This window comes from Actinomyces capricornis, assembly GCF_019974135.1.
Classification (GTDB): Bacteria; Actinomycetota; Actinomycetes; order Actinomycetales; family Actinomycetaceae; genus Actinomyces; species Actinomyces capricornis.
This window is the reverse complement of sequence record NZ_AP025017.1, coordinates 1,669,111-1,784,081: the sequence shown is the minus strand read 5'-3', so window position 1 is coordinate 1,784,081 and position 114,971 is coordinate 1,669,111. Positions and strand designations below refer to the sequence as shown.

Sequence of the window (114,971 nt, the reverse complement as noted above, 5' to 3'; positions counted from 1 at the left end):
ACTAACTCCAGCACACAAGAAACCTCGCCCTTCTATTCTCAATTTCCTGCCGGCCTTCAGGGGGATCATTCAGCGGACATCAGTAAGCTAACCGGGATTGTCGGCTCTGATGACGCCGCACTGACCACCCTCTCCAACGCCGCTGGGCGCCACTCGACAGCACGCACCCAAGCGATCATCGACGCCTACCCGAGAGCTATTCTCGGTGACGGCAGTGACATGGATGGCACCCTCAAGGACGGCGCTCGCAGGGACGGCCAATTGCTCGGCTTCATCTCCCAGTCGGCCATCGATTCTCGAAGTCTTCAGGATAAACAGACAGAGATCGTCAGTTCCAGCATCCTAGGCGGCTTCAGTGCGGGGCTCTCAGCAGTGCCCCATCCGGCAGCCCAGGGAATGTCAGTCGGAATTTCAGCGATCACACCAGGCCTGACAGAGGCCAGTAACAACGCAGCCCTATCGCGAATCGAGACCGTCAAGGATATGGAGACCGAATCAAAGACCGCGATCAATCAGTCGATGATCGCCCAGCTTGCCAACAACGACAGACTCCCTGATGGCGCCTATATCAATCATGACGACCCACCGGTCGACTACTCCACAAAATTCGACTGGATGGGGCCGGATCATCGGATCGATATCGAATCGGTGATGGGGTCGGAGAAGAATCAAAAGGACTTCAATGCCTGGATGGCGGATCCGAGCATCCCGGCGGCCGAGCTCATGGACCTATTCGAGGGAGGGATAAAAGATGGTAAGAACACGGCCTCCGAATGACCGGCGCAGGTCGCTTGCCCAGCGGGCCAAGCATTTCACCCTGACATACCCCTGGCTCACAAGCCTGGTAGTGGTCTGCCTGGTATCAGCCAGTGGGGGCGCCTTCTGGGCATGGGGCCGCTACTACGGATATTGGGAGCCCTACTGCCTGGCACTGACCACCCAGGACGTGAAACCCTTCCTCGGCGAGGTCAAACGCGGAACATGGGCCCCCGCCAACGGACCCGAATGGCAAGAAGAATCGTACTGGGTATGCCACATCTCCAGTCATAATCGAGTTGCCCTCTCCGTGGAGGTCACTCGTCAGGCCGACCGCAATATGACCAAGAAGACCGGCATGACAGTCCTGGAATCACGGGCCGCCATCCCCGGCGCAGTCAGCGAGCAGGTCCCCGGCATTAACCCGGGCAGCAACGCCACTGTTGTGCACTGGACAGGAAATGGCAACGCCGGCGCGGGCTGGTTCGAAGGCGACAGCGCCGTCGTCATCGAGACACGAAGGCTCAAGGACGACTCCGCCGCACACGACCTCGCCCCGCACCTGGCGCAGATCGTCAAGAAACGCGCCCCCACCCTCCTGACCAGAACAGGCTACACCCCCACCCCACCACCGAGCCCACCAGACAAAACACCCTCACCCCAATAACCGATTGAACCACAACCACACCGTAGACATTCAGGGCCAACCACGAAGGCGAGTAGAGTAGCGCCCATGAGGTCGCTGTCACTATCAGAGACGGACTCCCGGTCCTGGTTGCTCTTCAAGAGCCACTGGGCGGGGGTGATCGCCTCCCTGCTGGTCCTGGCCCTCATCACCAGCGGCGCATGGTGGTACCTGCGCGTCAGGGACCCCCTGGCCCCCCACCTCGAACAGCTCAGCACCGACCCCAACGCAGCACTGGACTACTTCGCCCCCGAGCCGCCAACCACCAGCCAGGACCAGGCCTGGTCGCCCTCAGACCAGGCCCTGACCCGCTGGGAGGGCCTGCACCACCGCCACTGGGGCTCCCAGGGCATCAACGCCCTGGCCCAGGCCCTGGCCCAAGTCGCCACCCTGCGCACCCCCAGCCCCCAGCACACCGATGAAAAGGCCTCCTGGGTCACCGCCCAGGGCATCACGCTGCTGGCCCAGCACCACACCTACCTATCCACCACCGGCAGGCAGGCAGTGGGCACCATCCTGGCCAACTGCGGCGCCGAACTCACACTCCTATCCGTCCTCCCAGAAGACAGGCCTGACGCAGGGAAAGTTAATGATAGCGAGCCCTATCAGACCACCCCGATGATCGTCCCGGGCCAGGAGAACAAGACCGGCCAGAATACGACACAGTTGGGCGTCGATATGACCACGCTCATCAACGAGGCCTCCAAGGACACCACCGCCGTGGCCACCATCGCCGCAGGCACCATCACCTACGCCTCCAACCGAGCCCAAGCCACCATCGACAAACGAATCGACACCTACACCAACTACGACAAAGAAGAAGCCATCGCCAGAGCCTTCGACACCAACATCGACCTCCTCGCCCGACTCGACAAACACGCCCAAAAAGCAGGATCCGGAGACAACGCCGCCAGCAGCTCAGTCAACACCGGAGCCGCCGCCGCACTCGTCGCCCTGAAGAACAACCTCATCCCCACCACCCTCGCCCACAACCAACCCTGGCTGCACATGGACAACCCCAACGACATCTCCACAGCCACCCTCACCACCACCAACACCACCACCCGCCAGGCCTATACCACCTGGGCCATCCACCTACCCCCAGACACAGCCATCACCTCCACCTACTTCCACGACATCCTTCTCAACAGACACCAACCTTCAAACACACACTGACGAACTGCCTGGCGTTGACCACATAACAACCACACCGCGACTCACTCCATCCAGGGCTCCGGATGGCGGATCCAAGCGTCCCGGCGGCGGAGCTCATGACTCTATTCGAGGGAGGGATCGAAAGTGGCAAGGGAAGAGCATCCCAATGACTGGCTCAGGTTGCTTGCCCAGCGGGCCAAGCATTTCACCCTGACATACCCCTGGCTCACAAGCCTGGTAGTGGTCTGCCTGGTATCAGCCAGTGGGGGCGCCTTCTGGGCATGGGGCCGCTACTACGGATATTGGGAGCCCTACTGCCTGGCACTGACCACCCAGGACGTGAAGCCCATCGTCGGCGAGGTCTCACATGGCACGTGGGCCCCCGCCAACGGACCCGAATGGCAAGAAGAATCGTACTGGGTATGTTACGTTTATGGCGAGAATCGGGCGGCTGTGTCCGTGGAGGTCACTCGTCAGGCCGACCGCAACATGACCAAGAAGACCGGCATGACAGTCCTGGAATCACGGGCCGCCATCCCCGGCGCAGTCAGCGAGCAGGTCCCCGGCATTAACCCGGGCAGCAACGCCACTGTTGTGCACTGGACAGGAAATGGCAACGCCGGCGCGGGCTGGTTCGAAGGCGACAGCGCTGTCGTCATCGACACGCCATGGCTCAAGGACGACTCCGCCGCACACGACCTCGCCCCGCACCTGGCGCAGATCGTCAAGAAACGCGCCCCCACCCTCCTGACCAGAACAGGCTACACCCCCACCCCACCACCGAGCCCACCAGACACAACACCCTCACCCCAATAACCGATTGAACCACAACCACACCGTAGACATTCAGGTGGAGTGGGTGGTGTTTCTCGGACAGGGGGATATTTTCGTCTCCCTTTTGATCCGATAGGATGGAGCCATGTCAAGGGCGAAGTACTCTGAGGAGTTCAAGGCACAGGTGGTGCGCGAGGTGATCGACAAAGAACGGTCGATCGCATCGGTGGCCGCCTCCTACGACCTGGTACCCCAGACCGTGGGCAACTGGGTCGCGAAACACAAGAAGGAGCACGGCAGCGAAGAGGAAAGGCAGGCAGCGGCTGAGGCTGTAGAGGTAGCCCGCCTGAAAAAGCAGGTCCGCGAACTGCAACAGGAGAACGAGTTCCTGAAAAAAAGCGGCGGCCTTCTTCGCGAAGGAACAGCAGTGAGTCAGAAGTACGATCTCATCAATCGCGAAGAAGGCAACTACCCCATCTCATCGATGTGCCGCTGGGCGAGGGTATCACGCTCGGGATACTACTCCTGGAGAGGCCACCCCCAGTCTCGCCGGGATATCAGAAGAAAAGAGCTGGAGGCTTTAGTCAGGGCTGAATTCGAGGCCTCTGATGGCACCTACGGGTATCGGCGCATCACTGCCCGCCTAGGACGGCGCGGCGTGGTGGTGCACAGTGACACGGTGCGCTACCTCATGCGCCAGGCCGGCCTGATCGCCGCCAGGCCGCGCCGAAAGGTCCGCACCACCACCCCGGCCGCAGATGTGAACTCCAGGCCCGATCTGGTGGAACGCGACTACCGCCGCCAAGGCACCGGGAAGGAAATGGGTGGGGGACATCACCTATATCCGCACCTGGGAGGGATTCGTCTACCTGGCCACCGCCGGGGACTGCGCCACAAAGAAAGTCGTTGGCTATGCGATGGCTGATCACATGAGAACCTCCCTGGTATGCGAGGCCATCGATATGGCCGTGCGCAACTGCCCTATTATCCGAGGTGAGACGATCTTCCACTCCGACCGGAGCTCTCAATACACCTCCGAGCAGTTCTCGGCACATCTGAACAGGTATGGCATCCGGGCCTCGGTAGGGCGGACCGGGGTGTGCTGGGATAACGCCTGGGCAGAGTCCTTCAATGCCACACTCAAGAACGAGAGGGCCCACCGCATGGTCTACCCCACACGCAAGAAAGCCATGAACGATATTGCCTCATGGATCGAGCTGACCTACAATCACACCCGCCTGCACTCAGCCCTGGGATACCGCACGGGCCTTGACCCTGGTTGTTGGACACGCTGATTCCGGCCTTGGGGCTGGGGAGAGCGAGATGATCTGGCTGGGGCCAGGAAGACCTACACCAAGGAGCTTGCGGCGTCGGGGGCGTGGACTTGTACGAGACGACGCCGGGGGCCACGGTGCGCAGCATCGCCGAGGATCTGGGCATCACCCGCGGGGCGCTGCGCCAGTGGCTGGCGTTGCATGGCACGGGGCGCAAGACCGGTGCCGGGTGGGGCGCCTGCTCCCAGCCCGTTGAAGCCGGGCGCTGGTAGTGGGGGCACTGACCGAGCCCCAGATCCTCAGGAGAGCCCGGCCGAGGCGATCGCCCGCCTGGAAGCCGAGAACAGGGCCTTGCGGGCCCAGGCGGCCAAGCTGACCACCGAACGGGACATCCTGCGTCAGGCGGCCAAGCATGTTTCGCGGGGGAGACGAACTGGTGAACCGCTTCCAGTTCGCCCGGGATCACAAGGGGCGCCTGGGGCGTGAAGCGGTTGTGCCAGATCATCGCCATCGGCCCGCTCCTCGTGCCCGCGCATGGCGGGCGGGCGCCTCCAAGCGGGCGGTGCGAGCCCGGGAAGACGCGGCCCTGGCCGCGCGCATCCGGGCCCTGCAGGACCCCGCCCAGGGCGGGGACCGCGCTTAGGGAGCCCCCAGGATCACCGCCGAGCTCAACGAAGGCGTACCGGCAGGCCAGCGGGCGGGTCACAAACGAGTTGCCCGGGTGATGGCCTGCGCCGTGCTGGCCGGCACCCGCCTGCGCCGCCGGGTGAGAACCACACGCCCTGATCAGGCAGGCCGCCGCTTCGATGATCTCATCAGTCGGGACTTCCGCATCGGGGAGCCGATACCGGCGGTATGTCGGCGATATTCCCCCACTTCGTGGGAGGTGCCCCCTCCTATCTGCCAATCCAGGACGGCAGCACTGGGTACTTCGCCTCGGTCATTGATCTGGGCTCGCGCAAGCTTGTGGGCTGGGCGATGGGCGACCACATGCGCACCGAGCTGGTCGAGGAAGCCTTGAAGGATGCCTGCGCCCAACCAGGCAGCCTTGCCGGGGCGGTGTTCCACTGCGATCACGGCTCGGTCTACACCTCTAAGGCCTACACCGCCCTGTGCGAGCAGCTGGTCCTGACCCAGTCCATGGGCGCCATCGGCTCGTCAGCCGACAACGCCCTGGCCGAGTCCTTCAATGCCACTCTTAAGCGAGAGCTCCTCGCCGATCACAAGGCCTTCCCCAACGTTGAGACGGCCTACAGGAGCGTGTTCCACTGGGCCAGCCGCTACAACACCCGAAGACGCCACAGCGCGATCGGCAACATCCCTCCGGACACCTACGAGAACACCGCCGCCGCTACACTGAAAAACGCCGCATGAAACACACCTCGTGTCCACACAACGGGGGTAAGGCCCCACACCCAACGAGGTCGAACGCCAACTCCTGGGACACCAGAAAGCAGCCTGACCCACATAACAACCACAGTCCGAAAAACACCCAGCACTCCAGGGCCAACCACGAAGGCGAGTAGAGTAGCGCCCATGAGGTCGCTGTCACTATCAGAGACGGACTCCCGGTCCTGGTTGCTCTTCAAGAGCCACTGGGCGGGGGTGATCGCCTCCCTGCTGGTCCTGGCCCTCATCACCAGCGGCGCATGGTGGTACCTGCGCGTCAGGGATCCCCTGGCCCACCGCCTCGAACAGCTCAGCACCGACCCCAACGCAGCACTGGACTACTTCGCCCCCGAGCCGCCAACCACCAGCCAGGACCAGGCCTGGTCGCCCTCAGACCAGGCCCTGACCCGCTGGGAGGGCCTCCACCACCGCCACTGGGGCTCCCAGGGCATCAACGCCCTGGCCCAGGCCCTGGCCCAAGTCGCCACCCTGCGCACCCCCAGCCCCCAGCACACCGATGAAAAGGCCTCCTGGGTCACCGCCCAGGGCATCACGCTGCTGGCCCAGCACCACACCTACCTATCCACCACCGGCAGGCAGGCAGTGGGCACCATCCTGGCCAACTGCGGCGCCGAACTCACACTCCTATCCGTCTTTTCGGAGGATGACCCCGGTATTGTAGGAGTTGATGAAAGTGAGCCCTACCAAACAGCCCCGATGATCGTGCCGGGCCAGGAGAACAAGACCGGCCAGAATACGACACAGTTGGGCGTCGATATGACCACGCTCATCAACGAGGCCTCCAAAGACACCACCACCGTGGCCACCATCGCCGCAGGCACCATCACCTACGCCTCCAACCGAGCCCAAGCCACCATCGACAAACGAATCGACACCTACACCAACTACGACAAAGAAGAAGCCATCGCCAGAGCCTTCGACACCAACATCGACCTCCTCGCCCGACTCGACAAACACGCCCAAAAAGCAGGATCCGGAGACAACGCCGCCAGCAGCTCAGTCAACACCGGAGCCGCCGCCGCACTCGTCGCCCTGAAGAACAACCTCATCCCCACCACCCTCGCCCACAACCAACCCTGGCTGCACATGGACAACCCCAACGACATCTCCACAGCCACCCTCACCACCACCAACACCACCACCCGCCAGGCCTATACCACCTGGGCCATCCACCTACCCCCAGACACAAGCATCACCTCCACCTACTTCCACGACATTCTCCTCAACAGACACCAACCAGACACCAGGAAACACTGAAGCGGGGTTCTGGGGTGGGTGGTGTTTCTCGGACAGGCAACGGCGACGCCAGCGCGGGCTGGTTCGAGGGCGACAGCGCCGTCGTCATCGACACGCCATGGCTCAAGGACGACTCCGCCGCACGCGGCCTCGCCCCGCACCTGGCCCAAATCGTCAAGAAACGCGCCCCCACCCTCCTGACCAGAACCGCCTACACACCCCAACCCACCATCACGCCTCCCACCGGTAACAACTCAACACCAGGCTAAGAGCCGTCCCCACCGCCATCACCCCAGTTCGGCCTGCCTCCCGTTTCCCGACACCGAGAACCGGGCCGGGGCTCACCCACCACCCAAGGCCAGCACCTGGTCGCTCAGTTCCGGCCAGACCCGCTGGTGCACGGCGCCAAAGGGCTCGGCCCCCAGGAAGACCGCCTGGCGCCCCGCCACGGGATCGACCCACAGGAAGGAGCCCGACTGCCCGAAGTGCCCGAAGGTCCGCTCGCTGTTGGCGCGGCCCGTCCAGTGCGGCGCCTTGGCCCCACGCACCTCCACCCCCAGGCCGAAGTCGTTGGGTGACTGGCGCCCATACCCGGGCAGGACGCCGTCGAGCCCCGGCAGGACCGGGGCGCAGGCCCGGGCCGCGAGCGCCGGGGAGACCAGGCGGGGCGCGGCCAGCTCGCGGGCGAAGGCCGCCAGGTCGCGGGGGCTGCCCTCGCCGGAGTACGCGGGCGAGCCGGGGATCATGACACTGGCCATCCCCAGGGGCTCCAGGACCACAGACTCCACCCAGGCCTCCAGGGGCATGGCCGTGGCCTCCTCCAGCCGCTCCCCCAGGATCTCGATACCCCGGTTGGAGTAGATGCGGCGCGCACCCGGCTCGGCCAGGTGGGCGTCGGAGTCGAAGGCGATCCCGGAGGCGTGGGCCAGCAGATGCCCGATCGTGGCGCCCGCCGGCGCCGGCGGCCCCACCTCATCGTCCAGGTCCAGCATCCCCCGCTCGACGGCGACCAACGCCGCCCAGGCAACAATCGGCTTGGTCACCGAGGCCAGGGGGAAGACCTCATCGACCGCGCCGGCCTCGATGAGCGTGCGCCCACCGCCGGTGGCCACCAGGGCGTGGGGGAAGTCGAGGGCCTCCAGGGCGGGCAGGGCCCGGACGACCTCCGAACCGCTCGGTGATGTCGGTGATGTGCGGGTACTCATGGCAGTGCTGTGACTCCTGATCGTCGGGTCGTACGGGACTCGCTGGCTCACCCGCATTCCGCTGGCTGACACGCCGCCTGCTGAGCCAGCGGAATGCGGGGGAGCCAGCAGAGCCCGGGTGAGCCGGCACAACGCGGCAGGCCCGGCCTCAGTGCAGGGCCAGGCGCTGGGCGTGGAGGATCTCCAGGGTCGGCGCGGTCGCGGCGGCGCCCACCCCGAGCTTGGTGGCGATGATGCGGGTGAAGGAGTCCAGGCGCGCGCCGGCATCCCGCAGGTCGTAGTAGTCCTGGACGAGCCGGTCGTAGTCGGCCAGGGCCTGCTCGTGGGTCTCCAGCCGCGGGTAGGTGTTGAGGCCGGTGGTGATCTCCCGCGGCAGGCGGGGCTTGTACTGGGGGTCCTGGTCGGGGTGGCCCACGATGAGTCCCAGCAGGGGGAAGGTACGCTCGGGCAGGTCCAGGGCGCGGATGACGGCGGGGGCGTCGCCCTGGATGGACCCCAGGTAGACGGTGCCCAGCCCCAGGGACTCGGCGGCCACCACCATGGACTGGGCGGCGATGAGCGTGTCCTCCACGGCCTGGAGGAAGACGCTCATGCGCTCCAGGGGCTCCAGGTCCGCCCCGGCCCGCTGGCGGATGACGGCGTTGCGGTGCAGGTCGACGACGCAGACGAGCAGCTCCCCGCGGGCGCCTCCCACGTAGGGCTGGCCGGAGGCGCCGTGGATCGCCTCGCGCACGGCGGGGTCGGTGACGCGGATGATGGTGGTCTGCTGGAGGAAGGAGGAGGTGGCGGCGTGGCGGGCCGCGTCCAGCACGGTGGTCATGGTCGCCTCATCCAGGGGCTCGTCGGTGAAGGCCCGGATGGTGCGGTGCGCCATGAGGGTGGCGATGGTCTCATTGGTCAGGGGCGTGGTCTGCGGGGTGCGCAGCGCGCGGGCGGCATCGGTCATGGATCCTCCTGTGCTCGTGCCCCGATCCTACGGCCCCCGGCCGGGCTCATCCCTGGAGTGACCCCGGATCAGCCCTTGACCCCGCCGGCCTCCACGCCGCGGAAGAACTGCTTCTGGGCGGCGACGAACAGGATGATGACCGGGGTCAGGGCGATGATCGTCCCCGCCGCCACCACGCGGGGGTTGGAGCCGAAGGCCGAGTTGAGGTACTGCATGCCCACGGTCAGGGTGTACTTGGCGGGGTCGGACAGGACCACCAGGGGCCACAGGAAGTCGTCCCAGGCCTGGATGAAGGACATGAGCGCCACCACCGAGGCCATCCCGCGCACATTGGGCCACACGATGTGCCGCAGGCGCTGGAGGGTGGAGGCGCCGTCGATGGCGGCTGCATCCAGGATGGCCTGGGGGATGGCGCGGGCGGCGGTGGCCATGAGCAGGACGTTGATGGAGGTGATGGCCGTGGGCAGGAAGACGCCCGCCAGGGTGTTGGCCAGCCCCAGGGACTTCACGGTCAGGTACTGGGAGGTCAGGGTGACCTCCCCGGGCAGCAGCAGCGTGGACAGGATGAGGGCCATGAGCACCCCCTTGCCGCGGAAGCGCATGGCCACCAGGGCGTAGCCCGCCATGGTGGCGAAGACGACGTTGGTGATGACCGTGGCCACGGACACCAGCAGGGAGTGCCAGGCGTAGGAGATGACGGGGATGGTGCGCATGACCTCCCCGTAGTTGGCCAGGGTGGGGTCGTTGGGCACCAGGTCGGGCGGGAAGGAGTAGATGTCCTCCATGGGGCCCTTGAGGGAGGTGGACAGCTGCCACAGGAAGGGACCGACGGTCAGCACCATGATGAGGGTCATGAGGGCGTAGCGGGTGAGGACCCCCGCGAGGCTGGGCTTGTTGAAGCCGGTCTCGCCGCGGCGCCTCCAGGGCCGCTCCGGCCCGGTGAGCCGACGCCGCGGGGCCGGGCGACCAGTGCTGGTGGGGGCGTGTGCCATCAGTGCTCACCATCCTGGGGGCCCGCCACCGCACTGGCGGAGCCGACGGCGCCGGTGGCGCGGGTGGTCGTGGTCGCGCTCCCGCCGCCGGGGGCCGGGCCGTCGGGGCCCGCCGGGGCGGCACCGCCCTGCGCAGTCCTGGTGTCGCGCCTGACGGCGCGGGTGCGGCGGCGCTGGGCCAGGGCCTGGCGGATCTCGCCACCCTGGTTGATCCAGCCCACCAGGGCCAGGGGGCCGATGGTCAGCAGGAAGAGGACCACGGAGATGGCCGAGGCGTAGCCCAGGTTGCCGTTGAGTCCCTTGCCGGTGAGCTGGATGAGCATGACCAGGGACTGCGCCTGGCCGCCCGGCCCCCCGGAGCCGTTGGTGAGCACGTAGATCTCGGAGAAGATCCTCATGGCCGCCACGGTGATGAGCGCGGAGATGAGGAGCATGGCGGGGCGCACCGCGGGCACCGTCACCGTCCAGAAGCGCCGCCAGGCCCCGGCCCCGTCCAGGGCGGCGGCCTCGTGGAGCTCGCGGTCCACCGCGGTCAGGGCGGCCAGGTAGACCACCATGTAGTAGCCCAGCCCCTTCCACACGGTCAGGGAGATCGCCGAGAGCAGGATGAGCCAGCGGTCGATGAGGAACTCGATGGGCTGGTCGGTCAGCCCGGTGAAGGCCAGGGACTCGTTGATGATGCCCTTGGTGTCGAAGACCCAGGCCCAGATGATGCCCACGACCACCACCGAGGCGATGACGGGGAAGTAGTAGGTGGTGCGGAAGACCGCGATTCCCGGCAGCCGCCGCTGCACCAGCAGCGCCAGGCCCAGTGGCAGGAAGGTCAGCAGGGGCACGCAGACCAGGACGTAGACCAGGCTGGTGACCATGGCGTAGCCGAAGCGCTCGTCGGCCAGGAGCCGGGTGAAGTTCTCCATGCCGACGAACTGCGGGGTGCGCAGCGGGCGCGCATCGGTGAAGGACAGCACGACCGTGTTGAGGAACGGCCAGATCGAGAACACCACGACCCACAGGATCGCCGGTGCCAGCAGCAGGTAGGGCACGAACCAGCGGTGCGTTCTCATCGCGTGTCATTCTCCTGACGTCATGGGTGGGGCTGGGGGAATCGCGGTCTTCCCGGCTCAGCCGGCCTGGTTGGCGTTGGCGTACTCCACGGACTTGTCCAGCGCCTCCTGGATGCCGATCTCGCCCTTGACGGCCAGGGCCATCTGCTGCTTGAGGTAGGTGTCCATGTCGTAGGTGAACTGGATGGGGTACTCGGGCCGCGCCTCGTCGATGACGGCGGAGGCCTCCGTGATGGCGGTCTTCTGCAGCTCGTTGTCGACGACGTCGGTGAAGGCCTCGGGGGACTCGTTGCCCTCCTTGGTGCCGGGGAAGAAGCCCTGGGCGATCTTGAGGAAGGCGATCTGGTTCTCGGTGCTGGTGACGAACTGGGCGAAGGCCAGTGCCGCCTGCGGGGCCTTGGAGGCCTGGGAGACGCAGATGCCCTGGATGAACAGCGGCGGGTGGCCGATGCGCGGGGTGACCACTGACTTCTCCAGGACGGTGGGGGCGTCCTTGGCCATGTCGGAGGCGAAGCCGGCGGCCCCGGTGGTCCAGGCGGCCTTGCCCTGCATGTAGAGGTCCTTGTTGCCCAGGTAGTCGGCGTTGAGGGCCTCGGCGGGCATGGCGCCCTCCTCATAGGCCTTCTTGTAGCGCTCGACGACCTTGACGGCCTCGGCGGTGTTGAACACGAAGGCGCCGTCCTTGTAGATCTCCACCCCGGCGGCCGACAGGGTGCCGGTGCGCGGGACGTCGGAGATCATCTTGACCTCGCCGTTGGTGGCCTTGGCCACCGTCGAGGCCATCTCGAAGAGCTCGTCGAGCGTGGTGGGCAGCTTGGCGGTGTCCACGCCCGCCGAGGACAGCAGCTCGGTGTTGTACCAATTGAGGTCGGTGCCCAGGTACCAGGGGTAGCCGTAGTGCCCCTCGATCCCGGGGAAGGCGTAGGCCTCGGCGGCGGCCTCGACGTACCCGTCCAGGAGCGCGGCGTCAGCGGCCCCCAGGTCGGTGAGCTGGTCGACCTGGGCGAGCTTGTAGGCGAACTCGGGGGGCAGGTTGATGACATCGGGCAGCTCCCCGGAGTTGGCCTGCTGGAGGATCTTGTCCTCGTAGCCGTCCCCGGGCTGGTCGATCCAGTTGACGCTCACGCCCGGGTGGGCCTCCTGGAAGGCCTTGACCAGATCCTCGAAGTAGGGGGTGAAACGGTCGTTCTTCAGCGACCAGGTCTGGAAGGTGATCTCACCGGAGACACTGCCATCGGTGGAGCCCGAGCCACCGGAGGAGGAGGTGCCGGTGGATCCGGTGCAGGCGGCCAGGCCGGCGACGGCGCCGGCGGACAGGCCGAGCAGGACCCCGCGGCGCGAGGGGCGGTAGGGGAGGTTCATCGGAGGGATTCCCTTCGTCGTTGGAGGAAACTGCGGCGTCATTGCCTAGGTGGAAGATACTACATCGGTTTAGCAGTGCTGCGGTGCTCTACTCCTTCTCTCCTTCCCATCGCGCTTGCCGTATCCTTCACTCCGCGGCGGCCGGAGCCGCGCCGGGCGGCAGGGCCAGGGCCGGGGCGGGGCCCCGGGCCGCCTCCCCGACCCACCGGTCGAAGAACTCCCCCGCAGGGGCGCTCAGGGATCGGTACGAGGGGCTGGCGCTGGGCAGGGTCATGGTGCGCGCGGCGGTCCGGCCCGGCGCCGCCCCGCCCCCCTGCTCGGGTGCCGCCGTGGGCAGGGCGCGCACGCGCTCGGCGGTCCGCCGGAAGGCCTCGCCCGCGGGCTTGACCCTGCCCTCGGAGTCGATGAGGCCCAGGGTGTGCTCGAGCTCGGGGAAGTCGGCCAGATCACGGCTGACGTCGTGGGAGCACCACCAGGTGATGGCCTCCAGTCCCGGCGCGGGCGGGTGGCCGTCCAGGCCGGTGAGGTGGGCGATGGTCTGCTCAACGAAGCCGGGCGCCTCCTCGGGGGCGACGTGGGTGCTGGGCGCGCCGACCTCCTGGAGCCAGATGGGGCGCCCCGGCCCGCCCCAGGCGCGGGCCAGCTCCACCAGGTAGCGGGCGAAGAGCGTCAGGGCCGGGTGCCCGGGGCCGTAGCGGGGGCCCACGGCCATGAACACCCAGGAGTGCACCGTGGTCGCATCCCCCAGGCCCACGGCGTGGGCGGGCTGGAAGGGGTGGGTGTCGTCGAACCACAGGTCGTCGTCGAAGCTGTGGGTCAGGCGGGCCTCGGGCCAGGCCTGCCGCGCCGCGCCCATGAGGCAGCGGGCCCAGTCCTGCGCCTGCTGGGGGGTCAGCTCGCTCCTGGCGGGGTGGCGGTGGGCGGCGAACTGGATGAACTCGTTGCCCAGGCTCAGCCCCTCGGCATGCGGGCGCCCGCGCAGCTCGGCGGCCAGGGTGCGCACGAGGGCGGCCTGGGCGCCGAGCACCTCGGGGTCGGTGAACAGGTTGCGCCCGTGCCAGGTGGTGACCCAGGAGGGCAGGAAGTCGAAGGAGGACAGGTGGCCCTGGAGGGCGTCCACGGTCACCCGCAGCCCGGCGCGGCCGGCGGCGTCGACCACGCTCAGGACGTCGTCGATGGCGCGGGGGCGGATGAGGCCGCGGTTGGGCTGGAGGAGGGGCCACAGCGGGAAGATCCGCACATGGTCCGCCCCCAGGGCCGCAATGGCCTCCATGTCCTCGGCCACCAGGCCCGCATCCAGGTCCAGCCAGGAGTGGAACCAGCCCACGCGCGGGGTGTAGTTGACTCCGAAGCGCATCATCACTCGCCTTCCCCCGTCACCGGCCGCCTGGGGCTCAGGCGGATCGTGGCCACCCCGAAGGGGTGCAGCTCGAAGGCCCAGGCCCCCTGGGCCCCACCGGCCTGCCTCCCGCCCGGGGCCTGCGCCCCCGCGGGCTCGACCCGCACGCCACGCTCCGAAGGCGCCCCGTGCAGGTCGGCGCCGACCGCCCCGCCCATCTCGGGGGCGCTCAGGATGACGCGGCTGCGGGCCCCGCGGGCCTCGTAGAGGCGCACCAGGACATCCCCACTGCCGTCGTCGGCGGCGTGGAGGGACTCCACGACGGCGCCGGTGGCCCGCACCAGGGGCGCCACCCGTTCCTCCAGGCCTGCCAGCCCGGTCCCGGCGGGCAGCGCCAGCTCGCGCACGGGCAGGTCCAGGCGGTAGGCCTCCTCGCGCACGGCGTCGGGGGTGGGGCAGGCCAGGAGGCGGAAGCCGAAGCGGTGCACGCCGCGGTCGGCCCGCGGATCGGGGAAGCGCGGGGCGCGCAGGAGGGTGGCGCGCACCAGGGACCAGGTGCCCGCCCCCTGCCGGCTGTGGCGGGTGATGTCCCAGCCGTAGGTGGAGTCGTTGGCCACGCCCAGACCGCGGCCCGGCTCGCCCACGTGCAGCCACTTGTGGGCGCAGACCTCGAAGCGGTAGGCCTCCCAGGAGGTGTTCTCGTGGGTGGGGCGCCTCAGGTGGCCGAACTGGGAGCCGTAGACGGCGTGATCGGTGTGGACATCCACCGGCAGCGCGAGCTTGAGGACCTTCTCGCTCTCGCGCCAGTCCACCTCCGCATCCAGGCCCAGGACGCTGCTGCCCGCCGCCAGGGTCCACCGCAGCCAGGCGCGGGAGGCGCCGAAGGCGACCTCGACGACGACGCGCACCACGCCGTCGCGCTCCTCCACCGCCTCCAGGCTCCCGGCCAGCTCGCGCAGGGACCCCCGGTAGAAGGGGTCGAGGTCCCAGGCGTCCCACTCATTGGGCAGGTCCTGGGCGATCTGGAGGACCCCGAGGCGCTGGCCCGGCGGGACGACCTCCTGCGCCGGGGCGCCGTCGTGGCGGACCAGCAGGGAGGCCACCGCGCCATCGGGGGTGAAGCGGGCGCGCAGGAGCCCGTTGTCGACCACGACGCCCTGCCCGGTGCGCTCGATGGTGGGCCCCGGGCCCCCGGCCCCCCGGGGCGCGCCCGCCGGCAGGAGGGCCGCGCCCATGGGGGCCAGCCCCGCCCCGCCGTGGTCCCGCCCCACCGGTGCGGTGTTGAAGGCGATGGTGGGGCCCGGCGCACCGGCCTGGTCGGGATCGGCCGGGTCGAGGGGATCGGCCCCATCCCCCTCATCGGCGGGCCCGGGCGTCTGGGCGCACCTGCGGGGGCGGGCCGGGGGCTCCCCCGGGTCGCCGTCGCGCACGGGGACGCCCGTGGCCAGGGCGCGGCGCGCGGTCTGGGACAGGGCCAGGGCGGTGGCGATGACGCTGTCCTGGGCGGCGCGCGCATCCTCATAGACCCAGGCGATGGAGGAGCCCGGCAGGATGTCGTGGAACTGGCACAGCAGCGTGGCGCGCCACAGGTCGCGCAGGAGGGTGTGGGGGTAGCCCGCGGGCAGCAGGCCCCGCACCCAGGCGGTGGTGCACCAGGTCTCGGCCTCGCGCAGGGCGGCCTCGGCCCGGCGGTTGCCGCGCTTGGTGGCCGCCTGGGTGGTCAGGGTGCCGCGGTGCTTCTCCAGGTAGAGCTCGCCCACCCACACCGGGGCGTCGGGGTACTGGGCGCGGGCGCGCTCGAAGAACTCCCGGGGGCTCATGTGCTCCATGCGCGGCGAGCCGGCCAGGCTGGCGGTGCGCTCGATCCGCTGGAGCATCTCGCGGGTGGGCCCTCCCCCGCCGTCGCCGTAGCCGTAGAGGAAGAGCTCGACGTCGGTGCGCCCCTTGTCCTTGAATCCGCTCTGGGCACGCTCGAGCTCCTCGGCGCCGACCTCGGCGCCGTAGGTGTCGGCCGGTGGGAAGTGGGTGAAGATCCGGGTGCCGTCGATGCCCTCCCACCACAGCGTGTGGTGGGGGAAGTCATCGACCTGGTTCCAGCTGATCTTCTGGGTCAGGAAGCTGTCGTAGCCGGCCAGGTGGGCCAGCTGGGGGAGGCTGGCGCTGTAGCCGAAGGAGTCGGGCAGCCAGATCTCGTGGCACTGGGCCCCCAGCTCCTGGCGGAAGAAGGCGGTGCCCTCGGTCAGCTGGCGCGCCAGGGACTCCCCCGAGGGCAGGACGGCGTCGGGCTCCACCCACATGCCGCCCACCGGCACGATCCGGCCGGCCGCCACATGCCGGCGCACCCGCTCGAACAGGGCGGGCTCGTCCTGCTGGAGCCAGGCCAGGTGCTGGGCCGCCGGGAGGGCGAAGACCATGGGGGCGCCGTCGTCGAGCAGCCGCAGCGCATTGGCCAGGGTGCGGGCGACCTTGCGGCGGGTCTCGCGCACGGGCCACAGCCAGGCCGAGTCGATGTGGGCGTGGCCCACCGCCCCCAGGGTGATGGCATCGCCGTGGGCGGGGGCCTCCAGCAGCGGGGTGAGCATCCCCCGCACCCGGGCGGCGGTGCCCGGCACATCGGCCAGGTCCAGGTGGTCCAGGGCGCGCGAGAGGCCGGTGAGCAACTGCCAGGCCCGGGGCGAGGACTCCGGCAGCACGCGGGCCAGGCCCTCCAGCACCTCGACGTCGGCCGCCAGGTCGCGCACCTCGTGGCGGACCTCCACCAGGGCGGCGCGGCGGAAGGTGTAGAGGGGCTCATGGGACTGGGTGGATCGGGATCCCTCCTCGGTGGGCAGGAAGGGGTGGATGTCGAGCAGGAGGGGGTTGGAGGCGGCCTCCAGGTAGACCAGCGCGACGCCCTGCTCATCGATCATCCCCGGGAGCAGCGGCACCCAGCGGTTGCGGGGGTTGACCGCCTTGACCACCTCCCCCGAGGCGCTGCGCACCAGGGCCTCGCACTGGAATCCCGGGGAGTGGTCGGCCCAGCCCAGGTCCAGGTCGAGCTCGAGGCCTTCCAGGCCCGGGCCGCCGGTGCGGAGGTGGGCGGGCAGGGCCACGCGCAGGCGGAACCAGGTGGTGCCCCAGGCCGGGCCCCAGGCGGCGGGCAGGCTCACGGGCCGGTAGGGGGCCCCGGGCGCCATGGCCCGCTGCGGGGCGATGGGCTCGCCCGCCCCGGGGACCCCGGCCACGGGGCCCTCGCGGTCCACCAGCTCCCAGGCCTCCACCTCCACCGGGGCGAGGTCGTGCAGGATCGCCGGGCGGATGCGCTCATCGAGGATGCGGTCGATGTGCTTGAGGAGCATGGGACGGTTGTCGTGCACGGCGGCCTCCATTGGCAGACGATGAGCGCGAGCCGCGGGGAGGGGCTCTGTTCTCAACCGAGCCTAGACTAAACCGCATTAGTGATGCGGGCAAGGGGATTCCCGCTGGGAAAACAAGAGAGTCCACCAGCCCCATCACCGCCGCTGCAGTGGAATACTCCCACCATGGAACGCCCCACGATCCGCGACATCGCCACCGTCGCCGGCGTCTCCCCCTCGGCCGTCTCCTTCGCCCTCAACGGCCGCAGCGGGGTCTCGCAGACCACCCGCCGCCGCATCCTGGCCGTGGCCAACGAGATGGGCTGGACCCCCAACGCGGCGGCTCGGGCCCTGTCGGCCTCCCGGGCCGGCGCCATCGGCCTGGTCATCGCCCGCCCCAGCCAGTCCGTGGCCGCCGAGCGCTTCTTCTTCGAGTTCATCCTGGGCATGCAGGCGGCCCTGACCTCGGCCGGCGTGGCGCTGCTGCTGCAGATCGTCACCGACCCCGCCCAGGAGATCGCCACCTACCGCACTTGGTGGTCCCAGCACCGGGTCGACGGCGTGGTGGTGGTCGACCCGCGCCGCGAGGACCCGCGCCTGGCCTCCCTGGCCGAGCTCGGCCTGCCCTACGTCCTGGTGGGCGAACGCGACGAGGCCGGCATGCCCTCGGTCATCGGGGACGAGGAGGGGATGATCGAGATCGTCATCACCCACCTCCTGGAGCAGGGGCGACGCCGGATCGCCTACATGTCGGGCATGTCCACCCTGCTGCACACCGAGCGGCGCGGCGCCGCCATGGCCTCACTGGGGCGCAGCCGCGGCGTGGAGATCATGGTCTCCACGGCCCCGGACTACACCGAGCGCTCCGGGGCCCAGGCCACCACCGAGCTCATCGCCGGGCCCCGCACCCCCGACGCCATCGTCTACGACAACGAGGTCCTGGCCGTCGGCGGGCTGACCGCCCTGCGCGAGGAGGGACGGCGCCCCGGGGCCGATATCGCCCTGGTCTCCCTGGAGGACTCCCCCCTGTGCCGGGCGCTGAGCCCCTCGCTGACCTCCGTGCACCGGGAGCCTGCGATCATGGGGGACACCGCCACACGCCTGCTGCTGGAGCACCTGTCCCAGGAGGGCAGCCGGCCCCGGGAGGACAGCCGGGCGGTCCAGTGCGCCGCCCCGAGCCTGATCATCCGCGACTCCTCACCAGCCTCCGACAGCCCCGCGCCGGAGGGCGGGACGCGGGCCGTCCGCTGAGGGCCCGCACCTCACGAAGCACCGCCGCACGGGCCTCACCACTGGGGAGCGCCCCCACCCGTGGGCCCCACCGCAACGGGACCGCCCTGCCGTCCCAGCACCCCGATGCCGCTAGGCTCATGGGGATGCCCTTCTACCACCGTCCCCCCGCTGACCGCGGGCCCCTGCGGCCCCTGCCCGACCAGACCGGGGCGCCCGTGAGCCCGCTCCCGAGCGCCCCGGGCGCCAGAGTCGCCGGCCCCGTGCCCGCCACCGCAGCGGCGGGCGCCCCGGGAGGCGAGGCCGGCACGGTGGGCTACGCCGTCGTCGACCTGGAGACCACGGGCCTGTCCCCCGCCACGGATGCCATCATCGAGATCGGCCTGGTCCTCACCGATGCGCAGGGCCGCCCCGAGCACCACTGGTCCACCCTCATCGACCCCGGGGCCGACACGGCGGTGGGCCCCACCCGCATCCACGGGCTGGTGGCCGAGGACCTCATCGGCGCCCCCGCCCTGGGGCAGGTCGCCGACCTGCTCGTCAGGGAGCTGGCGGGCCGCGCCGTGGTGGCCCACAACGCCCGCTTCGACCTGGGCTTCCTCACCCAGGCGCTGGGAGGGCTCGGGCTGCTGCGGCGCGGGGCCCGCGTGCCGCGCGTGTGCACGATGGAGTGGTCGCGCCACTTCATGGACACCCCCTCGCGCCGCCTGACCGCCTGCTGCCAGGCGGCCGGGGTGGCCATCGACCGGCACCACTCGGCCCTCGACGACGCCATGGCCGCCGCCGGGCTGCTGCGGCACTACCTGGCGGTGGGGGCCCGGCGCGGGGAGCCCCCCGCCTGGGGCCGGGCCCTGGAGGACGCCCGGGGCTTCACCGGCTGGACCTGGGATGAGGACCGGGCCGATCAGGCCCGCCGCCTCCTGGTCGAGCGCCGCCGGCCCGGGGCCCTGCGCGACCCCCAGCACTCCTGAGACAGACGCATGAGCACGGGCGCGACGGCGCCCCTCGGAGTCGATGACCTACCGCGTCGGCGCTACTGGCCGGGCTCGGGCTCCTCGCCCAGGGAGACCAGGAAGCCGTCGTCGTCCACCGCTACCCCGGAGACGGCCTTGACCAGGACGGTGGCCAGCTCCTCGACCAGGTCGCGGGCGGCCTGGCGCTCGCGGCGCCGGGCGCGCGAGACCGTCTCCTCGTAGGCGTCCCCCGGCTCCACCGGCTTCCACCTCAGGTCGTAGGACAGCACGGCGCCGCGTGCCCAGCTCTCACCGCGCACCGCCAGGGGGAGCCCGTCGGTAGCCCCCACCTGCACCTCGATGCTCCCCCAGCCCTCGCGCTGGGCATCGATCGGGGCCACGACGGCGTAGCCGTCGCGCTCCTCCTCGATGACCTCGCCGGAGGCCGCCGCCCGGGCCTCCTCGGCCTCGGCCTCGGCGCGCACCTTCTGCGAGGTGCGCCAGGCCTCCTCGAAGACATCCGCCCCGATGCGCTCCACGAGCCGCTCCAGCTTGTCGGGGTCCACGGCGTCCAGGCCGATGACCCGCGCCGGCTCGACCGCGTGGAGGGCGGGGCGCACCCCGGGGGCGATCTCCCCCAGGAGGCCGGCCAGATCCTCCGGGCCGATCCACACCGGGGCGTAGACGGTCAGGGAGGCGGAGACCTCCGGACTGGGCTCGATGAGGACCGGGGCAGCGCCCTCCGGCGCTCCCGGCACCACCCGTAGCGCGCCGGCCAGGCGGCGGGCGATCGCCCGCAGGCGGGTGAGGGCCACCAGCTCGGCGCCGGTGGGCTGGGCCAGGGGGAAGGCATCGGCCAGGGGGTCCTTGCCGGCCAGCTCGGGGGGCATCGCCCCGGCCCGCACGCGCGGGCAGTCCAGGACCATGAGCTGGGTGGTCCACTCCGGTGCCCCCAGCAGGGCGCGCATCTCCGCATCGACATTCCAGGGGCCCTGGAGGGAGGCTCCCGGGAAGAGCTGGAGGTTGGAGACCCCCACCCATCCGGCCTGGATGTCCTGGGACAGGGCCAGGGCTTCGACCTCGTCGGGGGTGACGTCGTCGGCCAGCAGCAGGAGGTGGTGGGTGTCCAGGCGCCCCACGGGCAGCATGGAGCCGGCGGAGAAGGTGCCGGTGTCGGTGGGCAGGGAGACTGCCAGGTCGGTGGGCTCGCTCATGCGCTCTCCTCAGGATCGGTGCGGTGCCCGGCGTCGGTGATCCGCAGCCGGTGGAAGGACAGGTGGGAGCGCGAGGCGGTGGGGCCGCGCTGCCCCTGGTAGCGCGAGCCCGCGGCGCCCGAGCCGTAGGGGGCCTGGGCGGGGCTCGAGAGGCGGAAGAAGCACAGCTGCCCCACCTTCATGCCCGGCCACAGCATGATGGGCATGGTCGCAGTGTTGGACAGCTCCAGGGTGACGTGCCCGGTGAAGCCGGGGTCGATGAAGCCCGCGGTGGAATGGGTCAGCAGGCCCAGGCGGCCCAGGCTGGACTTGCCCTCCAGGCGGGCGGCCACGTCATCGGGCAGGGTGATGCGCTCATAGGTGGCCCCCAGGACGAACTCGCCGGGGTGGAGGACGAAGGGCTCATCGGGGCCCACATCCACCAGGTGGGTGAGGTCCTCCTGCTCGGCGGAGGGGTCGATGACCGGGTAGCGGTGGTTGTCGAACAGGCGGAACCAGCGGTCCAGGCGCACATCGATGGAGGCGGGCTGGATCATCTGCGGGTCGTAAGGCTCCAGGGCGATGCGGCCGGTGTCGAGCTCGGCGCGGATGTCACGGTCGGAGAGCAGCACGGGGCGATTGTGCCAGGTGCGGCGCCGGGGCGGCGAGCGCGGGCCCCGCCGCGGGCGCCATCCTCAGGTCACGGGGATGCCGTGGGCGTCAACGCCCCAGGGGTAGGAGCCGGGCTGGGCCGCGCACACGCAGATCGCCTCGATGAAGGCCCAGATCCACACCGGTAGGGCGAGGAATCCTGCGGATATCAGGGTGATGAGCAACTGGGCCACTCCCTTGCCGGTGCGCCCCAGGTAGAAGTTGTGGACGCCCAGGACCCCCAGGAAGAAGGCGAGCACGAAGACGACCACCTTGGACTTGGGCGCCACGGGGGCGCCGTAGGCGCCGGGGCCCGCATAAGGGGCGGCGTAGGGAACGCCCAGCGCCGGGCCGTAGGCGCCGGCATAGGGCGCGGCCGACGGCGGACCGTAGGCGACGGCGTAGCCGGCCCCCTGGGGCGGCAGGCCGGCACCGCCGAGGGGTGCCGCGGCGTAGGGGTCGACCGGCGCTCCCGGGCCCGGGGCGTAGGGGGCGGGCTCGAAGGGCACCAGCGCCGAGGGCGCGTAGCCGGACGAGGGCCCGGGCCCGTCCAATGCCATGGAGGGGGCGGAGGGGGCGTGGTCCTGCGCCCCGCCACCGGCCAGGAGGACCGGGTAGGCGCTGGTGACCTCCTGGACCGGGTAGGCCTCGGTCCAGGGCTCTTGCTGAGGGCTGGGAGTGCTGGGGCTGGTCATGGACGAATGATCGCAGAGTCCGGCCCCGACGCCGATTTGTCAGCCCCGGGGGCATGTAGGGTATGCTTCACCAGCACCTCCCAGGAGGCGCAGCACGCGGGTGTAGTTCAATGGTAGAACTTCAGCTTCCCAAGCTGACAGCGCGGGTTCGATTCCCGTCACCCGCTCCAGCAGATGGCCGGCCCCCCAGGGGCCGGCCATCGTTCATCTTCCCTCACCTCCCCTCGTTCGCCGGCGCCCCGCCCCGATGACCGCGGCCGTCCCGGGTCGTCTCCGGCCCGCCGTCCTCCGCCAGCAGCGGGCCCTCCTGCCACGAGCCCTCATACGGGTGCCGCTGCCACCGCCGCGCAGGCAGCGGGGAGGGGTGGAGCGCACCCGTGCTCCACCCCTCCCCGAGATCATCGGGGCTCACGGCCGAGCCCCGATGAGGGATTCACCCCCGCGAGCGCCGGGCGCGCAGGACCAGGTAGCCGCCCAGGAGGGCGATCGCCGCCAGGCCGAGCCCCGGCAGCAGGGCCGCGCCGGTGCGGGCCAGTGAGCTGCTCGGCGCACCGCTCGCAGCACTGGCCGTCACTGACGGCGAGGGCGCGGGGCCCTGCCCGCCTCCCGGCGTCGGCTGCGCCATCGCACCGTCGGAGGGCCTGTTGATCTCCTCGGGCTGCGTGCTCGACGACGCCGAGGGGGACGGTGCCGTCGAGGAGGCGCTCGCCTGCGGGCCGGGGGTGGAGGCCTGGGCACTGGGCTGCCGGGTGGGCGCGGCGCTGGGCTGCGACGACGCCTGGTCGTCGGGCATCCTGCTGGGGCCGGGGCTCGGCTGGCCGCCGGGGCCGTCACTGGGCGGGGCCGCAGGGCCGGCGTTCGACCCATCGCCCGGCGTCGTGCTCGATCCCGCCTCCGGCCCCCGGCTCGGCTCCAGGCTCGGCACCTGCGTGGGCCGGCCATCGGGAGCGGCACTGGGCCCGCCGGTGGTATCGGCGCTCGGCTCGGCCGTGGCCTCATCCGTCGCCCCGTTAGTGGGGGCGCCGCTGGGCCCCGAGGTGGCCTCGGCGGTCGGTGCGGCCGTGGGCTGCTCCTCGGGCGCGGCGCTCGGTGAGGGGCTGGGCGAGGGGCTGGGAGCCGGGCCGGGGACGCTGTCCAGGGAGACGGAGGCCTGGGCGGTTCCGCCGTCCCAGGCGATCGGGAAGACCAGCTCGACCCGGCCGGCGGCTCCGGCGGTGCTCACGGTGAACTCGTAGGTGGCCTCGTCTCCCGCAGCGACGGTGTCGGGGCCTGCCCCGCTGGGCGTGACCGTGATCCCCTCGACGGCCCCCTCGACCTGGGGAAGGCCCACGCTCACTCCCGTGAGGTCCTGGCCGCCGGGGTTGGTCAGGGTCACGGTGACGGTGGCCTCCGAGCCCGGGGAGATGCTCGGGGCCGAGGCTCTCGCCGAGGCCCGGACCTGGGTGCAGGCGTTGTCCAGCCAGGCGGTGGAGAAGCTGCGGTACCAGATGCCGCCGTAGTTCCCGTCCTCGCTGAGCAGGCCGATGCTGCCGTTGGCCTGCACGGCGATGGTGCTGTAGCCGATGAAGGCCTCGTTGAAGATGCGGCTGGTGGCCCAGGTGGCGCCGTCGTCGCAGGACATGGAGATGGTGCCGCGGTCACGGCTCCAGGGCACGGGGTTGGGCGAGTGGCTCAGCAGGAGGACCTTGGCCCGCGGGTCGTCGGGCGCGGCGCCGGGGAAGGCCCGGATGATCTGGGCGTTGTCCACCGAGTCCGGCAGGCCGGTGTCCGAGCGGGGCTCGCTCCAGGTCTGGCCGCCGTCGGTGGAGGTGGCCACCTTGCGGTAGCCGCTGCCGTCCGAGACGCGGGAGTTAAGCATGAGGGTGCCGTCGGAGAGCTCGACCACCTTGTTCTCATCCATACCGGTGCCCGCCGGCCGGCCCGCGTGCCAGGAGGCGCCGTGGTCGTCGGAGTAGACGGAGACCGCGCTCACCTGCCCGCTGGAGGTCTTGATCGTGTACTGCTGCACCAGGCGCCCGGCGTGCTCGCCGCGCTGGATCTGAATCCCCTGGCCGGAGGCGGCGAAGCGCGAGATCCAGGAGGCGTCGGGGGTGATCTCGGCGGTGATGGTGCGGTGGGTCCAGCTCCAGCCGTTGTCGGTGGAGGTGGAGACCTCGGCATGGATGACGCCGCGGTCTTCGGGGTCGGTGCCGGCGCGGGAGCCGCCCCAGCCCTGGTCGTAGGACTTGACGTGGAAGTTGAAGATGGTGCCGGTGGCGTAGTCCACCACGTAGCTGGGGTCGGAGTATCCCACCTTCTGGCCGGTCTCAGTGCCCTGGTGGATGTAGGTGGGGGCGGACCAGGTCTGGCCGCCGTCGGTGGAGCGCCGCTGGACGATGTGGTTGGGGTTGGGCGCGTCGCCTCCGCCGTTGCCGTTGTCCTTGGGCCGCTCGTCGTAGGAGACCAGGAGGTCGCCGTTGGGCGCGGTGGCGATGGCAGGGATGCGGTAGTTGTCGGTGGCCGTGTTGGCGGCCAGCTGCTGGGGATCGGTGAGGAAGGCCTCCAGGCCAGGGTCGGCGTTGGGGGCCTCGGCGGGCTCGGCCTGCGGGCGATCGGCGACGACGGTCAGCGCCTGGCCGCTGGCGGTCAGGGTCTGCAGGAGAGCGCCGTCGGGGCCGGTGGCCGTCAGGGTGATCTGCGGCGTCCAGGTGCCGTAATCGGCGTCGGCCTGGGTCAGGGTGTGGGTCAGCGCCTTGCAGTTGTAGACGGCGCGCTCCCCCGGGGCGAGGTTGCGCCAGTTGCACTGGGAGCCCAGGTCGTCGAAGGAGGAGCCGGTGGCGCCCACGGTGATGGTCTGGGGGGACAGGGAGCGCACGCGCACCGTGTAGCTGACGGTCTCCCCCACCGTGTAGGAGTCCTTGGGCGAGGCCGGGGTGAAGGACTCCACGCGCAGGGAGGCGGCGGTGACGGGGCTGGTGGCGCCCTTGATGCTCTCAGGGGTGTTCAGGACGGCGCCCGAGTATCCGGGGGCCTTGATCTCGTAGGTGATCTCCGGGGTGAAGCCGCCGGCGGCGATGTCCTCGGCGGTGACGGTGTGGGTGGCCAGGCCGGTGCAGTCGGTCTTGGTGGCTCGCGCGGCGATGGACCTCCAGCGGCACTTCGAGACGCCGCCGGACAGGTTGGTGCTCGTAGGCGCGAAGGACCGCTCCTGGTCACTGGTGTTGGTCACCGCGATGTCGAAGGTCATGACATCGCCGACCGCGTAGATGCCGTCCTGCGGAGCGTTGACCTGGGTGATGGCGATATCCGCCATGCCGTCGGTGGTGGGAGTCGCGTGGGCGGGTGGCGCCGCGGCGATGGCACCGGTGAGCGCCAGAGCCAGCGAGCCCAGGAGCGCGGGCAGCCGTCTGAGACTGATGGGCCTCTTCCTTGTCATACATAGGTCCCTTCGGGATGGGGAGCATCGTCGCCCCCAGGGAAGATCGCAGACAGATAACGTCTGACGTCCTACGTACGATAACGGATGATCTCGATCCTACAAACTCCAGCGCAGGAAAGGCGAGGAATCCGCCACGATGGGCCCGATCCGCCTGTGACTATGTGATGACGACGGCCTGCGGGCCGCCCCGGTCCGGGTCACGACTCGGCATCGGATGCCCGGGCCGGGGCGAGAGCACCGGCGGCGCAGCCTCAGGCCGTGACCGCCTCCAGATCGACCTGGATGGTGTCCAGGATGGCCCGGGGCTCGGCACCGGCCAGGCCGGCGAGCTGGGCGTCCAGGTCGGACAGCACATCGGTGGCGCCCGCCAGCGCGGGCATGCCCACCGCGTAGGGCACAGCGGCGGAGAAGGCGGCCAGGTCAGGGTGGTCCTTGCTCCAGGAGGTGGCCGCGGACATGGATGAGGGCACGGCCCCGGAGGCGGCCGCCAGGGACGCCTGCTGCTCAGCCGAGGTCAGGAACTCCACCAGGGCGATGGCCGCCTCCTTGCGGGCAGAGGCCTCCGCGATCCCGTAGACGCGCGAGAACTGCAGGGAGCCCTGCCCGGCGGGCCCCGCGGGCAGCTCGACGACGGCATAGCCCAGCTCCGGGTGCTGGGAGGCCAGCGCCCCCGCCAGAGCGCTGCTCTCGATGGTCATCGCCGCCTGCCCCGCACCGAAGGCCTCCCCGCCCGAGGAGGCCTCCAGGTCGGGGGCCAGGGTGGCGGCGCCGGCCTCCAGCAGGCTCTTGACCTGGGCGAGCCCCGCCACCGATCCCTCGGAGTTGGCGGTGATCGCGCCCTCGGCATCGGTCAGCCCGCCGCCCGCCTGGACCATGAAGGCCCCCAGGCGGGAGTACTGCGGCCCCAGGACCAGGCCCACGCCCTGGCCCCCGGCGAAGGCCGAGCCGACCTGCTCCAGCTCCTCCCAGGTGGTGGGGTAGTCCGCCTCGGTGAGCCCTGCCGTGGCCCACAGGTCGGTGTTGATGAACAGGGCGAGGGTGGCTGCGGGCGTGGGCGCCCCGTAGAAGACGCCCCGGTAGGTGGCCGCGGCGACCAGGGAGGGGAAGAGATCGTCCTTGATGGTCAGCTGGTCCCCGTAGGGGTGCAGCGAGCCGGCCCCCGCATGAGCGGCCAGGAGCTCGGGGGTGAGATGGAAGACATCCACGGGGTTGTCGCCGGCCAGGCCCTGGCTCAGCTCCTGGTCCAGGTCAGTGGCCACCTGGAGCGCCACCGCGATACCGGTTTCATCGGTGAAGGCCTCCACCGCGTCGCGCAGCACCGCGGTCTCGGCCTGGCCCGAGCTCTCCACGAGCAGGACGAGGGAGGACTCCTCTGTGGGGGCCTCCTCATCACTGCGGAACAGGCTGCAGCCGGACAGGGCGGTGACCGCGGCAGTCGCGGCGGACAGGCCCAGCGCCCTGCGGGTGATGATCATGGGTTCTCCTTGAGATGCTCGGGTAGGGAGGGGGCGGCAGGATGCAGGGTAGAGCACCAGGGGACAACCGCCCCAGTCCGAGCGCATCACGACTCAGGCTCACCCGGGCCGGGTGGGCCTCCTCGGGAGTCGTGGACGGTGAGCGGGGGCTTCGGTGGGCCGGGGCCGGCGATGGGACCTGCGCCCCCGCGCCTGGGAGGGCACCACCGCCTCAACTGCAGGAGGCCCGCTCGCGGCCTACACCCCGATTCCCGGAGACCCGACGAGGACGCGGACGGCATTGACCACCGCACCCGTCGCGGCGAGATCGACGAGGAACCACGTCAGCAGCCAGAATCCTGCGGGCATGGGCGTGAGTTGGGCCAGGGTGCGGTGGTCCTGGCCGCCATCGCGGGAGACGGCCACGTCCCGCAGGGAGTCCCAGGCCCCCACGAGCAGGATCAGGCCCATCCCGGCCACCGTGCCATCGCGCCAGGGCCCGCCCCACCACCACAGCAGGCCCGCCGCGATCCCCACCAGGATCACCAGGACGGCGGTGCGCAGGGAGCGGGACATCACCAGCAGGGCCACGAGCAGCACCAGCGATAGCACCAGGATCATCCCAGCCCACCCCCGCAGGGCGCCAAGGACCACCAGGGCCCCGAGCACCGCGGGCGCCGGGTACCCGGCCCAGCTGGTGAGCACCCGTCCCGGCCCGCGGGACTTGCCACTGGTGACCGCATGCCCCGACAGGTCCTTGCCCACCACGAAGCCGTGGAAGCGCCGCCCCACCATGAGGCCGACGGCGGCGTGCCCCGCCTCGTGGACGATGGTCACCAGGGTCCGCCCCCAGCGGCGCGCCTGCGGCCAGGCGAAGACCAGCACCAGGAGCGCCAGGGCCGGCCACAGGGCCCAGGGCTCGGGCGCCGCGCCGGGCCAGGTGTGGGCGACGATCTCGTTCCAGGTCTCAGGATTCACGCCCCGCAGTCTGCCAGGTCGTCCCCAGCCGCGCCGCAGCCCCGCAGGTAGGGTCGCGTGCATGCCGCAGCCCCCGCACCCTGACGCCGAGACCTGCCCGCCTCCAGCGACCGGGCCCGGCCCCCATGCGCCCCTGCCTGAGGCCGCCCCGCCGGCGGCTCGGCGCCCCCCGGTCTCAGCGGGGCCCGGCGCCGCCCCTGCGCCCGGGGCGCACTCGCGCCTGGTCGTGGCGGCGGCCGTGGTCGACCGCCTCAGCAAGCCCACGAGGCTGCTGTGCGCCGCCCGCGCCTACCCCGCCGAGCTCGCGGGCCGCTTCGAGCTGCCCGGCGGCAAGGTGGAGCCCGGGGAGTCCCCGCTCCAGGCACTGACCCGCGAGCTGGCCGAGGAGATCAGCCTGCGGGTGCGGCTGGGCGATGAGCTGCACCCACCGGCCGACCTGGCGGTCCCCGCGCCCATCAGCCCACCCGGACCTGCACCGTCCTCGCCGGCCGATCAGCACCGGACCCGCCCCCCGGCCCCCGACGGCCTCGACCGAGCGCCCGCATGGCCGGCGATGAAGGGCTACCGCATCCGGGTGTGGCTGGCCGAGCCGGCCGACCCCGAGGATCGGGGCACTGCCGGGGATGATCATCTGCACCTGCAGTGGACGCCTATCGACCGGCTCGCCGAGCTGGACTGGCTGGAGGCGGATATCCCCATCGCGCAGGCCATCCAGGCCCTGACGTCCTGCCGAGCCCCTGGCCCACATGCCGGCCCCGCCATTTCCTGACGTTTCTAGCGCTCACGTCACCTCGCGGGTTAGGGTAGCCGCATGCCGAAGATCATGGGCTCCTCGCTGGCGGAGCATCGTGAGCGCACGCGCACAGCGCTGTTCAGCGCGCTGTCCGAGCTCATGAGCCAGCGCAGCTTCGACAAGATCACCCTGTCCGACGTCGCCACCCACGCGGGCGTGGGCCGCACCGCCGTCTACAACCACTTCGCGGACAAGGAGGACCTGCTCCTGGCCTTCATGGAGCATGAGGCGGGCCGCTATGCCGAGGAGCTGTCCCTCGCGCTGGCCGGGACCGAGGACCCCATCGACCGCCTGCGCATCTACGTGCGCCAGCAGGCCCTCATCAAGCGCCACTACCACTTCCCCACCACCGGCCCCCTGGCCGACGCCGTCTCCCGGGGAACCGCGGGGCGCCTGCGCGCCCACGGCACCCTCATGGCCCAAATGCTCTCCTCGATCCTCACCGAGGCCATGGACCAGGGGCTCATCCCGCCCCAGGACCCGTCTCAGGTGATCCCCCTGCTCAACGCCACCATCATGGGAGGGCGCCCCACCCCCAGCGAGCCGGAGGCCCGCAAGGCCTACCTGGAGAGCCTGGACGCCTTCGTGCTGCGCGCCGTGGGCGCGGCCCTGCCCGCGCACGGGGTGCCCGAGATCCCCCGCCCCTACGCCACAGAACCGGTGGAGGGACAGGACTGCCAGGAGTCGGTGCCGCACACCCACCGCAGCGCCGCGGGCTGAGGGCACGGGCGCTGGGAGCGTGGACAGCTGACGGCGCCGGCCGCCGCTGGGCGCCCGCGACGCCGGCGCGCTGAGCCGCGGAACTACCGCCAGCCCGCGGCGCCCACTACCAGGGCTTGGTCCCGTCCTGGGGCTGCTGGCTCTCGCCCTTGTGGCTCGCCCCGTTCTCAGGCTCGTCATTGTTGCGCCGCCGCAGGCGCTCGGCCCGCTCATCCGGGCTGGAGGAGGCGCTGGCCGAGGGGCTGGAGGAGCTGGACGAGCTGGCCGAGGGGCTGGCCGAGGAATCCTGGGACGGCGGAGCCGAGGGGTCCTGCGAGGGTGGGCCGGAGGGGCTCTGCGAGGGCTCCTGCGACGGCGAGGCCGACGGATCCTGGGACGGGTCCTGGGAGGGCGGGGCCGATGGCGGCTGCGATGGCTGCTGCGAGGGATCCTGGGACGGCGGAGCCGAGGGGTCCTGCGAGGGCGGGGGCGGCGGGGGGCACTGCCCCATGGCCTCCTGGGCCGCAGCGGCGGACTGCTCGGCCTGGCCGGTGTCACCACTGTCCTGGGCCGCCGCGGCCTTGGCCGTATGGGTGAGGAACAGGTTGTAGCGCACCCGGCACTCCGGTGAGCCCTCCGGCTTCAGCCCGGTGGCGGGGTCGGCCTCCTCCGCGGTGGGGACCTCGCTCAGCGCGGTCTCCAGGGACGCCTGCGCGCCGTCCAGGTCGGCCGCCACATACAGGGCGGTTCCCAGGTTGTAGTGGACGCGCCACTGCTCCAGCCACGGGTTGATGGCGGCCACGGTGCGGTAGCGGGAGACTGCGGTCCCGTGGTCGCCCCGGGTCAGGGCGTGGCTGGCGGCCATGCTCAGGCCGAAGACCGTCCCGCACCACAGGGCCACGGCAGTGGCCAGGAGCGCCGGGGCCGCCCCCAGGAGCAGGAGCCTGCGACGACGGCGCCTCCGGGCCGCGCGCAGCTGCGGGTCCTCCGGGCCGGGCCCGTCCTGCCGGGGCTCGGTGCGCTCAGCCGGCTCAGCCCCTCCGCTCGGCGAGGGGGCCGAGGCGGCGACTGGGGCGGCGGCCGGGGCCGCCTCCTCCGGCGCACCCTGCCCGGGCCGGGGACGGAAGCGCTCCTGGTCGCCGGGGCCCTGGGGCTGGTGGTGCTGGTTCTCGCTCATGCCTGCCTCCTGGGTCTCAGGATCAGCCGCAGACGGCGGTCGGCCCTCGCCAGGTCCACCAGCTCCCAGATGAGCAGACCGCTGAGCACGAGGGCCAGGGGCCACACCAGGTAGTGCCTGGAGCCCTTGGCGACGCGCCCATCGCTCAGGACGGCCTGGATGTCGAGGTCGGTGAAGGACTCGGGGGCGTCGTCGTCGGGGCCGCCGGTGCGGTGGAAGTACTCCAGGCCCAGGTCCTGGGCCAGGGCCTCCAGGGCGGCCTCGTCGATGACTGAGATGCCGGGCTGACCGCTCTGATCGTCGGGGATGTAGTCGGCATTCGTGTGCTCGCCGGTGGCGGGGCTGCCGTCGTAGGAGCGCATCTGCCCGCCCTCGGCGGTCCCGTAGCCCAGGACGGCGCCGCCGTCGACCACCGGGGCCATGGCCTGCCAGTTCCAGCCCTGGGACTGGGCCTCCTGGGCGGCCAGGCCGCCGTCGGTGGCCTCGCCGTCGGAGAGGATGTAGACCAGCCGGATGTTCTGCGGGTTGGCCTCATAGGACTGGGCGAGCAGCTGGGAGAGCTGGGGCAGCGCGGTCTCCAGGGAGGAGCCGCTGGAGCGCTCGGTGATCTCCTGGGTCAGTGACCCCACCCAGGAGTCCACGGCGTCGACGTCGGTGGTCAGGGGCAACTCGACCGCCGCCGCGGAGTCCAGGGCGATGATGGAGTAGCGGGCGGAGGGGAAGGCCTGGCGGATGGATGCCATATCCGCCCTCACCCCGTCCAGGCGGGTGGCGGTGGGATTCTCCACGCCCTCGGGGGGATCGCCGGCCCAGTCCTCGGCGGCCATGGAGCCGGTGCGGTCCACCAGCATGTAGATCTCCACATTGGACACGGTGATGGCCTCCGAGGCGCGCACGGAGGGGCCCGCGATGATGGCGATCACCAGGGCGGCCATCCCCGCGCGGCGCCACCAGGCGGCACGGGCGCCGGGCTCGGCCTCCAGGCCGCGCATGCGCCACCGGGCCAGGCCCAGCAGAACCCCCATGGCCAGGGCCATGAGGATGACGAGCACCATGGGCAGCATCGGTCGCAGGGTCATGCCCGCCTCCATGCGACCAGGCCCAGGAGGGCCAGCACCGTGAAGGACAGCAGGATGCTCAGAGTCTCGGGCACATCGGTGCGCTTGACCTCGGTGTTGCCCCCCAGCTCGGCGACCTGCGTGGATTCCAGCTGCTCGACGATATCGCCGCCGGCGCCGGAGTCCTCGACCTCGTAGAAGCGGCCGTCCAGTCCCTCAGTGAGGGTCTTGAGCTCCTCGCGGCCCTCATCCAGGGTCTTCTCCGCCTCCCAGTCGCCGCTGTACCGCTCGTCGGCTCCGAAGATGGAGAACAGGCGGATCTGGCGCTCGGCGAGCAGCTCGGTGGCGTCGGGCAGGGGGTAGATCTGCTCGTGATAAGGGTCGATGACCTGGTTGTCGGTGGCGAAGATGATGGAGCGGGAGCGGTCCAGCCCCTGGTTGTCGAAGGCCGTGGCACAGGAGGCCAGGCCGTCGCCGGCCAGGGAGGAGGCGTCCAGGGAGGTATCGATGGTGCCGCCCAGCTCCAGGGCGTAGCGCGTGGCCTGCAGGGAGGTCGGATTCTCCGGGTCGATATCCAGCACGTCGGCCAGGTCCTCCATCTCGGTCTGGAGCAGCTCGTAGTCGTCGGTCAGGGGCACGATGGTCTGGGCCGAGGAGTTCCAGGCCACCAGGGCCACGCGCTCGCCGTCGAAGGACTCGACGAGGTCGGCGAAGGTCTTGAGCACCGAGGCGTCCACGCCCACCATGGAGGTGGACACGTCCAGGCACAGCACGATGTCGCGGTTGGCCAGGCGGTCGGTGCGCTCCACCTCGCGCACGGGCCTGGCGGCGATGGCCGAGGCCGCCACCAGGGCGACGACGATGAGGCCCGCCATCGCGGCATGCAGCCAGCGGCGCTGGCTGATGCGGGAGCGCACCTGCGGCAGGTCGAACAGGCTCACGGAGTTGGCCAGGCGCCGGGGGCCGCCGTCCTGCGCGTCCCGGGAGGGGCGCTGGGGCCCGCTTCCGGGCCGCAGGAGCACGAGCAACACGACGCCCGCCGCCGCGAGGAGCAGCAGGGCCAGTAGCCATGGCATCACCATCGGTGGACCACCTCCCCGGCGTGGTCGAGGGCCTCCTGGGCGACGGCCTCGGGCTCCCGGTCGAAGGAGGGCTGCTCCCAGATCGCCAGGAGCTCGCCCACGCGCCCCAGGGGGTTGGCGTCCAGGGGTCGCCCGGCGCTGCGCACCTGGCGCAGCCGGGCCATCACCGAGCGCGGGCCGGTGGTGTCGGCCATGGCCAGGATCTCGGTGACCGTGGCGGTGGTGATCTCCTGGCCGCTGCGCGCCTCGGCGAAGCCGCGCACCAGGGCCGCCAGCTCCAGGTGGAGGCCGCGCACATCCAGCTCCCCGGCCCGCCAGCGCCCGGTGATCTCATCGAGCCGCTCCACCCACTGGCGCCGCTCGCCCGGGGCCATGGGGATGTCCCCGACCTGGGTCGAGGTGTCGCGCCGGGTGGTCAGGAGGACGAACAGGAGCCAGGCCACCACGACGATGAGGCAGATCGTGGCCACGATGGCCAGCCAGGCCGGCATGAGCACGGGGGGATGGGGGGACATGCTCACCGCCTCCCCCGGGCCACGGCGGCCCGCTCGCGCTGGAGAAGATCGGCCAGGGAGTCGATAAGGGTCTGCTCGTCCGTAATGGTTCCGTGCTCCAGGTGGCGGGCATCCAGCAGGTCCTCGGCGGCGTCCCGCCGCCAGGTGGCGGCCAGCTCCAGCTGCGACCTGAGCAGGGGGTCGTGGCGCAGGAAGGCGGGCACCTCCACGGGGGCGTCGATGTCCCAGGCCCGGCCGCCGTCGGCGCGCAGCGGGTCGTCGTCGTCGACCTGGACGACAATGACCTCGTGGAGCATCGACAGGCGGCGCAGCCACACGGCGCTCTCGGGGCCGGGGTGGGAGGTGTCGGTGATGAGGATGACCAGGCTGCGGCGGCGGTGCCAGGTGGCCACGCGCTCCATGAGCCTGGGCAGGCTGGAGGCCGGCGCCTGGGGCAGCAGGCGCCCGTCGGGGCCGTCGAGGGCCTCGAAGGTGCGCGCCAGGAGCGCCAGGAGGGTCTCGGCGTGCTTGGCCCCGCTGCGGGCGGGCCGCGAGATGGTGCGGGTCGCGTCCCCGGCGACCAGCGCCACCGAGTCCCCGCGCATGCGGGCCAGGTAGGTGAAGACCTCGGCCACGCCCAGGGCCAGGTCGCGCTTGTCCTGGCCGCCGGGGGCCTGGGCGGCCATCGTCCTCCCGGTGTCCACCGCCAGGATGAGCGGCACCATGGACTCGCGCTGGTAGCGCTTGATGACGGGCTGACCCACCCGGGCCGAGGACTTCCAGTCGATATCGGTGACGTCGTCGCCGGGCCGGTAGAGGGACATGTCGTCGAAGTCCTGGCCTCGGCCCACGAAGATCGACTTGTGCCGCCCGTCGAGCAGGCCGGTGGCCCGCCGCAGGGTGGGCAGGGTCAGGGCGGCGCGCAGGCGCTCCATGCGGGAGCCCCGACGCCGCGACCAGCCCGTGGTCCGGGGCTCCTCACCCGGCTCCTCACCCGGCGCCTCCCTGGGCGGCTCGGGCACGCCAGGTGCGCCGGCGTCGCCCGGGCCCGGCTGGCCGGGGCGGCTCGTGGAGCCGCGCCTGTCCTTCCTGCTCATCACGAGGCGTCCTCCGCGGGGCTCAGGGCGTGGGCACCGCGGCGAAGATCGCGTCGATGATCGCCTCGGGCGCCACCCCGTCGGCCAGGGCGTCGTAGGTCAGGACCAGGCGGTGGCGCAGCACGCTGTGGCGCAGCAGGCGCACGTCGTCGGGAATGACGTAGGTGCGCCCCTCCTGCAGGGCGATGGCCTGGGCCACCTTCATCAGGGCGATGCCGCCGCGGGGCGAGGCGCCCACGCGCACCTGGGCCTCCAGGCCCGCCACGGGGCGCGGGCCGCCGCCGCGGGAGGTGTTGATGAGGGCCACGATGTACTGCTTGATGACGGGGTCGACGTAGACGCGCTCGGCCGCGCCCTGGAGCCACTCGACGTCCTGGGTGGAGATGGCCTCAGTGGTGATGGGCTTGTCGAAGGAGCCCGAGGAGATGCGCTCGAGCACCGTGGCCTCCTCGCTGGGGCGGGGGTAGCTGAGCACCTCCTTGAGCAGGAAGCGGTCCATCTGCGCCTCGGGCAGGACGTAGGTGCCCTCCTCCTCGATGGGGTTCTGGGTGGCCAGCACCATGAAGGGGTGCGGCAGGGGGTAGACGACGCCGCCGATGGAGGTCTGGCGCTCCTGCATGGCCTCCAGCATCGCGGACTGGGTCTTGGCGCTGGAGCGGTTGATCTCATCGAGCAGGACGATGTTGGCGTGCACCGGCCCCAGCTGGGTGGTCATCTCACCGGTGGCGTAGTTGAGGATCTGGGTGCCCACGATGTCGTTGGGCATGAGGTCGGGGGTGCACTGGATGCGGCGGAAGGAGCCGGAGACGGCGGAGGCCAGGGTCTGGGCCGCCGTGGTCTTGGCCAGTCCGGGCACGGACTCCAGGAGGATGTGGCCCCCGGCCATGAGCGTGGTCACCAGGGCGACGCGCAGCTGCTCCTGGCCCACCACCCGCTGGGCGAAGATCGTGGCCACCGTCCCCAGCAGGGCATTGGCCCTCTCGACGTCGGCCTCGGATCCGCCCGAGGAGGTGGAGGCGGCCCGGGCCTCGCGCTTGAGGGCCTCGCGCGAGGGCAGGGGGCCGGTGGTGGCCGCCTCCTCCACGGGCGCGGCCGGGGGCACGCCGTAGCCCATGCCGGCCCCCGTGGCCTGGGCGGGGCGCTGCGGCGCGGGGCCGTCCGGAACCGGCTGCTGCCCGGTGGGCTGGAGCAGTCCCTGCGAGGGGGGCGTGGGTGCGGCGGGGCCAGCCGCAGCTGGGCCGGGCGTCCCGCCGGGGACGGCGGCGGGCGCAGGCGTCGAGCGGTCCGCCTGCGAGGCCGGGCCCTGCGCTCCGGAGCCCTGCGCCACGACTCCCGGTGCACCCCCCGCGGCCGGGGGCGCATAGCCTCCGGGGGCGATGCTGGGCGGCTGGAGGCCCCCCTGCCGCCCGTGGTGCGGCTCGGGGTGCCGCCCCGGGGTCTGGGCTCCGTGATCGGGCTGCGTGCTCATGGTTCTCCTGGTCGTCCTGCCGGTCTTCCTGGCTGCGCGGGCCGTGCCGGCCCGGGCCGCCCTCCCTTGCAGCCGCCGGCGGGCGGCGGATTGCTGCCGGTAGTTGCTGTGGTCGTTCCTGGCGCTCAGGGACGCGGTGATGCGCACGCGCGGTGGAGCACTGCGCGCAAGCGCCCTGGAAGGGTATACGAGGTGATGGCGCCATGGGGTGGTTCATTGTCCCCATGGCCTTCGCGCAGCGCGTGATCCGCCCCTCCATTGCTGCGCCATCGCGCCGATCGGCACCGGGGTGTGAGCCCGGTGACGATGGCTGCGGGAGCCGGCATCGCGTCAGGGCCTCCCCCACGGTCCGCCCCGCACCGGAGAGCAACGCGCCCGACACAGCACATGAGGTCCTCCGGCACGGCGACCGGGGACGGCGGGTATCGGTCAGCGCCCCAAGGGCTCCCCAGGGCTCGGCATGGCCACTCACAGCTGGGAGAGGCTGACGTCGCGCCCCTCGAAGGTCAGGCGCAGGCCCTCGGCGGTGACCACGGCGCTGGACAGCCTCACTCCCTGGGGCAGCAGGCTCATGGGCACCTCCGTCTCGGTGCTGTCCAGCCCCACATAGCCCAGCCACTCGGCGGGGACATCGGCCGAGACCTGGGAGCCCACACTCGCCGACTCCACCGTCAGCAGGAGGTTGCCCTCAGGGGTGACCGAGGGGGCGGCCTCCACCGAGGCATTGACGCCGTAGTGGGACGTCGCGATGGCCATCGTCCCCGGCTCCTGGGCGGAGGCCCCCACCGTCCCGGCCGAGGCCGTGGCCCCCTCCAGGCCCTGGGAGCTCGCCTGAAGCAGGATGGAGACGGTCTCCCAGTCCAGGGTTCCGCTCATGGTGATCGTCCCGGCCCGATGGGGGGAGGAGGTGCCCACCTGGGTCATGGAGGCGTCGAAGTCGTCGAAGGCCAGCTCCGCCTCCGGCCCGAGGCTCGGCTTACCGGAGAGGACCCCCAGCACCGGCCCCAGGCTGAACTTGGAGGCCTCCACATCCACCCGGCGCAGTTCGCCGCCGGCGAGCTGGGGCAGGAGGATCCCCTCGGTGGAGACCCTCGCGTCCTGGCTCAGTCCCGAGAGGCCGTCCTGGACCGCGGTGCTGATCCGCTCGCGGGCGTAATACTCGGCCCACACCGCGCCACCGGCCAGCGCCGCCCCCAGAACCAGGAGAATCACCAGGACCACCGCCAGGGGGCCGCGGCGACGCCGGCGCCCCGCCACCTGGGCGGCGACGTCCTCGCCGCTGTCGGGCGAGTCGGCCACCAGGGCGTCGAGGTTGAGGCGGCCGTCCTCGGTCTCGTGGGAGCCCGGCTCGATCCGGTCGGGGGCGGTGGCCGTCCATGCGGAGGCGGGCGGGCTGGTCACAGCCTCGCGGCCGCTCCCGGCGCCCGGCCCCTCATCCCGCAGCTCCTCTGTCCTCACAGGCTCGTTCCTCTCCCCGTCCCGTCGTCCATCGCGGTTCCTCGTCATCCCTATCGCGTGCTCCTGCGACACCGTCCGGCGGCGCACCTCCGGCCCTCACCGCAGGCGCGCCCTCCGCCGCGCCGCGGGTCCCGGTGGAGGGGCGGCTCATCCGCCCAGGCCATCCTCCACCGAGGCGGTGGTGGCCTGGGTGCGCGAGGCCTCCTGGTTCGCGGCGTACTCCTCATCGATGAGGTGGAGGTCCTCGGCGGTGACCATGAGGGTGGACACGGCATGCTCCACCAGGGCGGTGCGCCGGTTGGAGGCGGCCCCCGCCACACGGCCGCCGCGCAGCCCGCGCACCCCCACCCGGTCGAGCTTCTCGCAGACATTGTCGAGCTTGCGGTTGAACTTGGTCAGTGGCCAGCCCAGGCGCGCGGCCGCCGCCGCGGAGGAGGGGATCTCGGCCGCCCCGGTGCCCGCGCGCTTGAGGACGGGCTCGGACAGGGCCAGGACCAGGAGCAGCTGGGAGCGGGTCATGGGGGTCACGCCGATCGTCGTCTGCCCGGTGGACTGGCGCGCGCCCTCGATGTGGTTGAAGTGGTCCTCGCCCGCGGTGATGAGGTCGATCTCGTAGGTGGTGGGGCCCGCCGAGAAGGTGAGGATGACCCGGGGGAAGACCAGGGGCATGCGGGCCCCGGGCGCCAGGCGCGACTGGACCAGCCCCTCACCGTCGGTCAGGGTGGCCGACAGGCGGGAGCCCTCGTTGGCGATCCACCACAGGCCGTCGGCGTGGGCGAAGACCAGGAAGCGGCGGTGCAGGTAGGGGTTGTCGTCGATGTCCAGGTCGCCGCCCCGGCCGATGACGAAGGTGGCATCCGTGGCGATGCGGTGCACCTCCCCCGAGAAGTCCAGCACGAGCTCGTCGGGGCGGTCGGGGCTGACCTCGGGGAGCTCAGTCCAGGTCATGTCGCTCATGAGATCTCCTTCCGGTGTGGTGGTGGTTCGGAGGTGCACTCACCGCGAGTGCGGTTGCGGTTGATCGGGCAGTGGCAGGCGCCCGCGAGCGGGGCGGCTACCGGGGCGCCTCGACATGGATCGTCACGCCATCCCCCACGTCAAGCAAGTCTCCCACGAGCAGAGGCGTGGGCACATAGGGCGGAAGAAGGACAGCGGCATGTCCCGGCCGCGCCAGCACCGTGCCGTTGGAGGAGCCCAGGTCCTGAACGAACACGTTCCACTCCGCGGTGGTGAAGATGAGGTGAGAGCGGGAGACCAGGTGGGTAGTGCTCGGGACGCTCACCAGCGCCACCAGGTGGGCGTCGGCCCCCACAGGCGGCTGCGGCGCCCGCCCGACGACGATGTCCCCCGCCACCGGCACCTCCTCACCACTGGAGATGCTCAGGGTGACCAGGACCGGCCTGGGAACCTGGCGGAAGTCACCGCGGAGGGCGTGGCCGCAGCGCACGCACTGGCCCAGGTCGGGCGGGTTGGCGTGCCCACGCGGGCACAGCGAGGCCAGCACGATGGGTGCGGCCCCCAGGGCCGCCAGGGCCGCGGGGATGACGGTGGTGCTCCTGCCCGCCTCCCCCTCCCCCCAGGGCGCCGCCGGTGCGGGCGCACCGGGGCCCGCCTGCATCGGCACCCCGACCGCACCGCTGCCGGAGGCCTCGCCGCCCGGGCCCCCGGTCTGCGGGGGGCTGGGGGCGGGCGCCCCGCGGGCGAGCCGCTCGGGAGGCGCTCCCGGCAGTGGGAGGCTCCCTGAGGCCGCCGATAAGGCCCCCACCACCGCCGAGGCGCTGGAGGCCGAGCGCGGGCTGCGGCGTCGGCGCCCCGACCCTGGCTCGGGCTCGGGGAAGCCATCGAAGACCGGCAGGTCGAGGGCCAAATCGGGCGACGACGCGCCGCTGGACGCCGCAGGACCGGCGAGCCCGGGGGACTCGGCTGCGTCGGCGGCCCTGGCGGCCCCCACCGGTGCGGGGGGCTGCTCACCCTCGCGGGCGGGGGATCCGGGGAGTGCCGCATACGGAGTGGCCCCAGCGCCCTCGGCATCCGCGGCCCCCTCCTCGGGCAGATCGTCGGGGTCGATCCACACGCCCGTGACCTGCGGGTCCTCGTCCTCCTCGCACTCGCGGCCCTCCAGGTCCTGGGCCTCTTGGGTGGCGGGTGAGCCCGGGGCTCCCGCCGCACCGCCGTCCGAGCCCTCGTCAGGCTCAGGGCCAGCAGGCTCAGGGTCGGCAGGCTCAGGGTCGGCAGCCTCAGGCCCGGTGGTCGGCTCAGCCGCCTCCTCCCCCGCGGTCGAGGTGGCGGTGCCGAGCAGGCCGACGCCCCCCAGGGCCTCCAGGAGTCGCGCAGCCAGCTCCAGGGCCTCAGGATCGAGGACCTCAGGACCCAGGGACTCCGGAGCCCGTGCTTCAGGATCCACCGCGCCCTCCCTCGCCGGGCTCCCCTCCCCCTGGGCCGCGTCCTGCGAGGCCCCCGGCTGCGGGGCTGCGGGCTCACGGGCGGAGGAGCCCACTGGCCCGTGGGCCCGGGGCTCCAGGAGCAGCACCACGCCGTCGAGGCCCTCGATGCGCAGCGCCCCCTCCCGCGTGAGGCTCACTCCCTGCGGGAGACCGGCCCCTGCTTCATCGGCGCCTGCGGCCGTGGGCGGGCCCGAGCCGGCCCCGCCCACGATCCGCGCCCCGCGCTGCGACGTACCCGTCATGCGGGCACCGGGGTCGCGCCGTCAGCAGCCAGGGCATCAACGACCACGGCCGTGGAGTTGTCATGCCCGCCCTCCTCCAGGGAGGCGGCCACGAGCAGCTCGGCCGTGCGCTGGGGCGGGAAGCCGGCCGCCAGGATCGTGGCCAGTGCGTCGTCGTCGAGCTCATCACTCAGACCGTCGGAGCACACGAGCATGCGGTCCCCGGCCTGGACCGGCACGCTGTAGAGGTCGGGGACAGCCGAATCCGCGATACCCCCGCCCAGGGCGCGGGTGACCACATTGCGGCGCGGGTCACGGCGGGCCTGCTCGGGGGTGAGCTGGCCGGTGTCGATGAGCACCTGGACCTGGGAGTGGTCGCGGGTGACCTGGGACATGATGTTGTCGCGCAGAAGGTAGACCCGGGCGTCCCCGATATTGAAGACCACCCAGGTGGGCTGGGCCTCGCCCCCCGGGGTGGTGGCATCCGAGTCCCGGGGGTCCATGAGCGTCATGATCGCCCCGGCGATCGTCGCCCCGGGCAGGAAGGCGGCATGGGAGGGGATGGCCACAATGGCCTCCTGGGCGGCCGCGACCGCCTCCAGGATCGGGTCAATGGAGGCGATCGTCGCCCCCGCCAGGGCGTAGAGCTCCTCCAGGGCCGCCTGGGCGGCGGCCTGGCCGGCCGCATGCCCACCCATCCCGTCAACGACGATGAAGGCAGGGCTGACAGCCAGGTACCCGTCCTCATTGACGGTGCGCAGGCGCCCCACATCGGTGGCCGCTCCCGCGATCATGGACAGGGGGGATGAAGCAGGAGTCTGTGGCGACGCCCACGCGACAGCCTCGACAGCCGCATGCTCCGCGGTCGCCGCCAGGCCCTCGATGGCCTCACCAGAGGTGTGGCCATCATTACCCGTCCAGATGGCCTCAGTCATCGGCTTCCTTTCTGTCCAGCCGGATCACGGCACGGCCTTGCCAGGAGCATGGGCCATGGGTCACCGTATAACGATCCGGGTGCGACGATACCGGTCCGCGGCCCCCTGCACATCCACATCCGGCAGGAGGCCGCAGCACCTACCTCGGGTACGCTCCTGCAGGAGGCCGGAGCCCCGGCCGCGCCGCCCCGGTGGGGCTGTGCTCCCATGGCAGCCCCTGCGTGATGGCCCGGAACCCCGGGTGATCGCACAGGATGCAGACTCCCGACCCAGCGAAGGACCCAGCATGTCACAGGCCAATGATGAGCTTGTCGCCCGCGCCCAGGACCCCAATGCCCCTCTGGAGACCCTGCACCAGCTGGCGCAGAACTACCCCTCGCTGCGCCCGCACATCGCTGCGAACCCCCGCACCTACCCCGCGCTGCTGAAGTGGCTGGGCACACTGGGCGATCCCGACGTCGATGCGGCCCTGGCCTCGCGCGGCGCCAGCCCGACCATGTCGGCGGCCTCCGCCGTCTCGGCCGCCTCCGCGGCCTCGGCCACCTCCGCAGCAGCAGCCCGGACCGCCGGCTCGGCCGCCACTGCCGGCACCGCCGGGCTCCAGAGCCAGGGCCATGTCATGGGCCAGTCCTTCGGCGGCCCCGTGGACAACCGGCCCGGCACCGCCGCCGAGCAGGTGGCCGCGGGCGGCAGCGCGCCCATCAACAGCCCTGCCTCCCCCTACAGTACGGGCCTGTCCTCGGCCTCCTCCCCCGACCACCGCTCCACCCAGGCGATGCCCGCGCCGTCGAGCTACCAGCCCCGGCCCGTCAGCCCCCTCGCGCAGTCGCCCTACCAGGCCGATATGCCGGCCTCCGAGCAGCAGACCGCCTCCCAGACCGTCTACCGCCGGCCCGTCCAGGCCGCGGCCGGCGCCACCCAGGCCGCCTCCCCCATCAGCCCCGGGCCCGCAGCCGCGGCCGGCGGGAGCGAGGCGACGGTCTTCGGCGTCGGCACGGACATCGGCACCGAGGAGCGCTCCGGCGGGGCGCCGTCGGGGCTCTTCCTGTGGATCCTCAGCGCCATGGTGCTGGCCCTCCTGGTCTTCGCCATGACCTGGTACCTGACCAGCAACAACAACGACCCCACGGCCAGCCCGCAAGCCCCCCGCACCACCGCCCCGGCCGCCCCGGACGCGGAGGACAAGACGAGCGCCCCGACGGCCTCGCCCACCCCCTCGGCGACGCCCTCCCAGCAGATCAAGGCCCCCGCCCCCGAGGACGCCGTGGAGCTGAGCTCCTTCACCTCCCCCAGCGGCAACATCACCTGCGTGCTCGGTGAGACCTCCGTGTCCTGCACGATCAACAGCTACAACTTCGTCGGCAAGGACCCCTCCTGCACGGACAGCTCCAAGCCCTTCACCGCCTCCGTCGGCGCGGAGGGGCAGGCCACGGGCTCGTGCGCCGAGGCCTTCCGGACCACGGGCGCCAGCCTCAACTACGGCGCATCGGCCAAGAACAAAACCTTCGCCTGTACCTCGGCCGAGACCGGGATCGAGTGCTGGAACCAGTTCACCGGCCAGGGCTTCTCCCTGTCGCGCGACACCTCGGACACCACGGCTCGCTGAGCATTCGCCGGCGATCTGCCGGCCACCAGACGCCTGCCCACCACTGACTCAACACGCGCTAATATCTTCTATGGCCAGTCCCTACTCGCGGGTCCTCGCCCACCCCGGGGCCCGGTCCTTCAGTGCCGCGGGGCTCATCGCGCGCTTCCCGATGTCGATGGTGGGGATCTCCACCATCCTGGCGGTGGAGTCCATCTACGAGGAGTACTTCGCCGCCGGGCTGGTCAGCGCCGTCAACATCGTGGCGGTGGCCATCGGCGCCCCGCTCCTGGCGCGCCTGGTCGATGCGCGCGGGCAGTCCCGGGTGATGGTCCCGGCCACGCTCGCCTCCGGCGCGGCCCTGGCGGGGCTCATCGCCGCCACCACGATGCGGATGCCCCTGGTGGTCATCGTCGTGCTCTCCGCCCTGGCCGGTGGACTGGCGGGCTCCATGGGCTCCCTGGTGCGCGCACGGTGGACGGCCCTCCTGCACACCCCCGAGGACATCCACACGGCCTTCTCCCTGGAGGCCGCCCTCGATGAGGTGGCCTTCATCATCGGGCCGGTGCTGGCCACCGCACTGAGCACCTCCCCGTTCCTGCCGGTGACCTCGGGCTGGGCGGCGGCGCTGGTCATGCAGATCGTCGGTGGCCTGTGGTTCCTGTCCCAGCGCGCCACCGAGCCCGTGCCCCATGCGCACGGGCACGCCGGAGGCCAGGAGGGGGAGGCGGCCGAGGCAGGCGACGGAGCAGCACCTGACGGCCGCGGGGCGGCCAGTGCCGGCGGGGGTGCGCCGTCGGCCGCACCGACCCGGGTCCTGGCCCACAGTGCGGTGCTGGCGATCGTGCTGGTCTTCCTGGCCTCGGGCGCGATGTTCGGGGCCCTGGACATCGCGGTGGTCTCCCGCACCGAGGAGGCCGGGGCGCCCTCCGCCGCGGGACTGCTGCTGGCGGCCTGGTCGGCCGGCTCACTGACCGCCGCCCTGGTCTACGGCTCGCGGTCCTGGGGCTGGCCCCTGTGGAAGCAGCTGCTCGTGGGGCTCGTGGTCTTCGCCGCTGGGACCTCAACCTTCCTGGCGGCCCCGGGGCTGGTGATCCTCGGGGTGCTCATGATGATCACGGGCATGGCGATCGCCCCGACGATCACCACCGGCAACAACATCATCCAGGTGACGGTGGCCCCCTCCCAGCTCACCGAGGGCCTGGCCTGGGTGGGCACCTCGCTCAACATCGGGGTATCCCTGGGCTCCCTCCTGGGCGGGCGCGTCATCGACAGCGCGGGCTCCACGGGAGGGTTCCTCGTGGTGACGGCCTTCGCCTGGGTGGCCCTCCTCGTGTGCCTGGGCAGGCTCCGCACCCTGCAGCAGGTGCGCACCAGCGGCTCCCATCTGGGGGCGCACTGAGCCTCGGCCTTCGGACACCCCAGTGGCGGGTGGGAGCAGCACCCTTGGGGGCATACGGGGCTCCACCAATCTTGGCCCCACGGCATGCCGGCGTCCTCCGCAAAGCGCGGAGTTGTCCGCAGATGGCAGGGGAAGTCGGCAGATCGCAGGGGTCCCAGGGGTGCAAAGCACCGACAACTCCCGCAATCCGCTGACAACGCTGCCCCTTCGCCCCTCCCGCTCCCCCGGGAACGAGGAGCAGGCCCACCCGGCGACCGGCCCGGCCCAGCGCCTCCCACCTCCACGACCGCCACTACTCCGAGAGCAGGACGTAGGCCGTCACTCTCCCGATCGGGCGCACGGCCAGCACGACCGCCACCATCGCCGTGACCAGGATGACCGCCCCCGCGGCATAGGCCGGCCACACCGGGATATCCACGGTGATCTGCTGAATCCCCACACCGGCGAGCATGGCCCCCAGCAGAGGCCGCACCAGCGCCAGACCCGCCAGGCACCCCGCCACAGTGCCGGCGATGACCGGAGGCAGCACACTCCACCGCACGCGGGCCGCCGCCTGCCGCGTCGTCATCCCCAGCGCCTTGAGCAGCCCGGAGGACCGCCGCGAGCGCGCCACCAGGGAGGCGGTCATGAGGCCGACCACCATCACCACCACCAGGCCCGTGAAGACCATGAGGGTGCGGGACAGCAGCGGGACCATCGAGGTATAGCCCTCCATCTGCACCCCCAGGGAGTCACGCGTATTGAGTACCTGGAAGGAGGAGCCGAGTTCTTCCTGCAGCGCATCAGTGACGACCCCGGTATCGGCGCCCTCGGTGACGAACACGCCGGCGGAGGACAGGGGCGCCTGGGGCACGAGCTGCTCGAAGCCCTGTCTCGTGACCAGGGCGAAGGCGCCGAAGTTGACCGCACCACTGGCCAGTCCCGTGACGAGGTACTCCGTGGAGGCCCCCTCCCGGGTGGCCCTCCAGGTCTCGCCCACCTCCACCCCGAGGCTCTGGGCGAGGCCCGGCCCCAGGACGATCTCGTTGGCGTGACGGGCCGGGCGCCCCTGGTAGACCGGGCTGCGGGGAAGATCCTCCACGTCGTCGACGATGAGGAAGAGCATGCTCACCCCGTTAACGGTCTCTGACCTGGTACTGAAGGACGTGGCCGCCTCGACCCCCGCGGTCCTCGCCGCCCGGGACACCGCCTCCTGGACGGCCTCGCCGTCCGGGGCCACGACGGTGACATCGGGCAGCGAGCCACCCAGCAGGAGGGACAGGGCGCTGTCCCGATCCGAGAGCGTCCCCAGCCCTGAGGCGGAGAAGACCGAGGCCAGCGTGCAGGCCGCCGAGACCACGGTGATGAGCAGGGTGCGGCCCGGGGCCGCGAGCATCGCCTTGATCCCCAGCAGGATCGCCAGTGGGCCCCGAGCACGCTGAAGGGGCAGGCGGGCGCGGGTGAAGGAGTGGTCGGCCTGACCGCCGCGCAGTGCCTCAACCGTGGTGATCCTGCTGGCGCGCCAGGCGACGAGCGCCCCGCTGACCAGCACCACGGTGCCCAGGGCTATGGCGCAGCCCAGGAGCAGGAGGGGGTCGGCCTGCGCCCGCCAGGTGACCCCGGTCTGGGCCCGCAGCATCCTCGACAGCAGGGGTAGGACGATGTGCCCCAGCCCCGCCCCCAGCCCCGCCCCGACGGCGGCCACCGCTGCGAGGCACAGCACCATGGGACCCAGGACGCCGCCGGTGGTGAAGCCCGCAGCGCGCAGCATGCCCACCGCCCCCAGGTCCTCCCCGATGGCGCCGCGCAGCATGAAGACCAGCATGAGCACGGCCGTCGCCGTGATCATGGAGGAGAACAGCAGGACGATGACGGCGACCACCCCCACCGACGTCCGGTCATCCAGGGACACGAGCTCCCGATCCATGTCCCAGACCCCGGTGGCGCCGTGCTCCGCGGCGCTGGCGGCGATGACCTCACGGCCGGCCTCGAAGCCGCCCTGGACCCGTGCTTTGATGAGCGTGGAGGGCACCCACCCCGGGATGAGGTCCGGGGACTGGGCCCCGCCGCGGCCGGAGGCCTCCCACTCGGCGCGCAGCGCGGCCATGTGTGCCTGGGCCTCGGCCTGCAGGTCCTGGAGATCCTGGCGCGGCAGCCCGAACCAGAGCAGCCCCATCGACGGCCTCCCACCGTAGGTGGACTCCACGAAGCCCTGGATGTGGAAGGTGCGCTTGCCCATGGGGGAGGTGAGGACCAGCTCATCGCCGAGCTCGTAGCCTCCAGCCTCCTGGAGCGTGGAGGGCACCCAGACCGGGTTAGCCATGGGCCGCCCCGCCTGGGAGGCCACATCCCAGCGGCCCATTGCGGGGGTGTCCTCGATGTCGTAGAACAGGAAGCCGGAGGGCAGCACCGAGCCGGAGTAGGCGATGGAGCCCTGGACCGTGACGCAGTCGGCAACCTCCAGGGCGGCGATGCGCTCCTCGGCGCGCAGGTCGTCCTCCACGGCCTGGGCCCGCTCGTCCTGGGGGAGCACGGCGACGATATCCGGGGAGCTCCACTCGGCGGACTTGGCCTCCAGGTAGGCGCTGTGCTGGGTGAGCATCACCAGCGCGATATTGCTGAGCAGGCCCGCGATGAGGGAGAGCGCCAGGGTGGCGCCCACCAGCCCCGGGTGCTTGCGGATCGTGCGGCGGGCCAGCAGGCCGCAGCGCCGGGCTGCGCCCACCAGGGCCCACGCTCCTCTCGGCCGGCCCTCCGCTCGCGCCTGCGCCGTCTGCTGTGCCGGCATGCTCACCACCCCATCCGGGTGAGGAAGCCGGTGAGCTCATCGGTGCGCTCCTGCGCGCTCCCGGCCAGGGGGCACTCATCGGCGATCCGCCCGTCGCGCAGGTAGAGGACCCGCTGGGCGCGGGCGGCCGAGCGCACGTCATGGGTGACCATGACGATGGCCTGGCCCTCGTCGTGGACCTCGCTGAGCAGGTCCAGGACCGCGGCGGACTGCTCGGAGCCGAGCTGGCCGGTGGGCTCATCGGCGAAGACCACCGTGGGCCGGTTCATCAGCGCTCGGGCGATCGCCACGCGCTGCGCCTCACCGCCCGAGAGCATCCCTGGCGCCTTGTCCCACTCCCGCACCGGCAGGCCCACCCGCTCCAGGAGCTCGGCGGCCCGGGCGACGACGGCGGAGCGGTCGGCGCCGGCGAGCAGGCCCACGGTCAGGAGGTTCTCCAGGACGGTGAGGCCGTCCAGCAGGTGGGCCTGCTGAAAGACGAAGCCGCAGTGGCTGCGGCGAAAGCGGGCCAGGGCGTCCTCGCTCATCGCGGTCAGGTCCTCACCGCCCAGGGCCACGGTCCCCAGCGTGGGGCGGTCCAGCCCGGACAGGGCGTAGAGGAGCGTGGATTTCCCGGCGCCCGAGGGGCCCATGATGACGGTGAAGGAGCCCGGGGCGATCTCCAGGTCCAGGTTGCGCAGCACATGCTGCTGGGAGCCTCCCACCGAGAAGGTCTTGGAGAGCTTGTTCGTGGTGAGAATCGGCGCCGGGGCCTCCGCGGCCGGGGGCCTGCCCTTGGGCCTGCCGGTGGCCCTGTCCTGCGGATCCCGGTGCGGCATCCCTGTCCCCTCTCCCTATGCTCTCGCGCTGATCTCCCGCTGCATGCGTCCTACTGCGACGGTAGGGCAGCGCCGGCGCGGATTCCTGACAGAACTCCTACGATTCGCCTGCGATTGGCGGCCCGCCGCCTGGTGGCCCTGTCTCCCGGGGCTGCACATCCTCAGAGGCCCTCCCCTGCGCGGAACCGCAGAATCCTGCGGATCTGCTTCCAGTGCCGGACCCATCGCGGACCGAAGATGTGCAGCGGGGTCCTCGTTGCACATCTTCGGGCGCCTCCAGGGCGGAGTCAGATCCCCAAGCCTTGGAATCCTGGGGATCTGCGGCGCAGCGCTGGCGTGAAGATGTGCAGCGCGAGGGTGGTCAGGCCAGGGGCAGGGTCAGGGTGAGGCGCAGGCCCCCGCCCTCGGGCAGGTCCGCCTCGATGCGCCCGCCCATCCGCTCCATGAGCTGGGCGCTGGTGAACAGGCCCAGTCCCTGGCCGTGCGTCCCTGCAGCGTTCCTGCCGCGCTGCCCCCGGGCGAGGATGAGTCCGGTCTCATCGGGGTCCACTCCCGGGCCGGCGTCGGTGAGGCTGAGCCGCAGTGCCTCCCCCTCAAGGCGGCCGGTGACGCGGATGGCGGTGCCGGCGTACTTGTAGGAGTTCTGCACGATGTTGTCCACGACCTGGGCCAGGCGCCGCCGGTCCGCGCGCACGAGGACGGCGGGCAGGGGGCTGAGCTCCACCAGGCGCCGGTGGTCGGCCTGGCGGATCAGATCGGCCACCTCCTGGGCGGCCAGGTCCGTGGGCGTCACGCTCAGGGCGGCGATCTGTGAGGCGTGAGCACGGAACAGGTCACTGATGAGGTCGTCGACCTGGTGACTCTTGGCCTGGATGACGCGCAGGCGCTCCCTGGCGGCGGGGGAGTCCTCGGAGAGCTCGAGGAGCTCGGCGGTGGCGGCGATCGTGGCCACCGGGGTGCGCAGGTCGTGGCCGATCTGGGCGATGAGGGCCTCCTGGGAGGCCTGCGCCTCCTCCTCCCGCTGCCGGGAGGAGGCCAGCTCGGTGCGCAGCAGGTCGAAGCTCTCACTCCAGGCGCCGAAGACATTGGCCCGATCCCGCTCCAGGGGCGCCGAGAGGTCGCCGTCGGCCACGCGCGCGGCGAAGCGCTCCAGATCCCGGAAGGGCGCCAGGATCCTCGCGTGGAGCCAGGCCAGCACGCAGACCACCAGAATCAGCTCGACGGCGAGGGTAGCCGCCCCCACCCAGGCCAGGGCCCGCTGGTGGGCCTGGAGGCGGGCGGGGTAGTCATCGTCGAGGAGGGCCCAGGCCACCACCTGCCCGTCCACCATGACGGGGCCGACCAGTGGGCGGTGCTGGGCGCTCCAGGTCAGGGGCCGGAGCCCACTGGCCCCGGGGGCCTGCGATCCCGTGGCGGAGAGGGGGGTCGGCGCCGGCTTCTCCTGCGATGAGACCGGTGGGCCGGCCTCCTGGGCATCCTGGCCCCCTTGGCCGTCCCACCCGGTCTGCGCTCCGGTGCCGTCCGCGGTGAGGTCCACCGGCCTTCCCGCGGCGTCCACCACCATCAGCTCCTCGGACATGCCCTCCAGGCCCGCCTCCTCGGGGTGGGGCCAGGCGGCGGACAGTCGCTGGACGGCGTCGTTGAGCCTGGCGGTGTCCGGGGCGGGCTGAGCGCGGGTGGCGATGAGGGCGAGGGACACCAGCCCCGCGGCGAAGCCGACGAGGAGCAGGATGATGATCCCGCGCAGCGCGCGCATCAGGGGGCCTCGAAGAGGTAGCCGCGGCCCCACACGGTGCGGATGTAGGCCGGGGAGTCGGGCTCGGGCTGGATGCGGGCGCGCAGGCGGCGCACGTGGACGGTGAGCGTGCCCTCACTGGTGAACTCATCGCCCCACACCGAGCGGATGATGTCCTCCTTGGCGCATACCGCGCCCTGGTTGGCCACCAGGTGACGCAGGATCCTGTCCTCCAGGGTGGTCAGGTGCACTTCGCGGCCCTCGAGGTAGGTGCGCCCGGTATCGGGCTCGACGCGCAGGCGGCCGTCGTCGAAACCGGGACCGCCCGCTTTCGGCCCCGTCCTGGCGCTGGTGGGGGCTGTGCACCGACCTGTGGCGGCCGTGGCCTCGGCGGAGCGCTCCAGGGCGCGGCGGACCTTGGCCAGGAGCACCGCCAGGGAGAAGGGCTTGGTGATGAAGTCGTCGGCGCCCAGGGACAGCCCTTGGACCTGGTCGATATCGGAGCTGCGCGCCGAGACGAAGATGATCGGCATCCGTCCGGCCGCGCGCAGGTCGCGGCACAGCTCGAAGCCGCTCCTGCCCGGCAGGTTGACGTCGAGCAGTGCGGCCCCGGGCGGGCGGCGGCGCGCGCTCTCCAGCGCCGACTCGGCCTCCGGGCAGTGGAGCACGCTCAGCCCGAAGGCCTCCAGGTAGTCGCGGATGGCTGCGGCCAAATCCGCCTCGTCCTCGACCAGCAGGACATCCACCTCAGGGCTCATGACCCCAGCAAAGCACATCCCGTGATCAGCGGCGGCATGCCAGCGGGCCAGCCTCCACGATCTGGCCCTTCTGGACGCGGATCCACCCCTAGCAGCCCGGTGATTCCGCGTCCAGAGGGGCGAAACCGCAAGGCCGGCCCGCGCCAGTACCGCCCGTGCACCTCCCTGCCCGCAGCCAGGTCTCGGAACGGCAACCTAGACTGCCCATCGTGTCCCCCACCAGCTCACCGGCCCGCCTGCTCACCGCGCTCGCCAGGGCACTGGCCTCGCCCCTGACGGCGGTCCTGGGGTGGATCGGCCTCCTCATCGCCGCCTGGGTCTCGGCCACCGACGACGGCCAGTGGGTCTTCAAGCTCGACTCCTTCGTCTACTACTACGCCATCGACCAGTGGCACGCCGGCGGCAGCCTCTACGACTGGTATGCCAACCCCGCCCAGCACCTGTGGCCCTTCACCTACACGCCCCTGGCGGCCTGGGTCCTGACCCCCATGACGGTCCTGACCTACGAGTGGGCCACCGCGCTCCTGGTCGCCTCCACCCCCCTGTGCGCGGGCCTGACCACCTGGGCGCTCCTGCGCGCCCTCCAGGGCGGAGGCGCCGCAGCCCCCTGCCCCGTCACCGCCCCGCGCCGCGCCCCTTCCGACTCCTCTGCCCCCTCCTCCACCGCGAGCGCCCTCCCCGACTGGCGAGTCCCCCGCCTCGCCCGGGGCCTGGCGCCCTGGCTCGCCCTGGTCGGCGTCATGGCCCTCGAGCCCTTCCCCAAGACCATGGAGTACGCGCAGGTCAACGCGATCCTCATGGCCATGGTCGCCCTCGACCTCCTGGCCGTCCCCGCCCGCTCGCGCTGGCGCGGGGCGCTGAGCGGGCTGGCGGCCGCCATCAAGCTCACCCCCGCCATCGCCGTCCTCGTCCTGGTGGCCCGGGGCGAGTGGCGCGCCGCAGCCACCATGGTGGGCAGCGCCGTCGGCCTGACCGCCCTGGCGGCCCTGGCCAGCCCCACGGAGACCTGGGAGTTCTTCACCTGGGCCATGTGGGACTCCGGGCGCGCCGGCTTCGCCGACTACTCCGGCAACCAGAACCTCAAGGGCGCCATCGCCCGCGGCCTGCCCGAGCCCCTGTGGACCCTCACCTGGGCGGGGTGCGCCCTCATCGCGGTCCTGGCCGCCTGGGCCCTGTGCCGCCGTCTCGATGCGCTGCGCCCGCGCCCCACCACCCCCAGTGGGCGCCCCGCCGAGGACGCCGCACCGGCCCCCTCCACATCACCGCACCTCAAGCCGACGGACCCCGAGGCGGGCCTCATCCTGGCCCTCCAGCTCAGCGTCATCATGGTCCTGGGCCTGCTCATCTCCCCCATCTCCTGGTCCCACCACTGGGTGTGGAGCCTGCCGGCGCTCATCTCCCTGGCCACCGCCGCCCGTCGCTGGCGCTCGCGCACCCTGGCAGCCGCCGCCCTCGGCGGAGCAGCGGTCTTCCTGCTGGCCATGCAGTGGTGGTTCCCCGAGCAGAACCATGTGGAGCAGTACTGGCCGGTATGGGCCAAGATCCTGGGCTCGTCCTACACCTGGTGGGCCCTGGGCGCCGGCGCGGCCCTGTGGTGGGCCGCCGGTCGCCGGCTGCGCGGCAGCCACCCGCACCCCGGCCCCACGCGGGCCACCGGCCCGGACCCCTCGTGAGAAACGAACCCGCCCTAGGATCAGCCCCGTGCCTCTCTCCGACATCGCCCGCGCCATTGAGGATCGCTTCCACCGTGAGTCGATCCCCGTCTTCAAGCGCAAGGGCTGGCGCCCCCGCGTCATCCCCTACGACGGCTACGGCACCACCGGGGCCGCCGGGCCCTCCCCCACCGGGACAGGCGACCCCGGGGCCCGCCCCGCCGGGGGCTCCATGGTGCGGGTCATGGCCCGCATGGTCATGCGCCCGCCCGACGCCCCCGACGAGGGCCCCCTGCTGCGCTCCCTGCCCGAGTCCATGCCCGCCAGCGCCGCCCAGGCCCGGGACATCGCCGTCACCAGCCTGCTGGAGGCCCAGCGCGGATGGCGCCTGTTCATCGAGGTCCCTGTCTCCTACCTGCCGGTGACCGTGAGCGTGGGCGGACAGAGCGTGCGCACCCGCGCCGACCACAACGGCTATATCGACGTCGTCGTGCGCGATCACGGCCTGGAGCCGGGCTGGCATGAGGCCGAGGTCGATGCGGCGGGTGCCGCGCCCGTGAGCACCAGGGTGCTCATCGTGCCACCGGGGCCCCGCCTGGGGATCATCTCCGACATCGACGACACCGCCATGGTCACCCACGTGCCGCGCGTGCTCGTGGCCGCCTGGAACCAGCTGGTCAAGCACTCCGTGGCCCGCGAGCCCGTGCCCGGCATGGCCGAGCTCTACACCCGCGTCCAGGCCGCCAATCCCGGCTGCCCCATGATGTACCTGTCCACCGGGGCCTGGAACGTGGTGCCCACGCTGCGCACCTTCTTCCACCGCCATGGCTTCCCCGACGGCCCCACCCTCATGACCGACTGGGGGCCCACTAACACCGGCTGGTTCCGCTCCGGGATCGAGCACAAGCGCACCGAGCTGCGCCGACTCATGATCGACCTGCCGCAGATCAGCTGGCTGCTGGTGGGCGACGACGGCCAACACGATCCCTACATCTACGGGGAGGCCGTCCGCCAGCACTCCGACAGGATCGCGGCGGTGGCCATCCGCCGTCTCACCCCCGCCCAGCAGGTGCTGGCCGGCGGGCTGGCCGTCCACCCCATGGGGATCGGGCCGGAGGCGCGGACCCTGGCGGAGGCCGACGTGCCCGTGGTGGTGGGCTCCGACGGCTACGAGCTGGCCCGCCTGCTGCCGCGCCGGCTGCTCACCGGCCCCGGAGACCAGGCCTCCTAGGCGGTTCCTGAGCGCGCCCGGCCAACCCTGTGGGGGCCGGTCGGGCGCGCTCAGGGCCGGGGCCTACGCCCCAAAGGGTCATGGCCTGACGGCGTATCCGCTGGCCAGCGCCATGCGGTTCCAGGAGTTCATGACGATCGCGAACCAGGTCAGGGCCGCGGTCTGCGTCTCGTCCAGGGACCCCTGCTCGACGACGGCACCCACCCGGTGGTGGGGCGGCTCGGAGGGCCGGGCCACGCGCTCGGCCAGGGCGAGGGCCGCCTGCTCCTGGGCGCTGAAGTACTGAGACTCCCACCAGGCGGGCAGGACCGCCAGGCGATCGGCCGTCTCACCCGCCTCGACCGCGTCCCTCGTGTGCGCCCGCAGGCAGTAGGCGCATCCGTTGATCTGGGAGGTCCGCACCGCGACGAGCTCGCGCAGCCGGGCATCGACCCCGACGCGCTCCATCTCCGCCTGGGCGGCCTCCGTCAGCGCGACAAGCGCCTGGTAGCTCTCCGGTTGCGCCTTGGCAAGATCCACTGGCACGGCTCGTGCCCCTTTCTCCTTATTGACATCCCCGGGCCCTCCCGGCCTCGGTCCCCGGGGCGGCGGCCGGCGTGTCCGTCGCCCCGCAGCGGTGGCATGGTACGACGGCGCAGAGCATCGCCAAGCACGGGTCCTGCGCCGCAGACGCGAGTGGCCTCAGGGGCCGGACAAGCGCGGGCTCCTAGACGGCCACGCCGATAAGGGCGCCGATGGCCCACGTCGTGGCCATGGCCAGGGCGCCTCCCACCACCAGTCGGGCCACCGCCCGCAGCACGGGTGCGCGGCCCAGGGCCGCCGAGATCCACCCCGTGAGGGCCAGCCCGGCCAGGACCGAGCCGAAGGTCAGGGGCACTTGGAGCGGGACGGGGAAGGCGAGGATGGCCAGCATCGGCAGCAGAGAGCCGAGGGTGAAGGCGATCGCGGAGGACAGGGCGGCATGCCAGGGGTTGGTGTAGTCGTCCTCCCGCAGGCCCAGGCCCGCCTCCAGGTGGGCGGCCAGGGCGTCATGGCGGGTGAGCTCCTGGGCCACCTGCCGGGCGGTGGCCGCGCTCAGGCCCTTGGACCGGTAGTGGGAGGCCAGCGCATCAAGGCCGGACTCGGGGTCCTGGGTCAGGCGGGCCCGCGTGCGACGCACCATGGCGCGCTCAGTGTCGGATTGGGTGGAGACCGAGACGTACTCCCCGGCTGCCATGGATACCGCACCCGCGAGGATGCCCGCGACCCCGGCGGTGAGGATGATGGCGCTCCGGCCCGGGTTGGCCGCGGCCACCCCGATCACCAGTCCCGCCACGGACACGATCCCGTCATTGGCGCCCAGGACACCTGCGCGCAGCCAGTTGAGCCGCGAGGCCAGCTCGGAGGCCTGGGACTGCGGTGCTGCACCCGGCAGTGACGCCGCCCCCTCGGGCGCGGGGGCCCGGCCAGGACGGGCCGACGCTCCCTGGCAGGCCAGCGCTCCCTGATCGCTCAGGACGATCGCCGTCGGGCAGGAGACCGGGAGGCGGGCATCAATGGCGGGCAGGGCCGTGCTCCCGGCGGTGCGGGCGTCCCGGGAGGGCCTGAGGGAGGTCATCTCGATCGTCACAGCACAACAGTAAGATCAATCAATCTCCCTGTATAGCAAAGAAAGTCTTACCTCACGAAGGGTGGGCTGCCCTGCAATCGGCCGACCCCCTGCCGCGAGCGCCCTCCCGCTCGCCCAGCGCGGACGGGACCGGCACCCGCATCATCGCCCCGCAGGCGCCCGGTATGGTTCGCGGCAGGGCCGAGCCCGCACCTGCGGGCCCTCACGACCCGCGCCCGACCAGCCGCGCCGCATGCGCCACCTGCGCCGTCGTCGCGCGGCGACGCGGTCGGAGACGGCCACCGGACGATCCCGGACACCACACTCAGGAGGCCACCCATGGCAGGAAAGATCCCCTTCATCATCGGACTCGGCGCCGGCTACGTGCTGGGCACCCGTGCGGGCCGCGCCCAGTACGAGCGCATCAAGGCCACCGCCTCCCGGGTCGCCGAGCAGCCCTACGTCCGTCAGAAGGTGGACGCGGCCTCGGCCCGCGTGGGCCAGGCCGTGCGCGCCCAGGGCGAGGCCGTCACCGAGAAGGTGGCCGACGCCGTCAAGGAGCGCCTCTTCGGCTCCCCCTCCCGGTCCGCCGCCCCCGCCTCCCCGGTCCAGGTCGACGACGCCCAGGTGCGCCCGTTGAACTGAGGCGGTGCCTGGGCCGGTCGTGGTCGGTCATGGTCGCCACAGGTCGGCGCCGCGGGCCCGCCGTCGGCCCGTCTCAGTCGGGAGTGGCGGGGGTCCGGGCGCGCAGGCGGCGGCGCTCCAGGTCGGTGACCACGGGCAGCTTCCAGGAGCGCCAGTAGGCCAGGAGGCACAGCCCCGCCCCGATCGCGGTGGAGCCGACCATGGCGTAGGCGTCGGGCAGCCCCGCGTGAACCGCCGCCACCTGGGTCAGGGCGGCCACCAGGGCGGGGACCGCGTAGAGCTTGTTGCCGCCGAAGACCGCCGGGGTCTCGCCGACCGAGACGTCACGGATCATGGAGCCGCCCACTGCTGTCAGGCAGCCCAGGAGGACGGCGGGCATGAGGCCCAGGCCGTTGAGCAGTGCCTTGGAGGCCCCGGTGGCCGCCCAGCAGCCCAGGATGACGGCGTCGGCCACCACCAGCAGGCGCCGCGACCGACGCCCGTTCATGGGGACGAACCACGCCACGGCGGCGCCCAGGCAGGCGGTGTAGAGGTAGTAGGGGTCGGTCAGGGCGAAGGGCGGGCCCGCCTGGATCATGACGTCGCGCAGGATGCCGCCGCCGGTGGCGGTGATGATGGCCAGCACGATGAAGCCCACCAGGTCGAAGTTCTTGCGCCGGGCGATGAGCCCGCCCAGGATGCCGTTGAGCAGCACCCCGCACAGGTCGATGACCCTGAAGGTGTCCGACAGGGCATCGGGCACGGGCAGCACCTGGGGGAACGGGCCCATCACCCCTCCTCACTCGCGCGGCATCCGGGAACAGCGGCACCACAGTAGTCGACTGCCTTCCCCTTCCTTTCGACAATTTGCATGAGATCGGCCTTTTCCGGGCCCGGAGAAGGCCGATCTCATGCAAATTGTCGAAAGGAAGGGGTGGGTGGCCAGGGAGGCGCCCGAGCAGGGATGATCGGCGGGTGTCCACACCGCGCTACACCCCACCCAAGGACCTCAGTGCCTACGCCTGGCTGTCGATCGCCGCGGCCCTGGGCACCATCGCCCTCAAGGGCCTGGCCGCCTGGCTGACCGGCTCGGTGGGGCTGCTCTCCGACGCCGCCGAGTCCCTGGTCAACCTGGTGGCGGCCGTGGTGGCCCTCATCGTCCTGAAGATCTCCATCCGCCCCGCCGACGCCGACCACCAGTTCGGCCACTCCAAGGCCGAGTACTTCTCGGCCGTCATCGAGGGCGTCATGATCTTCGTGGCGGCCGCCTTCATCATCATCTCCTCCATCGAGCGGCTCCTGAATCCCGTCATGCCCGAGCAGCTGGGGGTCGGCCTGGTCATCTCGGTCATCGCCTCCCTGCTCAACGGCGCGGTGGCCTGGGTGCTCTACCGCAAGGGCCGCCAGGAGCGGTCGCTGACCCTCATCGCCGATGCCAAGCACCTGGCCACCGACATCGTCACCTCCGCGGCCGTGCTGGTGGGCGTGGGGCTGGTCGCGGTCTTCGACTCCCCGATCCTGGACGCCATCGTGGCGCTGGGCGCGGGCCTGAACATCATGTGGACCGGCTTCAAGCTCATCCGCGAGTCGGTGGCCGGCCTCATGGACGCCGCCCCCTCCGCCGAGGCGCTCAGGACCGTGGAGGAGGTGCTGGAGCGCCGTCGGCGCCCCGGCGTCATCGACTTCCACGCCGTAAGACTGCGGGAGGCCGGGGCGCGCCGGTTCATGGACCTGCACGTCCTGGTGCCCGCCGCCTGGAGCGTCAAGCAGGGGCACGACTTCACCGAGGAGGTCATCGACGAGCTGGTGGCCGCCGATGCGAGCCTGCGCATCTCGGCCCACCTGGAGCCGATCGAGGACCCCCGCTCCTACGAGGACGTCGCCGACGTGTGAGCCCCGGGAGCCGGGCAGCCCCTTCCGAGCCCACAGGAAGTGGCCCGCACCACGTTGCGCATGCCACACTCGTGCCATGAACGCCATGAAGCTCACCCACTCCGCCCCCTCCTTGAAGTACCAGGCGCACTCCGACTCCTCAGGCCCGGCCTGGCGCCACCCGGACCATGTGGTCCTGGAGATCTGCGTGGAGGATGTCGAAGGGGTGCGGATCGCCGCGCGGGAGGGCGCCGACCGCGTCGAGCTGGGCGACAACCTCACCGCCAGCGGCACGACGTCGTCGATCGGCACTATCGAGGCCGCGATCTTCGCGGCCGCCGAGCAGGTCGAGGAGCGCCGCGCCCTGGCCGGGCCGCACTGGACGCGCTCCAGCGCCGCCGCGCCCTTCGGGCTGCGCGTGCTCATCCGGCCGCGCGGGGGCTGCTTCGTCTACGACGCCGATGAGGGGCGGGCCATGATCGCCGACGTGCGCCGCATCGCCGCCCTGGCCCGTGAGATGAGCGAGTTCACGCGCCCCCAGATCACCGGCGGCGGGGCCTTCCTCCCGCCGGCGGTCGAGCTGGGCTTCGTCATCGGGGCGCTGACGCCCGACGGCGCAGTGGACCGCGGCCTCGTGCGCCTCCTCATGGGGATGGCCGAGGGGGCCCCGGTCACCTTCCACCGGGCCTTCGACGAGGCCCGCGACCCGGTGGAGATCTACGGGGACCTGGGGGGCCTGGGACTGGACTACGTGCTCACCAGTGGTGGCGCGGCCACCGCCGCCCAGGGCACCCAGGTCATCGCCGGCCTGGCGGGCGCCGAGGGGCCCACGGTCATCGCCGCGGGGGGCATCCGGCCCGACGCCATCAGCGCGCTGGTGGAGTCCACCGGCGTGCGGGAGGTGCATATGCGCCTGGCCAAGGAGGGCCTGCGCCCCGGTGAGCCGCAGCGCACCGACCCCGCCCAGGTGCGTCGGGCCGTGGAGATCACCCGCTCACTGCCCCTGCCCACCGGGGCCGAGGAGGGCTGAGGCGGGCCGAGACGGAGGCCCGGTGGCCGATCCCGCCCTGGCGTCGTCGCCTGTCACCGGATGCCGACGACGACGCAGCGACCGGCGCTGGCCCGCGCGGCTCTGCGGCACGGGGGCGGGAGTCCCGGGGCCGGTCCGGCGGCCGGCCCGGATCGCCGTCGCGCCTTCACGCTGGCAGCGCAATCGGCAGCACAGCCCACATCCCTGTGATGACCGTCATCACTTTCTGATTTAAGTTTGGCTTCATGAGCGAGGTCCGTATCGACACCCCCCGAGGCATCACCTTGGCGGGGACCCTCACGCTGCCCCCGGGCGCCGCTCCCCTCGACCCGGATGCCACTCCCACCGCCGAGGAGCCCGCCCCAGCGCGCGCCGAGGGCGCGGTGCTCCTGGCACACGACTTCCTCACGCACCGCCGGGGGATCGAGGGCCACCTGGACCTGGTGGCCGCCCACTACCGGGAGGCGGGCCTGGCCACCCTGGCCATCGACTTCTCCGGGCTGGGGGATTCCGACGACGCCGTCATCACCCTGGCGGGCGAGGCGGAGGACCTGCGGGCGGTCTCCAGCTGGCTGGCCGAGCGCGGCTACGAGCGCCAGGCCATCCACGCCAATGGCTTCGGGGCGACTGCGGCGCTGGTGGCGCGCCCCGAGCGGGTGCGCACCGCCGTCCTGGTGGGGGCGGTGGTGGGCCCCCAGTCGATCCTGTGGGAGGAGGTCTTCTCCCCCGAGCAGCTCGACGAGCTGGCCGCGCACGGGCTGACCCGCATCCCGGATGACAACCCCAACGCCCGCAGGTGGAATGTGCTGTCCAAGGAGACGCTCGCCGACTTCTCCATGCAGGAGCCCGCCACTACCATGGCCGACCTTCCCTGGCCGGTGCTCATGATCTACGGGGTCCTCATCAACGAGATGCCCGATACCGCCGCGGCCGCCGCGCAGGGCCTCCCCCTGCTCCAGAAGGGCAGCCGCCTGGAGCAGGTCAGCGCCGCCTCCTCCCAGGAGGCCAGGCTGGAGGCCGCGCGCATGGGCGTGGAGTGGGTGGCGCGCCGCCTGGCCTGAGCCCCGCAGCGGGGCCGCAGCCGGTGCGCCGTCGCCGGCCGACTGCCGCCAACCGCCCCGCAGGGAGTTCGCGCGGCCCCGGGTGCTGTGATGCCGAGGCGGTCTACCGCGCGGTCAGACGCACGACGACGCCGCGGTGGTCGGTGCGTGCAACGGTGATGACCTCACCGGCGGTGCCCTGCCAGGCTGCGGCGTCGACGAGGATGTGGTCGATGGTGGCGCCCATGAGGGTGCTGTCGGTGGTGCTCGGCCAGGTGGCCAGGCCGCCGATGCCCGCCTGCTCCCCGGCGCTGGCGCAGCGGTGGAGGTCCCGCAGGGGGCCGTGGTCGCGTGTGGCGTTGAGGTCCCCGGCCAGGATGAGCCCATCCGGTGGGTTCTGGCAGATGGCGGCCACCCCGGTCAGGGAGGTGCGCCACAGGGTCATGTAGCCCGGTACTGGGGGGTAGGTGTGGGCCCCGGCGATGACGGGGCCGGTGCCGTCCACGGGCTCGACCATCACCAGTCCGCGCCCGGTCCCCTTGGGCCCCTCCACCTGCCGGTAGTCCCCGAGGCGGGAGGAGACCAGCATCGTGGTGGCATCGACCGGGTCGATCCGCCCGGGGCCATAGGTGTCGTCGTCCGGGTCGAGCGGGGGCGAGACGGCGCTGAAGACGGTGAAGGTGGCCTGGGCGCCGAGGCTGGTGCCCGCCAGCGCCGCGGCGAGGCGCTCGCCGTAGGCGGCGGTGGTCTCGGGCAGGATGATCACGTCGGCCTGCGCAGCGTTGGCGGCCTCCGTCAGGTCCTGGATGGTGACATCCTCCCGCTCGGTGTTGAGGGCCAGGACGGTGACGTCCTCCTGCCCGCTCTTGTCCGTGATGGCCGCCAGGGTGCTCATGGAGGTTCCGCGGCCGGCCAGGATGCCGCCGTGGGTCAGGGCGACGAGGACCAGGACGAGGGCCAGGACCGCGCTGCTCAGCCCTGCGCGGCGGCCGGTCCGTCCGCTGCGGCGGGCCCATAGGCGCAGCATGATCGCCAGCAGGGCGGCGAGCAGGCCCAGGATCCCCCATCCGACGGCCATGAAGGAGCGCATCGCGATGAGCTGGGCGATGAAGGGCTGCAGGGTCAGGGGCGGGTGGATGCTGATCAGCGCGGCCAGCGCGATCACAGCGGCGAGGACCCAGCCCGCGATCTGGAGGCGGCTCATGGCCTCACTCAACCAGGAGCGCTCACCGGGCCACAAACCGGTCTCACCCGGCGGTGGACACCCCGACCGGGGAAGCGCGGTACTCTTCCGGGGTCATTTACTGGCAGCATCCAGCAGGGGAGCAGCAGTGGTCGGTGAGCGGCCGTGGAGGGGCAGGGTGTTCATCGCGGCGAGCCTGGATGGCTTCATCGCCCGGCCCGATGGCGCAATCGAATGGCTCACCGATCCCGCCCCCGGGCCACGCCACCATGCACCCGAGGCACCTGCGGGACCCAGCACCAGTGCCCACGCCCTGGAGTGGGAGCAGTTCCTGCCCAGCATCGACCACCTGGTCATGGGACGGGGTACCTATGAGAAGGTCCTCACCTTCGAGGAGTGGCCCTATGAGGGCCTGGGCGTCATTGTGCTGTCCACCGCCCTGGAGGCCGAGGACCCCCGGATCACGCCGGCGCGCAGCCTGGAGGAGGCGGTCGCGCTGCTCGATGCCCGGGGCGCCCGGCAGGTCTATGTTGATGGCGGGAGGGTCATCCAGTCCTTCCTGTGCGAGGATCTCATCGACGAGATCACCCTGGCCTGGGCGCCGGTCCTCCTGGGCTCGGGCCTGCCGCTCTTCGGCCCCCTGCCCCGGGACACCCGCCTGGAGCTGGTGGCCTCCCACACCGGCCAGAACGGCCTGGTCCATGCCACCTACCGCGTCTACCGCCCCGGCTGAGCGGTCCTCTGCCCCCTGCGGTCGTGCCCGGCGCCCGCCGCTGCCCATCCCCGGTCTGCCCCCACCCGCAGCGGCACGGGAGCCCTGCGACGCGGCGCGTGCGCAGGGCGGCAGCCGCGTAGGGAACAATGGGCCCCCTATGGAACACGGCCAGAACGAGCAGAACCGCAGCGCCCAGGGGCAGGCGACCGGATCCGCGAGCCACGGCGATCGCCAGCATCGGGGGCGCGGCGCCGAGGTCGGGCAGGGCGCAGAGCCCGCCAGCACCGACGGCGCCGCCACGGATCACGACCGCCCGCGCAGCGGCGAGGAGCAGGGGCACGGCTCCCACTCCCGGCCCTCCACCCGCCGGCACGGTCGCGGCCGGCGCAAGGGCCGACCCCGCCGCGGGCCCGACCACCCCCGCCGCGGCTACACCCCTGAGCAGGTCGAGGCCCGCCACCAGGCGGTCCCCGCCATCGTCTACCCCGACCAGCTCCCGGTCTCCGCGCGCCGCGAGGAGATCGCCGAGGCCATCCGCGACCACCAGGTGGTCATCGTGGCCGGGGAGACCGGCAGCGGCAAGACCACCCAGCTGCCCAAGATCTGCCTGGAGCTGGGCCGCGGGGTCACCGGCATGATCGGCCACACCCAGCCGCGGCGCATCGCGGCGCGCTCCGTGGCCGAGCGCATCGCCCACGAGCTGGGCACCCGCATCGGGCGCGAGGGCATCGTGGGCTACCAGGTGCGCTTCACCGAGGAGGTGGGCCCCACCACCCTGGTCAAGCTCATGACCGACGGCATCCTGCTGGCCGAGATCCAGTCCGACCCCCAGCTCTCCCGCTACGACACGATCATCGTGGACGAGGCCCATGAGCGCAGCCTGAACATCGACTTCATCCTGGGCTACCTGGCCCGCCTGCTGCCCAGCCGCCCGGACCTCAAGGTCATCATCACCTCGGCCACCATCGACTCCGAGCGCTTCGCCCGCCACTTCGGGCAGCGCGCGGCCCGCGCCGGCGCCGACGGCCAGGAGGTCTCCGCCGTGGTGCCGGCACCGGTCATCGAGGTCTCCGGGCGCACCTACCCCGTCGAGATCCGCTACCGCCCGCTCATCGCCGACGACGACGCCCCCGACGACCCGCAGGACGGCGCCGCACCCACCGCCGGCAGCGGTGGCGGGCCCGCCGCCTCGCCCGCCCCGGGGGAGCTGAGCGAGGCCGAGCTGGAGGCCCTGACCTCCCCCGATCCCCAGGTGCGCGCGGCCGCCCGGGCGCGCCGCGAGGCCGCGCGGGCCTCGGCCTCGGCTGATTCCACCGCCCCGGGCCCCGCGGGCCGGGGCGCCCGAGCCGCGCGCGGCCGCCCCGCCAGCCCCGGCCCCCAGGAGGAGCGCGACCAGGTCACCGGCATCCTGGATGCCGTCGATGAGCTCATGGCGGCGGGCCCCGGGGACATCCTGGTCTTCCTGGCCGGGGAGCGGGATATCCGGGACACCGAGGCGGCCCTCATCGACCACCTGGGGCCCCGACACACCCCCGATGGCCGCTCCTCGGTCCCCGGCGCCGTGGAGATCGTCCCCCTCTACTCGCGCCTGTCGGCCGCCGAGCAGCACCGGGTCTTCCAGGCCCACTCCACGCGCAGGATCGTCCTGGCCACCAATGTCGCCGAGACCTCCCTGACGGTGCCGGGCATCCGCTACGTCATCGACCCGGGCCTGGCCCGCATCTCGCGCTACTCCAACCGCACCAAGGTCCAGCGCCTGCCCATCGAGGCCGTCAGCCAGGCCAGCGCCAACCAGCGCTCGGGCCGCTGCGGCCGCGTGGCCGACGGCATCGCCATCCGCCTGTACTCCCAGGCGGACTTCGACTCCCGCCCGCAGTACACCGAGCCCGAGATCCTGCGCACCTCCCTGGCCAGCGTCATCCTGCAGATGGCGGCCCTGGGGCTGGGCGCCGTCGAGGACTTCCCCTTCCTGGATGCGCCCGACCCCAGTCAGGTGCGCAGCGGCATCCAGCTGCTCACCGAGATCGGCGCGATCGAGACGGCGGCCTCCCGGGGCCCCGGCCACGAGAGGCGGGGACAGGGCGGCCCGCGACTGACGGCCATCGGCCGCCGCCTGGCGCGCCTGCCCATCGACCCCCGCCTGGGGCGCATGCTCCTGGAGGCCGGCGAGCTGGGCTGCGCCGGGGAGGTCATGGTCATCGTGGCCGCGCTGTCCATCCAGGATGTGCGCGAGCGCCCGGCCGACCGCCAGGAGGCCTCCGATGCCATGCACCGCCGCTTCGCCGACCCCACGAGCGACTTCCTGACCTACCTCAACCTGTGGCGCTACCTGCGCACCCAGGGCCGCGAGCTGTCGGGCTCGGCCTTCCGCCGCATGTGCCGCTCGGAGTTCCTCCACTACCTGCGGGTGCGCGAGTGGCAGGACGTCCACGCCCAGCTGCGCGAGCTGGCCCGCCCCCTGGGGCTGAGCGCGGCCCCCATCGAGCTGCCGACCGCCCGCGCCATCCGCGCCGCCACCGAGGCCCTGGAGCCGGGCTCCCACGCCGCCCAGATCGCCCACGGGGGTGTGGCGGCCGCCGTGGTCGCCCTGGGCCGCAGCGCCGACACCCCGGATGCCGATGCCATCCACCGCAGCCTGCTGACAGGCCTGCTGTCCAACGTGGGCAACTGGGATGAGCGGCGCCGCGACTACGCCGGGGCCCGGGGCACGCGCTTCACCATCTGGCCGGGCAGCGGGCTGCGCCGCAAGACCTACGACTGGGTGATGACCGCCGAGCTGGTGGAGACCTCCCGGCTCTTCGCCCGCACGGTCGCCAAGGTGGACTCCCGGTGGGTGGAGGAGGCCGCCGAGCGGGCCGGGCTGCTGCGCCGCGTCTACGGCGAGCCCTACTGGTCCACGCGCCAGGGCGCCGCCATGGTCCACGAGAAGGTCATGCTCTACGGCATGACGCTGGCGGCGGACCGCCCCGCCACCCTGGCCTCGGTCAATGCCGCCGCCGGGGAGGTGGCCCGTGAGATGTTCCTGCGCCAGGGCCTGGTCGAGGGCGGGTGGCACGCCCGCCACGCCTTCGTGGCCCGCAACCGGGCCCTGATCGAGGAGCTGGGGGATGTCGAGCGCCGGCGTCGCGTCCACGGGCTGCTGGCCGACGACCAGGCCCTCTTCGACTTCTACGACGACCGTGTGCCCGAGGCGATCACCTCGGCGGCCGCCTTCGACGCCTGGTGGAAGGACCAGCGGCGCGCCACCCCCGAGCTGCTGGACTTCACCCGCGAGCTGCTGCTGCCCGGCGGGGATGATGCCAGCGGCTACCCCGACACCTGGGTGCAGGGCGATCTGACCCTGCCGCTGGCCTACGTCTTCGAGCCCGGGCGGCACGACGACGGCGTGAGCGTGCAGGTGCCGGTGGAGATCCTGGGGCGCCTGGAGCCGGTGGGCTTCGACTGGCTGGTGCCGGGCATGCGCCCCGAGCTGTGCGTGGCCACGATCCGGGCCCTGCCCAAGCGGGTGCGCCGCCAGCTGGTGCCCGCTCCCGATGTGGGGGCGCAGATCCATGCCGCCCTGGTGGAGCACTACCCGACGCCGCCGGGCGCCTCGGCGCCCGAGGTCCCCTTCGAGGAGGCCTTCAGCGCCGTGGCCAGGCGGCTGAAGGATGTGGAGATCACCGAGGCCGACTGGCAGGAGGCCGCCGAGCGCCAGCCCGACCACCTGCGCATGGCCTTCGTCGCCACCGATGAGCGCGGGCACGTCCTGGGGCGCTCCAAGGACCTGGTGGCGCTCAGCCGGCGCCTGTCGGGCCGCACGGAGGAGGCGGTGCGCTCCGTGGTGCGCGGCGCCCTGGCCCAGGCCATGGAGGAGGCGCAGGACCGCCAGGGCACCCGCGGGCGCAAGGGCCGCAAGGGCGCCAAGGGGCGCCGGTCCACTCAGGGCGCCGACGGCGGGGCTCCAGGCGCGAATCAGGGCGCGGGCCCCTCAGGGGCCCGGGACGGAGCCGGGGGCCCGGCCCCTGTGGGGGCCGACTCGGGGGCCCCGCAGGCTCCCACCGGGTCCGCGGTCCGCTCGGGGCTGGCCGAGCGCGAGGGCCTGACCGACTGGCCCAGCGACGTGCCGGGCCTGGGGGCCCCGCAGCGCTCCACGATCCCGGCCACGGTGGAGTCCACCGGGCGGGCGGGCCTGGTGGTGCGCGGCTACCCCGCGCTCCTGGCCTCCGGGGGTGCGGCGCGCCTGCGCCCGGAGCCGGCCAGCAGCACGGCATCGGCCTCGCAGGCGGGCCGCGGGCAGCAGGCGCCCAGCGCGGATCTGCGCATCCTTCCCGACGCCGTCGCCCAGGCCCGTGAGCATGGCGCCGGGGTGACCGCCCTGGCTCTGGCGCGCACCATACTGCCCGCGGGCAGGGTCAGCAGCCGGTGGAGCGGGCAGGAGGCACTCACCCTGGCGGCCTCCCCCTACCCCAGCACGGAGGCGCTGGTGGCGGATCTGCAGCTCGCGGCGGCGCGCAGCGTGGCCGGCCGGTGGGCCGCCGCGACCAAGCGGGCACTGGACCGGGTGCGCGAGCGCACCGTCTTCGGCGAGCTGGTGGGTGTCATGCGCGAGGAGTTGGAGGATGAGGTCCACCGCCTCGCCCTCATCGTCGTGCGCATCCTGTCGGCCCAGCGGGAGGTGGAGCGGGCGGTGGGAGCGCACACCTCCCTGTCCCTGCTCACCACGCTCCAGGAGGTGCGCGAGCATGCGGCGCAGCTGGTCAGCGACGGCTTCGTCTCGGCGACGCCGGATGATCAGCTGGCCCATCTGCCCCGCTATCTCACCGCCCTGGCGATGCGGGTGGAGCGGGCTGCCTCCTCGCCGTCAGCGGCCTCCCAGGATGCGGCCCTGGCCTACCAGGTCTCCCAGGTGGTCACGGCGGTCGATCAGGCCCGGGCGCGGGCAGCGGCCCTGCCCCCGGACGCGCAGCGCGAGGCGCGACTGGTCGAGGCCCGGTGGATGGTCGAGGAGCTGCGGGTCAGCCTGTTCGCCCAGACCCTGGGGACATCCCGCAAGGTCAGCCCCCAGCGCATCACCAAGCTCCTGGCCTCGATCACCTAGAGCTGCGGCAGGGCCCCGACTGCAGGGCCGGGCGCTCCTGCGGCCGCACTGCGGCGCCGCCGGGGTCCTGCCGGGGTCACAGCATCGCCGACATGAGGCGGCAGACGTTGTCCACGTAGCGCCGGTACCAGGGTTCGCAGGCCCACTCCTGGGCGGTCAGCTCGGTCGATACGGCCCGGTAGTCCGCGTCGTTGCTCCGCAGGAGGTCGTCCAGGTCGCCGCCGAAGGCCAGGAGCATGAGCTCGTAGTTGAGGGCGAAGGAGCGAAAGTCCATATTCGATGAGCCGATGACCCCCACCTCGTCGTCAACGGTCATGTACTTGGCGTGCAGGACCGTGGGCGCCGGATAGCGGTAGATGCGCACGCCCGCGGCCAGGAGCGTCCCGTAGTAGGAGCGCTGGGCGTGGTTGACGATGAACTGGTCGGACTCGGTTCCCACGAAGAGCTCGACCTCCACGCCCCGGTAGGCCGCTGAGGTCATGGCCGTCAGGAGGGCCTCGTCAGGGATGAAGTAGGGACTGGTGATGGACACCCGCCGCTTGGCGCCGTAGATAAGCGCCACGAACATACGCAGGTTGGGCTCGGTGGGGTAGCCGGGGCCCGAGGGGATGAGCTGCATGGCGTTGACCACGGCGCCGGGGCGCCCGGGCTGGGGCGCTGATCGGCCCACGGGCACGCCGGGCAGCCCGGAGCCCTCGGGCAGGGTCTCGGAGGGCTCCCCCAGGGCGAGCTCGAGGGCCTCGAGCTGCTCGCCGGACTCGAAGTACCAGTCCATGGCGAAGACGGCCTGGGCCTCCACGACGATCTCCCCGGTGATCTCCACCGACAGGTCCTCCCAGGTCCGCCCGGCCCACAGGTTGCGACGCAGGCGGTAGGTGGGGTCGATGATGTTGTGGCTGCCGATGAAGGCACGCTCGCCGTCGACCACCAGGACCTTGCGGTGGTTGCGCAGGTCGGGGCGGCGCCAGCGCCTCTTGTGCGGCAGCAGCGGCATCATGAGGCGCCAGCGGATGCCCGCGGCGGTCAGCCTGTCCCCCAGCTCCTTCCACCCCGGGTACTTGCGGCTGCCCAGGTGGTCCATGAGGAGGCGGACGGTCACCCCTCGGGCGGCCGCCCGCTCCAGGGCGGAGAAGAAGATGTCGGTGACCTCGTCCCAGCTGACGATGTAGAACTCGGCGTGGACGTGGTCGGTGGCCTCGTCAATGGCGCGCGCCATCTCGGCGTAGGTGGCTCTGGCCTCGGAGTGGACGGCGATGACCTCCCCGGTGACGCATGGCAGCCCGGTCAGCTCGCGGTTCATGCGCAGCACCCCGGTCAGAGCGGTGGAGGGGCCGGCCCCCACCGGCAGGTCGGGCATGTTGCGGGTGTACTCCAGGGTCACCTCGTTGACGGTGTTCTGCTGCTCCAGGCGCCGGCCGTGCACCCAGGGGCTGCCGATGAGCAGGTAGAGGGGGAATCCGACGAAGGGCAGCAGGAAGATCAGCAGCAGCCAGGCGGTGGAGGAGGAGGGGCGGCGGTTCTCCGGAACCGTCCCCAGGGCGGCGATCTTGATCGCGTACTCGATGACGACCCAGATGGCGGCCAGGAGCGGGGGCATCGTCATGGCCGCATGATGTCACGGACGGGCGGGGAGGCGGTGGACGTCCCGGCGCGGGCAGACCCGTCGTCGACGCTGCGTCCGAGGCGGGTCCCGGGGTGCTCTGCGGCGTTCGGGACCAGAATGCTGCGAAGGCCCGCCCCGGTATGGATCCACCGGGTCGGGCCATTCGCATCGAGGTCGCTTGCCGGTTCCCATTCGGCAGCGGGTCCTCCTTCACTGGAGCGCCCGAGCACATTCCCTTGGCTGTGGCTCAGACTCGGTGACAGCCGGTCAGCAGTACTCCCCAGTACCTCGCGACCGCCCCCGTCCAGCGGTGAGTAGAACTCTGCCGACCAACCCTGAAAGAACCCTTGGAGCAGCGCTGGGAGAACACTGAGAAAAACGCATCAATACGGTGACGGAAGGCAACGAATTGATAACGACGACGCCCGGAGAGTCGCGTGTTGCGCGCACCACTAACGACCCGCTGCACGGAACTCGCAGCACATCACGGATTGATAAAGAATAACATCACTGTGAGTTTATCTCATCCACTGCAATGATGTCGGGCGGCACACAGAACGTGCACAGGACATGCAGTGCCGCACCCCGGCATTCCCGGGGAAGCCCTCGCACACCGGTGCGGGCTAAGCGCGCGAGGGCGTCGGATCCCCGAAGAAGACGCGGAAGTACCCGTAGAAGTTCCAGTTCCCCCAGGCGGTGCAGCCATCCCCGCCACTGGCAGCGGCCTCATTGGGCTGGTACGGCGTGTAGTTGTACAGCGCAGCGGTGGCCTGGTTGACCACCGTGAGCTCGGCTGAGCCGCACCGGGCCTCCGGGGAGTAGGCGACCTGCGTCGGGACCTCGGCCTGGACGTCATAGGCACCCGGGTCGAGCCGGTAGCGCTGGTACTGGGAGGCGGCCCCGTAGAGCTGGGCGACGAACCCCGACCACTGGGTGTCGCAGGCTGCGCCGTCGGGGCACCCGTAGCCGGCAGCGGCCTCGTAGTCACGCGCGGTCAGAGTGGCGCCGGAGGCCGTCAGGAGCCCCTGCTCCTTCTGAATGAGGACGAGCAGGACCTGAGGATTGATATCGCAGGACTGGGCCACCGCCCAGATGACCCGGCCGGCACTGGCGCCCTGCTGCTGGTCGATCTGACCGGGGCAAAAGGAGGTGGCCTCGCGCGGCTCGACGTCGAAGGTGGCCTGGGCCAGGCACGGAGTGCCATCCAGTCCGGGCATGCAGCCCTCGTTGACCTGGGAGATGAACTCCTCCACCTCCGCGCGGGTCATCGCCTGGGAGTCGTAGAAGACCTCATCGTCGATGATGCTGGCGGCCTCGAAGCCGGTGGGGTCGGGGGCCACCGCGGCGGGCTCGGTGAGGACGGCCGCCGAGGTGGACTGGCCCTGGGGGCCACTCAGGCGCAGCACCACCAGGCCGAGCAGGACGGTGATGAGAAAGGCCGCCAGGATGATGCCCAGCGGTCCACGCAGGATGCGCCGCTGGGGTCGACGGCGTGCTGGGCGCCGCCGCACCGGGCGGGCGCGCCCAGGGGCGTGGGCCCGGCGCGAGGCGCCCGGCCCACGGGGGCTGCGGTGGGCCCGGGGACCCGGGCCGGAGGAGGGAGGGGACATCCCCGACATATTCCCACATCTCCACTCATCTATCCCGCGGTACACCGCCGTCGCCCCGAGGCGCCGGGCATTCGGGGACGCATACCGCGCCGGAGCACCCCTCGCCGGCACGCCCGATGACCACCAGCGCCCCTGGAGCCGTCAGCCCACATCGTGTCCACTAGAATCGCTGCCGTGCACCTCCCCGATGTCATGGCACTGGCCCGCGAGCTCATGGAGGAGCACGGCGTGGGCCACTGGGGACTGGAGTTGGACCGCGCCCGGCGGCGCGCCGGGCAGACCGACCACGCACGCCGTCGGATCACACTGAGCCGCCACCTCATGGCGCTGTACCCCGAGTCCGAGGTACGCGAGACCGTCCTGCACGAGATCGCGCATGCCCGCGTGGGCGCCAGCCATGGGCATGACGCCATCTGGACCGCCGAGGCCCGACGGATCGGGGCCAGCGGCACGCGGCTGGTGGGCGCCGGCTCGCCTCGGCTGCGAGGGCGCTGGGTCGGACGCTGCCCCGCAGGGCATGAGGTGGACCGCATGAGGCGGCCCTCCCGCCCGGTCTCCTGCGCCCGGTGCGCCCGGCGCTTCCGTCCCGAGCACCTCATCACCTGGAGCCTGGAGGGGCGCCCGGTGGGCCCCGAGGAGATCGGGCCCCAGTACGCGCGCTCACTGGCACGGATCCTGCGGGACTAGAGCGACTCGCCCACATCCCAGCAGGCGGCCCGCCAATCCGCGGGGCACCCGCAGGGCCAGCCGTGGGCAGTACTGCCCGTCGGCTCGCGGGTGATCACCCCGCGGGCGAGCCGGAGATCACCGCGCCCCACTACCCTGGAGCCGACCTTCGAACCGCCGACTCCAGGAGAGCCATCATGATCGTCACCACCACACCCACCGTCGAGGGCTACCCGGTCACCCAGTACCTGCGCGTCGTCTTCGGCGAGACCATCGCCGGGGTCAACATGTTCAAGGACATCGCCGCCGGGTTCCGCAACATGGTGGGCGGGCGCTCGGAGGCCTACGAGCGCGAGCTCATGCAGGCCCGCGAGACCGCGTTGGCCGAGATGGTCCAGCGGGCCCAGGAGCTCGGCGCCGAGGGGATCGTCGGGGTGGACATCGACTACGAGACCCTGGGCAGCGACAACGGCATGCTCATGGTCACCGCCTCCGGGACGGCCGTGCGCTTCTCCACCCCCCGCTGAGCCGCTGCGCAGCACGAGCGCACGACGGCCTGGGGCGGGATCGGCCCCGCGCCAGGCCGTCGGCATCCCTCCCCGCACCCCCTGGCCCCATCGGCCGGTCGAACGGCCGGGATTTCCCAGACGGCCGGGATTTCCCAGGTGGTTCACAGTGCCAGGAGGTGGGTTTTTCCAGGGTGGTCGCGTTACATAGTGGGCACCACCGGACGGAACCGGTCCTGAGGGTTGGGGAGCCTGATGACGGACCGGACCTCCGAGGCCGGCACCGGGTCTTAGGGAGCCCGGGGCCGCCGCTCCGGTGAAGGAGGCGACCGCCTCCCCGGGTGCATGGGAACCCGGGTGGCAGACGGTCCCTCACGAGGCTTGGACCCTCGGGCCCGCAACCGCGGGCCCGAGGGTCAAGTCTTACCCCCACCACCGCCACCCCCGACCGAGCCCGAGCCCCACGGCCACACCCAGCCAGCATCCCCACCGAGCAGGGCCATCACAGGACGAGGGGGCCGGGATCACGGAGACTCGCAGCCAAGAAGCGGGCGGGCCTCCCGGCAGGGCCGTGCCAAACCAGTAGGCTCTTTATCGTGAGCGGTTCCCAGATCCCAGAGCAGCGTCGTCGCCTCAGTCCCGAGCAGCGCCGGGAGGAGATCATGGCGGTAGGCCTGGAGATATTCGCCACCGGCTCCCTGACGCAGATATCCGTCAACGAGATCGCCAAGCGCGCCGGGGTCTCGCGGGCACTGTTCTACCACTACTTCCCCTCCAAGATCGATCTCGCCCGGGCGATCGTGGCCCATGAGATCAGCCAGGTGCACAGGATCGCCGGCGCCGAGAGCATCGAGGAGGTCGTCACCGCCTACATCACCTACGTCCAGGGCAGACCGATGGGCTATCGGGCACTGCATATCGGCGGCCTGGAGAATGACCCGGTCATCGGCGAGGCGATTCGCGCCAGCCAGGTGAAGTTCGAGGAGATTCTGCTCAACCTGCTCTCGATCCCACTGACCGACCAGCAGGCCCGATTCGCACTGCGCACCTGGACCAACACGGTCATCGCCACCTGCCTGCAGTGGCTGGAGCACCCCGAGATCGACAGTGAGGAGATCGCGGGGATGATGATCAGGACACTGCACGCGCTCGTGCCCACGGGGCGGGGCCCGGCCCTGGAGGGGCACGGTCCTCAGCAACGGGACGACGAGCCTGCGGCGCCGCAGACCCCCTGAGGCGCGCCCCCTCGGGAGACTGCGACCGGGGCGGGTCAGGGCCGTCTCTCCTGGCTCGGGGCGACCCGGGGGTGCGGGCCGGGGCCTGGGCGGCGCACCAGGAGGAACAAGTGCCCGGGAGGATCGGGCCCCGGAAGGCGGCAGGGCCGCCGCGAGGCGTCACTTCGCGGAAAGAGCGATACGGCGCGGCATGGACGGTACCTGTAGGGGCATCCATTCCGCGACGCCCATGTCGCGACGCGAGGCCCCATCGCACCACACCCCGCCGGCCGAGCCTCCGGCGCAACCCGGCGCCCGCGCCAAGGGTCCGGGCTTATTAACGCATCATCTGGCGCAACCGTCGGCCACCTGCTATCCTCAGCAGTAATTAGACGGGGCATCTAATAGCTCTGTCCCTTAATTATCCCCCATCACACCGGTTCCAGGGAAGGCCCTCCCATGTCAGAGCTCACGAAGAGGCGCAGCATGACGGCGGACGCCGGGAGCAGCACGCCCCATGAGAATCCCGCACTCAACGATGCCACCGCCCTGAGCGCCGAGATCCTCACACCCGCCGAGCTGGCTGCGATCGGCGCGACGATGCGCCAGGCCCCCGCGACGTCACTGGCCCCCGCCGAGTCCCGGCGCGCTCGGCCGGCGTCCCGGCAGGCACCCCGCTCCTCCAGCCACGCCTGCCGGGTGCTCTTCGCCCCCGAGACCATCAATATTGCCGAGGTCACGCGGGGCATCGAAGTCGCCAAGCGCATGCCCGAGGGGGTGGACTGTGTTTTCACGGGCTTCTCCCCCCGCAACAGGGATCTCATCGAGGAGGCGGGCTTCGAGTTCATCCTCCAGGAGCCGCTCCTGACCGACGAGCAGGCCCGCCAGGCGCTGGACTTCGACCAGGGCCGCGGCCACCGCCACCCCTTCACCCGCGCCATGCTCTCCCAGCGGGTGGCCAGCGAGCGCGAGCTCATCCGCCGTCTGTGCGCCAGCGCCGTCGTGGTGGGGGTCACCCCGAGCCAGTTCATCTCGGCGCGGGCGGAGTCGGTGCCCCTGGTCTTCGTGCGCCCCTTCGCCTACTCCCTGCCCCATGTGAGCATCGCGCGCTCCTACGGCACCACCGCCTTCCTGCCCCGCACCACCCGCAGGCAGCGGGTGATCGACCGCGCCGCCGCCGGAGTGTTCCACACCGTGGCCTCCCGCGTACCCCTGCCCCGGCCCTTCTACCAGGTGGCAGCCGATCACGGGGTGGACCTGGCTCGCAATGTGGCCGGGGCGCTGACCGCCGACCTCAACCTCATCGCCTCCGCCCCGCACCTGCTGCCCCAGCACGTCGAGATGCCCGCGGGCCACCGCGTCGTCGGCCCCATCTACGCCCACCTGCCCGGCCCGGTCCCGCCGCTGGTCGCCCGGCTCGCCGAGGGCGACCAGCCGGTGGTCTACTTCGCCATCGGCTCCTCGGGCAACCGGGACCTGGCGCTGTCGGTGCTGCGCGGTCTGGGCCATGCCCCCTGCCAGGTCGTGGCCCCGGTGCGCAGCTACCTGCACGAGGAGGATCTGGCCGGACTGCCCGCCAACGTCCATGTCACCGACTGGCTGCCCGCCGATCGACTGGGTGGGGCCATCGACCTGGCCATCACCCATGGCGGTGAGGGGACCGTGCAGACCAGCTGCACGCAGGGCTGGCCCTTCATCGGCATCCCCCTCCAGTTCGAGCAGCGCTTCAATGTGCAGCGCTGCGTGGCCTTCGGGTCGGCGCGCCTGCTGCCGCAGAAGCAGGCGTCCTCCACCGATTGGGCCGCGTTGGTGCGCCAGGCCCTGGCCGACGAGGAGATGCGGGCCAAGGCCGCCCAGATGGCTGATCTCATGCGCAGCCTCGATGGCCCCGGCCAGGCGGCCCAGGCGATCATGGAGCTGCTGGAGGGACCGGGAGTGCCCACCAGCCTTGCGGGAGCCCTCCCGGCAGGCGCCTCCGCCGCCCCGAGCCCCGGCTGCGAGCGGACCCTGGCCCTGGCCTGAGCCGGGCCATCCCCAGCGCCCGGATCCGGACCCGGGCGTATCGGGGCGCAGAGCCCCGGTTCAGTGGCGGGCCAGGGCGCTCTCATTCGTGGGAGGCGGGCTCTCCCACCCCTCCAGAGCCCGCCTCGCCGTCTCAAGGGCCATCCCCCACTGCGCTCGCCAGCCTGGATATGCCGCCACGCGATTCACCCCTCGGACACCGCCTCCCCTCCCTCCTGAGGAACGACCGCCGTCAGATGGGTGGCCTCTTCGACGAGGATGGTCCGCTTGAGCAGATCAATGATCTGCTGGACGAAGGTCCTCCCCTGATCAGGAAGCGACGCGGGCACCATACTTCAGGACATCGAGCTCCTCGAGCTCTTAGAGAGCCCGCTCTCGGTCCAGGAGCCCACGGCCACCACCGCCCCCAGCACCTCTCCACCCGCCCCCGCCAGGGCCGCCGGACGATAGGCTCGCAATGGCGCACCCCCCACCGAAGGAGCTCACTGTGCCCACTTCCCACGCCCCCAGCCCCGAGCCCGCCTCTGCGGAGCACCGCACCTCCAGCCCTGCGGAGCACCGCACCCGTGCAGCTCGGCTCGTCGCGCAGATGACCCTGGAGGAGAAGGCCTCCCTGACCTCCGGGGCCGACTTCTGGCACCTCAAGGCCATCGAGCGCCTCGGCATCCCGCAGATCATGGTCACCGACGGCCCCCACGGCCTGCGCAAGCAGGCCACCGCCGCCGGCCAGGCGGATCTCAGCGCCTCTGTGCCGGCCACCTGCTTCCCCACCGCCGCCGCCCTGGGATCCACCTGGGACCCCGAGCTCATCGAGGCCGTGGGCCGGGCCCTGGGCGCCGAGACCGCGGCCAACGACGTCGCCGTCATCCTGGGCCCCGGGGTCAACATGAAGCGCTCGCCCCTGTGCGGGCGCAACTTCGAGTACTTCGCCGAGGACCCCCTGCTGGCCGGGCGCATCGGCGCCGCCCTCATCACCGGTATCCAGTCCCAGGGCGTGGGGGCCTGCCTCAAGCACTATGCGGCCAACAACCAGGAGACCGACCGCATGCGGGTGGATGTGCGCGTCTCCCAGCGGGCCCTGCGCGAGATCTACCTGCCGGCCTTCGAGCACATCGTGCGCACCGTCCAGCCCTGGAGCCTCATGTGCTCCTACAACCGCATCAACGGCACCTATGCCTCGCAGGACCCCTGGCTGCTGAGCACCGTGCTGCGCCAGGAGTGGGGCTTCGAGGGCCTCGTGGTCTCCGACTGGGGAGCCGTCAACGAGCGCGTCCCCGGCCTGGCCGCCGGCCTGGACCTGGAGATGCCGGCCTCCGGGGGCCTGACCGATGCCCAGATCGTGGAGGCCGTGCGTCAGGGCCGCCTGGCCGAGGAAGCGCTGGATACCGCCGTCGAGCGCATCATCACCCTTATCCTGCGCACTGCCCCGGCCCTGGAGGCCGCACGAGTCACCGCAGACGGCTACGACGCCCAGGCCCACCACGCCCTGGCCCGGCGCGTGGCCGCCGAGGGCACCGTCCTGCTCAAGAACGAGCCTGTCGGGCCGGACGCCGCCCCCGCCCTGCCCCTGGAGGCCGGGTCCTTCAGCGCCCAGCGCCCCCTGGCCCTCATCGGCGAGTTCGCCCGCACCCCCCGCTATCAGGGGGCCGGCTCCTCCACCATCAACCCCACCCGCCTGGACACCGCTCTGGAGGCCTTCACCCAGGCCCTGGGCGAGGAGGCCGTGGCCTTCACCCCTGGCTACCACCTGGCCGAGGCGGCCGGGAAGGAGGGCCAGGAGCTGTCCGCCCGGGCCCTGCGCGAGGAGGCCGTGGAGGTCGCCCGCGGCGCCACGGCGGTGCTCCTCGTCGGCCTGCCCCAGATCGATGAGTCCGAGGGATACGACCGCCCCCACATGGGCATCCCCGCCGAGCAGGTGGCGCTGGTCCGCGCCGTCAGCCAGGTGGCCGCCTCCACGATCGTCGTCGTCGTGGGCGGCTCGGCGGTGGACCTGTCCTGGGACGATAACGCCGACGCCCTGGCCATCGCCTGGCTGGGCGGGCAGGCCGGCGGGTCGGCCATCGCCGACGTCGTCCTGGGGGTGCAGGCCCCCTCCGGCCATCTGGCCGAGACCCTGCCCCGGCGGCTGTCGGACCTGCCGGCCCAGCTCAACTTCCCCGGGCACGACTCGGTGGTGGACTACGGCGAGGGCGTCTTCATCGGCTACCGGGCCATGGACGCCATGGAGCGCGAGGTGGCCTACCCCTTCGGCCACGGCCTGACCTACACGGGCTTCGCGCTCAGCGACGTGCGCGTCAGGCCCATCGGGCGCGCCGGGCAGGACACGGCGGAGGTTCAGGCCCATGGCCCCGTGGGCCCTGCCGACGCCGAGGGGCAGGCCCGCGTCCTGGCCACCGTGCACGCCACCGTGACCAATACCGGCCAGCGCCCCGGGGCCCAGGTGGTCCAGGTCTACGTGGGCCGCACCGGCGCCTCCGCCATCCAGCGGGCTCCGCGCGAGCTGCGCGGCTTCACCAAGGTGCACCTGGAGGCGGGGCAGTCCATCGAGATCGAGCTCCCCCTGACCCAGCGGGACCTGTCCTTCTGGGACGAGCCCTGCCGGGCCTGGGTGGTCGAGGCGGGCGGCTATGAGGTCTCCGTGGGCTTCTCCAGCCGCGACCTGCCCGCCGTCCTGCCCCTGGAGGTCCAGGCCCCCGCGCCGGTGCGGGAGCTGCGCCCGGACTCCACGCTGGGCGAGTGGCTGGCGCACCCGGTGGGAGGCCTCCTCATGGAGGAGGCGCTGGCCGGCACCCTGGCCCGCCTGCGCCAGGACCACACCACCTTCGAGATGATGGCCGCGACGCCGGCCAACCGCCTGGTGGCCATGCCCGGCATGGACCTGGACCCGCCCGGCTACCGCGCCCTGCTCGACCGGGCCCGCGCCCGCCAGGAGCGCCCCGAGGAATCGGGCCGGGAGCCCTCGCCGCGGGACTAGACGGCCCCCCTCGGGAGGCTGGTGCGCCGTCGGCGGGGGCAGGCCTGGGATGCACGAGATCTGCCTGGGGCATGCCCCGTCTCGGAGTCCGACCCGGGCTACGGGGAGACCTTCTCGGGCGGGGTGAGGGCGCTCGGGGTCTGGCGCACCACCGGCACATGAGGTAAGGATGACCTTATGAGCGACGCCGAGACCCCTGCCCCCGACCTTCCCGCCGGCTCCGTGGCCCGGGTGCCCACGCAGCGCCCGGCCCGCTACGGCAAGCAGCTGGTCAGCCACATGGGACGCAAGATCACCGCCTCCTGGGATGAGCGGGCCTCCACCGGCGCCCTGGCCTTCGACCGCGAGGGTCGGGTGACCGGAGTGGTGGAGCTGTCCTGCGAGCCGGAGGCCCTGGTGCTGCGCCTGCGCACCGACGACGAGCACCTGGCAGGCCTGGAGCAGGTGGTGGGCATCCACCTGGCGCGCTTCGGCGCCAAGGAGGCCATGGCGGTGTCCTGGGCCCGTCAGGACGGGACCGAGGGCACCACCCAAGGGCCACTGGGCCCGCAGGACCTGGAGCGCATGCGCGCCGAGCGCGAGGCCCGGCGCAGGGCTGCGCAGGTGGACTGATCGGCCGGCGCCGCCCGTGTGGCGCCCAGGCCTCAGCGATAGGACCGCCGCCGGGGCGCCGCCTCACGCCGGGGCCAGGACTCAGGCCGCGTGCGTGATCTCCCCGGCCGGCTCGCCCACGCGCAGCATGAGCAGGAGCCCGACGACGAGCACGGTGATGATGCCCAGAACCCCCCAGTAACCGGCGCCCGGCCCCACCACCCGGGTCCCCAGGGCGACGAACAGGGCGTACATGGCGGGGGCCATGAAGGACACCGCACGCCCGGTGGTCGCGTAGAGCCCGAAGATCTCCCCCTCCTTGCCCTCGGGGATGAGGCGGGCCAGGAAGGAGCGCGCCGCGGACTGGGCCGGGCCCACGCAGCCCGAGAGGATCAGGCCCAGCACCCAGAAGGCGAGGGGTCCGGCGTCGTGCAGGAGGAACACGAGGAATCCGGCGATGACCAGCACGGTGAGGCTGCCCAGGATGACCTTGCGGGCCCCGATGAGGTCATCGAGGCGGCCCGCGGCGATGGTGGTGATACCGGCGACGATGTTGGCGACGATGGCGAAGATGATGACCTGGTCGGAGGAGAAGCCGAAGGTGTTGCGGGCGAGGATGCCGCCGTAGGTGAAGACCCCGGCCAGCCCGTCGCGGAAGACCGCGGCGGCCAGGAGGAACCACAGGACCTCGGGGTGGTGGCGGTGCAGGTTGACCAGGGTGCCCCACAGCCGCTTGTAGGACGAGAGCAGGGAGTCGCGTGCCGCCTGCGGGTCCGGCCTCGCCCCGGCAGCCTGGGTCGCTGGCGTTGCCTGCGGGACGCCGTCTGGCAGGCGTGCCCGACGGCGCATGCCGCGGCTGGACTGGGTGAGGAGCACGGGGATGGCGCTGATGCCGAACCAGGCGGCGGCGATGAGCATGGAGACCCGGACGTTGAGGCCCTTCTCGCCGGTGACGCCGAGCCATCCGACCTCGGGGGCGATGAATCCGACGTAGAGGATGAGCAGCAGGACGATGCCGCCGATGTAGCCCATCCCCCACCCCAGGCCGGAGACGGCCCCCACGCGGTCCTTGGTGGCCAGGTGGCTGAGCAGCCCGTTGTAGTTGACCGAGGCCAGCTCGAAGAATACGTTGCCCAGGCCCAGCAGGGTGATGCCCAGCCACAGGTAGCCGGGCTCGGGCAGGACGAAGAAGAGGGCCGCGGAGACGGCCACCACCACCATGGTGTAGACGCCGAGCCACAGGACGGTGCGGCCCGAGCGGTCCGAGCGCTGCCCGGTGACCGGGGCCAGCAGGGCGATGACGGCCCCGGCGATCGCCAGCCCCACGCTCAGGGCGGTCTCGTTGCCGGCCTTGTCCCCGAAAGGCTCACTGACGAGGTAGACGGTGAAGACGAAGGTGGTGATGACCGCATTGAAGGCGGCCGACCCCCAGTCCCACAGCCCCCAGGCGAACACGAGCCAGGACATCAGGGGGGTGGGGCGGTCGGCCGGAGCGGGCGGCCGCGCGGAGGGCAGGCTCATGGAAGGAACCCTACGGTGCCCAGGCGGCCCACACCGCACGATGAGACCGATGAGGGCCCACCCCGGCCCTCCACCGGACCGCGCCCTGACGATGATCAGTATTGCCACGGGACCCCAGCGGGATTGAGTATAGAAGAGCCGTCAGGGTCCAACGCGGCCAGGCACCTATCGAGGCGCCTGCTTCCGCTCGGAGCCATCACGGCGGAATCATCCGCCGGCACTATCCTTCACTATCCTCCGATCGGACACGGGGTCATCATGCCCACTCCAGATAAGAACATCGGCTACGCCCTGGCATGGCTCATCCTGGGAATCGGTGTGTCAGGGGCCATCATCATCGCCTCCATCACCTTCAGCATGGACCTGCACGGCCCGCGAGGGCTGTGGATACCGGCTCTGCTCTGCATCCCCACCATCCTCCAGTGCGCAGCGGCATACCACCTCAAGCGAGTCATCGGAGCATTTCGGCGCAGGGACCCCTTCCACCCCACCGACGATGCTTCGCGCTGAGGGGCACGCACTCGGGGATGCGCCGCCGTTCCTCGCTTCTGCGGTGCGGCGGGGGCCGCGAGATCAGGTGGGCGCAGGCGCCCCGGGGGTTACTGCCGGGCAACTGAAGGTACTGACACATATCAGTCTTCCGCCATCGCGCCCGCCCGGGACAGACTGCCCTGCATGAGGCTCCGGGGCCGTGCGCCGGTGGAGCCCAGGCGACGACGCCGCATATCGGAAGGATCTCGCATGACAACAGTGAATGAATCCCTGCGCCGCAGGGGCGTGACCGGGCTGGTCATGGCACTCATGGTGGGACTGATCCCCGCCCTCTCACCGATCGCACCCGCACATGGGCAGGAGGATCCCCCCGCCCAGGACTCAGCGGGCTCGACCGCGGTGACAGCCCCCACCTCCTTCGGCAGATCGGCGGAACCGGTTTCTCAGCAGGCCCAGCCCGCAGCATCTGACTACAGCCCGGATGAGGAGGTCCTGAGTTACTGGACCCCGGAGCGACTCGCCTCGGCCACGCCCTACACGCCGGAGTCCGCCTCCGCCTCCATGGCCGCGGCATCACCGGCGCAGGTGCCACAGGACCCGGGATCGGGGTCGAGTTCCAGTTCAACGGATCCTGACGGCAGGATCGAGCCCGTCGCACCGCAGCCCCAAGGCGGCGCAGCAGCCCAGCCCAGGATTCAGGGCAAGCTGTTCTTCAACGGCTACGGATTCGACAACAGCTACTGCTCCGCCTCCGTGGTCAACACACCGACGAAGCGTGTGGTCATCACCGCGGGGCACTGCGTCTACGACCAGCAGCATGGGTGGATGAAGAATGTCGTCTTCGTCCCCGACTACGACGTCAATGGCTCGGACCCCGACCCTGCGGGAATCTGGACCGCACGCTCACTGCGCGCCTTCGACACCTGGATCGCGGACAATCAAGCCGTCGCCAACGATGTCGGCTTCGTGACGCTCAACGACGGCGGGGATGCCAACCAACCGGTCGCCCAGGCCGTGGGTGCATACGGGCTCGCCTGGGGCGGCAGCCACGAGTTCCAGTCCACGATCTTCGGCTACCCGAGCAATCTCACCAACCCTGATGGCAGGTATGCCAGCCACAGCTGCCAGGACTCAACCACCTCATCGGTGCCTCCGGGCTTCCAGGACACCATGGTCTCAGTGGACTCCTGCAACTTCGGTCCTGGCGCCTCGGGCGGCCCCTGGCTCTACCGCTACGACGCCACCACTGAACTGGGCTATGTCAGGAGCGTGACCTCCCTGTGGTTCCAGGTCACAGGGCAGAACTGGGCCCCCTACTTCTCCGAGAATGTCAAGAAGATGCTGGATGAGACGACCTGGGACTGATCATCCGCCTCAACTCTCCCAGAGAGCGGGGAACGCCGGGGTCAGGATTCACCGACCCCGGCGTTCCCCGCATATGCCGCGATGAGCTCTGTTCTGGCATGGAAGCCCAGACGGCGAAGGACATCGGAGACGTAGACGCGCACCGTGTTCTCCGTCAGGCCCAGGAGCCGGGCGATGTGGTGGTTGCTCGCGCCGGCGATCACCTGCGTGTAGACCTTCCACAGTCGTGGCGGAAGGCTCTCGGCCCGCTGCGCCAGTTCCTCTTGAACCCGGCTCGCTCCCGCTCCGTGGACAAGGGCGTTGATGAGGACGTTCATGGCGCCCTGTGAGAGAACATGGTCCCCGTGGTGGGCCACTCGACGCAGGTAGGCCACGATCTCCTCAACGGGGCAGTCCTTCGTCAGGAATCCCGTGGCTCCAGCGCTGAAGGCCTCCCGCAGCACTGCGGCGGTGCAGTGGGAGGCCAGCATGACCACCGCCACGTCCCCGCGTCGCTCCTGGAAGCTCCGGACCACTGCGGGCCCATCAATAGAAGGTGGATCGACATCAAGAAGGACGACATCCAGCGCACCCTCCTTATGCTGACCACGCCCCGCACTGCTCTTCTCCAGCCGGGCGAGCGCTGAGGCCTTGCTGTTCTCGATAGCGATCACCTGCGCACCATGAGTGGCGTCGATCTCGCGGGCAAGGGCCACGGGCTGGGCTCCACCCTCGGTGACCAGCATCATGGCAACCACTATCCGTCCTCGCCTTCTCTCAGTACTTCGCAAGGTAGCGGACCGCCTCTCCCGACGTTCCGTCCACGTCCACTTCCTGCATTTACCACCCGACCTCCTCCCATCCAGAGGATGTCACCCATGGCTGATACTGGCAAGTCCCCGGATCAACGAGGCGCATCTGCTCCGCATCACACAGCATGCCCACCCCGACCAGCCATCGGTCGGGAAAGAGACAGAAAAGACTCAGCGAGGACTCCCGCCCTTCTCACGGCGCTCCTGGCGGCGTTCCCTCACCTGCTGGGAGAGGCGCTCGACATCCTCTGCGAAGTACTCCCGCGTCATCGCCCTGGCCTCAACATCAATGGCCCGCGTCTGCGCATCCGGAGTCTTATCCTTCCACGGCCTCTCCAGAGCGGCGATGAACACCCAGAGCGCCAAGCACGTGACCAGCACGGTGCCGCGACCTCCCCCTAGGATGAGGCCGACGATAAGGCCCGCGGGCACCGGGCTCACCAGACCCAGAGCAACGGCGCACCATGGTGGCACGCTCACGGCATTGAGCCGCACGGCGACTCCGCGAGTGATGAACCCATCGACCAGCTCCCGCACCAGCGCGGCCACTCCCGCAGCGCAAAGAACGAGGACCAGACGAGTGAACCCGAAGGGCTGACCGCTGAGCAGCACCCACAGGAGCAGTGCGATCGCGAGGACCACGCCCTGCATCACTGTCATGATGAATCGGCCCAGCACAAAGCCCCAGAGAGGAGCGGGAGGCAACGGCGAAAGCGCAGTGTCGGCAGGTGCCATGAGGATTCTCCCCCTAGGCTGGATCAGCCGAAGCAGGCATTCGTTACCCCCTCGAGACCCAGGAGCATCTCAATGACCTTCGCACCCTCCTCAGTGATCTCCGGATTCTCAACGAAGGCCCTTCCATCCTTCAGCGCATCGATGATCGCAGTGACGCTGCGGTACAGCCTCCACAACTGCTTCAGCCACCCAACGACCTTGACGACTGGAATTCCGTACTGGACGATGACCTTCGCAACCTCCCAAACGCAGGCAGCCCAGTTGAATGCTGGAACCGCGCTATCACTGGTGGACACGCTGTTGACGCTCGTCAGGCCGTCGAGCTGAGCGGTCAACTGCGCCTCATAGTCGCCACCCCGGGTCGGTGTCTGCCGCTTCAAGTCTTCTGGGAGCGCATCCAACTCCGAGATGATTTTCAGGAACTGCTCATCCTCTGCGGTCAAGGCAGCCCCAGGAGCAGTAGCTCCTGCCACATGCCCGGGTTGCTGCTGGCCCATGCTGCAGGGGCGACCAGTAGACCAGCGCCGGTGAGGGCGGCGATCTTGGAGAACTCTCGACGTTTCATCATTCCTCCTCTGTTCCCGTGAAGAGCCCGCTTGGCTTCTACACAGAGACCCTACGAAGAGTGGTGCGATGGGTCACTACTGATGATGATCAATAGGAGCGGCCAACGAGGACCTCGGCCAGGGCCAGGTCGGTGGGGGTGGTGATCTTCAGGGCCATCTGGTCCCCCGGCACCACCACCACACTGCCGCCGGCCGCCTCCACCAGGCCCGCGTCATCGGAGGCCGCCGCGGCCTCATCCTGGGAGCGCCCGGCCCCCAGTCGGTGGGCCTCCAGCAGGGTCCCCAGCGCGAAGCCCTGGGGGGTCTGCACCGCCCTGAGGGGCTCGCGCGACGGGGTGGCCACCACCGGCTCGACGCCCCCGCCCGTCCCAGCGGTGACGTCATCGTGGCCCTCCCGGACCGGCCCGACCTCCTTGATCGTGTCCGACACCGGCAGGGCCGGCACCACCGCCCCGTGGCCGGCACGCACCGCCGCCACCACCCGCCGGATCACCTCAGGCGGAGTCAGGGCCCGGGCGGCGTCGTGGACCAGCACCACCTGCGCCGTCGGCATCACCCCCAGGACCGCCTCCAGGCCCAGGGCCACCGAAGCTTGGCGGGAGGCGGCGGAGCCGGCCACCACCTCCACCGGCTGCTCGGCCGCCCCGGCCACTTCAGCCATCTCCCGCCGAAAGCGATCGACGTCGTCGGGCGGGGCGGTGATGATGAGGCCGTCCACAACGCCGGAGTCGAGAAGCCCGCCAGCGGCCCTGCGCAGGAGGCTGATCCCTCCCACCGGTACCAGGGCCTTGGGCCCGCCCGCCCCCAGGCGGGTTCCTGAGCCCGCAGCAGTGAGAATGGCGGCCACGGCGCCCTCAGGAGGACGGGGAGCGACTGAGGCATTCACGCGGAAAGGCTATCGCCTTACCGGCCTGCCAACGGCGCCCTCAGTCCCGGGGACACCCGGGAGGGGATGCGGGGAAAGCCGGGAGTCAGGAGGCCAGGACCTCGTCCAGGCGGGACTCGGCCTCCTCCTCGGCGGTCTTCTGCGCCAGGGCCAACTCGGAGACGAGGATCTGACGGGCCTTGGCCAGCATGCGCTTCTCACCGGCGGACAGGCCGCGGTCGGTGTCGCGGCGGGAGAGGTCACGCACCACCTCGGCCACCTTGATGACGTCGCCGGAGGCGATCTTCTCCTGGTTGGCCTTGAAGCGGCGCGACCAGTTCGTGGGCTCCTCGGTCAGGGGGGCGCGCAGGACGTCGAAGACCTTCTCCAGGCCCGACTCGTCGACGACGTCGCGCACGCCGATGAGCTCCACGCTCTCGGCGGGCACGAGGATCGTCAGGTCCCCCTGGGCGACTTCCAACTGCAAATAGGTCTTGGACTCACCACGGACCTTGCGCTGCCGGATGTCGATGATCCGGGCAGCACCGTGGTGGGGATAGACAACAGTCTCTCCGACTTCAAAGGTCATGGGAATGACACTCCAGTTTGATAGTGGAGCCCTAGTTTATCAGGGGATACCGCGCAAAGACCGGGGAGGTATCTCACAAGAGCCCGCCCCGGCCACCCGGCCTGCCGCCCCGGCCGGTGCACCCCGGCCGCGGCGCTCCGGCCCCGCCCTCAGCCGGCCACGAGCTTGTAGCCCAGCCCCCGCACCGTGGTGAGCATGACGGGGTGGGAGGGGTCGCGCTCGATCTTGGCGCGGATGCGCTTGACGTGGACGTCGAGGGTCTTGGTGTCCCCCACGTAGTCGGCCCCCCAGACGCGCTCGATGATCTGGGAGCGGGTGAGCACCCGGTCGGGGTTGCGCAGGAACAGCTCCAGGAGCTCGAACTCGCGCAGGGGCATCTCCACGCCCTGGTCGCGCACGCGCACCTCGTGGCGCTCGACGTCCATGGAGACCTCCCCCACCGCCAGCAGCGTCTGGTTGTCCTTGACCTCATGGCTGGTGCGGCGCAGCACCGCCCCCATCCGGGCCACGAGCTCGCGGTAGGAGTAGGGCTTGGTGACGTAGTCATCGGCACCGATCTCCAGGCCCACGATCTTGTCCACCTCGGAGTCCTTGGCGGTGAGCATGATGACCGGCACCGTGGAGCTGCGCCGGATCTGCTTGCACACCTCCACCCCGCCCATCCGCGGCAGCATGAGATCCAGCAGCACCAGGTCGATGGCCCCCGGCCCCCCGACCCGCCCCGCCTCCTCGAAGCGCTCGACGGCGAGCACCCCGTCCTCCGCGGTGACGACCTCGTAGCCGTCGCGCCTGAGCTGGAACGCCAGCGGGTCCCGGTAGTTCTCCTCGTCCTCGACAAGAAGGATGCGGGTCATGAGCCACTCCTGTCCGAATCAGCCGCCCTATCGCCCCGACCGTCCTGCGTCCGGGAGCCACCATTGTGCCCCGTGCCGCCGGCCTGCCGACCCGACGACGGCGCCGGCTCCACTACTGTCTCCACGGCCGGCTCCCCTACTGGCCCCACTGCTGTCTCCGCCGCGGGGTCCAGCCCGGCCCGCCCCTCGACTCCCGGCTCGGGCCGCAGGCGCGGCAGGACCAGGGTGAAGGTGGAGCCCCGTCCCGGTGCGGACCACAGCTCCACCGTGCCGCCGTGGTCGGCGGCCACGTGCTTGACGATGCTCAGGCCCAGCCCCGTGCCTCCCGTGGCGCGCGAGCGGGCCTTGTCCACGCGGTAGAAGCGCTCGAAGACCCGCTCCTGATCGGCCTTGGGGATGCCGATGCCCTGGTCCACCACGGCGATGCGCACCAGGTCGGCATCGGAGGGGTCCAGCGAGACGCCCACGGAGACGCGGGTGCGCGGCCCGGAGTAGCGGATGGCGTTGTCCAGCAGGTTGCGCACCGCAGTGGTGATGAGCGCGGCGTCGCCCCGCACCCGCAGGCCCCGGCGCCCTCCGGAGACCAGTTCGACCTGCTGGCCCTCGGCCTCCACCCGCACCCGGTCCAGGGCCTCGGCCACCACGGCGTCGAGCTCGACGTCCTCGGGCTCGGCCAGGGCATCGCCCTCCTGGAGCCGGGAGAGCTCGATGATCTCCTGGACCAGCACCCCCAGGCGCTTGGCCTCCTTGCGCATCCGGCCCGCGTAGTCGCGCACGTGCTCGGGGTCCTCCGCGCCCGCCTCCACGGTCTCCGCCAGCAGCGAAATCGCGCCGACGGGGGTCTTGAGCTCGTGGGAGACATTGGCGACGAAGTCGCGGCGCATGGCCTCCACCCGCTTCGCGGCGGTGCGGTCCTCCACGAGGATGAGGATGCGCCCCTGGCCGATGCCGGCCACCCGCACCTGGAGGTGGAACTGCCCGGCCCCGGCCACCGGCCCGCGGGCCACCGTGACCTCGGCGTCCTCGGCCACCCCCGTGGCGCGCACGCGCGAGACCATCGCGGCGATGGTCGGGTCGGCCACGGCGTCGCCGCGCAGGATCGCGAAGGTGTAGGCGCCGGCCGAGGCACGCAGGACGTCGTCGTCATCATCGAGCACCACCACCGTGGAGCGCAGCGCTGCCAGCACGGGGATGGCGCCATCCATATCCGGCAGGGAGCCCGAGGCGGGCCGGGAGGCACGACGGCGGTCGCGCTCGGACAGGCCGAAGGCCAGGCCCGCCGCGGTTCCGACGGCCACACCCACCAGCGCAACCAGGATCAGCAGCCAAACGGGGTCCACGGCCCTAGGGTAGGAGGTCGGGGACGGACTGCGCGAGATCATGCTCCTGTCAAGAGCCCGACCGGGACGGCGTTCACCTCCCGGGCGCCCGGCCTGCCCCGGCCGTTCACCTTCGCGGCGCACACTGGGCGCCGTTGTCCTCGCCCCGACCGGCCCCGGTCCACCAGCCAGACCTCGACAGCCCCGCACCCAACCGACCTCATCACCGCACCGACGAACAGGAGTCGCCACATGCGCGATATCTTCAATCAGGAGCTCAAGCAGCTGGGCTCCGATCTTGAGTCCATGGCCAATCAGGTGGCCACCGCCATCGAGCGCGCCAGTGAATCCCTGCGCCACAGCGATATCGTCATCGCCGAGCAGGTCATCGACGCCGATGAGCGCATCAATGACCTCCAGCGAGACATCGACGACCTGTGCGTCATGCTCCTGGCCCGCCAGCAGCCGGTAGCCGGGGACCTGCGCAATGTCATCTCCGCCCTGCGCATGTCCCAGACCCTGGAGCGCCAGGGCGACCTGGCCCGGCATATCGCCGCCATCGCCCGAGGCCGCTACCCCGAGCCTCCCGTGCCCGAGCCGGTGCTCGGCCTCATCCTCCAGATGGCCGACCTGGCCGTCCGCGCGGGCAAGGACGTGGCCCGACTGGTCTCCACCCGCGACCTGGACCTGGCCGCCACCATCCAGGCCGACGACGCCCAGCTCGACGCCCTGCACCGCCAGTCCTTCCAGATGATCCTGGACCCGGCCCATGAGATGAGCCGCCAGCAGGTCATCGACGCGGTGCTCATGGGGCGCTTCCTGGAGCGCTTCGGGGACCACTCCACCTCCGTGGCCCGCCGCGTGGCCTACCTCGTCTCGGGGGCCAGCATGCCGGGCACGCACGACGCCGAGGACGCCGACGCCCTGCACGCCTGAGCCGGTCCGCCTGGCAACGGCGGGCGGCACCGGACTACGAGGTCCGGCGCCGCCCGCCGTCGCTAGGGGCCTGCGGCCCTCAGGCTCACTTGCCCTGGTTGGCCACGGCCGCGATCTTGGCCTCGGCCTCGGGGTCGAGGTAGCGCCCGCCCTTCTTCAGGGGCTTGAGGGTCTCCTCGTCGAGCTCGTAGACCAGCGGGATGCCCGTGGGGATGTTGACCTCGGCGATGTCCTCATCGGAGATGCCGTCCAGGTGCTTGACGATGGCCCGCAGGGAGTTGCCGTGGGCGGCGATCATGATGGTCTTGCCCGTCTTGATCTCGGGGACGATGGTCTCCTCCCAGTAGGGCAGGAGGCGCTCCAGGACATCCTTGAGGCACTCGGTGGCCGGGATCGGCTCGCCTGCGTAGCGGGGGTCGGCGTCCTGGGAGAACTCGCTGCCCAACTCGATGGCGGGCGGGGGGACGTCGTAGGAGCGGCGCCAGAGCATGAACTGCTCATCGCCGTACTCATCGCGGATCTCCTTCTTGTTCTTGCCCTGCAGGGCGCCGTAGTGGCGCTCGTTGAGGCGCCAGTGGCGCTCGACGGGGATCCAGTGGAGGTCGGCGGCGTCCAGGGCCAGGTTGGCGGTCATGATGGCGCGACGCAGCATCGAGGTGAAGAGCTTCTCAGGCAGGACTCCCGCCTCCTTGAGCAGCTCGCCTCCATGGGAGGCCTCCGCGCGGCCCTTGTCCGACAGGGGGACGTCGACCCAGCCGGTGAAGAGGTTCTTAGCATTCCATTCGCTCTCGCCATGGCGGAGCAGTACCAGGGTGTAAGCCATGGCTCTATCCTGCCAGGCCCGGCACGATGGCGCGAGGCCCTCGGTCCCAGCGGCACGGCCCGGCGGCGCAGGATGTCCCTGCGCCGCCGGGCCGTGGTCCGCGCCGTGCGCGACGGCGCGCGGCTCAGTGAGCGTTCTTGTAGGCCTCGCGGATCTCAGCCGAGACACGGCCGCGGTCAGAGACCTCGATGCCCTGGGAGCGCGCCCACTCACGGATCTTCTGAGTGTCGGAGGCACCAGCAGGACGACGGCGGCCAGTCGTGCGGCGTCCGCCAGTACGGCGGGCCTTGCTGACCCACTCCTCAAATGACTCACGCAGAGCGGCCGCGTGCTCCTCATTGAGGTCGATCTCGTAGCTGACACCGTCGAGAGCGAAGGTGATGGTCTGACTGGCCTCGGAGCCGTCAACGTCGTCGACCAGGATGACCTGAGTTTTCTGCGCCATGATTCCCCATTCGGATCGGAAGGCGGGATCACCTGAGACGAATCCCGCGCGGGTTGATGCAAGAGTAAATGCAAGATCGGAATCTTGCAACACCGCCGCCCCTTATGCCAGGACTCTTTCAGCCTCACGTCGAGGCGGCTCCCAGCGCGGGACGGTTTCCTCTCCGTCCCCTAAGCCCCCACCCCGATGAGGCCTCACCTGGATGGCGCCTACCAGTCTCGCCTTCCCGGCAATAAGGGGACTCCTGCGATCCATCGCGGGGACAACCGATTCCAGGGGCTTGACCGATAGGCGCCAGGGCCTCACGCGCGACCACGAGCAACTCAGGATCATCACAGCGCGCGCACGGGCGCATCTAGAACCGCCGCGAGTGCGCGAGGGCGGGGCACTGTTCTGCGCTGGGCGCACAGTCCCGAGAGGCAACGTCGGGTGCGCCGTTTGAGCACACCGACGGCATGCAGGCGGGGATGACGCACAGGGAAGCCCCGGGAGAGACATCCCGGGGCTTGCTGGAGCCGCCTGTGGGAATCGAACCCACGACCTATTCATTACGAGTGAATCGCTCTGCCGACTGAGCTAAGGCGGCACGCGCGTAGCGCGGCGAGTTGAAGATACAGCGACATGCGCTCCTAGCGCAATCTGGATCCACGGGGGTCTGTCGTGGTGCTGGACACAGCATCGCGCCGGCACCACGAGAACCGGCTCCCTTAAGAGTGCCTCGCCCGCGCGCCCACCTGCTAGCCTCCCCGATGACCGCTGTCGGGAAGCAGCCCATGGGCAGGGCGCGGGCACCACAGGGACCGCTCGAGGATCACGGCCAGTGGCGGCGTCGCCTCTGGATTCCGGAGCCCTGACCACGTCAGGGGCTGCCACCGCGGCACCTATCGCAAGGAGTCCTATGACGCACCATTCATCTGGCGGCCGGCCGCTTGGCCGCACGCCGGCCGCAGCCCCCTCCGCACCCGCTCATGCCGCACCGGCCGCACCGGTCCCCGCACTGCGCGACAAGGGGGACGCCGGGTACAACAAGTCACTCAAGAACAGGCACCTGCAGATGATCGCCATTGGCGGCTCGATCGGAACCGGGCTGTTCATGGGTGCGGGCGGACGCCTGGCCCAGGGCGGCGCCGGGCTGATGTTCGCCTACGCCATCTGCGGCGGCTTCGCCTTCCTCATGGTGCGCGCCCTGGGGGAGCTGGCGATCCGGCGTCCCTCATCGGGGGCCTTCGTGTCCTATGCCCGCGAGTTCCTCGGGGAGAAGGGGGCCTTCATCACCGGATGGCTCTTCTTCCTGGACTGGGCCGTCACGGTGATGGCGGACATCACGGCGGTGGCCCTCTACCTGCACTACTGGGGCTCCTTCCAGGCGATCCCGCAGTGGATCCTGGCACTCCTGGCCCTGGTCCTGGTTTTCATCCTCAATATGTTGAACGTGAAAATGTTCGGCGAGGCGGAGTTCTGGTTCGCCCTCATCAAGGTCGGGGCCATCGTGTCCTTCATGCTGGTGGCCATCTGGGCCATCATCACCGGCGCCCACACCGGGCAGGCTGGCTCCGGGCAGGACATCGTCCACTATACGGCCGGAGTGCACAACATCACCGATCACGGGGGCTTCTTCCCCGAGGGCCTCCCGGTGGTCTTCGCCCTGACCCTGGGAGTCGTCTTCGCCTTCGGCGGCACCGAGATGGTGGGAGTGGCCGCGGGTGAGGCTGAGGACGCGGCGAAGGTCCTGCCGAAGGCCATCAACTCGATGATTCTGCGCATCTTCGTTTTCTACGTGGGCTCGGTCATCCTCATGGCGATGGTGTTGCCCTACACCGCCTACTCCTCCCTGCAGTCCCCCTTCGTCACCTTCTTCTCCGGCATCGGCCTCCCCTATGCCGGGGACATCATCCAGGTCGTCGTGCTCACCGCCGCAATGTCCTCCCTCAACGCGGGGCTGTATGCCACCGGCCGCACCCTGCGCTCCATGGCCGTGGCCGGAGAGGCCCCGGCGATCGCAGCCGGCCTCAATAAGCACCAGGTGCCCGCCGGCGCGATCGCACTGACCTCCGCCCTGGGCCTTGTGGGTGTGGTGCTCAATGCCTACCTTCCCGGGGACGCCTTCGAGATCGTCATGAACCTGGCGGGGATCGGCATTGCCGGTACCTGGGCGGCCATCCTCATCACGCACCTGGCCTTCCTCAAGCGGGTGAAGGCCGGCCAGGAGCAGCGCCCCGCCTACCGCATGCCCCTGGCGCCCTGGTCGAATTATGCGGCCCTCCTCTTCTTCGCCGTCGTGGTGGCCGCCAACATCACCAGCACGAGCGGGCGGTGGACACTGGCGCTCTTCGGCGTCGTCGTGGTCATGATGGTGGCCGGCTGGTACCTGGTGCGGGGCAGGATCCGGGGCGATCTGCTCGACGAGGTCCTGGCCGAGGAGTAGGAGGAGAAAACCATGCGCATTCACATCACGTACACCGGAGGCACGATCGGAATGATCGACTCCCCGCGGGGCCTGGTCCCCGGGGCCGACCTTGAGGGTTGGCTGGCCGCCCTGCTGGAAGGAACGGAACTGGCGGACTCTGTGACGATGACCAGCCTGGAGCCGCTCATCGACTCCTCCAATGCCACCCCCGAGTCCTGGCAGGCGATCATCGACGATCTGCGCGCCCACAGCGCCGCCGATCCCGATCGCGCCTTCGTGGTGCTGCACGGCACCGACACCATGGCCTACACCTCGGCCGCGCTGTCCTACGCGCTGACCGACTTCCCCTCCCCGGTGGTCCTCACCGGCTCCCAGCTGCCACTGGGCGAGGTCGGCTCCGACGCCGCAGCGAATGTCACCGGCGCGCTGCGGGCGGCCACCTCGGGCAGGCTGGAGGGCGTTGCCCTGTTCTTCGGCCACCGGCTGCTGGCCGGCAACCGGGCCTCGAAATGCTCCTCGTGGGACTTCGAGGGCTTCGAGTCCCCCAGCGCCGCGCCCCTGGCCGTCACCGGAGCGCCCTGGCGGTGGACCCCACGGGCCGAGTCGGGTCAGGGCTGGCCGAGCCCGGCGCCCTATACGCGCCACGACGTCGTCGTGCTCGACATGGCCCCGGGCATCACCGCCGCCCGATTGGAGGCGCTGCTGGCCCCCGCCCCCGAGGCGGTCATCCTGCGCGCCTTCGGGGTGGGCAATGTGCCCAGCCAGGAGCCGGGCCTGGTCGAGGTCCTCCAGGAGATCATCGCCCAGGGGACCGCCGTCGTCGTGTCCTCCCAGTGCCAGCAGGCCGAGGTGCTCCTGGGCCACTACGAGGCGGGCGACGCCGTGGCCCGGGCCGGTGCCGTCGGCAGCCGGGACATGACCCTGGAGGCCGTCTACGCCAAGGTGCAGTTCCTCTTGAGCCAAGGGCTGCGCGGGGCCGAGCTGGCCGGGAGGATCGGCCACTCGATCGCCGGTGAGCTGACCCCGTAGCGGCACGCGGCCGGCAGTCCCTCCCGCGCCGCCGGCGCGGACAGGCGGCGGAAAGGCAGCGGACAGGCAGCGGCACACAGCACTGCCAGAGCACTGCGATAGCGGTGGGGCCCACCAGGACTTCCCTGGTGGGCCCCACCGCTGCTGCCTCGCCTGCCGCGGTCATCGCCGCGGGCCTTGAGCACCGCCTGGCCGGTACCTCTACTCCTGCCCGCGGCAGACCGTTCCCTCCTCGGGCAGGGTCCCGGTGAGCAGATAGGTGTCCACCGCCGTGCTCACGCACTTCCCGCCGCGGCCGTAGGCGGCGTGCCCCTGGCCCTCCCAGGTCAGGAGGCGACCGGACTCCAGCTGGGAGGCCAGTGCCTGCGCCCACGGGTAGGGGGTGGCCGGATCGCCGGTGGTGCCCACCACGAGGATGGGCGCGGCGCCGCTGGCCGTGATGGGGGCGCGCTCACGGGTGGACTCGTGCCCCCAGCCCTGGCACATGGCGTCGGAGTAGGCCAGGTCCGCACCGAAGGTGGGGCCGACCTCCTTCAGCTCAGCGGCCTGGGCGTCCCACTGGGCCTCATCCCCCTCCACCGGGTAGTCCAGGCAGTTGATGGCGCCGATCGCCTCATCCCCATTGCCGGAGTAGGTGCCGTCACTGTTGCGCGAGGACAGGGTGTCGGTGATGAGCAGCAGGGTGGAGCCGTCATTCTGCTCCATGGCCTGCTCCAGCCCGGTGGACAGCGTGCTCCACAGCGCGGAGTCGTACAGTGCCCCCAGGATCGCGGAGGCGGCCAGGTCCCGGGTCAGGGGCCGCTTGTCGTCACTGGTGGGGACCGGAGAGGTGCGCGTGACCTCCAGGAAGTCCTGGATCTGCTTGACCCCGGCGTCGGCATCGCCCTTGAGCGGGCACGATCTCCCGGTCTGGCAGTCCTCGACGAAGGCCCGCAGGGCCTTCTCGAAGCCCTCGGCCTGACCGCGGGTGACCTCCGCACCACTGAGCGAGGGGTCCAGGGCCGCGTCGAGTACCAGGCGCCCCACATTGGCGGGGAACAGCTCGGCGTAGGTGGCGCCCAGGTAGGTGCCGTAGGAGTAGCCCAGGTAGGACAGCACGTTCTGCCCCTCCACGGCGCGCAGCACGTCGAGGTCCCTGGCCGCGCTGATGGTGTCGATGTGGTCCAGCAGCCCGGCGGTGGAGGTCTTGGCCTCGCACTTGGCCGCGTCCTCCTGGCCCTGGGCCACCGCCTCCTGGGCCGTGGCCTGCGTGGCCTGGCCGACCTCGCCGCTGCGCTCCTCGTCGAGCTCGGCATCGGTCAGGCAGTCCACGGCGGTGGACTGCCCCACTCCGCGGGGGTCGAAGCCCACGACGTCGTAGTTGTCGAGCAGCTCGCTGGTCATGAGGTTCTCCGCACCGTCCACCAGGTCCAGGCCCGAGCCCCCCGGGCCTCCGGGATTGACGAACAGCGAGCCGATGGACTCCCCGTCGGCGGCCCGCTTCTTCACCGCGATCTCGATGGTCTGCCCCTCGGGCTGCTCATAGTCCAGGGGCACGGTGATGCGAGCACAGGTGTAGCCGGTCTCGGAGGCGGCCTTGGTCATGCCCTCGCCCTTCTCGCAGGGCTGCCAGTCGACCTTCTGGTTGTAGAACCGCTCCAGGCCCTCGGGGATGGCGGCGGCCTGCTGGGATGAGGGCGGGGTCGGGGTGATGTCCGCCGCCTTGTCCTGGCAGGCGGCGAGTCCCGTACATGCCAGGGCGACGACGAAGGCAGCGGCAAGGCGGCGCTGCGGGCGCAGTATCGAGATGGTCACGACCGCAGCCTACGGCGATCGGGCCACGCCCTCCTCCTCCTTGAGAGGGACTCTTGCCCCCACGCGCCTCGTCCCCAGGCGCCGCCCTCCTTCTCGGGGAGGAGGAACGCGTCTCGCCCTGCGCCCCGGGCGCCGTGGCATCCGGGTCGCAGGGCGAGACGGCTCATGGCACCTGGTCGGCTACTCCTGGCCGGTGCACACCAGGCCGGCCTGCGGCATCTGGCCGTTGAGCAGGTAGCCGTCCACCGCCTTGTTCAGGCAGTCGCCCGCTCGGGTGTAGGCGGCGTGGCCATTGCCCTCCCAGGTCAGGAGCTGACCGGAGTCCAACTGGTCGGCCAGGGAGACGGCCGCGGAGTAGGGCGTGATCGGGTCGCCGGTGGTTCCCACCACCAGGATGGGGGCCGCCCCCGCAGCGTGCACCGGGGCGGGGGCGCGGGTGCCGTTGTGCCCCCAGGCCTGGCACCTGGCATCCGAGAGCTGGCCGCCGTAGTGCGGCGCGTCGGCCTTGTCACGACGGAAGTTGGCCTCCCAGGTGGCCATATCCCCCTGGACCGGGTAGTCCTGGCAGTTGACCGCAGTGCCCGCATTATCGACGACGGCCTGCTCCCCTGCGCCCCCGAGCCGGGCCAGGATCGAGCCATCGTTCTGCGTCATCGCCTGCTTGAGGCCCTCGGTCAGGACCGGCCACGCCTCGGAGGAGTAGAGGGCTCCGATAATGGCGTTCTCGACCTGCCTGCCGGTCAGGGGGGCGTTGGGATCCGCCGTCGGGACAGGATTGGCGGCCAGGCCCTCGATGAAGGCGTCGAGCTGGCCGGAGGCCGCATCGACGTCCCCGCTGAGCGGGCAGCCCTCCGTGGCCAGGCAGCTCTCCAGATAGACGCGACGGGAGGCCTCCATCGCCAGCCTCTGGTCCCGGTCCTTCTCAGCCTGCCCCTGCGAGGGGTCGATGGCGGCATCGAGGACGATCCTGCCCGTGTTCTCGGGGAAGAGGTCGGCGTACAGGGTGCCGATGTAGGTGCCGTAGGAGTAGCCCACGTAGTTGAGGTCCTCCTGGCCGGCCAGGGCGCGCAGCACATCCAGGTCTCGGGCCACCGAGACGGTGTCGACGTGGTCGAGCAGCTCGGCGGGCTGGGTGTGCTGGGCGCAGGAGGCCTCCGTCTTGGCGGTGCTGAACTGCAGGAGCAGGACCAGCGTGGTGAAGGAGAGGCCGCCGATGGGGTCGCTCTGCTCGGCGACGGCCGGATCGACCAGGGGATCGGCCACCGGCCCCTCGAGCAGGGGCGCAGGCGCGGCCACCGGCCCCTCCTGGGCCTCCATGGAGACCTGGGCCCTCTGGCCCACGGCCCCCTCCTGCCCCGGGGCCTCGCAGCGCACCGGGGTCGAGGAGCCCACGCCACGCGGGTCGAAGCCGATGACGTCGTAGGCGGCAGCGACATCCGCGGAGACGTAGCGGCCGGGCGTGGCCAGCCCCTCCACGGTCGAGACACCGGAGCCGCCGGGGCCTCCGGGGTTGAGGAAGAGCGCGCCCTTGCTCGGAGCACCAGTGGCCCCATGCTTCTTCATCGCGATCTCGATGGTCTGGCCCCCAGGGTTCTCGTAGTCCAAGGGGACCTCCACGGTGGCGCACTCGAAGCCCGTGCCCGCATCGCTGGCGCTCATGCCGCCCTCGGCCGCGCAGGGGTACCACTCCACGCTCTGGCTGTAGAAGCGTTCCAGGCCCGGCGGCACCGGAGCCTGGGGCGCCGGCGCCGCCGGGGGAGCGGCGAGCGCCGTCGTCGGCCCGACGCCCAGGATGGCGGCGCCGGCCACGGCGACCATCGCGGTGGCCCGGCGCAACTGGCGCGCATCCCGGGCGGCACGCTTCCCGCCCCGCGGCACGGCCGCACTCATCATTGGTTGTGTCACTGTCTCTCCTCATGCAGCGATAAGCCTGACGACGCGGCTGAGCCCGAGGAGCCCGCCGCACCCAACCCGCGGGTGAGCGGGGCCGGCTCCCGGGCCGCCGGCGCGAGATCGCATCATTACGCCGTCCGTACATACACAGTATAGACAGGAGGAGCGGTTTCTCCGCCCGCACTATTCCTGTGATGCACACCATTCTTACATGAAGATCATAGGTAAATGTCAAGACCTTTCCCCAGAACCTGGGAGGGATCCGGGTGTGGGCGGGCTCCCGCGCCCCTCGCAGCCGGCACGGACCGGGCGGCACCCCGGCCCTGGGCCCGCTGACGAGGGGCGGGGCTCCGTCTCAGGCCTGGGGGCGCAGCTGGACCATGAGCGCCTCGACGGCCAGCAGGGGCGCGGCATTGGAGCGCAGGCGGGTGCGGCACTCCTCGATGGCGGCGATGCGGGCCAGGGACTGCTGGGGCGCGGTGGTGCGGGCCACCTGCTCCACGGTCTCGACCAGGTCGATGTTGACCCGCTCCACCTCGCTGCCCATCTGGGTGGCCAGCACGTCGCGGTAGAAGGAGAGCAGGTCGATCATGGCCCGGTCCAGCACGTCGGTGCGCGCGCGCCGGGCCCGCCGCTTCTGGTCCTCCTCGAGCTGGCGGATCTGGGAGCGCAGGGCGGGCGGGATCCGCCCCTCCCCCTCCAGTCCCAGGGCTCGGGTGAGCTCGGCCTTCTCCTTCGCGTCGCGCTCGGCGGTGGCCTCCTTGGCCTCGGACTCGGCGGCCTCGACCAGGGAGGCGGCCGCCAGCACCGCATCGCCCACGCTGCGCAGGCTCACGGGGGACATGAGCAGGCGCCGCCGCCGGTCCCAGGCATCGGGGTCGGTGGCCAGGTGGCGGGCCAGGCCGATATGGGACTGGCTGGCGCGGGCGGCGCGGGCGGCCAGCTCGGGATCGGCGCCGTCGCGGCGCACCAGCAGCTCGGCCACCGCCTGGGCGGGCGGGATGCGCAGGGTCACCAGGCGGCACCGGGAGCGGATGGTGGGCAGGACGTCGTCGGCGCTGGGGGTGCACAGGAGCCAGACGGTCTGGGGCGGGGGCTCCTCGATGGACTTCAGCAGCACGTTGGTGGTGCGCTCGGCCATGCGGTCGGCGTCCTCCACCAGGATGACGCGCCAGCGCCCGGTCCACGGGCGGCGCTGGGCCTCCCCGATGAGCTCCTTGACCTCCTCCATGGTGATGAGGAGCTTCTCAGTGGTCAGGCGCACGACGTCGGGGTGGGAGCCGGTCATGACGTCGCGGCAGGGCTTGCACTGCCCGCATCCGGGCGCCGGCCCCGTGCACTGCAGGGAGGCGGCGAAGGCGCGGGCGGCATTGGAGCGCCCCGAGCCCGGCGGCCCGGTGACCAGCCAGGCGTGGGTCATGGCCGAGTGGGCCTGTGAGGAGAGCTCGGGCGCATCCGAGTGCCCGCCCTCCCTCCCCGCCGGTCCGGCCTCACGGGCCAGGGCCGCCTGGCGGGCGGACTGCGCCGCGGCGACGAGGGCCGCCACCGACGCCTCCTGCCCCACGACGTCGTCCCACACGCTCATGGCCGCTCACCCGCCCGGACGGCCCTGCCGGCCAGGAGCGGCTCGACGGCGCGCCGCACCGCACCGGCGACATCCGGGACGGGGCGGGCGGCGTCGATGAGGCGGAAGCGCTGGGGCTCGGCCTCAGCCAGGGCCAGGAACTGCTCGCGCAGGGCGGCGCGGAAGGCCTCCCCCTCGCGCTCCAGGCGGTCGGCCCGCCCGCGGCTGCTCGTGCGCTGCCGGGCCAGGGAGGGGTCGGCATCCAGCAGGATGGTCAGGTCGGGGATGAGTCCCCCCGTGGCCCACAGGGACAGGTCACGCACCTCGGCGACCCCCAGGCTGCGGGCGGCGCCCTGGTAGGCCACCGAGGAGTCGAGGTAGCGGTCGGTCAGGACGACGGCGCCGCGCTCCAGGGCGGGGCGCACCAGGGTCTCGACGTGGTGGGCGCGGTCGGCGGCGTACAGGAGGGCCTCGGCGCGGGGGGCCACATGACCGCCGTCCAGGAGCAGGCCGCGGATCTGGGCACCCAGTTCGGTGCCACCGGGTTCACGGGTGACCAGGTGCTCCACGCCGCGGGCCCGCAGGTGCTCGGCCAAAGCGGCGATCTGGGTGGTCTTGCCCACGCCGTCGCCGCCCTCGAAGGAGATGAAGAGCCCGGGGTGGGGCGCACGTGGGACGGGGGCGCCGGGAGCAGCAGGCGGGGCGGCAGTGGTCACGGGCTCAGGGTAGCGGGCCGCGGGCAGGGCCCCGGGCGCGCCACCGCGGGCCGGGTGGCGGGGTGGCGCGCTGGTCGGGGTGGAGCGTCAGCCGGGGCAGGGCGGGCAGGGCGCGTTGGGCGTCACTTCGCGACATATGCGTCGCTTCGCGGAATCGACGACACCTGTAGGGGACGTCGATTCCGCGAAGTGACGCCCTTTCCGCGAAGCGACGTCGTTCTTGAGCCCCGCAGGCCCGGGGCCAACGGTGGCGAGGTGCCGCAGGACCGGAGGCGGGGACACGCCCGGCCCGCCCTCGCGGCCGCACCGGCACTCCATGTGAGGATGAGCGGGCAGGAGCCTCTCCACCGAACCAGACGAAACCGAGGAGCCCGCCCATGTCAGAGACCAACACCGCCACCGGCGCCACCGGGCAGGGGGCTGCGGACGGCCCCTCCGGCACCCCCCACGGTCAGGAGCAGGCGGCCACCGGCACCACGGGCACCGCCCCCACCGGACCCCGCCCCGAGGCCGAGGCGCAGGAGGCCACGGGTGCGCAGGACAGCGCCTCTGGCGATACCGACGACGCCGGCCCCACCGGTGGCACCAGTGGGGCACCGGCGCAGGGCCCGGGCGCCGCGGGCACCGGGGACGCTGAGGCCGGCACGCAGATCCTGCCGCTCAATGAGGCCGAGCAGCAGTGGGTCCGGGACCTGCTGGCCTATGCCAAGCAGCTGGGCATCACCGACTCCCCCCGGGCCCTGGAGGATTTCTTCGAGGAGCAGCGCACCGCCTGGTACGCCGTGGATGAGGAGTCGCGCGCGGACCCCAACCCGCTCATCAACCTCATGGGCGCCGTCATCGGCCAGATCCTGGTGGAGCGCTGCGAGATGAAGTGGTGCGTGCTCATCGATGAGCAGGGGACCTCCCTGGCGGTGGCCAGCGAGGTGGGCTCCATCGCCATGTTCCCGATGAATGCGGTGGCCAAGCGGTGGACAGGGCAGAACATGACGAGCCTGACCGAGTTCCTCCGCCTGTCCCAGGCCGAGATCCGCCGGGTGCGCGAGGAGCACGCCGAGGAGGAGTAGCCCGGGTCGGCGCAGCAGACCGGGCGGGCCCGGAGCCGCACTCATCGCCGGCACCGGAGATGAGTGCGGCACTCTCAGGCAGTCCCCTCAGTTGTCCCGCCTGAGGTAGATGCGGCGGCAGATCATCCAGGAGGCGCCCACGGCCACCGGGAAGGACGCGAGGAGCAGGGCTATCAGGCCAAGGAGCGTTCCCGGCTGGGAGACGGAGGTCAGGGATGCTGCCTCGGAGCCCACGAGGAACCCCGTAGGCAGGCCCAGAGCACCGACCCCCATCACCACCGCCTGCACCGTGAGGGTGCTGCCGTGCCTGGCGAGCACCGGGGGCATGACCGCGCCGGCCACCACCGTGAACCACACCCAGATCAGCAGTATCGTCCAGGCCCTGGGATCAGTGACGCCCAGGCCCCAGAGCAGGCCGAGAGCCGCCAGGAGGACTGAGGCACCCCCATAGGCCAGGATGAGCAGGTAGTGGCCGACCAGCACCTCGGTGCGGGTCACGGGCAGCGCCCCGTAGAGCCGCGGTGCCTTTGTGGAGCGCGAGGGGCCCCACAGGCTCAGGCACGCCGACCCGCACTGCAGCTTGAGCAGAAAAGGCAGACCCGTCAGCAGGAGGACCACGAGCGGGTACGGCTGTTTCCATCCCAGCAGCTCCAGGCGCATGACGGCGCGCACCGCCTCCCACCGTGGCGGGCCGTCGGCCCCACGTACCCCCGGAGCAGCGAGCACGCCGGATGGACGCACGGCAGTGGATCCACTCATGAGCATGTCCTTCCTCGTGATTCCTGTTCCTGATCGGCCATCAGCAGCGCTCCCCACTCCCAGCGCCCGCCTCTCAGTGGTCCTGCCTGAGGTAGACGCGGCGGCAGATCACCCAGGAGACGCCCAGCCCCACCACGGAGAGCACGAGGAGCAGGACGGCGAGCCCCAGGAGTATCCCGGACTGGGAGCCGGAGGCCAGGGACACCGTCTCGGAGCCCGCGAGGAACCCGGTGAGCAGGCCAGGGACCGCGAACACCCCCATCATGACCACGACCCTCACAAGGGCGCTGCGGTACCTGGCGAGCACCGGGGGCATCACCGCACAGGGCAGCACCACTGCCACCACCCAGGCCAGCACGATCGCCCAGCCCCGAGGGCCGTCGGCCCCGAGGGCCCCGAGGAGATGGACGACGGCCAAGAGGACCGAGGCACCCCCGTAGGCCAGGATGAGCAGGTAGTGGCCGGCCAGTACCTCGGTGCGGGTCACGGGCAGCGCCCCGTAGAGCCGCAGCGCCACCGTGGAGCGCGAGGGGTCCCACAGGGTCAGGCACACCGATCCGATGAGGACCAGGAAAAGGAATGGCGGGAGCATTCCCACGACGAGCACCAGCGGGAGCGGGAGCACGGCCCCCAGCCAGTGGTCCGCGGCGATGACGGCCTGCACGATAAGGAGTAGCCCGATCATCCCCACCAGGTACGGCTGAGTCCAGACGACCAGCTCCAGACGCATGACGGCGTGCACCGCCTCCCACCGGGTCCGGGCACCCGCCCCACGCACCGCCGCAGGCGTTCCGGGAGCGCCAGCGCCGGATGACTCTGCGGCAGCGGGAACGCTGGATACAGTCCGTGCGGCAGGCGCAACAGACACGGGCATGGGCACTGACTCGGGCATGATCGGTCTCCTCACTTCTTCTTGCTTCTTCCTCGGCAGGGCCTCAATGGTCCTGGCGCCCGTACCAGCGCAGGCTCACCGCCAGGGAGGCGCCCAGGAGGGCTATGCAGGTCATGGCTGCCAGTACCACGGGCGCCGGTTCGCGCAGCGCCTGGGTCACGGGTCCGGCCAGTAGCAGAGTGCCGCCGTAGAGGGCACCAGCCCCCACCCCCAGGCACAGGCCCCACACCCACAGGGCCCGCTCCGGGGCCAGGCACAGGAACAGCGGCAGTCCGAGGGCCACGGACAGGCAGATGACGACCAGGCCGGCCACGAGGCCGCCCCAGTCACCGGTGAGGGCGGCCACCGGCACGCAGGCCAGGCCGGACAGGAGCACCAGTACGAGCCCCTCGATCCAGCGGGCGCCGACCAACTCGCTGCGCCGCAGCGGCAGCGCGCCGTAGAGGCGATCCATGCGGTGAGCGGCCTCGGCTGCGCCCTGGGAGTACTGGGCGCACACCCCCAGGACGATGCCCGCCATCACCATCGCCTGCAGACGGTCGACCAGTGCATCCATGGCGATGAGCAGCGCGAGCGGCAGCGGCAGCAGGAGGAGCAGCAGACCGCGATGGCGCAGCACGATGAGGTCGAGCCGCAGCAGCACCCCGACTCTGGCAGGTGCTATCGCACCGCTGCCGACCCCGGGGTGCTCACGCACATGCGCGAGCATGACGTCATTCACGGCCCGCCTCCTTGGCGATGTGCACGGCGAGGTCCTCGATGGTGGGGGCCTCGACGACGATGCGGTCGGCCAGGGCCTCGGCGACGTCCGCCGGCATCATGGCCTCCCAGCCCAGCTGGGAGCTGCGCAGCCCGAGGCTGGCCTCGCGCACGGCGTCGGTCAGGTGCTCGGGAGTGCCGCGCACGAGCCGGAAGGAGCCGATGATCTCCTCGGCGGTGCCATTGGCCACGACCCTGCCCCGGCTGAGGATGACCAGATAGTCGGCCAGCCGATCGAGGTCGGAGGTGATGTGGGTGGAGAACAGGATGGTGCGGCCCTCCTCCACCATGAACTGGGCCAGCATGTCCACCATCTCGGCACGGGCCAGGGGGTCCAGGCCACCAGTGGGCTCATCGAGGATGAGCAGCTCGGGATCATGGGCCAGGGCCACCGCCATCTGCAGGCGCATGCCCATGCCCCGGCTGAGCTCCTTGACCTTCCTGGTGGGGGCCAGCCCCGCGGCCTGGAGCTCGCAGTCGTAGCGCTCCTGGGACCAGGAGGGGTAGAAGCGCCCGATGCCCCGACCCAGATCCTTCAGGCGCCACTCGGGGTTGTAGGGCGGGGCATCGAAGACGACGCCGATGCGCTCATGGCCCAGGGTGGTGGCCGAGCCGGCATCAGGGTGGATCATGCCCAGGGCGGCCTTGATGGTGGTGGTCTTCCCCGAGCCGTTGGCCCCGACGAAGCCCGTGACGTAGCCGGCGGGGACGGAGAAGGTGACGTCGCTCAGGCTGAAGCCCGGGTAGTGCTTCGTCAGGTGGGAGATCTCGACGGGATTCACTGCTTGTCCTTGAAGGTGGCGGAGGTGGTGATGATGGTCTCGAGCATGTCGTGGAGCTCTTCGCCGCCGAGCTGGGCCAGGCGCGCGCGCTCCACAGCGCGGTCGAGGTGCTCCTCGACCTCGCGCAGCACCTGCTCACGCACCAGCTCGGAGTCCCGGGGCAGGACGAAGTAGCCCTTACCGGGAACGTTGGCCAGGAAGCCGTCGGCGACGAGGTCGGAGTAGGCACGGGTGGTGGTGATGACGCTGACCCGCAGGTCACGGGCCAGGGCCCGGATCGAGGGCAGCATCTCGTCGGCCTCCACCTGGCCGGTCAGGATCGCGTCCCTGACCTGCTGGGCGATCTGCTCATAGATGGGCACTCCTGCGGTATTGGACAGCACGACCGTCAGCGGCATGACGACTCCTTCCGTACATGCACACTATAGACAGTAGGTGCGCACTGGAGTCAAGTGCTGCGGCATGCGCGAGGGATGCCTGTGGTCAGGGGTGGGGCGCGCCGGCCCGAGAATCGCCCCGGCGCCTGGGCCCCGGCGCCTGGGCCCGGGAGCCGGCCCGGCCGCCGGGCTCAGGAGCAGGTCCAGTACAGGCCCTCGTCGAGCTGGTCGAACGCCACCGTCGCGTTGCCGGTGCCGGAGTCCTCCACCACCGGGGTCCTCCCCACCCAGGCCACGACGACGTCACTGCCCGTGATGGTCACCCGGCCGACGTCCTGCACCATGACGATCAGGCCCGAGCCGTTGACCGTCAGGTGCTCCACGTGCTCGGCCATGACACCCCCGGAGGCGTCCTGAGCCACCGTCAGGGTGGCGATGTCGCCCTCGATGTAGCCGCACTGCTGGCCCTGGAGGGTCATGTCACCGCCCTCGGAGCGCGAGTGCCTCAGCGCCGTGCCCTTCAGGCGCTGCCACAGCTCGCTGTCGGCCGCCGCCGCGGACCCGGGGCGCTCCGCGCTGCCGGCCGGGCCGGATGCGGCCGCCCCGGCCCTGGCTGACGGGGAGGACCGCGCCCCGGCGACACCGCCCTGGGCATCGGCGGATGCCTCCTGCCCGGGGGCGCTGGCCTGCGCGGCCCCGGTGGCCTCTGCCCCCTGGGAGGCCTGCGCGGAGCCCGAGGAGCCGCCCGGGCCACTGAGGCTGATGCTGCAGGCGCCCAGGCTCAGGGCCAGCACGGCGGCGGCCAGGACGGCGGGGAGGCGACGGGTCATCGAGGTCATGAGGGCTCCTAGGGAGAGGCGGGCGATCAGAGGAGGCGGTCTTGGCCAGCCGGGCAGTGCCGGCAGGGATGCGCAATCCGGTGGGCATCTCGCCCTGATCCGGCATGCGCCCCCTGGGGGTGGCGCCCACCGGGCGCTCAGTCCCGGGCGCCCTGGAGGCCGGTGTCGTTGTAGGAGCCGAAGTCCTCGACGATCGGGGTATTGCCGGCCCAGACGACCTCATTGCTGTCCCCGTGGATGATGACCCGGTTGACGTCGCGGACGTAGACGTCGACATACGCGCCCTTGATCACCAGGGTGTCGACGTAGTCGGCCACGACCTCCACGCTGTCCGCAGTGATGGTCAGTGTCGCCACATCCCCGTCGATGCGGACGTCGTCGTACTCCTTGTCCAGGAGCACGGCCCCCGTGGAGCGCACGGTCTTGTCCACGCTGCCCTCGAAGCTGAGCCAGTCGGAGTCGGTGATCCTCGCCGCGGCACCGGGACGGTCCCCCGAGGCCGGCGCGGCCCCCGCACTGCCCTCCGCACTGCCCGCGCCGCCGGGCTGCGCGGATTCGCCGCCACCCGGGGTGGCCTTCCCCTGCTCCGGGGATGCGGGGGCGCCCGAGGGGGCGGCCTGCGGGGACTGCATCTCGGTGCCCGGAGCCTCCAACGTACTCGCGGGCGCACTCTGCGCGGCGGTCGCCGAGTCCGAGCGCTGCGCGGACTCCGAGGATCCCCCGGAGTCGCCCAGGCTGATGGCGCAGGCGCCCAGGCTCGTCCCCAGGCTCAGGGACAGTGCAGTAGCGGCGACGACGGTCAGGCAGCGGCGGGTGGACATGCTCATGGTGGTACTCCTGGACGAAAGTGGTAGTGAGGTGCGAAGGGGTAGGAAGGTGGCGCGCAGGAGCGCGAGGAATCGCGCGGGTGATCGGGATGAGGCGGGGTGCTGGGGCGGGACGGCTCCAGGGCGCGGTGCCGGCGCCGGATGCCAGCGCGGGCGCCAGGACCGGAGGAGCGGAAGGGCCCGCTCCGGCCCCTCCGCGCCAGCGGCTCAGAAGGCGGGGATGAAGATCTCCACCCGACGGTTGAGCTGGCGGCCGGCCGGGTTGTCCGAGCCGTCGGGGTTCTCATTGGCGGCCACGGGGCGGGTCTCGCCGTAGCCGGTGGCCTCCATGGAGGCGGTCACCCCCTGGCCCTGGAGCGCCGTCATCACCGCCCGGGCGCGATCCTCTGACAGGGTCTGGTTGAAGGCGTCGTCGGAGACCGAGTCGGTGTGCCCGTGGATCTGGACGCTGGGGGCGCCGGAGTCCGTCAGCACGGTGGCCAGGTTGCCCAGGGTCGCCGAGGCCTCGGGGCGCACCTGGGAGGAGCCGAAGTCGAAGAGCACCCCGTCCTCCAGGGTGATGACGGTGCCGCAGGAGGTCACGGGCTTGACGGCGTCGATCGAGGGGAAGTCCCCGATGCTGCCGACCTTGGCCAGGGGCTTCATCGCCACCTCCTCGGTGTTGACCAGGCCGGAGCCGTCACCGTAGTTGACGATGGAGATCGTGCCGTCGTTGTAGACCCCCGAGCCGTCACCGTGGTTGGTGATGGAGACCTGCCCGGCACTGTAGGTGCCCGAGCCGTCGCCGTGGATGGTGATCGACTCCCCCGTCAGGGAGTTGGAGTAGGTCCCCGAGCCATCGCCGTGGACCGTCACCGACAGGGTCCCATCGGAGTAGGTGCCCGAGCCGTCACCGTGCACCGTCATCGAGACCTGGCCGTTGGTGTAGGTGCCCGAGCCGTCACCGTGGTTGGTGATGGAGACCTGCCCGTCGGAGTAGGTGCCCGAGCCGTCGCCGTGATTGGTCACCGAGCCGCTATCCGAGGAGTGGGCGATGGCGCCGTCGCCCAGGACCGTGGTGCTGGAGGCCAGCACACCCGGCTGGTCGCAGCGGGCGGCGCTGACGGTGATGCCCGGCACCGAGGCGATGGAGCGGGTGAGGTCCGGGGTGAAGGCGCTCCCGGAGTCGGTGAGCACGCTGATGTCCGGCAGGGCGAACAGGGGGACCGGGGGCATCTCGCCGACGGCGTAGCCGGGCACCGTCGGACCGGAGGCCGTTGCGGTCGCGGCAGCCGAGGCCGACGGCGCGGCGGCGGGGGCCGAGGTCCCAGCGTCGGTACTGGAGGTGGTCTCGATGGCCTGCTGAGAGGGGGCGGCCCCGCCCTGTGACGATCCCCCGAGGCTCAGGGCGCAGGAGGACAGGGACAGGGCGGTGGCCGCGGCGCAGAGGAGGGCTAGGGAGCGCCGCTGGGGGATCATGTGCGTCATAACGGCAAGATTACTGGCTGGCTGTCGCTCGGCTGTCCCCAGCCTGTCGCGGTCCTGCGACAGGCAGTGACAGCCACACGCGCGTGCCCACGCCCTGCCGCGAGGCCATGCCCGCCCGGCCCCGGTGGCGGCGGATGATCGTGGCCACCAGGGGCAGGCCGAGCCCGGATCCGGGAAGTCCCCGGGCATTGCCGGCCCGCCCCAGCTCGCTCCAGACCACCGGCAGGTCGGCGGCGGGCACGCCGATCCCGGTATCGGCCACCTCGATGGCCACGGTCCCGGCCTCCTCGCGCCCGCGCACCTCGATGCTCCCGCCAGCCGGGGTGTACTTCGCGGCATTGGACAGCACGTTGTAGATGGCGGAGTAGAGCAGGTCGCCGTCGCCGCAGACATGCGGCAGCGGCCAGGGGACCTGGGGCAGGTCCAGGCGGATGAGGGTGTGGTTGCCGGACGCGGCGAGCTCCTCACTGACCGCCTGCACGGCGTCGGCAACGGTCTCGGCCAGGTCCACGTCCTCCAGGGCCAGGGGCGCGGTCTCCAGCTCGGCCAGCTTGCGCAGGTCGGTGATGAGCCGCCCCATGCGACGGGCCTGGGCATCGACGACCTCCAGGCGGGCCTTGCGCTCGGCACGGTTGGCCTGGGGCATGTCGGCGACGGCGGCACGCACCGCCGTCAGGGGGTTCTTCAGCTCGTGGTCCAGGCGGCGCAGGAACTGCTGGTGCTGGGACCAGGCCTCGCGCTGGGCCTGCAGCCGGGCATGGCGCTCCTTGCGGCCGCCCCAGCGCCGCACGGCCGCCACGGTGGCGGCCAGCGCCATCAGGAGTGCACCGGTCTCGGCCACCAGCAGCGCCGGGGACACCGAGAGCACGATGCGCTCCTGGCCGGCCACCAGGTGGGCCAGGGCTGCGGCCAGGACGGTGAGACCCAGCGCCACCGCCCAGAGCGGCCACCTCAGGCGCCCACCGGGGGCCGCCTCCCCCTCCCCGACCGGGCCGGGGGCCGGGACCTGCGGCGCCGACCCCGGAGGGAAGGGGGCGGCCGGGGCCGGTGGGGAGGAGGGCGGGCCGGGCTCCACCGGGGAGGGGTGAGCGGGCGCGGCCACAGGTGACGGCGTGGGCGCAGCCACCGGGGAGGACAGGCCCGGGCCGGGCGGCGAGGATGGGACGGGCAGGCGCTCGGTGGCCGGCCCGGCAGCAGGCGGCGACGGCGGCCCGAGAGAGGCCACCGGCGCCGCCGGGGGCACGGCCGGTGCAGGAGGGGCCGACTGGTCGGGCACGACCCGGCCCGCCGGGGTCGGCGTCGGCGTCGGCGTCGGCGTCGGGGGAATGCTCCCGGGCAGGGGCCTACTGCGGGGACGGCCGCTCCTGCGCCCGGGGCCCGGGACCCCCGCCGCGCTCACGTATGGACCCCCGCCCGGAAGCGGTAGCCCACGCTGGGCACCGTCTCGATATAGGTGGGCTGAGAGGCGTCGTCGCCCAGGGCCTGGCGGATCTCGCGGATGCGGTGATCCACCGCCCGCGTGGAGGTCGCGAAGTCGATGCCCCACAGGGAGGCCAGCAGCGACTCGCGGGAGTGCAGCTCACCGGGGTGGCTCATGAGGTAGTCCAGGAGCATGGTCGCCTTGGGCGTCAGCGCCAGCTCCCTGCCGCCCAGGGTCACGCGCCGCGAGGCCCGGTCCAGCACCAGCTCCCCCGCACTCAGGCGCGGGGCCGAGGTCAGGGGCTGGACGGATCCCCGGGTGCGGCGCAGCACCGCGCGGATCCGCGAGGCCAGCTCGGCGGGGTCGAAGGGCTTGGACAGGTAGTCGTCGGCCCCATCGTCGAGGGCCGAGACCCGCTCATAGGAGGCATCGACCTGGGTGAGCAGGATGATCGGCGTCCAGGCCCCGGTCCCGCGCACCCGGCGCACCAGCTCGCGCCCATCCATGCGGGGCATGAGGACGTCGGAGACGACGATGTCGATCTCATAGGCGCCCAGGAGGTCCAAGGCCTCAGCCCCGTCGGAGGCGAGCATCACCCGGTAGCCGCTGCGCTCCAGGTAGGGGCCCAGGGATCGGCGGATGGGGGCCTCGTCGTCGACGAGCAGGACCGTGGCAGGCGTCCCAGCGGTTGGCATCTGGCTCACGGGCGGCTCACTGCTCGAGCTTGTCGATAGTGTTATCCGAGCCGAGATCCACCACCACCGGGGAACCCTCCAGGTAGTGGACCGCGACCCGCGAGCCCATCACCTGGATCGTCTCCGCCGATCGGGCATAGACGACGACATCAGAGCCCTGGACCGTGATCGACCCGACGCTCTCGGCGGCAATGGAGATCTGCGAGCCCTGGACCGCCAGGACATCGAGCTCGCCCGTGAGGTTGAGGACCTGGTCGGAGCTGGCAACGGTGTAGGCGCCCGAGACCTCCTGCTGCTCCCCCGTGTCGAGGATCTCCCTCCAGGCGGGATCGGTGATACCGGGGGCGGCGTCCTCGGACGCGGCCCCGGCCTGCGCCCCACCAGAGCCTCCAGAGCCTCCAGAGCCCAGGTTCAGGGAGCAGGAGCTCAGGGCGGCGGATAGGGCCAGGGGCAGCAGAAGCGCGGCACGCCGAGACGTCATAGGACCCATAGGGATCTCCTTTCGGAGCGGTGCAGGGAAATTGTACAGAGCATACAATACGACGTCGATATCGCCGGGGCGTCGCCGGATCATCGCAGCCCTGCGACCGCCCCCACCTGGGACGATCACCGCCCGCCACTGACGCCGGACAGTCACCGGCCCATCGGCCGGGGCCCTCCGGCACCGGCCTACTCGCCGTCCCCGCCCGCGCCACCGGACCCAGCGGTGGAGGTACTCGTCGAGGCCTTGGCCGCCGTCCTGGTCGTCTTCTTCGCGGCGGCCTTCTTCGCCGTGGTCTTGCGGGTGGTGCGCTTCTTGGCCGGGCCCTTGGCGCGCTTCTCCGCCAGCAGCTCATAGGCGCGCTCGGGGGTCACCGTGGCCGGGTCATCGTCCCGGCGCAGGGTCACATTGGTCTGGCCGTCGGTGAAGTAGGGGCCGAAGCGCCCGTCCTTGATGACCACCGGGCGGCCCGTGACCGGATCCGTCCCCAGCTCGCGCAGCGGGCCGCGGGTGGACTGGGCCCGACGGCGCTTGGGCTGGGAGAACAGCTCCAGGGCCTGCTCCAGGCTCACCGAGAAGATCTGCTCCTCGGTCTCCAGGGAGCGCGAGTCCGCCCCCTTCTTCAGGTAGGGGCCGTAGCGCCCGTTCTGGGCGGTGATGTCCTCACCGGACTGCGGGTCCTGGCCGATCACGCGCGGCAGGCTCAGCAGGTCCAGGGCCTGCTCCAGGCTCACCGTGGCCAGGTCCATGGACTTCAGCAGACTGGCGGTGCGGGGCTTGGGGCCCTTCGCCGCCTTGGCCGTGCGGCGCTTGGCCCCGCCCTTGCCCGTCGCCGCGGCCTCGGCCTGCGCGGGCTGCGCGGCCCCCTCCTCGGGCTGGGGCAGGACCTCGGTGACGTAGGGGCCGTAGCGCCCGTCCTTGGCGATGATCATGTGCCCGGTGGAGGGATCCAGGCCCAGCTCGCGGCCGTCGTCGGCGGCCCGCGCGAAGAGCTCACGGGCCTTGGCCACATCCAGCTCATCAGGGGCGACATCGGCCGGGACATTGGCGCGCTTGCCCTCGGCATCCTCCAGGTAGGGGCCGTAGCGGCCCACCCGCAGGGTGATGCCCTCACCGATGGGGATGGAGTTGATGTCCCGGGCGTCGATCTCCCCCAGACCCGCGACCAGGCCCCGCAGGCCCCGCTCGGTCAGCTCCCGGCCCTCCTGCGGCGACCCCGGATCCTCAGCGCCCTGGTCCCCGGCGCCCCGAGCACCGTTGTAGAAGCGCGTCAGCCAGCTCACCCGGTCCTCCTGGCCGGCAGCGATGCGGTCCAGGTCGCGCTCCATGGAGGCCGTGAAGTCGTAGTCCACCAGCTCGGTGAAGTTCTCCTCCAGCAGGCGGGTGACCGCGAAGGCCAGCCAGGTGGGCACCAGGGCCTGGCCCCGGTGCTCGACATAGCCGCGATCCGAGATCGTGGACATCGTGGCCGCATAGGTCGAGGGGCGGCCGATCTCCCTCTCCTCCAGGGCCTTGACCAGGGAGGCCTCGGTGTAGCGCGGCGGCGGGGTGGTCTGGTGCCCACTGGCCTCCACGCCCATCGGCGAGAGCTCCTGGCCCGCGATCATCGAGGGCAGGCGCACGTCCTTGCTGTCCTTGGGGGCGGCTCCGGCATCCTCCTGGTAGCGCTCGGCATCCCGGCCCTCCTCGTAGGCGGCCAGGAAGCCGCGGAAGGTGATGACCGTCCCCGAGGCGCTCAGGCCCGCCACCGAGAAGGTCGGGCCGGCATCGCGCGACTCCCCCGCCACCGGGCTCAGCGGCACCTCCACGCTCACCGTGGCGGTCGAGCCCACGGCGTCGGCCATCTGGGAGGCCACCGTGCGCTTCCAGATGAGCTCGTAGAGGCGGAACTGGGAGCCGGTGAGCTGGGAGGAGACCTGCGCCGGGGTGCGGAAGTGGTCCCCGGCGGGGCGGATCGCCTCGTGGGCCTCCTGGGCCCCCTTGGACTTCGAGGCGTAGATGCGCGGCTTGTCGGGCACATAGTCGGCCCCGTAGAGCTCGGCCACCTGGGCGCGGGCGGCGGCCACCGCCTGCCCCGACAGCGCCGTGGAGTCGGTGCGCATGTAGGTGATGAAGCCGTTCTCGTACAGGCCCTGGGCCACGCGCATCGTCTCGCGCGGGTTCATCCGCAGCTTGCGGGAGGCCTCCTGCTGGAGGGTGGAGGTGGTGAAGGGCGCAGCGGGACGACGGCGGTACGGCTTCTCCTCCAGGCCCGCCACCCGCGGCTCCCCGCGGCCGATGGCCTCGGCCACCGCCGTGGCCCCCACCTGATGGAGGTGGACCACCGAGGCCTTGAGCGCCGCCGGGCGCAGCTCGCCGTCGTCCTTGAAGTCCCGGCCCGTGGCCACGCGCCGCCCATCGAGAGTGGTCAGGCGCGCCGTGAAGGAGGAGGCCTCGCGGGCCGGCACATCGACCGCGGAGAGCACCGTGGTCAGGCGGGCCTCCACCCCCCAGTAGGAGGCCGAGCGGAAGGCCATGCGCTCGCGCTCGCGCTCGACCACCAGGCGGGTGGCCACGGACTGGACCCGGCCGGCCGACAGCCCCGCCCGCACCTTGCGCCACAGGACCGGGCTGACCTCGTAGCCCACGAGGCGGTCCAGGATGCGGCGGGTCTCCTGGGCATCGACCAGGTTGATGTCGATCTCGCGCGTGCTGCTCAGCGCCCGCGTCACCGCCTCGCGGGTGATCTCGGTGAAGGTCATCCGCTTGACCGGGACCGTGGGCTTGAGGACCTCCTGGAGGTGCCAGGCGATCGCCTCCCCCTCGCGGTCGTCATCAGTGGCCAGGTAGAGCTCGTCGGCGCCCTTGAGCGCCTTCTTGAGCTGGGCGACCGTCTTCTTCTTATCCGGGTTGACCACGTAGTAGGGCGCGAAGCCATCCTCGACGTCGACCGCGAACCTGCCGTAGGGGCCCTTCTTCATCGAGGCGGGCAGCTCCGAGGGCTGGGGCAGGTCCCGGATGTGCCCCACCGAGGCCTCGACCTCGAAGTCATCGCCGAGGTAGGCGGCAATGGAGCGCACCTTGTTGGGGGACTCCACAATGACGAGCTTGGTGGACACGCAGATCTTCCTTACCGACAGGGCGCAGGCCGCGCCACGGACCGGGCCCGCCGAGCGGAGCCCGAGCCACGGGGACAAGAGGATGGGGCCAGCGACGCCGCGGGGTCGTCACGAACCGGCACTGGGGCGACTGTAACGCACCTGGCGTCCAGTCCCGGCGGATACCCCAGGACAGAGCGCCCCATGTCCCCCGGGGCCCGCCCCGGCAGGCGCTCAGCGCAGCTCGGACAGGGAGCGGCGGATCGTCAGCAGGCGCTGGTCCGTGGCCTCGGCGTCGTAGGGCAGGCCCAGTCCCCGGCACTCGGCCGCCAGCTGAGCCAGGGAGCGCACCTCGGGGAAGCCCTGGGCGGTCAGCGCCGCCACCTCGTCGACCACCGCAGAGCCCGAGGCCCCTGCCCCGCCACCGCGTGCATCCACCCACTGGCCCAGGCGCCGGGCGGCGCGGTCCAGGCTGGAGGTCACCGTGCGCAGGGCGTCATCGAGCTCGCCGACCTGGGTGGACACGGTCCGCAGCACCGGCGCCAGACCCGCGAAGCCCGACTCCAGGGCCTCGCACAGGTCGGTCAGGGAGTGGACGGCGTCCTCCTCCGAGCCATCGAGGATCGACTGGGCGAAGCGCCCCACCATGAGGGTGAGCAGGCGCATGAGCGCCACCGCGAAGCGCAGCTGGGTGACGGCGTCGTGCATCGTGTGCAGGCGGTTGGGCAGCCCCGCCAGCTCGATGTTGGCCGTCGAGGCGAACTCGGTGATCCGCTCGGCCAGGGCCTGGGCCTTGGTGCGGGCCGCCCCGCCGCCCTCCTGGCCGACCAGCTGCCCGATCCGGGCGATGCGCCCCTGGACCCCGGTCACCGAGCCGTGCGCCCCCTCCATGGTGGTGATGAGCCGCATGTACTCGTCGAGCTCGAAGACCAGGGCATTGGTGTCCCGCTCGATGGCCGCCACCGAGTTGAGGATCCGGGCCACCGGGCCCAGGCCCTCAGGCGCCGCCGCCGGCACGCGCACACCCGCGCCCACCAGCAGGCCCACCTCGCGCGGCAGGCTCACCAGGGTCATCTCCTGCAGGGAGGCGAAGCCCAGGGAGCGCAGCTCCGCGCCCAGCTCCTGGGCGCCGTACTCCCCCACCTGGTAGCGGGAGGCCGCCCGCGCGGCCAGGTCGCGCTCCTTGGCGCGCACCCTGCGGTAGGCCTCCTCCACCGTCGTGCGGGTCGAGGTGTCCATCGGCTTGATGCGCACCGACAGGTAGCCCTCGCGCAGGGGCACGATCGTGGCGAAGACCCGGTAGTCCAGGCCATCGACCGCGCGGTTGGTCACGTAGGCGCAGACCGGCTTGCGATCCTGGAGGTCGTCCCACATGAGGCGGAAGACCCCTGCGGGCATATCCAGGTGGCGGATGATGTTGTGCGCCGCACCGATGAGACGATCACGGGAGTAGCGCGAGAGCACATCGAAAGTCCTGTTGGTGTTCTGAATGACACCCTTGAGATCCGTCGTGGAGAAGAAGATGTCCTGCGGGTCGAACAGCCGTTCGTATCCGATCTGCGATTCCATGATGCTCTCCGCCTGCTCAGTAGAATATGCCCATCTCTGGAGCACGATACTTGGTCAAAACCCCCAACGTCATCGAGGCCAGGGGAACGTTAATGGTCTATCCCAACCGCTACCAGGGGTTTTACCGGATCGTCACCGAGTGACACCCAGTTGCGACCGGGGCGTCATTCGGCCTTGATCTCCCCCAGCGACTGGCGGACCGTGGCCACGCGCTCGCGGATCACCGGCTCATCGAGGGTCACCACAACGCCGCGCGCCTTGGCGGCCAGCTCGGCCAGGGAGGCCGTCTCCGGGAATCCCTGGTCGCCGAGCTCGATGGCCTCCTGCAGCACGGCCTGGGCATCCACTCCCTCGGCCAGCGGCTGGGCGCCCTCATCGCTGAGCGCACGGATCCAGCGCTGGAAGGGCCGCTTGACCCGATCCAGGTTGCTCACCACGGAGCGCAGGTCGGCATCCAGGCGCTCGGCCAGATCGGCCGCCTTCTGGCAGGAGGGGATGAGCGGCTCGAGGTCGGCCAGCAGGGCCTCGGCCAGGTCGCCGATGGCCTCGGAGGCCTCCTCCGTCTCCACCTCATCGAGCACCGCCGCGGCGAAGATGCCCACCATGAGGGTGTGCAGGCGCATCATCGAGGAGCGGAAGCGCACCTCGGAGGCCGTCTCATAGAGGGCCACCAGGGAGGAGTTGAGCTGCTGGAGGACCTCGACCGCCTGGGCGCTGCGCTCCTTGACGCGCTCGCTGACGGTGGGCACCGAGGACTCCCCATCGGGGCTGGTGACCTCGCCCACGAGGGCGCCCACGCGGGTCGCCCGCTCGATGACCGAGCGCACGCCCGAGGCCCACGAGCCCAGGCCGTTGATGAGATCCTGGTACTCCCCGAGCTGGTAGACCAGCTCGTCGGTGTCGCGCTCGATGGCCGAGACCGCGGACAGGATGGAGGACATCGGGCTGTCGGTCTCGGCGCGGCGCGGGACCCGCACGCCCTCGACCACCAGCAGGGCCAACTCGCGCGGCAGGGCGGCGCGGGCGAAGGAGTACAGGCCGCGGAACTGGATGGCGGCCAGCTCCTGGGCCAGCAGCTGCGCGCCGTGCTCGGCGACCTCGCGGCGGCCATGCCCCTGCTCGGCGTACTCGCGCTCGGCGGTGCGCACCCGCTGGTAGACCTCCTTGACCGGGGTGAACAGGGCGTGGTTGTTGGGCCGCACGCGCACCGACAGGTAGCCGTCGGCCAGAGGCGCGACCGTGGCGAAGACCCAGTAGTCCAGGCCGTCCTTGGCCCGGTTGAGGACGTAGACGCAGGCCGGCCGCCCCTGCGCCAGCTCATCCCACATGAGCTTGAAGGCGCCCGCGGGCATATCGTCATGGCGGATGATGTTGTGGGGCGCCCCCACCAGCTCCTCAGCGCTGTAGCGGGACAACGAGTCGAAGACCCGGTTCGTCCTGCGGATGACACCCTTGGCGTCAGTCGTCGAGAAGAACAGGTCCTCCGCGCCGAAGCGGCGCTCCTTGCCTTCGACGTATTCCATGACACTCCTGAGATGCGGGGGTAGGGGATATAGCGGCGGCCAGATGACCGACGACGGTATCAGCGTGTTGCGTAGCGCAGACAGCGATCAGATGGATACTGAGAGGCTACGGCAGGAGAGCCCTACGGCGCATGCGCGGGTCCGGCATCCGGGAGCGCGGGCCACAACCGCCCCAACCCCGGCACACCGACTCCGGCCGTCATCCTCTCCAGCACCGCCTCCATGCATCCGGCCGAGCGGCCTGTCAGCACGCATCGGGGGTCGTGCCCAGGAGCCAACCCCCGATCTTGCGACGCAACCGCCCAAGCATGTCACACCGCCACGCGGGGCGGGTCTCCTCGGTGGTTTCAACCTGGTAACACAGCGTCAGCACAGGTCTCCCCCTGGTCACCTCCAGTCCACTCATGTTGAATTAGCAACATGACTACTGCCCCAG

97 protein-coding genes, 2 tRNA genes and 1 pseudogene (2 of these 100 only partly in view) are annotated in these 114,971 nt (G+C 71.4%); 37 read left to right on the top strand and 63 right to left on the bottom strand.

Annotation, left to right across the window (positions count from 1 at the left end; all coding sequences use genetic code 11):
* The 9 genes and pseudogenes from MANAM107_RS07175 to MANAM107_RS07140 form a co-directional block, all read left to right on the top strand.
* A protein-coding gene (locus MANAM107_RS07175) for a DUF6571 family protein (protein ID WP_223906755.1) crosses the window boundary here: on the top strand, positions 1-777 show its end. The gene continues 1,260 nt to the left of window position 1, outside the view; 777 of the gene's 2,037 nt are visible here — the last part of the coding sequence; the start codon falls outside the window, past its left edge; it ends in the stop codon at positions 775-777.
* A gap of 289 nt (positions 778-1,066) precedes the next feature.
* Positions 1,067-1,423: a hypothetical protein gene (locus tag MANAM107_RS07170; RefSeq protein WP_223906752.1), complete on the top strand. Its 357-nt coding sequence runs from the start codon at positions 1,067-1,069 to the stop codon at positions 1,421-1,423.
* Positions 1,424-1,489: 66 nt separating this feature from the next.
* Positions 1,490-2,617 (top strand): DUF6571 family protein, encoded by a 1,128-nt coding sequence (locus MANAM107_RS13110; RefSeq protein WP_263421883.1) that lies wholly within the window; start codon positions 1,490-1,492, stop codon positions 2,615-2,617.
* Positions 2,618-3,055: 438 nt separating this feature from the next.
* On the top strand, positions 3,056-3,412 hold the full coding sequence (locus tag MANAM107_RS07160) for a hypothetical protein (protein ID WP_223906749.1): 357 nt from the start codon (positions 3,056-3,058) through the stop codon (positions 3,410-3,412).
* 103 nt (positions 3,413-3,515) lie between these two features.
* Positions 3,516-4,295: an IS3 family transposase gene (locus tag MANAM107_RS07155; RefSeq protein ID WP_263421882.1), complete on the top strand. Its 780-nt coding sequence runs from the start codon at positions 3,516-3,518 to the stop codon at positions 4,293-4,295.
* On the top strand, positions 4,195-4,665 hold the full coding sequence (locus MANAM107_RS13105) for an IS3 family transposase (protein ID WP_263421881.1): 471 nt from the start codon (positions 4,195-4,197) through the stop codon (positions 4,663-4,665). Before MANAM107_RS07155 ends, MANAM107_RS13105 begins: the two co-directional genes overlap by 101 nt.
* 33 nt (positions 4,666-4,698) lie before the next feature.
* Positions 4,699-6,018 (top strand): annotated as a pseudogene (locus MANAM107_RS07150) (IS3 family transposase).
* Between the two features lie 162 nt (positions 6,019-6,180).
* Positions 6,181-7,311: a DUF6571 family protein gene (locus tag MANAM107_RS13100; RefSeq protein ID WP_263421880.1), complete on the top strand. Its 1,131-nt coding sequence runs from the start codon at positions 6,181-6,183 to the stop codon at positions 7,309-7,311.
* 14 nt (positions 7,312-7,325) lie between these two features.
* Positions 7,326-7,559, top strand: a complete 234-nt coding sequence (locus MANAM107_RS07140; RefSeq protein WP_223906746.1) for a hypothetical protein — start codon at positions 7,326-7,328, stop codon at positions 7,557-7,559.
* Positions 7,560-7,631: 72 nt separating this feature from the next.
* On the opposite strand, the gene MANAM107_RS07135 is transcribed toward MANAM107_RS07140, so the two are convergent.
* The 7 genes from MANAM107_RS07135 to MANAM107_RS07105 form a co-directional block, all read right to left on the bottom strand.
* A complete protein-coding gene (locus tag MANAM107_RS07135; protein ID WP_223906743.1) occupies positions 7,632-8,495 on the bottom strand; it encodes a serine hydrolase domain-containing protein in 864 nt (287 codons plus the stop codon).
* 148 nt (positions 8,496-8,643) lie between these two features.
* A complete protein-coding gene (locus tag MANAM107_RS07130) occupies positions 8,644-9,441 on the bottom strand; it encodes an NADPH-dependent oxidoreductase (RefSeq protein WP_223906739.1) in 798 nt (265 codons plus the stop codon).
* A 68-nt stretch (positions 9,442-9,509) separates the two neighbouring features.
* Positions 9,510-10,433: a carbohydrate ABC transporter permease gene (locus MANAM107_RS07125; protein WP_223906737.1), complete on the bottom strand. Its 924-nt coding sequence runs from the start codon at positions 10,431-10,433 to the stop codon at positions 9,510-9,512.
* Positions 10,433-11,497, bottom strand: a complete 1,065-nt coding sequence (locus MANAM107_RS07120) for a carbohydrate ABC transporter permease (RefSeq protein ID WP_223906735.1) — start codon at positions 11,495-11,497, stop codon at positions 10,433-10,435. The genes MANAM107_RS07125 and MANAM107_RS07120 overlap by 1 nt, the downstream gene beginning before the upstream one ends.
* A 57-nt stretch (positions 11,498-11,554) precedes the next feature.
* Positions 11,555-12,859, bottom strand: coding sequence for an extracellular solute-binding protein (locus tag MANAM107_RS07115; RefSeq protein WP_223906732.1), 1,305 nt, complete (start codon positions 12,857-12,859; stop codon positions 11,555-11,557).
* A gap of 127 nt (positions 12,860-12,986) precedes the next feature.
* Positions 12,987-14,219: a glycoside hydrolase 5 family protein gene (locus MANAM107_RS07110; protein WP_223906729.1), complete on the bottom strand. Its 1,233-nt coding sequence runs from the start codon at positions 14,217-14,219 to the stop codon at positions 12,987-12,989.
* Positions 14,219-17,554: an alpha-mannosidase gene (locus tag MANAM107_RS07105; protein WP_223906727.1), complete on the bottom strand. Its 3,336-nt coding sequence runs from the start codon at positions 17,552-17,554 to the stop codon at positions 14,219-14,221. Before MANAM107_RS07105 ends, MANAM107_RS07110 begins: the two co-directional genes overlap by 1 nt.
* Before the next feature lie 165 nt (positions 17,555-17,719).
* Here MANAM107_RS07105 and MANAM107_RS07100 point away from each other — a divergent pair, with 165 nt between their 5' ends.
* Both MANAM107_RS07100 and MANAM107_RS07095 read left to right on the top strand, forming a co-directional pair.
* Entirely contained in the window at positions 17,720-18,784 is a 1,065-nt protein-coding gene (locus MANAM107_RS07100) for a LacI family DNA-binding transcriptional regulator (RefSeq protein ID WP_223906723.1), read from the top strand.
* A gap of 125 nt (positions 18,785-18,909) precedes the next feature.
* Entirely contained in the window at positions 18,910-19,734 is an 825-nt protein-coding gene (locus MANAM107_RS07095) for a 3'-5' exonuclease (protein WP_223906720.1), read from the top strand.
* Between the two features lie 62 nt (positions 19,735-19,796).
* On the opposite strand, the gene MANAM107_RS07090 is transcribed toward MANAM107_RS07095, so the two are convergent.
* From MANAM107_RS07090 to MANAM107_RS07080, 3 genes are all read right to left on the bottom strand, one after another.
* Positions 19,797-20,930 carry a hypothetical protein gene (locus tag MANAM107_RS07090; protein ID WP_179901095.1) on the bottom strand — a complete coding sequence of 378 codons (1,134 nt, stop codon included), beginning with the start codon at positions 20,928-20,930 and terminating at the stop codon, positions 19,797-19,799.
* On the bottom strand, positions 20,927-21,541 hold the full coding sequence (gene dcd / locus MANAM107_RS07085; RefSeq protein WP_179901096.1) for a dCTP deaminase: 615 nt from the start codon (positions 21,539-21,541) through the stop codon (positions 20,927-20,929). The genes MANAM107_RS07090 and dcd overlap by 4 nt, the downstream gene beginning before the upstream one ends.
* A gap of 63 nt (positions 21,542-21,604) precedes the next feature.
* On the bottom strand, positions 21,605-22,255 hold the full coding sequence (locus MANAM107_RS07080; RefSeq protein WP_223906717.1) for a TM2 domain-containing protein: 651 nt from the start codon (positions 22,253-22,255) through the stop codon (positions 21,605-21,607).
* A 96-nt stretch (positions 22,256-22,351) separates the two neighbouring features.
* Between MANAM107_RS07080 and MANAM107_RS07075 the strand changes: the two genes are divergently transcribed.
* A tRNA-Gly gene (locus tag MANAM107_RS07075) sits at positions 22,352-22,425 on the top strand.
* Between the two features lie 263 nt (positions 22,426-22,688).
* Here the strand turns inward: MANAM107_RS07075 and MANAM107_RS07070 are convergent.
* From MANAM107_RS07070 to MANAM107_RS07060, 3 genes are all read right to left on the bottom strand, one after another.
* Positions 22,689-25,670, bottom strand: coding sequence for an exo-alpha-sialidase (locus MANAM107_RS07070; protein ID WP_223906714.1), 2,982 nt, complete (start codon positions 25,668-25,670; stop codon positions 22,689-22,691).
* 254 nt (positions 25,671-25,924) lie between these two features.
* Positions 25,925-27,148 carry a sugar ABC transporter substrate-binding protein gene (locus MANAM107_RS07065; protein ID WP_223906712.1) on the bottom strand — a complete coding sequence of 408 codons (1,224 nt, stop codon included), beginning with the start codon at positions 27,146-27,148 and terminating at the stop codon, positions 25,925-25,927.
* Positions 27,149-27,385: 237 nt separating this feature from the next.
* Positions 27,386-28,105 carry a M50 family metallopeptidase gene (locus MANAM107_RS07060; RefSeq protein ID WP_223906709.1) on the bottom strand — a complete coding sequence of 240 codons (720 nt, stop codon included), beginning with the start codon at positions 28,103-28,105 and terminating at the stop codon, positions 27,386-27,388.
* A 220-nt stretch (positions 28,106-28,325) separates the two neighbouring features.
* On the opposite strand from MANAM107_RS07060, the gene MANAM107_RS07055 reads away from it, so the two are divergent.
* Both MANAM107_RS07055 and MANAM107_RS07050 read left to right on the top strand, forming a co-directional pair.
* Positions 28,326-28,874: an NUDIX domain-containing protein gene (locus MANAM107_RS07055; protein WP_223912945.1), complete on the top strand. Its 549-nt coding sequence runs from the start codon at positions 28,326-28,328 to the stop codon at positions 28,872-28,874.
* 42 nt (positions 28,875-28,916) lie between these two features.
* Positions 28,917-29,618, top strand: coding sequence for a TetR/AcrR family transcriptional regulator (locus MANAM107_RS07050; protein WP_179901825.1), 702 nt, complete (start codon positions 28,917-28,919; stop codon positions 29,616-29,618).
* Positions 29,619-29,724: 106 nt separating this feature from the next.
* Here MANAM107_RS07050 and MANAM107_RS07045 read toward each other — a convergent pair whose 3' ends face one another.
* The 10 genes from MANAM107_RS07045 to MANAM107_RS07000 form a co-directional block, all read right to left on the bottom strand.
* On the bottom strand, positions 29,725-30,774 hold the full coding sequence (locus MANAM107_RS07045) for a tetratricopeptide repeat protein (RefSeq protein WP_223906706.1): 1,050 nt from the start codon (positions 30,772-30,774) through the stop codon (positions 29,725-29,727).
* A complete protein-coding gene (locus tag MANAM107_RS07040) occupies positions 30,771-31,853 on the bottom strand; it encodes a VWA domain-containing protein (protein WP_223906703.1) in 1,083 nt (360 codons plus the stop codon). The genes MANAM107_RS07045 and MANAM107_RS07040 overlap by 4 nt, the downstream gene beginning before the upstream one ends.
* Entirely contained in the window at positions 31,850-32,914 is a 1,065-nt protein-coding gene (locus tag MANAM107_RS07035) for a vWA domain-containing protein (RefSeq protein WP_223906701.1), read from the bottom strand. Before MANAM107_RS07035 ends, MANAM107_RS07040 begins: the two co-directional genes overlap by 4 nt.
* Positions 32,908-33,429, bottom strand: a complete 522-nt coding sequence (locus tag MANAM107_RS07030) for an alpha-amylase (protein WP_179900647.1) — start codon at positions 33,427-33,429, stop codon at positions 32,908-32,910. Before MANAM107_RS07030 ends, MANAM107_RS07035 begins: the two co-directional genes overlap by 7 nt.
* A gap of 2 nt (positions 33,430-33,431) precedes the next feature.
* Positions 33,432-34,505, bottom strand: coding sequence for a DUF58 domain-containing protein (locus MANAM107_RS07025; protein WP_373314037.1), 1,074 nt, complete (start codon positions 34,503-34,505; stop codon positions 33,432-33,434).
* A 22-nt stretch (positions 34,506-34,527) separates the two neighbouring features.
* Positions 34,528-35,973, bottom strand: coding sequence for an AAA family ATPase (locus MANAM107_RS07020; RefSeq protein ID WP_223906698.1), 1,446 nt, complete (start codon positions 35,971-35,973; stop codon positions 34,528-34,530).
* 468 nt (positions 35,974-36,441) lie between these two features.
* Positions 36,442-37,431 (bottom strand): LmeA family phospholipid-binding protein, encoded by a 990-nt coding sequence (locus MANAM107_RS07015; RefSeq protein ID WP_223906694.1) that lies wholly within the window; start codon positions 37,429-37,431, stop codon positions 36,442-36,444.
* 147 nt (positions 37,432-37,578) lie between these two features.
* Positions 37,579-38,388 (bottom strand): FHA domain-containing protein, encoded by an 810-nt coding sequence (locus tag MANAM107_RS07010; protein WP_223906692.1) that lies wholly within the window; start codon positions 38,386-38,388, stop codon positions 37,579-37,581.
* 97 nt (positions 38,389-38,485) lie between these two features.
* Entirely contained in the window at positions 38,486-40,117 is a 1,632-nt protein-coding gene (locus tag MANAM107_RS07005) for an FHA domain-containing protein (protein ID WP_223906688.1), read from the bottom strand.
* Positions 40,114-40,890 carry a PP2C family protein-serine/threonine phosphatase gene (locus tag MANAM107_RS07000; protein ID WP_308443655.1) on the bottom strand — a complete coding sequence of 259 codons (777 nt, stop codon included), beginning with the start codon at positions 40,888-40,890 and terminating at the stop codon, positions 40,114-40,116. The genes MANAM107_RS07005 and MANAM107_RS07000 overlap by 4 nt, the downstream gene beginning before the upstream one ends.
* Before the next feature lie 427 nt (positions 40,891-41,317).
* Between MANAM107_RS07000 and MANAM107_RS06995 the strand changes: the two genes are divergently transcribed.
* Together MANAM107_RS06995 and MANAM107_RS06990 are read left to right on the top strand one after the other, a co-directional pair.
* Positions 41,318-42,637: a variant leucine-rich repeat-containing protein gene (locus tag MANAM107_RS06995; protein ID WP_223906682.1), complete on the top strand. Its 1,320-nt coding sequence runs from the start codon at positions 41,318-41,320 to the stop codon at positions 42,635-42,637.
* 70 nt (positions 42,638-42,707) lie between these two features.
* On the top strand, positions 42,708-44,018 hold the full coding sequence (locus MANAM107_RS06990) for an MFS transporter (protein ID WP_223906679.1): 1,311 nt from the start codon (positions 42,708-42,710) through the stop codon (positions 44,016-44,018).
* A gap of 292 nt (positions 44,019-44,310) precedes the next feature.
* Here MANAM107_RS06990 and MANAM107_RS06985 read toward each other — a convergent pair whose 3' ends face one another.
* The 4 genes from MANAM107_RS06985 to MANAM107_RS06970 form a co-directional block, all read right to left on the bottom strand.
* Complete coding sequence (locus tag MANAM107_RS06985) at positions 44,311-46,722, bottom strand: FtsX-like permease family protein (RefSeq protein ID WP_223906677.1); 2,412 nt, start codon at positions 46,720-46,722, stop codon at positions 44,311-44,313.
* Between the two features lie 65 nt (positions 46,723-46,787).
* Positions 46,788-47,603, bottom strand: a complete 816-nt coding sequence (locus MANAM107_RS06980; protein WP_263421877.1) for an ABC transporter ATP-binding protein — start codon at positions 47,601-47,603, stop codon at positions 46,788-46,790.
* Positions 47,604-47,964: 361 nt separating this feature from the next.
* Positions 47,965-49,359: a sensor histidine kinase gene (locus MANAM107_RS06975; protein WP_223906674.1), complete on the bottom strand. Its 1,395-nt coding sequence runs from the start codon at positions 49,357-49,359 to the stop codon at positions 47,965-47,967.
* The gene (locus MANAM107_RS06970; RefSeq protein WP_223906671.1) at positions 49,359-50,096 is read right to left on the bottom strand and encodes a response regulator transcription factor; all 738 of its coding nucleotides are present in this window, start codon (positions 50,094-50,096) and stop codon (positions 49,359-49,361) included. The genes MANAM107_RS06975 and MANAM107_RS06970 overlap by 1 nt, the downstream gene beginning before the upstream one ends.
* 209 nt (positions 50,097-50,305) lie before the next feature.
* Here MANAM107_RS06970 and MANAM107_RS06965 point away from each other — a divergent pair, with 209 nt between their 5' ends.
* Together MANAM107_RS06965 and MANAM107_RS06960 are read left to right on the top strand one after the other, a co-directional pair.
* Positions 50,306-51,769, top strand: a complete 1,464-nt coding sequence (locus MANAM107_RS06965) for a glycosyltransferase 87 family protein (RefSeq protein WP_223906667.1) — start codon at positions 50,306-50,308, stop codon at positions 51,767-51,769.
* 28 nt (positions 51,770-51,797) lie between these two features.
* A complete protein-coding gene (locus MANAM107_RS06960; protein ID WP_223906664.1) occupies positions 51,798-52,979 on the top strand; it encodes an App1 family protein phosphatidate phosphatase in 1,182 nt (393 codons plus the stop codon).
* Between the two features lie 78 nt (positions 52,980-53,057).
* Here MANAM107_RS06960 and MANAM107_RS06955 read toward each other — a convergent pair whose 3' ends face one another.
* Positions 53,058-53,504 carry a carboxymuconolactone decarboxylase family protein gene (locus MANAM107_RS06955; RefSeq protein WP_223906661.1) on the bottom strand — a complete coding sequence of 149 codons (447 nt, stop codon included), beginning with the start codon at positions 53,502-53,504 and terminating at the stop codon, positions 53,058-53,060.
* 181 nt (positions 53,505-53,685) lie between these two features.
* Positions 53,686-54,588 (bottom strand): VIT1/CCC1 transporter family protein, encoded by a 903-nt coding sequence (locus tag MANAM107_RS06950; protein WP_223906658.1) that lies wholly within the window; start codon positions 54,586-54,588, stop codon positions 53,686-53,688.
* 318 nt (positions 54,589-54,906) lie between these two features.
* Here MANAM107_RS06950 and MANAM107_RS06945 point away from each other — a divergent pair, with 318 nt between their 5' ends.
* Complete coding sequence (locus MANAM107_RS06945; RefSeq protein WP_223906656.1) at positions 54,907-55,212, top strand: YtxH domain-containing protein; 306 nt, start codon at positions 54,907-54,909, stop codon at positions 55,210-55,212.
* Positions 55,213-55,285: 73 nt separating this feature from the next.
* On the opposite strand, the gene MANAM107_RS06940 is transcribed toward MANAM107_RS06945, so the two are convergent.
* Positions 55,286-55,981, bottom strand: coding sequence for a trimeric intracellular cation channel family protein (locus MANAM107_RS06940; protein WP_179900781.1), 696 nt, complete (start codon positions 55,979-55,981; stop codon positions 55,286-55,288).
* Between the two features lie 185 nt (positions 55,982-56,166).
* Here MANAM107_RS06940 and MANAM107_RS06935 point away from each other — a divergent pair, with 185 nt between their 5' ends.
* From MANAM107_RS06935 to MANAM107_RS06925, 3 genes are all read left to right on the top strand, one after another.
* Positions 56,167-57,084 carry a cation diffusion facilitator family transporter gene (locus MANAM107_RS06935; RefSeq protein WP_223906653.1) on the top strand — a complete coding sequence of 306 codons (918 nt, stop codon included), beginning with the start codon at positions 56,167-56,169 and terminating at the stop codon, positions 57,082-57,084.
* A gap of 85 nt (positions 57,085-57,169) precedes the next feature.
* Positions 57,170-58,093, top strand: a complete 924-nt coding sequence (locus tag MANAM107_RS06930; protein ID WP_223912939.1) for a copper homeostasis protein CutC — start codon at positions 57,170-57,172, stop codon at positions 58,091-58,093.
* A 245-nt stretch (positions 58,094-58,338) separates the two neighbouring features.
* Positions 58,339-59,154 carry an alpha/beta hydrolase family protein gene (locus MANAM107_RS06925; RefSeq protein WP_223906650.1) on the top strand — a complete coding sequence of 272 codons (816 nt, stop codon included), beginning with the start codon at positions 58,339-58,341 and terminating at the stop codon, positions 59,152-59,154.
* 103 nt (positions 59,155-59,257) lie between these two features.
* Here MANAM107_RS06925 and MANAM107_RS06920 read toward each other — a convergent pair whose 3' ends face one another.
* Entirely contained in the window at positions 59,258-60,337 is a 1,080-nt protein-coding gene (locus tag MANAM107_RS06920; RefSeq protein ID WP_223906647.1) for an endonuclease/exonuclease/phosphatase family protein, read from the bottom strand.
* A 157-nt stretch (positions 60,338-60,494) separates the two neighbouring features.
* On the opposite strand from MANAM107_RS06920, the gene MANAM107_RS06915 reads away from it, so the two are divergent.
* Together MANAM107_RS06915 and MANAM107_RS06910 are read left to right on the top strand one after the other, a co-directional pair.
* Entirely contained in the window at positions 60,495-61,049 is a 555-nt protein-coding gene (locus MANAM107_RS06915; protein WP_223906644.1) for a dihydrofolate reductase family protein, read from the top strand.
* Positions 61,050-61,188: 139 nt separating this feature from the next.
* Entirely contained in the window at positions 61,189-66,111 is a 4,923-nt protein-coding gene (locus tag MANAM107_RS06910) for a DUF3418 domain-containing protein (RefSeq protein WP_223906641.1), read from the top strand.
* 76 nt (positions 66,112-66,187) lie between these two features.
* Here MANAM107_RS06910 and MANAM107_RS06905 read toward each other — a convergent pair whose 3' ends face one another.
* Together MANAM107_RS06905 and MANAM107_RS06900 are read right to left on the bottom strand one after the other, a co-directional pair.
* A complete protein-coding gene (locus MANAM107_RS06905; protein ID WP_223906639.1) occupies positions 66,188-67,714 on the bottom strand; it encodes a phospholipase D-like domain-containing protein in 1,527 nt (508 codons plus the stop codon).
* A 623-nt stretch (positions 67,715-68,337) separates the two neighbouring features.
* Positions 68,338-69,324 carry a hemagglutinin gene (locus MANAM107_RS06900; RefSeq protein ID WP_223906636.1) on the bottom strand — a complete coding sequence of 329 codons (987 nt, stop codon included), beginning with the start codon at positions 69,322-69,324 and terminating at the stop codon, positions 68,338-68,340.
* Between the two features lie 174 nt (positions 69,325-69,498).
* On the opposite strand from MANAM107_RS06900, the gene MANAM107_RS06895 reads away from it, so the two are divergent.
* The 6 genes from MANAM107_RS06895 (at position 69,499) to MANAM107_RS06870 (ending at position 77,318) form a co-directional block, all read left to right on the top strand.
* On the top strand, positions 69,499-70,011 hold the full coding sequence (locus tag MANAM107_RS06895; protein ID WP_223906632.1) for a SprT-like domain-containing protein: 513 nt from the start codon (positions 69,499-69,501) through the stop codon (positions 70,009-70,011).
* 176 nt (positions 70,012-70,187) lie between these two features.
* Positions 70,188-70,517: a putative heavy metal-binding protein gene (locus tag MANAM107_RS06890; RefSeq protein WP_223906629.1), complete on the top strand. Its 330-nt coding sequence runs from the start codon at positions 70,188-70,190 to the stop codon at positions 70,515-70,517.
* A 575-nt stretch (positions 70,518-71,092) separates the two neighbouring features.
* Positions 71,093-71,731 (top strand): TetR/AcrR family transcriptional regulator, encoded by a 639-nt coding sequence (locus tag MANAM107_RS06885; protein WP_223906626.1) that lies wholly within the window; start codon positions 71,093-71,095, stop codon positions 71,729-71,731.
* Between the two features lie 438 nt (positions 71,732-72,169).
* Positions 72,170-73,732 carry a glycosyltransferase gene (locus MANAM107_RS06880; protein ID WP_223906622.1) on the top strand — a complete coding sequence of 521 codons (1,563 nt, stop codon included), beginning with the start codon at positions 72,170-72,172 and terminating at the stop codon, positions 73,730-73,732.
* A 487-nt stretch (positions 73,733-74,219) separates the two neighbouring features.
* Entirely contained in the window at positions 74,220-76,706 is a 2,487-nt protein-coding gene (locus MANAM107_RS06875) for a glycoside hydrolase family 3 N-terminal domain-containing protein (RefSeq protein ID WP_263421875.1), read from the top strand.
* 177 nt (positions 76,707-76,883) lie between these two features.
* Positions 76,884-77,318 carry a DUF2218 domain-containing protein gene (locus MANAM107_RS06870; RefSeq protein ID WP_223906619.1) on the top strand — a complete coding sequence of 145 codons (435 nt, stop codon included), beginning with the start codon at positions 76,884-76,886 and terminating at the stop codon, positions 77,316-77,318.
* An 81-nt stretch (positions 77,319-77,399) separates the two neighbouring features.
* Here the strand turns inward: MANAM107_RS06870 and MANAM107_RS06865 are convergent, their stop codons facing one another.
* On the bottom strand, positions 77,400-78,818 hold the full coding sequence (locus MANAM107_RS06865; RefSeq protein ID WP_263421874.1) for an MFS transporter: 1,419 nt from the start codon (positions 78,816-78,818) through the stop codon (positions 77,400-77,402).
* A gap of 258 nt (positions 78,819-79,076) precedes the next feature.
* On the opposite strand from MANAM107_RS06865, the gene MANAM107_RS06860 reads away from it, so the two are divergent.
* Both MANAM107_RS06860 and MANAM107_RS06855 read left to right on the top strand, forming a co-directional pair.
* The gene (locus tag MANAM107_RS06860) at positions 79,077-79,328 is read left to right on the top strand and encodes a hypothetical protein (RefSeq protein ID WP_223906615.1); all 252 of its coding nucleotides are present in this window, start codon (positions 79,077-79,079) and stop codon (positions 79,326-79,328) included.
* Between the two features lie 231 nt (positions 79,329-79,559).
* Positions 79,560-80,675, top strand: coding sequence for a trypsin-like serine peptidase (locus tag MANAM107_RS06855; protein WP_223906612.1), 1,116 nt, complete (start codon positions 79,560-79,562; stop codon positions 80,673-80,675).
* A gap of 41 nt (positions 80,676-80,716) precedes the next feature.
* Here MANAM107_RS06855 and MANAM107_RS06850 read toward each other — a convergent pair whose 3' ends face one another.
* From MANAM107_RS06850 to MANAM107_RS06820, 8 genes are all read right to left on the bottom strand, one after another.
* Complete coding sequence (locus MANAM107_RS06850) at positions 80,717-81,403, bottom strand: response regulator (RefSeq protein ID WP_223906610.1); 687 nt, start codon at positions 81,401-81,403, stop codon at positions 80,717-80,719.
* Positions 81,404-81,637: 234 nt separating this feature from the next.
* Positions 81,638-82,201 carry a hypothetical protein gene (locus tag MANAM107_RS06845; protein ID WP_223906607.1) on the bottom strand — a complete coding sequence of 188 codons (564 nt, stop codon included), beginning with the start codon at positions 82,199-82,201 and terminating at the stop codon, positions 81,638-81,640.
* A 23-nt stretch (positions 82,202-82,224) separates the two neighbouring features.
* The gene (locus MANAM107_RS06840; RefSeq protein WP_223906604.1) at positions 82,225-82,644 is read right to left on the bottom strand and encodes a hypothetical protein; all 420 of its coding nucleotides are present in this window, start codon (positions 82,642-82,644) and stop codon (positions 82,225-82,227) included.
* A complete protein-coding gene (locus MANAM107_RS13095) occupies positions 82,641-82,766 on the bottom strand; it encodes a hypothetical protein (protein ID WP_263421873.1) in 126 nt (41 codons plus the stop codon). The genes MANAM107_RS06840 and MANAM107_RS13095 overlap by 4 nt, the downstream gene beginning before the upstream one ends.
* A gap of 89 nt (positions 82,767-82,855) precedes the next feature.
* Positions 82,856-83,653, bottom strand: a complete 798-nt coding sequence (locus MANAM107_RS06835; protein WP_223906601.1) for an IspD/TarI family cytidylyltransferase — start codon at positions 83,651-83,653, stop codon at positions 82,856-82,858.
* Positions 83,654-83,738: 85 nt separating this feature from the next.
* The gene (locus tag MANAM107_RS06830) at positions 83,739-84,221 is read right to left on the bottom strand and encodes a CarD family transcriptional regulator (RefSeq protein ID WP_179901761.1); all 483 of its coding nucleotides are present in this window, start codon (positions 84,219-84,221) and stop codon (positions 83,739-83,741) included.
* Positions 84,222-84,370: 149 nt separating this feature from the next.
* Positions 84,371-85,075: a winged helix-turn-helix domain-containing protein gene (locus MANAM107_RS06825; RefSeq protein ID WP_223906597.1), complete on the bottom strand. Its 705-nt coding sequence runs from the start codon at positions 85,073-85,075 to the stop codon at positions 84,371-84,373.
* Positions 85,072-86,415 carry a sensor histidine kinase gene (locus MANAM107_RS06820; protein WP_223906593.1) on the bottom strand — a complete coding sequence of 448 codons (1,344 nt, stop codon included), beginning with the start codon at positions 86,413-86,415 and terminating at the stop codon, positions 85,072-85,074. Before MANAM107_RS06820 ends, MANAM107_RS06825 begins: the two co-directional genes overlap by 4 nt.
* 231 nt (positions 86,416-86,646) lie before the next feature.
* On the opposite strand from MANAM107_RS06820, the gene phoU reads away from it, so the two are divergent.
* A complete protein-coding gene (phoU, locus tag MANAM107_RS06815) occupies positions 86,647-87,330 on the top strand; it encodes a phosphate signaling complex protein PhoU (protein WP_179900904.1) in 684 nt (227 codons plus the stop codon).
* A gap of 85 nt (positions 87,331-87,415) precedes the next feature.
* Here the strand turns inward: phoU and MANAM107_RS06810 are convergent, their stop codons facing one another.
* From MANAM107_RS06810 to MANAM107_RS06800, 3 genes are all read right to left on the bottom strand, one after another.
* The gene (locus tag MANAM107_RS06810) at positions 87,416-88,153 is read right to left on the bottom strand and encodes a phosphoglyceromutase (protein WP_179900903.1); all 738 of its coding nucleotides are present in this window, start codon (positions 88,151-88,153) and stop codon (positions 87,416-87,418) included.
* A gap of 124 nt (positions 88,154-88,277) precedes the next feature.
* The gene (locus MANAM107_RS06805) at positions 88,278-88,598 is read right to left on the bottom strand and encodes a histone-like nucleoid-structuring protein Lsr2 (protein ID WP_179900902.1); all 321 of its coding nucleotides are present in this window, start codon (positions 88,596-88,598) and stop codon (positions 88,278-88,280) included.
* A gap of 510 nt (positions 88,599-89,108) precedes the next feature.
* Positions 89,109-89,184 (bottom strand) — tRNA-Thr (locus tag MANAM107_RS06800).
* Between the two features lie 468 nt (positions 89,185-89,652).
* Here MANAM107_RS06800 and MANAM107_RS06795 point away from each other — a divergent pair.
* Positions 89,653-91,023, top strand: a complete 1,371-nt coding sequence (locus tag MANAM107_RS06795) for an amino acid permease (RefSeq protein ID WP_223912932.1) — start codon at positions 89,653-89,655, stop codon at positions 91,021-91,023.
* Between the two features lie 12 nt (positions 91,024-91,035).
* Positions 91,036-92,034, top strand: coding sequence for an asparaginase (locus MANAM107_RS06790; RefSeq protein WP_223906590.1), 999 nt, complete (start codon positions 91,036-91,038; stop codon positions 92,032-92,034).
* Between the two features lie 201 nt (positions 92,035-92,235).
* Here the strand turns inward: MANAM107_RS06790 and MANAM107_RS06785 are convergent, their stop codons facing one another.
* From MANAM107_RS06785 to tmk, 4 genes are all read right to left on the bottom strand, one after another.
* On the bottom strand, positions 92,236-93,828 hold the full coding sequence (locus MANAM107_RS06785; protein ID WP_223906587.1) for an alpha/beta hydrolase: 1,593 nt from the start codon (positions 93,826-93,828) through the stop codon (positions 92,236-92,238).
* A gap of 180 nt (positions 93,829-94,008) precedes the next feature.
* The gene (locus tag MANAM107_RS06780; protein WP_223906585.1) at positions 94,009-95,733 is read right to left on the bottom strand and encodes an alpha/beta hydrolase; all 1,725 of its coding nucleotides are present in this window, start codon (positions 95,731-95,733) and stop codon (positions 94,009-94,011) included.
* Positions 95,734-96,076: 343 nt separating this feature from the next.
* The gene (locus MANAM107_RS06775) at positions 96,077-97,306 is read right to left on the bottom strand and encodes a DNA polymerase III subunit delta' (RefSeq protein ID WP_223906582.1); all 1,230 of its coding nucleotides are present in this window, start codon (positions 97,304-97,306) and stop codon (positions 96,077-96,079) included.
* The gene (tmk, locus tag MANAM107_RS06770) at positions 97,303-98,001 is read right to left on the bottom strand and encodes a dTMP kinase (protein ID WP_223906579.1); all 699 of its coding nucleotides are present in this window, start codon (positions 97,999-98,001) and stop codon (positions 97,303-97,305) included. The genes MANAM107_RS06775 and tmk overlap by 4 nt, the downstream gene beginning before the upstream one ends.
* Before the next feature lie 377 nt (positions 98,002-98,378).
* Between tmk and MANAM107_RS06765 the strand changes: the two genes are divergently transcribed.
* Complete coding sequence (locus MANAM107_RS06765; RefSeq protein WP_223906575.1) at positions 98,379-99,068, top strand: DUF3806 domain-containing protein; 690 nt, start codon at positions 98,379-98,381, stop codon at positions 99,066-99,068.
* Positions 99,069-99,155: 87 nt separating this feature from the next.
* On the opposite strand, the gene MANAM107_RS06760 is transcribed toward MANAM107_RS06765, so the two are convergent.
* The 14 genes from MANAM107_RS06760 to MANAM107_RS06695 all read right to left on the bottom strand — a co-directional run bounded on the left by MANAM107_RS06760 (position 99,156) and on the right by MANAM107_RS06695 (position 114,535).
* Positions 99,156-99,827: an ABC-2 transporter permease gene (locus MANAM107_RS06760; RefSeq protein WP_223906572.1), complete on the bottom strand. Its 672-nt coding sequence runs from the start codon at positions 99,825-99,827 to the stop codon at positions 99,156-99,158.
* Positions 99,828-99,900: 73 nt separating this feature from the next.
* Positions 99,901-100,557 carry an ABC-2 transporter permease gene (locus MANAM107_RS06755; RefSeq protein ID WP_223906568.1) on the bottom strand — a complete coding sequence of 219 codons (657 nt, stop codon included), beginning with the start codon at positions 100,555-100,557 and terminating at the stop codon, positions 99,901-99,903.
* A 205-nt stretch (positions 100,558-100,762) separates the two neighbouring features.
* Positions 100,763-101,440 carry an ABC-2 transporter permease gene (locus MANAM107_RS06750; RefSeq protein ID WP_223906566.1) on the bottom strand — a complete coding sequence of 226 codons (678 nt, stop codon included), beginning with the start codon at positions 101,438-101,440 and terminating at the stop codon, positions 100,763-100,765.
* Positions 101,433-102,260, bottom strand: coding sequence for an ABC transporter ATP-binding protein (locus MANAM107_RS06745; protein WP_223906563.1), 828 nt, complete (start codon positions 102,258-102,260; stop codon positions 101,433-101,435). Before MANAM107_RS06745 ends, MANAM107_RS06750 begins: the two co-directional genes overlap by 8 nt.
* Complete coding sequence (locus MANAM107_RS06740) at positions 102,257-102,658, bottom strand: GntR family transcriptional regulator (RefSeq protein ID WP_223906560.1); 402 nt, start codon at positions 102,656-102,658, stop codon at positions 102,257-102,259. The genes MANAM107_RS06745 and MANAM107_RS06740 overlap by 4 nt, the downstream gene beginning before the upstream one ends.
* A gap of 170 nt (positions 102,659-102,828) precedes the next feature.
* Positions 102,829-103,476, bottom strand: coding sequence for a DUF3060 domain-containing protein (locus MANAM107_RS06735; RefSeq protein WP_223906556.1), 648 nt, complete (start codon positions 103,474-103,476; stop codon positions 102,829-102,831).
* Positions 103,477-103,613: 137 nt separating this feature from the next.
* A complete protein-coding gene (locus MANAM107_RS06730) occupies positions 103,614-104,303 on the bottom strand; it encodes a ribosomal eL19 family protein (RefSeq protein ID WP_223906553.1) in 690 nt (229 codons plus the stop codon).
* Positions 104,304-104,510: 207 nt separating this feature from the next.
* Positions 104,511-105,770, bottom strand: coding sequence for an OmpA family protein (locus MANAM107_RS06725; protein ID WP_373314036.1), 1,260 nt, complete (start codon positions 105,768-105,770; stop codon positions 104,511-104,513).
* A 10-nt stretch (positions 105,771-105,780) separates the two neighbouring features.
* The gene (locus MANAM107_RS06720) at positions 105,781-107,046 is read right to left on the bottom strand and encodes a sensor histidine kinase (RefSeq protein ID WP_223906550.1); all 1,266 of its coding nucleotides are present in this window, start codon (positions 107,044-107,046) and stop codon (positions 105,781-105,783) included.
* Between the two features lie 119 nt (positions 107,047-107,165).
* Positions 107,166-107,885, bottom strand: coding sequence for a response regulator transcription factor (locus MANAM107_RS06715; protein WP_223912926.1), 720 nt, complete (start codon positions 107,883-107,885; stop codon positions 107,166-107,168).
* Between the two features lie 16 nt (positions 107,886-107,901).
* Positions 107,902-108,375, bottom strand: coding sequence for a DUF3060 domain-containing protein (locus MANAM107_RS06710; protein ID WP_223906547.1), 474 nt, complete (start codon positions 108,373-108,375; stop codon positions 107,902-107,904).
* 179 nt (positions 108,376-108,554) lie between these two features.
* Positions 108,555-111,464: a type I DNA topoisomerase gene (gene topA, locus MANAM107_RS06705; RefSeq protein WP_223906544.1), complete on the bottom strand. Its 2,910-nt coding sequence runs from the start codon at positions 111,462-111,464 to the stop codon at positions 108,555-108,557.
* A 213-nt stretch (positions 111,465-111,677) separates the two neighbouring features.
* Complete coding sequence (locus MANAM107_RS06700) at positions 111,678-113,012, bottom strand: PAS domain-containing protein (RefSeq protein WP_223906541.1); 1,335 nt, start codon at positions 113,010-113,012, stop codon at positions 111,678-111,680.
* A 164-nt stretch (positions 113,013-113,176) separates the two neighbouring features.
* Complete coding sequence (locus MANAM107_RS06695) at positions 113,177-114,535, bottom strand: PAS domain S-box protein (protein WP_223906538.1); 1,359 nt, start codon at positions 114,533-114,535, stop codon at positions 113,177-113,179.
* Between the two features lie 420 nt (positions 114,536-114,955).
* Between MANAM107_RS06695 and MANAM107_RS06690 the strand changes: the two genes are divergently transcribed.
* Positions 114,956-114,971 carry the beginning of a response regulator transcription factor gene (locus MANAM107_RS06690; RefSeq protein ID WP_223906535.1) on the top strand. It continues 740 nt past the right edge of the window, so 16 of the gene's 756 nt are visible here — the first part of the coding sequence; it begins with the start codon at positions 114,956-114,958; its stop codon lies off the right edge, out of view.

Coding starts and splice junctions, on each gene's coding strand:
- MANAM107_RS06700 (WP_223906541.1), bottom strand. CDS start 113,012: ATGGAATCGCAGATCGGATACGAACGGCTGTTCGACCCGCAGGACATC.
- MANAM107_RS06990 (WP_223906679.1), top strand. CDS start 42,708: ATGGCCAGTCCCTACTCGCGGGTCCTCGCCCACCCCGGGGCCCGGTCC.
- MANAM107_RS06880 (WP_223906622.1), top strand. CDS start 72,170: ATGTCAGAGCTCACGAAGAGGCGCAGCATGACGGCGGACGCCGGGAGC.
- MANAM107_RS06760 (WP_223906572.1), bottom strand. CDS start 99,827: ATGAGTGGATCCACTGCCGTGCGTCCATCCGGCGTGCTCGCTGCTCCG.
- MANAM107_RS07155 (WP_263421882.1), top strand. CDS start 3,516: ATGTCAAGGGCGAAGTACTCTGAGGAGTTCAAGGCACAGGTGGTGCGC.
- MANAM107_RS06790 (WP_223906590.1), top strand. CDS start 91,036: ATGCGCATTCACATCACGTACACCGGAGGCACGATCGGAATGATCGAC.
- MANAM107_RS07115 (WP_223906732.1), bottom strand. CDS start 12,859: ATGAACCTCCCCTACCGCCCCTCGCGCCGCGGGGTCCTGCTCGGCCTG.
- MANAM107_RS06805 (WP_179900902.1), bottom strand. CDS start 88,598: ATGGCGCAGAAAACTCAGGTCATCCTGGTCGACGACGTTGACGGCTCC.
- MANAM107_RS07005 (WP_223906688.1), bottom strand. CDS start 40,117: ATGACGGGTACGTCGCAGCGCGGGGCGCGGATCGTGGGCGGGGCCGGC.
- MANAM107_RS06970 (WP_223906671.1), bottom strand. CDS start 50,096: ATGAGCCCTGAGGTGGATGTCCTGCTGGTCGAGGACGAGGCGGATTTG.
- phoU (WP_179900904.1), top strand. CDS start 86,647: ATGCGCGATATCTTCAATCAGGAGCTCAAGCAGCTGGGCTCCGATCTT.
- MANAM107_RS06825 (WP_223906597.1), bottom strand. CDS start 85,075: ATGACCCGCATCCTTCTTGTCGAGGACGAGGAGAACTACCGGGACCCG.
- MANAM107_RS07020 (WP_223906698.1), bottom strand. CDS start 35,973: ATGAGCACGCAGCCCGATCACGGAGCCCAGACCCCGGGGCGGCACCCC.
- MANAM107_RS07010 (WP_223906692.1), bottom strand. CDS start 38,388: ATGAGCGACATGACCTGGACTGAGCTCCCCGAGGTCAGCCCCGACCGC.
- MANAM107_RS06695 (WP_223906538.1), bottom strand. CDS start 114,535: ATGGAATACGTCGAAGGCAAGGAGCGCCGCTTCGGCGCGGAGGACCTG.
- MANAM107_RS06710 (WP_223906547.1), bottom strand. CDS start 108,375: ATGGGTCCTATGACGTCTCGGCGTGCCGCGCTTCTGCTGCCCCTGGCC.
- MANAM107_RS06930 (WP_223912939.1), top strand. CDS start 57,170: ATGAAGCTCACCCACTCCGCCCCCTCCTTGAAGTACCAGGCGCACTCC.
- MANAM107_RS06920 (WP_223906647.1), bottom strand. CDS start 60,337: ATGAGCCGCCTCCAGATCGCGGGCTGGGTCCTCGCCGCTGTGATCGCG.
- MANAM107_RS06890 (WP_223906629.1), top strand. CDS start 70,188: ATGATCGTCACCACCACACCCACCGTCGAGGGCTACCCGGTCACCCAG.
- MANAM107_RS07130 (WP_223906739.1), bottom strand. CDS start 9,441: ATGACCGATGCCGCCCGCGCGCTGCGCACCCCGCAGACCACGCCCCTG.
- MANAM107_RS07035 (WP_223906701.1), bottom strand. CDS start 32,914: ATGGTGATGCCATGGCTACTGGCCCTGCTGCTCCTCGCGGCGGCGGGC.
- MANAM107_RS06980 (WP_263421877.1), bottom strand. CDS start 47,603: ATGCCGCACCGGGATCCGCAGGACAGGGCCACCGGCAGGCCCAAGGGC.
- MANAM107_RS06735 (WP_223906556.1), bottom strand. CDS start 103,476: ATGACCTCGATGACCCGTCGCCTCCCCGCCGTCCTGGCCGCCGCCGTG.
- MANAM107_RS06755 (WP_223906568.1), bottom strand. CDS start 100,557: ATGCGTCTGGAGCTGGTCGTCTGGACTCAGCCGTACCTGGTGGGGATG.
- MANAM107_RS13100 (WP_263421880.1), top strand. CDS start 6,181: ATGAGGTCGCTGTCACTATCAGAGACGGACTCCCGGTCCTGGTTGCTC.
- MANAM107_RS06765 (WP_223906575.1), top strand. CDS start 98,379: ATGTCAGAGACCAACACCGCCACCGGCGCCACCGGGCAGGGGGCTGCG.
- MANAM107_RS06845 (WP_223906607.1), bottom strand. CDS start 82,201: ATGGCACCTGCCGACACTGCGCTTTCGCCGTTGCCTCCCGCTCCTCTC.
- MANAM107_RS07025 (WP_373314037.1), bottom strand. CDS start 34,505: ATGAGCAGGAAGGACAGGCGCGGCTCCACGAGCCGCCCCGGCCAGCCG.
- MANAM107_RS07050 (WP_179901825.1), top strand. CDS start 28,917: ATGCCGAAGATCATGGGCTCCTCGCTGGCGGAGCATCGTGAGCGCACG.
- MANAM107_RS06995 (WP_223906682.1), top strand. CDS start 41,318: ATGTCACAGGCCAATGATGAGCTTGTCGCCCGCGCCCAGGACCCCAAT.
- MANAM107_RS06730 (WP_223906553.1), bottom strand. CDS start 104,303: ATGAGCATGTCCACCCGCCGCTGCCTGACCGTCGTCGCCGCTACTGCA.
- MANAM107_RS07090 (WP_179901095.1), bottom strand. CDS start 20,930: ATGAGCGAGCCCACCGACCTGGCAGTCTCCCTGCCCACCGACACCGGC.
- MANAM107_RS06775 (WP_223906582.1), bottom strand. CDS start 97,306: ATGAGCGTGTGGGACGACGTCGTGGGGCAGGAGGCGTCGGTGGCGGCC.
- MANAM107_RS06810 (WP_179900903.1), bottom strand. CDS start 88,153: ATGGCTTACACCCTGGTACTGCTCCGCCATGGCGAGAGCGAATGGAAT.
- MANAM107_RS06905 (WP_223906639.1), bottom strand. CDS start 67,714: ATGACGATGCCCCCGCTCCTGGCCGCCATCTGGGTCGTCATCGAGTAC.
- MANAM107_RS06725 (WP_373314036.1), bottom strand. CDS start 105,770: ATGACGCACATGATCCCCCAGCGGCGCTCCCTAGCCCTCCTCTGCGCC.
- MANAM107_RS06865 (WP_263421874.1), bottom strand. CDS start 78,818: ATGAGCCTGCCCTCCGCGCGGCCGCCCGCTCCGGCCGACCGCCCCACC.
- MANAM107_RS07040 (WP_223906703.1), bottom strand. CDS start 31,853: ATGACCCTGCGACCGATGCTGCCCATGGTGCTCGTCATCCTCATGGCC.
- MANAM107_RS06850 (WP_223906610.1), bottom strand. CDS start 81,403: ATGATGCTGGTCACCGAGGGTGGAGCCCAGCCCGTGGCCCTTGCCCGC.
- MANAM107_RS06945 (WP_223906656.1), top strand. CDS start 54,907: ATGGCAGGAAAGATCCCCTTCATCATCGGACTCGGCGCCGGCTACGTG.
- MANAM107_RS06975 (WP_223906674.1), bottom strand. CDS start 49,359: ATGCGCGCGCTGCGCGGGATCATCATCCTGCTCCTCGTCGGCTTCGCC.
- MANAM107_RS06940 (WP_179900781.1), bottom strand. CDS start 55,981: ATGGGCCCGTTCCCCCAGGTGCTGCCCGTGCCCGATGCCCTGTCGGAC.
- MANAM107_RS06830 (WP_179901761.1), bottom strand. CDS start 84,221: ATGACCTTTGAAGTCGGAGAGACTGTTGTCTATCCCCACCACGGTGCT.
- MANAM107_RS07080 (WP_223906717.1), bottom strand. CDS start 22,255: ATGACCAGCCCCAGCACTCCCAGCCCTCAGCAAGAGCCCTGGACCGAG.
- MANAM107_RS07110 (WP_223906729.1), bottom strand. CDS start 14,219: ATGATGCGCTTCGGAGTCAACTACACCCCGCGCGTGGGCTGGTTCCAC.
- MANAM107_RS07125 (WP_223906737.1), bottom strand. CDS start 10,433: ATGGCACACGCCCCCACCAGCACTGGTCGCCCGGCCCCGCGGCGTCGG.
- MANAM107_RS13095 (WP_263421873.1), bottom strand. CDS start 82,766: ATGAAACGTCGAGAGTTCTCCAAGATCGCCGCCCTCACCGGCGCTGGT.
- MANAM107_RS06855 (WP_223906612.1), top strand. CDS start 79,560: ATGACAACAGTGAATGAATCCCTGCGCCGCAGGGGCGTGACCGGGCTG.
- MANAM107_RS06740 (WP_223906560.1), bottom strand. CDS start 102,658: ATGCCGCTGACGGTCGTGCTGTCCAATACCGCAGGAGTGCCCATCTAT.
- MANAM107_RS06860 (WP_223906615.1), top strand. CDS start 79,077: ATGCCCACTCCAGATAAGAACATCGGCTACGCCCTGGCATGGCTCATC.
- MANAM107_RS07000 (WP_308443655.1), bottom strand. CDS start 40,890: ATGATCGCGGGAGCGGCCACCGATGTGGGGCGCCTGCGCACCGTCAAT.
- MANAM107_RS13110 (WP_263421883.1), top strand. CDS start 1,490: ATGAGGTCGCTGTCACTATCAGAGACGGACTCCCGGTCCTGGTTGCTC.
- MANAM107_RS06925 (WP_223906650.1), top strand. CDS start 58,339: ATGAGCGAGGTCCGTATCGACACCCCCCGAGGCATCACCTTGGCGGGG.
- MANAM107_RS07065 (WP_223906712.1), bottom strand. CDS start 27,148: ATGATCATCACCCGCAGGGCGCTGGGCCTGTCCGCCGCGACTGCCGCG.
- MANAM107_RS06795 (WP_223912932.1), top strand. CDS start 89,653: ATGATCGCCATTGGCGGCTCGATCGGAACCGGGCTGTTCATGGGTGCG.
- MANAM107_RS06715 (WP_223912926.1), bottom strand. CDS start 107,885: ATGCCAACCGCTGGGACGCCTGCCACGGTCCTGCTCGTCGACGACGAG.
- MANAM107_RS07070 (WP_223906714.1), bottom strand. CDS start 25,670: ATGACAAGGAAGAGGCCCATCAGTCTCAGACGGCTGCCCGCGCTCCTG.
- MANAM107_RS06910 (WP_223906641.1), top strand. CDS start 61,189: ATGGAACACGGCCAGAACGAGCAGAACCGCAGCGCCCAGGGGCAGGCG.
- MANAM107_RS07100 (WP_223906723.1), top strand. CDS start 17,720: ATGGAACGCCCCACGATCCGCGACATCGCCACCGTCGCCGGCGTCTCC.
- MANAM107_RS06870 (WP_223906619.1), top strand. CDS start 76,884: ATGAGCGACGCCGAGACCCCTGCCCCCGACCTTCCCGCCGGCTCCGTG.
- MANAM107_RS07045 (WP_223906706.1), bottom strand. CDS start 30,774: ATGAGCGAGAACCAGCACCACCAGCCCCAGGGCCCCGGCGACCAGGAG.
- MANAM107_RS07135 (WP_223906743.1), bottom strand. CDS start 8,495: ATGAGTACCCGCACATCACCGACATCACCGAGCGGTTCGGAGGTCGTC.
- MANAM107_RS07030 (WP_179900647.1), bottom strand. CDS start 33,429: ATGTCCCCCCATCCCCCCGTGCTCATGCCGGCCTGGCTGGCCATCGTG.
- MANAM107_RS07120 (WP_223906735.1), bottom strand. CDS start 11,497: ATGAGAACGCACCGCTGGTTCGTGCCCTACCTGCTGCTGGCACCGGCG.
- MANAM107_RS06900 (WP_223906636.1), bottom strand. CDS start 69,324: ATGTCCCCTCCCTCCTCCGGCCCGGGTCCCCGGGCCCACCGCAGCCCC.
- MANAM107_RS07095 (WP_223906720.1), top strand. CDS start 18,910: ATGCCCTTCTACCACCGTCCCCCCGCTGACCGCGGGCCCCTGCGGCCC.